The following is a 115,343-nucleotide window of genomic DNA, read 5'->3' on the forward strand; positions in this document are numbered from 1 at the left end:
CTGTTTTTTGTGGAGGCCCTTTTCCTTACCTGAATGGTTTGTGTGTTTAACAGCATACTCACCACGCGCTAGGCCCGTGGAGCCCGTTTCGGGGGCAAGAGCGGACGGTTCACCGTTACTATTTGTACCATCCTGATTGCTTGGGTCACCCCCGGTATTACCATCATTTGAAGTATCCCCGCTATCCCCTTGTTCGCCACTGCCATTCTGTGAAGAAGTACCTTCTGGCGTTTCTATCGGTGTAGCTCCAGCAGGCGGAGCGATTTGAGGCATCGTCACCGTTCCATTCTTCGCGTCAATATAAGAAACGGGATACGTATCAACAAATTGTCCATCTCTGTATACAGAGACAACACTGTCCTTGTTCGGAGCCAGCAACAGATTAATAGTGAACACTTGTGTCGTATTAATCGTACGGCTTCCCCATTCCTGATTTTCTCCGCGTGCATCCGTATAAGTAATACGAATCTTGCTGTTTTTACCCTCTTCCTTCGGCGCAACTGGCACATTAAATGGCAGTGTAATCGCTTCTGGCGGATAACCAGTGCTTACATAAAACGTAATTTCCGTATTTGGAGGCAAATCAGTGCCAGCCTCTGACGGCCACTGCTTGGTTACTTTGCCTTTTTCCTGCTCATAGCTGAATTCCTCTTTGACTGAGCCAACCTTCAACCCAGCACTTTTGACCTCATTTTCCGCTTCTTTCTGCGTCTTGCCTACCAGATTTGGCATTTTCACTGTAGCTGCACCCTTGCTGACCGTCAGCACCACCTGTACCGTATCTTTATCAAAGGATTCATTCGCCGCTGGTGTCTGACTTAGGACGGTTCCTACGGGCTTATCACTAAACTGCTCACTCCGCTGAATCTGTGTCTCCTTAATTTGCTGGGAGGTCAACAGCTTGACAGCATCATCATAGCTCTGCCCTTTGACATCCGGCATCGGAGTAAGCGGCTTGGCAATCCCTACTTTCAGCTCAATTTCTGTTCCCTTCTTAACCACAGATTTCTCTGGATAACTCTGATAGAAAACAACTCCGGGCGCAATCCCGTCCTTATATTCATGCTTAATCGGGTCCTTAACGGTCAACCCGGACTGACTGATCAACAGCTTGGCCTGATCCTCGGTCTTGGTCACTACATTCGGCACTTCAACGTCAGGGACAACGAGCAGATTTTGTACATAGTACACCACGCCACCCATACAAAGAAGCAACACGAGCACCAGAGTTACCCACAAAATCGGCTTCTTCTTACTTTTTTTAGCTGTTTGCTTGCTCGGAAGCTTTTCCAAATCACCAGATTGGGCGGGCACATCGTCTCCACTGGAGGACACTCCCATCTGCTGAGGCTTAATAGCCGGAATAACCCGCGTTTGATCCTCATCATCCATATGTGTGAATTCCAGTTTCGATTCATTACGTCGTCCTGGCAACAGGCATGTCTCCAAATCTTTTAGCATTTCATCCGCTGATTGATAACGCTCCTCTGGATTCTTGCGCATGGATTTTAAAATGACGTTTTCCACACTTTGCGGAATCAGTGGATTAATTTTGCGCGGTTCCTCAAACTCCTCTTGCAAATGCTTGAGTGCTACACTGATCGGGCTTTCCCCCAGAAAAGGGAGCTGCGCCGTCAGCATTTGGTATAAAACAATCCCAAGAGAATATAAGTCCGATTTCTCGCCGGTGACGACTCCCTTCGCATGCTCAGGTGAAAAGTAATGGACAGAGCCCACAACAGAGCCTGTCTGGGTAATCGTCGTTGACGTGACGGCTCTAGCAATCCCAAAATCGGTTACCTTGACCCGTCCGTTGCGCCCGATCAATATGTTATGCGGCTTAATATCCCGGTGAATAATCTGATTTTGGTGAGCGTGCTCCAGTGCATCACAAATTTGAGAAGCAATCCGTACCGCTTCATCCACTTGCAGTGGGGCACGTTCCTTAATAATTTCGTTCAGATTTTTTCCTTCCACGCACTCCATTACAATATAATGGATTTCATCCTCTTGGCCGACATCATAAATACTGACCACATTCGGATGGGAAAGCGAGGCTGCAGACTGTGCCTCACGCCGAAACCGGCGAATAAATTCATCATCATGGACAAATTGCTGGCGCAGCACCTTGACCGCCACATTACGATTCAGCAAAATGTCTTGAGCCCTGTATACCAGCGCCATACCGCCGCCGCCGATGCGCTCAATAATTTCGTATCTTCCCCCAAGCAGGTGCCCGATCATGCGTCACACCCCTTTTCACTCAATGAAACTGTGTCATCGGGCAATTCAAACAAAGCTACTGTGATGTTGTCGTCGCCTCCGGCAAGCAGCGCCAGATGCAGCAGACGATCCGCTCGTTCCTCCAGAGGATTCTCGGCGGCACCTACTACTTTACTAATTTGCTCCTCCGTCACCAGATTACTCAGCCCGTCGCTGCACAGTAACAGCACATCGCCTTTTTCCAGAGAAATGGAGTCAATATCCACTTGCACCTCGGAATCAGTGCCCAGCGCCCGTGTTAACACATTGCGACGGGGATGATTCTCCCGCTCTTCCTTGCTGATCTGACCGTTTTTGAATAACTCATTGACCAGTGTGTGATCTTCCGTAATTTGACGTACCACTCCGTTAGAAATCACATAGGCACGGCTGTCCCCGATATGTCCGATAATCCCGGAGGCATCGTTTAGCAAAACGGCTACAACTGTTGTCCCCATATTATGATACTTATCATCATGGGCAGCCGTCTGGAAAATGACTTCATTAGCATGCAAAATAGCGTCGCTAAGCGCCGCAGCCAAAGAGTGCGCGGATAACCCGCTTTCCAGCGTCGCCAAATCAGCGGCAAGTGTTTCTACCGCAAGGCGGCTGGCCGTATCACCGGCCAAATGCCCCCCCATGCCATCGGCAACAATTCCCAGAATATATCCCTGCTCCAAGTGCCTGATCCAGGCAGAATCCTCATTCACCGAACGTACACGTCCGACGTGGCTGACATGAACTGTTTTGATCAAATGGTCTCACCCCAACTCCATATGCTTTGCACGCAACTGGCCGCACGCAGCGGCGATATCATGACCCTGCTCACGCCGGATCGTCACATTGACGCCTTTCTCGGCAAGAATGCGCTGGAAATTAAAAATATCGCTGCGCGATGTGCGCACATACTTGCGCTCAGGCACATGGTTAACCGGAATCAGGTTGACGTGGCACAGCATGTCCTTCAGCACGTCCGCCAGTTCTTCAGCATGTTCCGCCTGATCATTCACTCCGCCAATCAAGGCATATTCAAACGAAATTCTCCGGCCTGTTTTAGCAAGATAGTAGCGAAGCGATTCCATAACATCCTGAAAAGGATAACGCCGATTTACAGGCATCAGCTTGGAACGAAGCGCATCATTAGGCGCATGAATGGATATTGCCAGATTAATCTGGGTATCCTCGTCCGCGAATTTGTAGATATTCGGCACGATACCGCTGGTCGACACCGTGATGTGACGCTGACCAATATTCAGACCCTTTTCATGAATCATCGTACGCAAAAATGTCATGGTCGCTTCATAGTTTTCAAAAGGCTCACCCGAACCCATAATCACGATGCTGCTCACACGCTCATTCGTCTTATCCAAAATTTTCTGTGCCTGAACGACCTGCGCGGTAATTTCACCAGCGGTCAGGTTACGTTTGAGTCCGCCAAGCGTCGAAGCGCAGAATGTACAGCCGATCCGGCAGCCCACTTGAGTCGTTACACAAATACTGTTTCCGTAATTGTGTCTCATAATAACTGTCTCGATAGCATGATCATCATGCAGACCAAACAGGAATTTTACCGTACCGTCCTTCGACTCCAGCTTTGTAATTTCATGAAGCGTCACAAAGCTGAACTGATCCTCAAGCTTCTCTCTCAGCGACTTGGACAAATTCGTCATCTCGCTGAAATCATTGACCCGCTTTACATACAGCCAATCAAAAATTTGACCTCCGCGAAAAGGAGGCTCGCCATTGCGCTTGGCCCAATCCTGCAACTCCTCCAGAGTTAAATCATATATAAAAGGTTTCATCAATGTTTACACCCGTTCCTTCTTCATTAAATTCTGTTTCATTCTCACAGACAGTGTTTTTCATTCTTCCTATTTTAGCACAAATCCCTGAGAGGGTAAAAATTTTTCATCCCAATGCAAAAACCGCCGGATGATGTCCGGCGGAATGTGGAAATGTTGGTGGTGGACTGCCTGCGGGATTCTTACGAACTACTTCACCCGGCGCAGACGTGCGATATAAAATCCGTCACTGTGAAAATGCTGTGGCAACAGCTGTATCGAGCCGCGCTGTGCATAGTCCATACCATCAGTTACGTCTGATAAGAAATGTCCCTCTGCCAGCTCATATTCGGGATGCTCACTTAAAAAGCGGGTGATTTGCCCCTCATTTTCATCCGGTTCAATCGTGCATGTACTGTACACCAGAATACCGCCCGGCTTCAAAAGCCCGGCTACGCTGTCCAACAATTCATGCTGGAGCTGTGTGATGTCGCGGACATCCCGTGAAGTTTTACTCCAGCGCAAATCAGGCTTACGGCGGATCACTCCAAATCCGGAGCATGGCGCGTCGAGCAAGACGCGATCAAATGATGCCGGAGCATAACGATTTTTCAACTCAAGTGCGTCCCCGGTGACCGTTTCCACGGCATCCAGCCCTAACCGGTCCGCCTGTTCCTGGATTAGCCGATGTTTGTGAGCATGCAGATCGTTGGCGATAATCCGGCCCTGATCCTTCATCAACTCAGCCATATGAGCTGTTTTGCCGCCCGGAGCAGCGCAGCAATCCAGTACCAGCATATCCGGCTCAGGTGCAACCGCCTCGGCAACGAGCATAGAGCTTTCATCCTGCACGGACAGCAAGCCGTCCGTATACCAAGAAGTGAGGGCCATATTTCCGCCGCTGCGAACGACAATTCCGTAAGGGCTAACCGCCGATGGAACAGCATCCAACCCCTTCGCAACCATCTCGTTCAAGAGCTGACCACGACTAGTCATTGTCGTGTTCACCCGAACGCTGACCGCAGGTGGCTCATTATTAGCGCGGCAGATGGCTTCCGCAATATCCACACCGTATTGCTTGATCCAGCGCTTGACCAACCACTGTGGATGGGAATACTCCAATGCAATCCGTTCCTCGGCTGACAGCCCGTCAGGAATGCGAAGCTTGTCCGGCTCACGCAGCATGCTGCGCAGCACGCCGTTGACCATACCCGAAATCCCCTGGTGTCCACGCCGCTTGGCAATAGTCACTGCTTCACTAACGACTGCATGATCCGGAATGCGATCCAGATATACGATCTGATACACACTCATTCGCAGCAACGAACGTACCCAAGCTTGGAGCTTGGCCGTTCCTTTCTGAACAAACTTGTTCAAAAAATAATCCAGCGTATTCCGGCGTGCAACCGTACCGTATACAAGTTCCGTAGCCAAGCCAGCGTCACTCGCGGACAAGCCCGCCTGTTGAAGCCGACGGTTCAGCTCAAGGTTGCTATATGCACCCTCCTGCTCAACCCCTGTCAGCACGTCCAACGCAACTTCCCTAGCCGTCTGGTTACGGGTCTTGCCTGCTCTTGCACCAGCGTCCCTGCCTTGGCCTCCCTGACGGGAGTGACCGCCGCTCACCCGAGCACCGTGCCCGGCTTCATCTGGCCGCCACGAGCAAAGTTCCCGGCTTCCATAACCTTCTTGCCTGCCGGCTGTACCTGTGTCAGCCAGAGCGTACCCTTGCCCGTCTGCACCTCAATACCACGGGCAGACAATTGCAGAACTGTCCCGGGTGCCGGAGCATTCGCATCAGCCGCTTCACCATGGATGGAAGGCTGCTCAGCCGCCCATATTTTAAAAATATTTTCTTCCCACAGCGTAAATGCACCTGAAAACGGAACCAGCCCGCGAATCCGGTTATATATTTGCTGCGCACTGTCATTCCACGGAATACGCTCATCGTCGCGGTTCAAGTTCGGAGCATAGGTTGCCTCATCATCGTTTTGCGGTGTACGACCCGATTGCCCTGCCAGCAGCTTGGGCAGCTCATCCTGTAAAAGCTTCGACCCAGCTATGCTCAGCTTCTCAAACATCGTACCGGATGTATCCTCCGGTTCAATAGCAACCTCTACCCGGGATATCATATCACCGGTATCCAATCCTTCCGCCATATACATCAGCGTCACGCCTGTAACGATTTCCCCGTTAATAATAGCACGCTGGATCGGGGCTCCTCCCCGATAACGGGGAAGCAGCGAACCATGTACGTTAAGACAGCCGAAACGGGGCAAGTCCAATACGGATTTAGGCAAAATCTGCCCATAAGCCGCTGTTACGATCAGATCCGGACGCAGCTCCGCCACCTGAGCCACCGCTTCCGGCTGGCGCAAGCGGGTCGGTTGAAGCACGGGCAATCCGCGCTTCTCCGCCGCTTCCTTGACTGGCGTAGGCGTTAATATTTTTTTCCGTCCCTGCGGCTTATCCGGCTGCGTAATGACACCGACTACGTTGTAGCCATTGTCCAACAGCATGTTCAACGAGGGCACAGCAAAATCCGGTGTGCCCATAAAGACGATACGAATGTCTTGACTCATCGAACCTCACTCCCCTGTCTGACGGTTCGGTCCTGGCTGTTCCGGAGCAACCTCATATACTTTTTCCGCAATATCCGTAAATAAAACTCCGTTCAAATGGTCAATTTCATGTTGAAAAGCGCGGGAAAGCAATCCGGTTGCTGTCACTGTAATCGCCTTACCCTCACGGTCCAGTCCCTTGACGGTAACCTTCTCGGCACGACGCACATCACCATTTAACCCAGGAATGCTCAAGCAGCCCTCAGCACCCAATTGCTCACCTTCTTCGGACACAATTTCAGGATTAATCATTTTAATTAAACCATGCTCATCCCCGGCATCCACAACGATTAGACGCTTCAAAATCCCTACCTGTGGAGCCGCAAGGCCCACTCCCTCAGCCTCATACATAGTATCTGCCATATCGTCGAGCAGCTTTTGCACGTTAGGTGTGATTTTAGTAACTTCCTTTGCTACTTTGTGCAACACATCATCCGGTTCCAACACTATAATTCTAATTGACATGACTATAGAACACCTTCCTCTTTATCCTTCATTTAAGCTTCGTCGTATTCACAACAAGCGCGACTGCTACATTATCCTATGTACGGACGGCTTGTCCGCATTAACTGTGCCGAAAACTTTTGCGCATACGCTACATAAGCATTTGCGGATCGACATCCAGACTGATCAGCAGCTTTTGGGCCTGTGCAGATTCCGCCATTTCATCAGCCACCTGCTGAGCCAGACCAATCGCATCTATATTTCCACGCCATTTTATCATACATTGAAATCGGTATCTATTCTTGATTCTCGAAATCGGTGAAGCTACAGGCCCCAGAATGTCAAGCACATCGGATGTAAGCCGATCCATATTGCCCAACCACCCCATTTGTCTTGCCCTCCCCTGTAGAGTGGCTGAATAGTTCTCAGCCAATCGAACCAGTACCGGGAGCTGTTCATGAGAAAAAGTCACCAAAATGAGACGGCAATACGGTGGATAATGCAAATTACGGCGGTGTTTTAACTCTTCCCTGACAAAAGAAGTGTAGTCGTGCCGACTCGCGTGAATAACCGAATAATGCTCCGGCGTATAGGTTTGCACAAACACTTCCCCAGGCAATTGATGCCTTCCGGCGCGTCCGGCTACTTGTGTTAACAACTGAAATGTCTTTTCCGCAGCCCGAAAATCCGGTAAATTAAGCGCCGAATCCGCAGTAATGACACCTACCAGCGTCACATCGGGAAAATCCAGTCCTTTGGCAACCATTTGGGTGCCGAGCAGTACATCCGCTTTTTTATCACGAAATTGCTTGAGCAGCTTTTCATGGGCATTTTTCTCTGTCGTTGTATCGACGTCCATCCGCACGACACGTATACCGGGAAACAGCTTTGCCAGTTCCTCTTCCACTCGCTGAGTACCAGTGCCAAAGTAGCGAATATGCTCACTACCACATTCCGGGCAAACCTGAGGTACGGGCTCAGAATAACCGCAGTAATGGCAACGCAAATTATTCGAACGCTGATGATATGTGAGCGAAATATCACAATGCGGGCAACCCGCCACATAGCCGCAGCTACGGCACATGACGAACGTGGAATGTCCGCGCCGATTCAGCAACAATACGGTCTGTTCCTTGCGCTCCAGTCGCTCTGCGATTCCGTTATGCAATGCGCGACTGAACATGGAACGGTTGCCAGCATGCAGTTCCTCGCGCATATCCATGATATGCACCTCGGGTAATGAGTTCCCTAGTGCGCGAGTCTGCATTTCAAGCAGCAGCGGCGCAAACTCATCATTGCTTTGCGAGCGGGCCGCGTAATAGCTTTCCAGCGACGGCGTAGCCGAGCCAAGAATAACCACAGCCCCATGCTGATGGGCTCTACGTACAGCCACGTCACGCGCGTGGTATTTGGGTGTCTCCTCCTGCTTATAGGAGGTTTCATGCTCCTCATCCATAATAATAAGACCAAGTTCACGAAAAGGCGCAAATACAGCCGAACGGGCGCCAATCGCCACTTTCACACGGCCTTCGCGTATTTTGCGCCACTCGTCGTAACGTTCGCCTCCGGACAGTCTGCTGTGCATCACCGCGACCTGATCGCCAAAGCGACCTTTAAAACGCTCTACCATTTGCGGTGTTAACGATATTTCCGGAACCAGCACAATCGCCTGACGATTCTGCTCAATACAGCGTTGAATCGTCTGTAGATAAATTTCCGTTTTACCACTGCCCGTAACTCCATGCAGCAAATAAGCTCCTTGCTCACGTATATCCAACTGCCGGATGATCCGTTCATACACGTATTGCTGCTCTTCGGTAAGCGCCAACGGCTTCGTAGGCTTGAAGTTTCTACCCCGATAAGGGTCGCGGAACACCTCTACATCCTCAAGCACCGCATAGCCCTTATCCTCCAGCGCCTTGACCGTTGCGGCTGATACACTAAGCGAGGTCATGACTTCCTTCAGCGGCAGGGGCAGGAACTCGCTGCGTTCCAGTAAAAAAGCAAGTACCTCCCGCTGACGCTGCGCTTTGGTAGAAAACTGTTCCAGCGCCGCTGATGCCTCTTCTATGCCGATAGCCAAATCCACAGCCTTCATGGTCTTCTTGCCAAGCTTGTCCTTTATAACCTGACTCTCCTGAAGCACCCCCCGGCGCAACAGCGATTTAATAATCTCTGCTTCTTCGGGGAAACGGCGGCTTAGCTGCTGAAGCGGGACTTGCTCCTTCTCCTGAATAAAGCTGACAATCTGGCGTTCAGCCGGGTCGCTCATACCATCGTCGGTCAGAAGAGCCCATTCGGGTTCTCTCCTCATATCCGGTCGCATGGCTCGATGTGTATCCGCTTCTGAACCGTAATTGAAAACGTCAGCAGCAGACAGATGATCTGTGAACTCATGCTGCTCAGCGATAGAAATATAACGTTCGGCCTTGCCCTTTAACGCTGTAGGAATCATCACTTGCAGCGCCATAATTTGATTACAGGCATAGCGTTCGCTTATCCATTTACCCAGTTCTACCAGATCCGGAGACAGGGGCGGTACCAAATCCAGCAGCTCCTGTATCGCCCTCATCCGATATTTCGGCGGCTCCTCGGCCGGTACTACCGAGATGACAAAAGCCTGCACCGTCCGTTTGCCGAACGGCACTGCAACCCGGCTACCCGGCTCAATCCATGGCCGCATCGACTCAGGAATCAGATAATCGAAAGTACGATCCGTATCCTTGGCGGGCACATCTACAATAACTTTGGCAACTAAATTGCCCATTTCCATTAATGCAACACCCCACCCATACGTCCAGCCGCTATCGTAAGGAGCTTACGCGCTACTTCTTCCTTTGACTGCACAGGAATACGTTCTACCATTCCGCCACGGTCATAAATTTGTACAGCGTTCGTATCGACACCAAAGCCTGCTCCATCAACAGTTACGTCGTTGGCTGCCAGAAGGTCGCAATTTTTTCGCTCCAGCTTATCCATAGCATACGTCTCCAGGTTCCCGGTCTCCGCAGCAAAGCCGATTAAAAATTGATGCTTTTTGCTTCGTCCGAGCGACTCCAGAATATCGATATTCTTCACTAACTCCAGTGTAAATGTACTATCCTTCTTCTTGATCTTGGTCAGTGCCGCCTCACGCGGTCGATAGTCTGCAACCGCAGCAGCCATAACGACCAAATCGCTCTCTTCCCACTGTCTGAGCACAGCGCTATACATGTCGTCAGCGGACTGTACTTTTTCAATCGAAATGCCCACAGGAGGCTCTGCACTTGTATTTGCAGCAATCAAATGCACATCAGCACCCAACTCCTGAGCCACTTTTGCGATAGCAAAGCCCATTTTACCGGAAGAGTCGTTCGTAATATAACGTACCGGATCAATTCTCTCGATCGTGCCTCCAGCGGTTACAATCACTTTTTTGCCTGACAGAAACCGTTCATTTCCATTCAGCAGCGAACCTTGCGATTGTCCACCCGAATCTACAGCTTCTCCGCCAAACCAACGTGGTTCCGGCTTGTTGGTGACGACCTTACCTTCCTGTTCTTGCTGTTCAAAAAACCGTTCTACCGTTTGTACGATGGTTTCCGGCTCTTCCAACCGTCCTTTGCCAACATAACCACAAGCCAGCAATCCTTCACCCGGCTCAATCATCATGACACCCCGGGATACGAGCGTCTCCATGTTTTGCATTACTGCGGGATGAGTGTACATATGCACGTTCATAGCAGGTGCTACCATAATAGGTGCTGTCGTAGCCAGCAGCGTTGTGGATAGCATATCATCAGCAAGCCCATGCGCCATTTTCCCGATGATATTTGCGGTTGCAGGTGCAACCAGCACCAGATCGGCCTTGTCCGCCAGATGAATATGGGATACGACGGACGGTTCTCTTTCATCAAACGTGTCACTGTATACCGGATTACGAGAGAGCGACTGAAGTGTAAGCTCGGTAATAAACTCCTTCGCGGATGCCGTCATAATGACATGAACCTCGGCTCCCTTTTGCGTTAGCTTACTACACAGCGCAGCCCCTTTATAAGCGGCAATTCCGCCGGTAATACCAAGAATAATAACTTTCCCCTTCAACATCGTTAACTCCCCCTGACCGAAAAAAATAACAACCTTGCGGTTGTCAAAGAAATTGGCATTGCGCCCGGTTATAATAATTGTCTACAATTCTTATTCGTCTTCGCCGCTTTCAAGACGCAAATGATCCGCGTAGATCTCTTCCAATGCCACTCCAACCTGCTTGTGGGATTTAGGATTCTTGAGAGTCGTCTTCTCACCCTCGCGCAACTGTCTGGCACGGCGTGAAGCCGCTACAACTAACGAATACTTACTATCTGCCTTTTTCATCATTTCATCAATGGAAGGATACAGCACGAATAGACACCTCTTCATGTAGTTTTGGGACTATACAAGCTGAATTCCAGTGTACATTTCCGAGTTCAGCTTGTATAGTAATTTTCTCTTCAAGTACGCTTGGCATATATAGTCCTCGTTTATGGATGGACCTTACAATGTTCGGCGATAATAATGGATTCTATTCGTTTACAAGCGAAATCAATCTCATCATTGACAACCGCATAATCATAGTGACGCAACAGATTCATTTCATCCACAGCTACCGACATGCGGTGATCAATGGTTGCCTGAGTTTCTGTACCCCGTCCCCGAATCCGGTCCTTCAATTCATCCAGCGAAGGCGGAAGCAAGAAAATGAAAATGCCATCAGGAAATTTTTCCTTCACTTTGAGCGCTCCCTGAACCTCAATCTCCAGAAAAATATCTTTTCCCTGCGCAAGCGTCTGATCTACAAAATCACGCGGAGTGCCGTAATAGTTACCTACGTACTCTGCATGCTCCAGCAGCTCATCCCGTTCAATCATGCCCAAAAACTGTTCACGCGACTTAAAAAAATAGTTAACTCCGTCCTGTTCACCCATGCGGGGCGTGCGGGTTGTCGCGGAAACCGAGTATGTCAATTCCGGCAGTTTTTCACGCAGTGCGTTGCCTACTGTTCCTTTGCCGACACCCGAAGGTCCGGATAATACAAATAATAATCCCTTAGCCATAGTACACTCCATTTTTATTCGTCATTGTCATCATCTTTAGTGGATAGTCGATGAGCGACCGTTTCCGGCTGCACCGCAGACAAGATCACATGATCACTGTCCGTTATAATAACAGCTCGTGTCCGGCGGCCATAGGTAGCGTCAATCAACATATGACGGTCCCTAGCTTCTTGTATAATCCGCTTGATCGGAGCAGACTCCGGACTGACGATGGAGATAATTCGGTTGGCCGACACGATATTGCCGAAACCAATATTGATCAATTTGATTGCCATATTCAGGTCTTTCCCCCTATACATGTGACTATTGCAGCCGTGCCGCTACCAGGTAGCTACTCGATGTTTGCAGCCTGCTCACGAATTTTTTCCAGCTCCGCCTTCATCTCGACGACTAAATTAACTAGCGCAAGATGATTGGCCTTGGAGCCGATCGTGTTGACTTCCCTGTTCATTTCCTGGATTAAAAAATCTAATTTGCGACCGGCTGGCTCGTCCGACAGCAGCAATCCCCTGCATTGCCCAAAGTGACTTTGAAGCCGGGTAAGCTCCTCATCAATACTGCTGCGATCCGCGAATAAAGCAATCTCCATTCCGAACTTATGCTCATCAAGCGTAAATGAACCATCCTGAAGCTCAGTAAGTCTGTGTTTTAGCCTGTTGCGGTAGTCGCTCACAACATGAGGAGCCAGCACAGTCATTTCATGATGCAGGGACTCCAAACGCGAAATACGGGATTCCACATCCTGCGCCAAATGCCCGCCTTCTCGTCTTCTCATGTCCAGCAGTCCCTGCAATGCTTCATTCAGAGCTTGCTGAAGCTGCTCTCCCCAGCCCTCTTCGTCTCCATTGCAAGCCTCACCAGGCTCACCCAGAACGTCAGGCAGCGCAAGAATGTCGCTTATACCCAACGTTCCCTTCACGCCGTACCGATCCGCCAGCTGCTCCGCTGCATGCATATAAGCCTGCACTACAGTGTCATTCAACCGTGCGGCGGGTATCTGTTCTTCATCACGTTCCCTGTGAATGAAGACGTCGACACGGCCGCGCTTGATTTGCTGTTGAACCGTTCTTCTCAAGCCATCTTCATAACGAGTCCATTCGCGCGGAATCCTCATCATCACTTCGCAATAGCGGTGATTCACCGATTTCAGCTCCAAGCGCACTTTATAGCCTTCATAATGAAGGATGGCTTGACCGTATCCGGTCATACTCAATGACATCGGCATCACATCCATTATACTATTGTAATTGATTATTATAGTCGAAACAAGGGGGCCTGCATGCGGCCGGATTTTTGCCATACATAAGAAGTCAGCTCCGCCGTCATTTCATAGAACATAAATGGAGTCATTAAATAGATACCGTTAAAATGCTCCATCGCCGTATCCAGCAGCTCCTTGGCAATAGTCACGCCCATCGCGCGGCCTTCCGCCCCCTCCAGACCAGACATACGTGCACGAACCTCGTCCGACAACTGAATGCCGGGTACCTCGTTGTGCAAGTACTCCGCATTGCGCCCGCTGGCCAGCGGCATAATACCGATAAAAATCGGCACCTCCAAATGACGAGTCTGTTCCCCCATGGCTATAATCAGTTCACGGTCGTAAACGGGCTGGGTCATAATGTAATCTGCGCCGGAAGCAATTTTCTTCTCCAGCCGCTGCACAGCTTTGCCCAAATGCTTGACATTGGGATTAAAAGCGGCACCCACCACAAAATTAGCTTTTTGCTTGAGTGGCTTGCCGGAGAAAGCGATACCGTCATTCAACTGCTTGATCATACGTATAATTTCAAAAGAAGTCATATCATACACCGAGCTGGCACCCGGCAAATCACCGAACCGCGCCGGATCTCCTGTAACGGCCAATACATGATCAATGCCCAGCGCATCAAAGCCCATCATATGGGACTGGGTACCAATCAGGTTACGGTCACGACAGGCAATATGAATTAACGGGCGCAAGCCCGTTTCAAGGCTCACCAGATGTCCAAGCGCCATGTTGCTCATGCGAGTAACTGCAAGTGAATTGTCTGCCAGCGTAAGCGCGTCGGCCCCGGCCGCTTTCAGTGCCTGTGCCCCCTGCATGAACCGTGTAATGTCCAGATCGCGCGGAGGATCAAGCTCCACAATCACCGTATGTCGTTCCTTGACCAATTCCACAATGTTGGGTTCGCTGGCGTTTCTACCGTTGCCCCGTTCCCCTTCGCGTGTAATCTGTTCCGGCTCAGCCACAATGACTGGCGCATCTGTCCGTATCTCTCTTGGAGCCAGCGGAGGAGGCTGCAAACCATTCAAAGCTTTTGAAATCGCTGCGATATGCTCTGGTGTGGTGCCGCAGCAGCCACCGATGATTCTCGTACCCAGCTCTACGAAGGAAGCAGCGCATTCCCCAAAATATTCAGGCGATGCACCATACACATAGTGACCATCCACATAATCCGCCAGACCCGCATTAGGATATACGGACAGCGGTACAGACAGCGGACCGTCCAACTGCTCCATCACACTCATAATCCCCTGTGGGCCAGAGTGGCAGTTAAATCCGAGGATATCCGCCCCTTCATTTCGCAGCACCGTAAAAGCCTCCGCCACCGAAAATCCATCCTGTGTACGCCCTACCTGATCGACCGCAAACTGACAAATCACCGGGATATTACTATATTTACGTACACCACGAAGGGCAATGCGCACTTCATCCAGCGAATAGAACGTTTCGCACAAAATGCCGTCCACCCCTTCGGACAGAAGTGCATCAATCTGCTGATCATAGTTACGGGCCAACTCTACCTTTGATATATTAAGCCGTTTGCCACCGCATATGGAGCCTACCGCACCCACCACATAGTGCTCCGGGCCAGCCGCTGCTCTGGCAATTCTCACCCCGGCACGGTTAATTTCTTCCACCTTGGATTCCAGTCCGAAGCGGGCCAGCTTATAATCGTTTGCAGAAAACGTATTGGTCTCCAGCAACCGTGCTCCCGCTTGTACATATTGACGATGCACGTCTGATATGACGTCAGGCGACGTGATATTCAGCTCTTCGTAAGACGTATTTACCGGAAATCCAAGCTGATATAAAAAAGTTCCCATTGCGCCGTCTCCGACAATAATTTCACGATCCAGCACAGTACGCAAATCCGGTTTCATGCCCTCTTCTCCACCCCGCTCTTTATTTTCATACTAATGTAACATAAAGAGACTTCAAACATAAGCCAAAAACAAAAAAAAGCAGCCCCACTCCCCATCATTATGCGATCAGGAGCGAAGCAACTTGACTCATCATTGCTATATTCTATTACCTTTATTGCAATTTCCCATCAGAAGAATGAAGAGAGAAAGCGTAAAAAGCTCCTTTTTTATTCACTTTACCCACAACAGAGGGCGTCCCCTTTTGTTTTTTGGAAAATGTATATGCATTTTCCTGGATTTCAACATTATAATCGGATAAATTGATGTTAAATAACAATTGGACCTTGGGCCTGGCTAGCTTTAAAGCTTCAGAGGCCGTATATTTCGGGCTGGCAAACGATTTTTTGAAATCCGTGTCATCGTTCCAGTCCACCCCAAAGGTGGATACAGTGAGCACTTTGCCTGTTACTGCGCCAATTTTGACCTCACTCGCCTCGTTTGCATCCTCAAACGCCCAATAAGAAAGCCCCTTGGCCTCGTCCTTGTAACGTGAAGCATGCTGCACCGTGATACGTTGTCCGCTAATCCGCTTGAAGCTGTTCACCGCACGATTTAGCAACACAGGGTCCACCTGCTTCAGCGGGTAGTCGGCATTAATGGTGATGCTGTTGCCGCGATCCACATCAACGTACAGCGAGGAAGCCTTTTCCCCGGCCCCCCAGAACACCCAATAATTCGAAGGCTTGTTAGACTGGTAAGGGGATTTGACCCGCCAGAATGCCTCAAATTGCAGGGGACGCTTGCTGTCAAACGCTTTGGCGCTGTTCAGCACTTTAGTTTTGAGGGGCGTGTCCATCGCCTTTGCCAAGCTGCTTATTTTATATCGAACGGTTGTGGAATCCACTCTGTTTTTTTCCTTATTATATTCCGTCTGAAACGTAGCTGTTCCATCCTCCAGGTCGCCCTCGACAATCCAGGTTTTACCCATATCCGTCACATCGTCAAATTGAAACGGCGTCTTCGTACCGATGAGTTCTTGTACTGCCTTTTCCAAACGATTCACGACAGTAGGGGTTAGTGAGCCAACCTGCTTATCAGTCGTTTTTTCCGCAGTAGCAGGAACGGCCGCGGCCTGAGCCGGAAGCGCGGCGACTACAAATATAAGAGCTGCAAACGCTGAAATCCAACGAAATTTCCGCACCATGAATGGCCTCCTTATCGTTTTCTCATTTTCTATATTATACATGGTTCAGACGTCAAAAAAAGACAGAATGTTGCTTCGTGCCACGCATTTCCTTCATTTTATATGAAAAAATGCAAAAAAAAGAAGACCGACCAAGGTCTTCATCACACTTATCCCAATCTTGCTCTATCACATGCTGCATTCGCTTATTTCAGGACAAACGACCATCGTACACAATCTCAGCCGGCCCCGTCATATATACATGATTATCATTCTCGTTCCATTCGATATCCAGATTTCCGCCCTTCAGGCTGACAATCGCACGGCGGTCGCTGTAGCCGTTCAATACAGACGCCACAAGCGTAGCACAGGCTCCGGTTCCACATGCCAACGTAGGCCCGGCTCCCCGTTCCCATACTCTCATGTCAATGTGGTCCCGGCTTCGTATTGTAGCGAACTCGACATTTGTTTTTTTAGGGAACAGCGGGTGACATTCCAGCTTAGGCCCCCAGGCTTCCAGATCAAAGCCAGGTGCATCCTCAACATAAATGACACAGTGCGGATTGCCCATGGATACAGCTGTAAAACGAAAGCCGCTGCCTCCAGCTTCGATGGACTGATTGATGACACTAGCCAGATCCAGCGTTGTTGGAATTTTCAAACCCTCCAGAATCGGTTCTCCCATATCCACCTTCACTTGACGTACAAGTCCGCCCTCTACGGTCAATTCAACCTGCTGCACACCTGCACCCAGCGTCTCAATCGTAATCTGCTCACGACTGATATGCTTGCGGTCATACACATATTTGGCTGCACAACGAATGGCATTTCCGCATTGCTCGGCCTCAGAGCCGTCTGAATTAATGATGCGCATGCAGAAATCCGCTTTTTCAGAAGGCAATATATATACCAGACCGTCAGCGCCGACTCCAAAATGTCGGTCACACAGCCGAACAGCCAATTCCGAAGCGTCAGACGGTAATTCCTGATGCCCAAACCAAACGATAAAATCATTACCCAATCCGTGCATTTTTGTGAATTCCATAGCTTCCCCCCGCCGTTGCTGCTAATCTCATGCTCCTTATGAAGCTTTGGTTCCATGATAGCATACGGGGCAAAAAGGGAAAAGTGATGAAGTATGTCTGTCCCGTGCCGGAGGCTTAAGCCGAAAACTTAGTGCGTCCCGGAGCAAAGCGGGTATGTCCGCCCCGACGACGGTTGCGTCTGCCACCCCATACGCTTCCCGCCCCCATCAGGAAGGTCGGAATACCGGCAGCGACAATGGAAAGCGCCCATTCGCGGAACCCGAGCGGTACCGTTTTGAAAATAGGTTGCAGTACAGGTACATACATAACTACCAGCATCAGTACTACCGAAGACAGTACTGCAAGTACGAGATAGCTATTTTGAAATGGATTACGGTGGAAAATAGAACGGGAGCTGCGGCAATCGAACACATGAATGAGCTGTGCCAGCACCAATGTGGCGAAGGCGACCGACTGTCCCTTGATCAGTTGTCCTGCATCATCAGGCGCAATACGCAGCGTCAGCCAGAACGCCGCAAGCGTACATAAGCCGATCAGTAGGCCGCGACTAATGATTTTCCAGCCGAGACGACGGGCAAAAATATTTTCCTTAGCGCCGCGTGGTTTGTGCTCCATGAGATCCTTTTCAGGCTGATCCACACCCAGAGCCATCGCCGGAAGCCCGTCGGTCACCAGGTTCACCCATAAAATCTGAATCGGAAGCAGCGGCAATGGCAGACCGGCCATCATTGCGAAAAACATCGTCAAAATTTCACCGACATTGGAGGCAAGCAGATAACGGATAAATTTACGAATATTTTCGTAAATATTTCTCCCTTCCTCAATCGCTGCTACAATCGTCGAGAAATTATCGTCGCTGAGCACGAGCGCAGCCGCTTCCTTGGTCACATCCGTTCCTGTTATACCCATCGCAATACCGATGTCCGATGCCTTGATCGCTGGCGCGTCATTCACGCCGTCTCCAGTCATGGCTACGACATGCCCGCGTCTTTGCAGCGATTTGACAATCCGCAGCTTATGCTCCGGGGATACCCGCGCATATACGGAGACCATGTCTACTGCTTTGTCCAGCGCCGCATCATCCATCACAGATAGCTGCTGTCCGGTCAGCACATGCGAGCCGCGCTGAAAAATGCCTAGCTGCTGCGCAATGGCCTCGGCTGTTGTACCGTGATCGCCCGTAATCATCACGGTGCGGATGCCAGCGCGTCGGCACTTGCCAATAGCTTCGCGGGCCTCGCGGCGCGGCGGATCCATCATGCCTGTGAGGCCGATGAAGATGAGCTGATTCTCAGCCTCTTCCACCGAGACGACACGCTCATGCGAGCGGATATCCCGGTAAGCGACACCCAGTACACGCAGCGCCTCCGAGGCCATTCCTTCGTTGGCTGCCAGCACCTTTTGGCGCAGCGTGCCCGTCAGTGGAACGACATTTCCTTCCCATAAAATGTAGGAGCACTGACCCAATAGCACATCCGGTGCGCCTTTGGCAAATACGATATACCCTCCTTGATGCCGTACAAGTACAGACATCCGTTTCCGCTCCGAATCAAAAGGAAATTCGCGTTCCCGTGTATATAGCTCATACAGGCCTTGGCGCGTAACCCCGCCCTTGGCGGCTAACGTGACAAGCGCCCCCTCTGTCGGGTCGCCTTTCAGCTCCCAAACAGCGGACGGCGTCGGCTCCTTGGTTTTCTTTTTCGAGCGTAGCTCATCCGTGTCGGCTTGAACAATTTCCGCGTTATTGCACAGCACACTGGCTTGCAGCAGTCTGCGAAGTGATTGTCCGTTTTTGAGATCCGCAGGAGCATCCCTGTCCATAATATGTCCGTGCGGGTCATAGCCTTCTCCCGTCACTCCCCAGAAGCGACCGTCCACCCATAGCTTGGTGACCGTCATTTTGTTCTGGGTCAGCGTACCGGTTTTGTCAGAGCAAATGACAGACGCACATCCGAGCGTTTCAACCGAAGGCAGTTTTCGCACAATCGCCTTGCGTTTGATCATACGCTGCACGCCCAAGGCGAGCGCAATCGTCACAATGGCAGGCAAGCCTTCCGGTATAGCTGCTACAGCCAAGCTCACCCCGGCCAGGAACATACTCATCGCTGGCTGTCCATGCAGGATACCTGCTACGACAACAAGCACCGTTAACGCCAGTGCTACAATGATCAGAATTTTACCCAGTTGCTCCAGTCTGTGCTGCAACGGGGTCTCCTGAGACTCTGTATTTTGGATCAAGTCTGCGATTTTGCCCATTTCCGTATTCATACCTGTACGAATAACGACCCCCTGAGCTGTTCCTCTGGTCATCATTGTGCCCATAAAGCCGATGTTCTTTTGATCGCCCAGCGGTACCTCAGCGGCATGAATAGGACGGCAATGCTTGCTCACTGGAACCGATTCGCCAGTCAGGGCGGATTCCTCCACATTGCAGCCATTCGTGCTCAGCCATCTTATATCTGCGGGAATACGATCGCCGCTTTCCAATAGCACGATATCACCTGGTACCAGCTCTCTGGCCTGAATCTGAATTCGTTTGCCTCCCCGCAGTACTTTGGCGGTCGGAGCAGACAGCTGCTTCAAGGCTCGAAGCGAACGTTCCGCTCTAAACTCTTGCACAAAACCAAGAACTCCATTCAGTACAACAATAGCAATAATAGTAATAGCATCCAGATATTCGCCGAGCAAGCCGGATATCAGTGTGGCTCCCATCAGTACGAGCATCATAAAATCCTTGAACTGGTTCAGCAGCAGCAGGATCGGCGAAACACGCTTTCCCTCGCTCAGCTCATTCCATCCTGACCTTTCTCTTCTTTCCGTAAGCTGTTCCTCCGAAAGACCCTGCTTCGGGTCGACTTCCAGGCTTGTTGAAAGCTGTTCATTGCTTAATTGGTGCCAGTGTGCTTGTTCCATTCTCCCCAATTCCCTCCCGGTCAGATAGTCCGTTTCCGTCGGTAGTGCGTAGGATGGCTGCCCGTTATTGCGTTTTTGTGCCACGAATGCTGATAAGCTGGACAGACTTTCTAGATTCAATCTATTCGGACAGGACCTGAAATATCACAATGCCGCTTAAGTTTTGTCCCAAAGTTATGTATCATAAGAAGGAAGGCAAAAATATTTGCTTCAAAGGAGAACAGACATTATGGCATTGGACGGAATCGTAACCCGCGCTATCGTACACGAGCTGCAAGGCATACGGGGCGGGCGCATCAATAAAATACATCAGCCGAACGATCACGATATCTTACTGAATTTGCGGGCTCAAGGCGGGAGCGTCAAGCTGCTGCTGTCGGTCAACCCGACATTCCCGCGTGTACATTTTACAGAACAAAGCTTTCTCAATCCAACGGAGGCACCTATGTTCTGTATGCTGCTTCGCAAGCACTGCGAAGGTGGTATCATCGAAAAAATTAGTCAGGTGGGCATGGAGCGTATTATTCACATGGATGTGCGTCAGCGTGATGAGCTGGGGGATATTTCACTCAAACGGATTATCATTGAGCTGATGGGCAGACACAGCAACATTATCTTGCTTGACCCGGAGACAGGCGTTATGCTGGACGGCATCCATCATGTCACACCGTCCATCAGCAGCTATCGGGTCATCATGCCCGGCTTCCAATACACGGAGCCTCCTGAACAAAATAAGCTGAATCCGCTGGAAACGGAAGAAACGGCTTTTGCATCCTCATATCAGACAGCGATCGAAGCCGAAGAAGCTCCCAAACGCTGGATTGTGAATACCTTTACTGGACTGAGCCCCCTCATTGCCGAGGAGATGCTGACCCGAGTTTCCAACGAAGCTCCCGCTGACGATTATCGTCCGCTGTGGAATACCTTTAGTCACATCATGGATGACGTGCGGAATCATCGTTTTCAGCCGGTATCCGGTCTGAACGTGCAGGAAAAAGTAATATTTTCAGCCATTCCCCTCACGTTGATTCAAGGAGAGCGCAAAGAATACACTACGATCAGTGAGTGTATGGAGGACTTTTTCGGTGAAAAAGCAGAACGGGATACGGTCAAGCAAAAGGTCAGTGACCTGCTGCGCTTCCTGCAAAATGAACGGAGCAAAAACATAAAAAAACTCGACCATCTGCATCAGGATTTAGCTGAGGCGGAGGATGCCGATCAATTTCGCATTTATGGGGAGCTGCTGTTCGCTTCGCTGCATGAAGTGAAGAAGGGCGACAAGGAAGTGACGCTCACCAACTTTTATGATGAAGAACAGCGTCCGATGACCATTCCGCTGGACCCGTTGCTGGGCCCATCAGATAATGCGCAACGGTACTTTAAAAAGTACAATAAATATAAAAACAGCCTGGCTGTCATTGATGAACAACTGGAGAAGACACACGAAGAAATTCGGTATATGGACAATCTACTACAGCAACTGGCTCATGCCTCCATGAACGATATTGAGGAAATACGTGAAGAACTGGTTCAGCAAGGCTATCTCCGGGACAGAGTCAAAAAAGGGAAGAAAAAGAAGAAAACGGACCGTCCAACCTTACACGTATATACGTCATCCGAAGGCATCGAGCTGTTGGTCGGCAAAAACAACTTGCAGAACGAATATGTAACGAACCGTCTGGCCGGACCTAATGACACGTGGCTGCACACGAAGGATATTCCTGGGTCACACGTCGTTATTCGCGCCGAGCAATTCGGAGACACAACGCTGGAGGAAGCAGCTCAGCTCGCTGCCTATTTCAGCCAGGCCAAACAGTCCAGCAGCGTGCCCGTAGATGCCACCTTGATCCGGCATGTGCGTAAGCCTAGCGGAGCCAAGCCCGGCTTTGTTATATACGATCATCAGCGCACGCTCTTCATCACACCCGATGAGGACCTGGTCAAAAAGCTGCCGAATCGCATCAAAAACGGCTGAGCCGCACCAGCATAATCTTGTAAACAAGTATGCATTCAGGAACACCCGCTGCGAAGCACACATAGCGGACAAGTCCCTTGAATCCACTTAAAGCCCCTTATCTTGTGCAAAGAACACTTCATGAGTGCAGGCACAAAACAAGGGGCTATTTGTGTTCCCTATTACTGTTTACTATCGAGATTCTGTGCTTCATTTTCATATATGTGCAATAACGGCTCATCTTTGCGTAAAAGCCCTGTACTCCTTACTTTTGTCCACCAGCAGCCCTTCTCAATTCATCCACGACCTGACTGTCCACACTGCGGCTGCCCAAATCACCGTGAAAAATAACGCCTTGGCGGGCACCATGGAAATCCGATCCACCTGTCGGGATCAGCCCGTAGTGTGCAGCCATCGCGGCGTATCGACTCTCAGCCTCATCATTATGGTCTGAATGTCGCACCTCCAAGCCCGCAGGCTTCGCCTTCTCTACAATGGAGCGAACCAGCTCATCATTGCCATACAATCCAGGGTGGGCCACCACAGGTACCCCTCCTGCTTCCCGAATCCAGCTTATGGCCTCCGCAGGCTCCACTCGGGGCACAGACACATAACCGGGCGATCCCTCTGCCAAATAATGGTCAAACGCATCCCTCATATCCTTCGCATAGCCTTTTTGTACCAGCGTATCCGCCATATGCGGACGTCCAATGCTTTCATCCGGCGCCAGCGGTCTGCCCAACGTAGCTACCACCTCATCCAGTGTGATTTCCACACCCAGGCTACGTAGCCGACTCAAAATCAGATCATTGCGGGTATCCCGCGCCTGACGTAGCTTTTCCAACCGTTCCAAAAAAACTTCATTACGGTAATCCATAAAATACCCAAGTATATGAATATCCTTACCGCCTGCCCGTGTGCTAATTTCCACACCTGGCACCACTGTAATGCCCAATCGCCGCCCTTCCTCAAGCGCTTCCTCCAGCCCCGCTACCGTATCGTGATCCGTAATTGCAACCCCTGCCAGTCCTTTTTCCTTGGCCCAACGCACATTGTCCGCTGGTGGCTGCATACCATCAGATGCCTGAGTGTGAGTGTGCAAATCGTATCGTCCCAAATTCGTCTGCTCCTCCATTACACATTCTCCTCCTCTTTCATCTCTGCAAGCTCATTCACCGTATCCCCGGACACATCCGTTCCCTGATCATGACGGCGCAAGAATGACAGAAAGGTTACCACCGGAATCGGCAGCAGTGCTGATTTCAGATGGATGGCATAAAACTCGCGTTTGAAGGTGATGTCGGAAATATTTACGATTTTCAGCAATCCGAGTGCAACCTCATGCTTCACCGAAGAAGGCGATAGCATCGTAATGCCTAATCCAGCCTCAACCGCCGATTTGACCGCTCCAGTGCTGCCCATCTCCATAACGATGGAAAGCCGGGACGCATCAACACCGCGGCTTCTCAACTCGTCCTCTATCACTTGCCTTGTACCTGACCCCTTTTCTCTTGCTACAAAAGGATGCTTAAACACATCCTCCAGAACTACCTTTTTGGCCTTCGCCAGTGCATGTCCCGAAGGAACAATCAGCTTCAGCTCATCCTGCATCACAGGCTCCACCACGATATCCGGGTGCTGAATCGGTGCTTCAATCAGCCCTAAATTCAATTGATGCTTTAAAATATCATCCATAATTTGAGTCGTATTCATTACGTTCATTGCCATGCGTATATGAGGGTACTCCTGACCAAACGGCCCCAACATTCTCGGTACAATGTACTCGCCGATCGTAAGACTTGCGCCAATATGTAATCTCCCCTCCAGCATGTGAGTAAAAGCAGACATCGCCTCATCAGCTTCACGGATTAGCTCCATGCTTTTTTTCGCAAAAGGCAGCAGTGTCGCTCCTGCCTCCGACAGCTCGATTTTTTTGGTAGATCGATGCAGTAGCTTCGTACCAAAATAATCTTCCAAAGACTGAATTTGCATCGTCACGGCAGGTTGCGTCATATGCAGCGCTTGCGCCGCTGCCGAGAAGCTTCCCCGCTCCGCTACCGTGTAAAAAATATGCAGCTGATGAAAGTTCATACTTACAGCCCTCTCCCCTCTCTGATCTCCTTATTTTAGCATAAGAAAAACATCTGTCGAAGCATTTCCAAGAAAGCAGACTGAAATTAGGGGATTTTATTATAGAATTTATAAATGAGCATTTTGTATAAATCCCAAGAGCGATTTCAAATCAGCGATATATAGATCAAAACGGTCTAGTTTGTCTATATATTGTACTTTAAAGCGTTGGGAATCGAATGATGCAAAATGCTGGAATAAAAAAAGTATGCAGATTATTCCTGCATACTTCTACTAGATAAGGTACTTGACGATAATCCCTTCCGCGAATCAACGTCTATTTCCGTTTACGGGTGCTTTTCATCAGTGTCATACGCCGTGAATGACGCAACCAGGAATAGTACGACTTCAAATCCCGCAGTTCAATGGTCTCTGACATCCGCCCCAAAAAGGTGATCACAATCATTTTGTGGAGCGGGTTACCCGCAATATCCATTTCGCCAGGCAACTCCCCAAACTCGGCCACGACGACCAGGTCACCGTCAATTAAATATACATCCTCTTCGTTGTGATAGTAGGATTCCATCCTGTTTTGCTTCAGACATTCCCAAAGCCAGGCGGCGATATGATTCGTTTCGGACTGTTTCTGTTCTATACGGTCTAAGTAGCGTGTTTTCGCATGATTAGTAATCACAATATCGGCGACCTTCTTGTCGCCCATCTCTACGTAGAACGGCTCGTATGTACTCCAACGCTGCATCGCCTTGTCACGCACGGGATCACTCTCCCCACCAGATAGGTCTTTATATCTACCAATATATTCATATGTTACCTCAACAGACCCGGGACTACAAGTTACAAAATTGAAGTTTATCGCTAATTTTAAAGATTATTTTAGGTCTATCAGCATGAAGACCATTATGCAAAAGTCCTGGATTTATAAAAAAAAGCCAGCCCAAGGGCCGACTTTTTAATAAAACTTGAAACAAAAACCATTTAAAGATTATATTTCATACTCTTTTAATTTTTCCTTATCGTCGTTATACTCCGTCCTGATCTCATTTCGGAAAGAGCGTTCGACCTTGCGCACATAGGAAAGCCTGCGAATATTCTTAACGGTATCCTCTGCCCGATCCGCATTCATGTATATGACAACATAATGCATACGCCTCGAAATATAGTGGACATTCCCGTATTTCTCCAAATTGCGGGCAGCCTTGATATCGCTTACCCAAATGATGTACCCTGTCCGCTCGGCAAACATTCGCTTCATCTCCCCTCCACTCGATATCATCCCTATGGCCTATCCGCAGGAGCACTTGCCTCCGCTACCGCAGCCACCCTTTTTCACATTCGGATCATTGCTTGGCACCTTAATGGTGTCAGACACAGAATAAGCAATCGTTTCAGACATGGCATGGAGCATATCATCCAACGCCCTTTCTGCCCGTTTGAACTCCTGAACCTCCTGAAATTGTTCCAGCTCCAGTTCAACGACCTGCACTGCATCCTTCGCTTCATGAAAATTTGGGTGAAAATGCCCAAAGCGTTCCGTTTCAGCGAACAGCTCCTTTTTGGCATCCAGCTTGCGCACACACGCCTGAATCGACGGATTCCATTCCACACGCTGTTTCCAATATAAATAATCCGATACCTCAAAGGACCGGTTGACCATATCGCCCAATTCATAGGCGTTAATAAGCACTTCTGCCATATTGACCGTGTTCAATTCGGCTACGCTCATGAATGTTCATCTCACTTTATATAAAGTTCTACTGGTAAAGTAGACTCATTTATCATAACACATCCTTCTTTTGAGAAGAAGGAGTTTCATGCACATCCTGGCTGTTCTATGTAAAAGGAACCAGCAGGCGCATATCAGACCATTCCCCCGGCTGTAAAGTCGTGCGGGGAAACGTCTCACCGTCCAAGCCGGTAGCATACCAGCCAGTCACACTCCACGGCTCACCGGGAGCCACCGCTTCCGGTATCCATTTGACCTCTTTTTCACCGATTCTCAGTCCCACCGCCACTTGCCAGCGAATCGCCTGTTCCATGAGCTCACGGGCGGTGGAGGCATGGTAGCTTCTCCATTCTTTTGTCCATGACGCGGGTACTGCCGATTTCTCTGGAAAATAATCGGATGGGTCAGGTAGCGTATGCTCCCGTTTATAAAAGTGCAACGTCCGCCCCGTGTAAACCAAACCTGCCCTTCCCTCTTGTGAAAACATCGGCCATTCCTGAGTTGAGTTGGTTAACGTTTCGCCAACTGTCGTTTCTGTATCATCCGCATCAAATGGACTGTTGGAGCAAACGGGACAAACTTCCTCCGTTTTCGCCACCAGCGGATAACGGTGAACCGGCTCATCCACCCCCTCCATCTCCTGGCGCGGACTCAGCCCAATCGTAGCAAGTGTCCTGCGGATTTTGACAGCCGAACGTGCCGGAATAATAAAGTCCCTTTCGCCAATCCGTTCAAGCAATCCAGCCAGTCCGGGGTGACGTGCAGCACTATCTGCGTCCTCTCGGGTACCACAACGCAGAAGTGTTACCGTTGCAAACGCTGTCCGTCCCACATCGCCTGCCCACTGCTCCACTGCCACGCGTACATGGTCAGGCACGCCTGTCCGGCTATACCTATCCAGAAGTGCTGAAATAGCTTTAGCCTCCATCCCTAGCTCGATCGCCTCTGTAACACTTTCTCGGGTGATTCGGTATACCACCATCCGGTCCCCCGTCACACGTTCACAAAAGCATTCCAGCTTCCAACGTACATCATAAGCTACATCCGGCGGCACCAATATTTCAAAATCCGGCTGTACATAAAAGGTACCTCGCTCCTGAACCCCATCCATCTCATCATCGGAACGAAGCATATCCAACGCTTGTACGTTCCAGCGAAAACACAGTTCTCCCGACGCGGTCAGACCCCAATCACCCATTCCAAAGGCGGTCAGCGCTGTCACCCAGCCCCTAACCATATCCATGTATTGTCCGTTAAGGCTGAAATGAGATGCCGTGTTGTCCTCAATCCTTACGTGGCTTGCATGTATAGCAGATAAATCCAGAGGATCACCGCTTTTACGGTCCAATCCGCTCACACTCTCCTGCGAAATCAGTCCCGTCTGAGTCATCCATTGGAGCAACGACCCGATATGAATCCAGCCTTCAGGTCCCACATGGCTGGAGGCAACGCACAGCATATAACGAAAATGCTGCATAGATGCCTCGGCCTTTCCATACCTTTCCATCAGTGTGACAAGAATATGCTTGCGCATTTGCCAAGCAGACAAGCGAATCCACACTGCCAGCCCGGCTTCCTGTACATGAAAAGTAGCAGCTTCCTTTACCAGCAGACCCAAGCTGAGCAGCAAGTCCATCATCACCACCGTTTGCACCGGATACAGCTCGGCGTACGCATATTGTAGCCCAAGTCCAGTCAAATCTTCCGGATGAAAGGGAGTCAACTCATTTAGCTTTTGCAGTGACCGTTTATGAATGATCCCTTTCGCTGTCAAAGGAACTCCCTGCACGGCAATACGGGACAACGCGTGCAGCAGCTCCGCTTCAAGCCCCGTCAACGCTTCATGCACCGTCAGCGGTTGATCCGTATCCATCGTTTTCATCGTACTTTGGCTTTGCTCCAACAGCATTTCGTACAGATCCGGCAACCGATGAACCGGAATATATAACATTCGTTCGCCCCACGATTTGGTAACCGCCTCCAGCCAGCCCCGGTCGCGCAGTCTGTGCAGTGCCAGTTTCGTTTCGGCTCCACTCAGCGCTCCCCGGGTAAGACTTAATGGCTCTTCTTCCTTCATGGGCTGTCCCGCGTGCCGGATAAAGCATTGACGTAGCACTAACAGCTCATCCGATGCAAGCTCCTTCCAGCCGCCTTCCGTGTTTGTTACGCCCATTCTTTGATCACGCCTCTCTTTTCTTTCCGCCAGCTTCAGCCTCATCATTCAGGTTCCCGATAGCCTCCCCCGAGCTAAATCTGCGAATCGCATATTCATAGCCCTGCTCAATCAGAAACAGCTGACGGCGGGCTGCAAAATCCGTCTCCTTACTGTTCTCCGTCACTAGCGCATAAAAATAAGCCTTATTTTTACCAGACTTCGGTCGCAAAATGCGGCCAAGCCGCTGTGCCTCCTCCTGACGGGAACCGAAGCTGCCCGATACCTCTATAGCTACGGCCGCATCCGGCAAATCCACAGCAAAGTTCGCCACCTTGGACACCAGCAAGGTCCGAATTGTACCTTTGCGGAACGCATCGAACCACCGCACCCGCTCAGTCTGGCTCATTGACCCGGTTATCAACGGCACGCTCAGCTCCTGCGCCAATAAACGCAATTGATCCAAATATTGCCCGATAATAAGCGTGGGCAGGCCCTGGTGGTGCTGCATCAGGCTGCGCACCGCTTCCAGCTTGGCCGGATTTTCAGCGGCAATCCGGTACTGCTGCCTGCCTTCAGCACGCATGCTGCGTTCCAGAAGCGCAGCCGACATGGGAAGCCGAAGCTCCACACAATCGACCTGGGCGATCCAGCCCTGTCGCTCCAGCTCCTTCCACGGCATGTCGTACCGCTTCGGTCCAATCAAGGAGAACACATCCCGCTCGCATCCGTCCTCCCGAACAAGCGTCGCGGTCAATCCCAAACGACGGGTGGCCTGAATATCCGCCGTTGCTCGAAATACCGGCGCAGGCAGCAAATGCACCTCATCATATACAATTAGCCCCCATTTGCGCTCGCTTAGCAGCTTCAAATGCTCAAATTCTCCGTCTTTGGTACGGCGATGCGTCAAAATCTGGTAGGTCGCTGCCGTAATCGGACGCACTTCTTTTTTCTGACCACTGTATTCCCCAATGGAATCGGCAGGAATATCCGTCTTTTGCTTCAATTCCTCAATCCATTGCCGAACCGATGTGGTATTGGAGGTTAAAATAAGCACCTCGCACTGAAGCCGCTCCATCACTGCCATACCAATCACGGTTTTTCCCGCTCCACACGGAAGCACCAGCACACCGCTGCCACCCAGGCCGTCTGTCCCCTCAAACGCATCAGCCGCCTCCACCTGATAATCACGAAGCTTCAGCTCCGTTTGTCCCTGACCTAGAGAAAAACGAAGCTGATTCCCCTCCAGGTAGCCTGCCGTATCCATAACCGGAAATCCAAGTCGGGTCAGTTCCTGCTTGAGCAGGCCCCGATTTTCTGAAGGAACCGACACGGTCACTTCACTGTCACGAAGCAAACCAAGCTGCTCAAGATCCTGCTTGAGCAGCAGTTCATCCAATAAAGCCGGGCTGTCGGCCGTCAATATCAAGCGGTCAGCCGCTGTACGGCTATGAGCTGTATCCATCTCCATGCCTATAGTTGCTTCCTGCTCAATACTATTCAGATCAGCAGTATGCATGCTGTAACGGCCCTTTTCTTCCACTCTCGCCCGTGACAGCGTCAGCGTCCCGTAACGGGAGACGAGTCGTTCAATATCCTTTAACAAATCACGGGGAATATCCCAACGGGACATGGAATGCAGACTATGTTGAACATCCGCGGCACTCCACCCGAGGGCGGCCGCATTCCACAGGGACAATGGAGTGATATGATATGTATGAAAAGCGGACGGGCTTTTAACCAACTCCGCATAAACCTGCAACTGTGAACGTGCATGCTCCGAAGCGGGCAGGCCCATTTCCAGCAAAACGGTAAAATCACGTTGTACAATACAAGGGTGATCCGGATTCATAATTACCTCCCGTCAATCTATAACACATCATCTTAAGTTCTATATAACAAACAGTTTGTCCGTTTATTCGCAGATCAACCGGAATAGCAAGAAGTCCAACCCATACACGGGTTGAACTCCTTGTCATCCAGGCCTATGCTTGCTCTTTTACCTAGTGTACCTGCTCGGAAATATGGCTAAGCGCCTCTCCAGCGTTGTCTGCAAAAATATTACGTACAGCCAGATCGCCAATCGAAACAATCCCGATCAAACGATCCCCTTCCGTTACCGGCAGACGGCGAATTTGCTGCTCTGCCATCAGTTCGGCTGCCTGATCCACCGACATGTCGGCTTGAGCTGTACGGATGCCTGTTGTCATCACTGTGTCGACTGAACTAGAGCCGGAATGCTTTGCAGCATAACCACGAACGACAAGGTCACGGTCCGTTACCACACCGATAAGCTTGTCACTACCTTCGCTTTCCACAACTGGGATAAAACCGGTGTCGTTATCCTTCATTTTGAGCGCAATCTCATAAATATTGTCTTGCGGGGTAACCGTCACACATTTTTCAGTCATAACTTCCTGAACCTTTTTCATGGGTACTCCCTCCTTTTCAACAGTAGGGTACCCCATTTCATTCTGCTCATACACCGAATCAGCTCGTACAGTTTCAGCTCACGGTAGCTGTCAGCGGCTGGTATTTACTGTTTTTCGCTCCGCAGCATATCCGGTAGACATCGCAATAAACAAACGAACCGCCTTAATCATCGCATCCTCGTCAAAATCAAACTTAGGGTGGTGATGCGGATAAACGGCTCCTTTAGCAGGGTTACCCGCTCCCACGAACATGAAGCAGCCCGGCACACGTTCCAGATAATAAGCAAAATCTTCGGCAGGCATCAGCTTTGACGCTTCCTGAACCTTTCCCTCACCAAAAACGGGTCCTGCTTCCTTAAAAAAACGCGAAGCTTCGTGCACATCATTTACAACAGGCGGGTATCCCATAAGATAGCGAATATTGGCTGTTGTTCCGTAAGTTGCCGCCGTAAGCTCCGTAACCGCATGCAGCCGATCCTTCATCACCGTCCGGGTTTCCTCGTCAAACGTACGGATCGTCCCACTCAGACGACATGTTTCCGCGATCACATTTTGCGCAGCCCCCCCTTGAATCGTTCCCACCGTCAGCACAGCGGGCCGCAAAGGGTCTACTGAACGGCTCACGATGCTTTGCAGTTGCATAACAAGAGCTGAACCCGCTACCACACTATCATGGGTAGACTGAGGCATACCGCCATGACCACCCTTACCCGTAATTTCAATATAAAAATCGTCCGCCGCCGCCATCAACGGCCCTGCGCAACTCGCAGCCGTCCCGATCGGAAACGGTGTCCACAGATGGATGCCGTAAATAACGTCCACTCCTTCCAGCACGCCATCCTTTAGTACATTGACCGCGCCACCAGGCAACAATTCCTCCGCAGGCTGGAACAAGAATCGTATTTCTCCTTCCAGCTCATCCCGATGGAGACTAAAATAGTAAGCCGTTCCGAGCAAAACGGACGTATGCCCGTCATGTCCGCAAGCATGCATGGCTCCGTCAACGCTGGAACGATATTCGCATTCTTTCTCATCCTGAATAGGAAGAGCATCCATATCGGCGCGCAGCATCACAACAGGCCCCGGCTTGGAACCACGAATGATACCGACAACACCGTGCCCCCCTACATGTCGGCGAGCCTCAATACCCCAGCTCTCCAGCTTGTTCGCTACAAAGGCTGCAGTTTGGCTTTCCTGAAAAGAGATTTCGGGATTTTTATGTAAATATCTGCGCCACTCCACCATATGTTCCTGTAGCTGGTCAAACCAGCTCTTGTCTGTCGCATGTTGTGTCATATAGCTCCACCTCTCCTTTTAAAACACTGGGCTGCTTCCCGATAAATCTTGCAGATTCACAACGTATGTGCCACTGCTCTCAAACCCTTATTTTGTATTCTATTGTAGCAGATATGGAATTGTTGCGATATCCGTTGCTGTATAGAGGTTGCAGAAGCCCTCCAAAAATACTATGATTAAATGGATAAACCATAAAATAATAATGATAAACGTCTGCGAGGCATAACTTGCGGCGAATACCGGGGGAAGCTGATATGAGAAATACGAAGCCGGAGACTCGAAGAAGAGGCACACCGGATTTCCAATTGCTGATCCTCACCTTGTTGCTGGTTGGATTCGGGGTAATCATGGTATTTAGCGCCAGCTCCAGCGTAGCTCTGCTGAATAAAGACTATAATTTTGACTCTTTGTACTTTGTGAAGCGTCAAGCTGCGTTTGCTATACTTGGACTTTTCATCATGTTCGTAGCTATGAATATTAAGATGGAAAAATATAAAAAGCTGTTTGTACCTTTATTTTTCATTACAGTTTTACTGCTGGTCATCGTTCTTTTTACAGGCTCTCTTAACGGCGCAAAAAGCTGGCTCAGATTTGGTAGTATTGGTTTCCAGCCAACCGAGCTTGCGAAAATATCCATTATCCTGTACTTATCCGCGCTGATTGTCAAAAAAGGGGATCGCTTTAGAGATTTACGAACCGGCTACATACCCGTAACCGTCATTGTAGGTTTTGTTGCGGGACTCATTATGCTTCAACCGGATTTTGGCTCCTGCTTCATCCTCGTAGCAACCAGTGGCCTGATTATTTATGCCGGGGGAGCCAGTGTCAAGCATATTACGGCTTCGATTGGTCTCCTGCTACTGGGCGCCGCCCTCGTTTTTGGTATCGGCTCGTTGTTTGGAGGAGATTCTGGAGCATCAGATGGCCAAGCCACGGCCAAGCAAGATTACAAAATCGGACGTTTTCAAGCCTTTCTTGATCCTATGGAATATAAGCTTGGAACTGGATATAATCTGGTACAATCCTTGCAAGCTATAGGGGAAGGCGGAATAACTGGGGCTGGATTTGGCAAGGGCATTATCAAGCTTCACTATTTGCCTAACTCTTTTAATGACTTTATTTTTTCCGTAATTGGTGAAGAATTTGGATTCATCGGAACAGCCATATTTCTGATGCTGTACCTGTATTTCATTTGGCGAGGGATGATTATCGCCTTGCGTTGCCATGATCCGTTTGGGACGTTGGTGGGTACAGGTATTATGGGCCTGATAGCCATTCAGGCGTTCATTAATATCGGTGGTGTAACCCAGACCATTCCGATCACCGGGGTTACGCTTCCCTTTATCAGTTTTGGTGGATCATCCCTTCTCGTCACGATGTTCTCCATCGGAATCATGCTCAGCATCTCCCGCGAAAACACCAAACAGGCAGTACAGGAACGTACTACAGGAGTAGCAGTTCGGACCCAAGTACCTAACCGTTTTCAAACTCGTAGAGCTAACCGTTCCCGTTAAAAAAAGAACTTCCCCGATCACCGACAATGGTGGTTTTGGAAGTTTTTTGTATATGTATATACATGTGTTCAATCTGGCGGTATAGGCTGCGGCTTATCTGCAAACAAAAACTGGCGTTTCTAAAAATCGCCAGTTTTTGTGTCCTCATTCATATCTTCGCGGGGAAAATCCCTGCATGTATAAAGCTGGCGGAAAACGTCAATGTATCCGCCTTGTCTTTTTTACACTGCGTCGTCCTTAAAAGCGACACCCTCTACTTTTACGTTGACTTCCACAACACGCAGACCTGTCATGCTTTCGACAGCTTCTCGCACATTTTGCTGAAGAATCCGGGACACCTCATGGATTGGTGTTTCGTAGAGCACAAAAATACGAAGATCAATGGCAGCTTCCAACTGTCCAACCTCCACTGATACGCCTTTTTGCACATTTTTACCACTCAGTCTTTTGGCCCAGCCTTCAGATAAGCCACCTGACATTGCAGCAATGCCGGGCGTCTCCAGTGCAGCCATCCCCGCAATTTTACCTACGACATCGTTGGAAATCTTGATGTTTCCTGCTTCCAGTTGTTGAATTTGCTCTGCCATGACTTATGTCCCCCTTCATCCATCCTTTATTTGTATTGTAAAGCCTCAGCCACTGCAATTGCAAACCTTGCGTATGAAAAATAACTTTCGTTTACAACCTATATCAATTTGGGTATATTAATTTAGAAAATCCATACAAGTGACAGTATTCACCAAACTTGTACATATCCTTCGATATCGAGGTGTACTTCATTGAAAAAATGGTTATCTCCCAGCTTGCTTATGGCGACCTTTGCCCTTAGCGCAGTCGCTCATTACGCCCATTGGAACGCGATCGTTCAATTCGCCATTTGCGCAATCTCTGTCGTGTTCGTAGCCGGGTTTCTCGGCAGAGCGACCGAAAGTGTAGCACATTATGCAGGCCAACGTCTGGGCGGATTTTTGAATGCCACTTTCGGCAACGCAGCCGAACTGATCATCGCCATCTTTCTCGTAAAAGAAGGTCTTTACGATATGGTGAAGGCGAGTCTGACCGGATCGATCATCGGCAATTTACTGCTTGTGCTGGGCGCAAGCCTGTTCGCCGGTGGGTTGAAATACAAAGTACAAAATTTTAATGTATCTCTGGCTGGCTTAAGCGGTTCACTGATGATTGTGGCTGTTATTGCTCTGTTTGTTCCGGCTGTATTTCTGAATACCCATGTCATTACGGATAGTGAATCGGATACGCTCAGTCTCATTGTTGCAGGCACACTGATTGTGGCATATATTGCGTGGCTTATTTTTTCCATGATTACACACAAAGACTATTTATCTGACGTAACTGAACAACAGGACGAAGAACTGCCGCATGAGCACGCCCCTGTGTGGTCCAGAAACAAATCCATCACGTACCTGGTAATCGCTACCGTTATGGTCGCCTTTGTCAGCGAATGGCTTGTAGGAACACTGGAGATATTCACGACCCAGTTCGGACTCAGCGAATTGTTCGTGGGTGCATTCCTCGTTGCCATTATCGGTAACGCGGCTGAGCACAGCGCGGCCATTTTGCTGGCGATGAAAAACAAAATCGGCGCATCTGTCGAAATCGCAGTCGGCAGCAGTCTGCAAATTGCGCTATTCGTTGCACCTGTGCTGATTTTTGTCAGCTACTTCATGGGAAGTACGATGAATATCGTTTTCACCACGATTGAGCTGGTCGCCATCGCCGTGGCTGTATTTATCGCCAAGTCTATTACCCAAGATGGCTCAACCAACTGGTATGAGGGGTTGATGCTGCTGGTTGTGTATGTTCTGTTAGGCGTATCTTTCTTCCTCGTGTAAACACCTTTCAAGGTTTTAAAATGTACATTAGGATGGTAGTGACCGCTTTGCGTTTCATTTGATCTTCTGATCACTGTTGCCCTTGAATTTTTTATGATGATATACCCCCATAATGAATTAAAATTCAAGGGCAAAGGTGAGCGCTTACGCTTCTCCAGATTCAGATGAACTGCTACGCTGCTGCTATCTCCTTTTTAAAAGACAGGTGATTCGTTCCCATTGCATATGTAAGGCATCAAAAAAAGCATGCACTCAGACTCCGCATGCTCTCATCAATTAAAACCGTCTTCCTAATTGGCCTTATTGTTCATGGCCTCATATAGAATAGCCAGGTTGCGTTCCAGCTCACTGACCAGCTGTTTACCTACCATTTCCGGAAGAAGGCCGGCGCGAACCGCAAAATCCACTTCCTTGGAAAATCCGTACATCTGAGTATCCAGCACTTCCTCATAGAGAGGGCAGTAACGGGTTGCCAGATTCTCCATCTGTACTTCAATAAGCTTCTTTATTTTATCTGCATCTTCCTGAAGCAGATTAATGGCCCTAATGTTCAATTGCTCCTGCAAATCAGATGAAGTCATGGATTCTTCCCCCCTATGTCTCAATGTCGCACAAGACGTCCTAACGTTAATATTAGACCAAATTGCAGGCTAATACAAGAACCTGACAAAAAAAGCATCCCTACAGTTACAGGTAGGGATGCTTTTGATCCAGGAATGCAGTCAGGAGGCTACCGATATGTGTAGCCCGTGCTTCTGAAACACTTCAGTGATCGCTTTCTTGGCTTCCTCCGCGTCAGGTCCGTGAACATGCAGCTCATAGCTGTGGCTGCTGACCAATGTCGTAAACAAGCCAAGTATACTTTTCACATCAATATACTTATTCTCGGAATGAAGGACGATGGAAGAAGTAAACTTGCTCGCTGTCTGTGCAATTTCAACAATCGCCGCATTATTATTTGACATAGAGATCCCTCGCTTTACTTGATTATCATGTATCATTACTCATCCATTATAATACATTGAAATCGCTTTCTCAGCAAGGAGAGATATCGTTATTTCAAGTTCTCGGGATTTAACGGCTCCAACTCGGGCAGCACAAAAATGCCATCCTTGCGGATCATAACATCGTCAAAATAAATTTCGCCGCCCCCATATTCCGGACGCTGAATCAAGACCAAATCCCAATGAATCGAAGAACGGTTGCCGTTGTCTGCTGTTTCATAGGCCTGACCCGGGGTGAAATGCAAGCTACCTGCGATTTTTTCGTCAAACAGAATATCCTTCATTGGATGCAAAATATACGGATTGAACCCAATCGCAAACTCGCCAATATAGCGTGCTCCCTCGTCGGAATCCAAAATGTCGTTCAGCCGCTTCGTATCATTACTCGTTGCTTCTACAATTTTACCATTCTCAAAGCGGAATTTTACATTTTCAAAGGTGATACCATTGTACAGCGTTTGTGCATTATAGCTAATGGTTCCGTTAACGGAATCTCGCACGGGTGCGCTATATACTTCGCCATCCGGGATATTACATTGACCGGAGCATTTGATGGCGCCGATTTGCTTAATAGAGAAATTCAGATCTGTGCCCGGTCCGCTAATCCGCACCTTATCCGTCCGGTTCATCAAGTCAGCCAGCGCGTCCTGCGCCTTATCCATTTTTGCATAATCCAGATTACACACATTGAAATAAAAATCTTCGAACGCCTCTGTGCTCGTATTCGCCAATTGCGCCATACTGTCATTCGGATAACGCAGCACTACCCATTTCGTATGCTTCACCCGCTGCTCGCTATGTACCGCATGCTGATAAATCGAATTATACAATTTCATCTTGTCTTCCGGCACGTCTGACAGATCATTGACATTTTCACCAGCGCGAATCCCGATGTAGCAATGCATTTGTTTCATCCGATTGAGGTCTATTTCAGCCCAGGTTTGCACCATTTCCTTTGTTGCATGACGAAGCATGGCACTCTGTACCTTACGATCCGTGAGCTGAACGAAAACGTTACCCCCTTTTTTGCCTACCTCATGAATAATGGCGTTAAGCAGGTCCCGCTCCGTACCGATCATTTCAACCAGCACGTTCTCACCCGGCTGCACCTCAACAGAGTAGCCTACCAGGTTTTCTGCCAGCTTTAGTATTCTGGGATCTTTCATTTGTTGTCTCTCCTTCTCTAGATCGTTCTTTTTGAACAACGGTTAATTCGAAGTCCATTGTATCATGCCCGTCCTGTTACTTGTAGCCCTCAAAAGCAACTCTGGTAATCAGAGCTTCCTCATGCCCCTCTCCATTTGCCTTCTGATGCGCAATTTTGCATTCCGACGACAACTTCAGAGGCAAGCCTGTTTGGCGGTCTATCGTCAGATGATACACAGCCTGCACCTCAGAATGCTCTAATTGGCTACTCATATCCTCACGACTCTGTGCCCATATTCGATTCAGTTTTTGCTGCACCTCTTGATTCTTCCCGTTCTGCTTCATGTGTGCTTGCAGGAGTTGAGGGTTTATGGCATCCATTTCTTTCATTAAACGGTCTTTCAACCATCGCTTGGCCGAGGACGATTCTGGCTCAATCCTCACTACCCAGGTTCCCCGCGCTGCCCCAGCCTCCATACGAATGGTCTTATTCAGTGCATTCAGTTCCTCCATCTCCTGAATGGGATTAAAACGATTTAACATCCCTACTCCATTCATAGCTATACGACCAGGCGTCACCGCAATCCATTTCCCATCCATACGAAGAAAACGCTCCTTTGTTACCCGATCCCCGGATACGCCCTGTTCGAGTGCAGCATAGCCTGACTGTTTGTTAAAAGCCGCCACAGAACCCCAATGCATGGTCAATTCATCATGATTGCTTACTTTACCATGATATGCAAATTGTTTGTTCATCAGCAATCCGTTTTTGGTTATGACACCAGCCTGTCCTTTGAACGTTAACATTTCTTTGCCCGCTATTCCTGCAACGGCTCTTTTAAAAATCTGCTCCGGCGCATTTTGCTGTTCTGTCAGTGTGCATCCACTCAACGAGTACATCACGAGCAACATACAAACTAGCATAACCCATGCTCTTTTCCAACGCATCCTATCATCCGCCCATCATGTCCTGATATAACCATTACTTGTACTTATCCATTCTAGTGCCGCTTATGCGACTCAGATGTCTAGATTTATTATCTTTATAGCTACAATTAGGGTTTCCTGTATACAAAAGGTTATGCACAGTAAAAAAAGAGAATATTCCATTAGGAACATTCTCTATGAATTACTGACATGATCAATAACAACCCGGTTGCGCCCTTCATTTTTCGCCTCATACAGAGCCATATCCGCCCTGTAAAATAAAGATTCGATACTAATCTGCTCATCCAGCCAATTCCATTCGGCAATTCCGCAGGAGACGGTCACCTGTGGCTGGGTCTCATGTTGTACGCGATAACGAATTTTTTCCGCATATTCCAACGCCTGCTGCACCCCAAGCTGCGGCAAATAGATCGCCAGTTCCTCGCCACCCCATCTAGCACATACATCCTCGCTGCGAGTCGCCGAACGAACAATATCGCTGACGCTTTTCAATATCTGGTCACCTGTCTGATGCCCGTATGTATCATTCACCTGTTTGAACTGATCAATGTCCACCAGAATGAGAGATCCGCAAAAATCTTTCTCCTGATGCCTCTGAATCACTTTGTCCACATAATGACGTACATACAAACCCGTTAACATGTCCATATTGGCCAGACGCCGTACCTCAGCATGCAGCATGGCATTTGTTACAGCCAAACCGATATGGGGAGCCAGCATTTGCAGCATTTTGTAGTTATCGTACGAAAAAAAGTGAGGGAGCTTGCTGGACAATAAAATAGCCCCTCTCGGCGTACCGCTGGTCTTCATAGGTACCGCCATCAAAGAATGGGAGTCGGTCATATCCATAAAATCGGAGGATACCTTCCCTTCCTTTCTGTAATCTGACACGATGACAGGCTCTCCTGTTCTGCGTATCAGCCCTGCAAACCCATCCTCACCAGAGTAACTGTGCAGCCTCAAACTTTCTACGTTGCTTGATGTGACCTTAAAGCAATTTTCCTCCTGATCGAGTTGCACAATACAGCAAAAGTCAGCCAAGAACATTTTCAATAATTCCTGCACAGCAAACTCGAATATTTCATTCAGCTTAAGGCTTTGATTCAAGCGCTGAACGAGTTCATTAATGAGGCGCAACTCATGGATGAGCACATTGGATTGCTCCAGCAGCTTTGCATTTTCAAATGCGGTGCCAGCTGTGTCTGCCATCATGGCGATCAGCTCCACATCCACTTTCTTCATGCTTTTGGCACCGGATGGAAGAATCATATGAAATACACCATATACTCCTTGCTTGCCACGTAAAGGAATGCCGATTTCGGTCATTTCTCCTTCCGTGCCTACAGGCTCATTTACAGCCATTTGACCTTTCATAAATGCACGCACACATACATCCTCGTCCCGCTCGTGCAACAACAAAGGTTTGACCTGTGGATTACGACTATGCCGATCCTGGCTCATATATAACGTGATATCCACATGCGGAAACAAGTAAGCTATGCTGCCAAATACCTCGTCCAGCACGCCTTCAACATCAATCTTGTCATGCATCCGCTTTACAATCTGAAATAAAATAGAGCGTCGCCTGCCTTCGCGGTCGCTCCGGTTCTTCATCCCGAGGATATCTTCCATAAATATATACTCAAATTTCGTATAAAAGCAGGATCTAAAATGCAAAGCTGCTGGCAATAATGCATCCTGCTCGGAAACAGAATGTTGAGCAGACAGTGTAAAACGAAGAGCAGCAAAAGCCTCATCCTTATGATGGCGGCAAAATAGAGGAACCATGTACACAAATGCAAGGCTTCCGTCCCGAAGCTTGCGTTGGCTTATTTCCATTTCTCCAGACAAGCTGCAACGTTCGACCAGCTCCAAATCCTCGTCATCATCCTCTTCCCTACCTGCAACCCGAACACCTGTAAAATTAAAAACGGCGGTATGTTCTTCATTAACCCATGATATGCCATTGCTCTGCTGCAACCATTCTCGATATCCTTGGACAAGAAGCTGATTAATATAGGGGAAATCAAATGGTGTCATATCCATGTTTTGGAGCCAGGCAAAAGACGTATATCCTTTATCATCAAACAGCGGGGCACAGCTAGCCTGGGCTGTTTTACCGTCAAGCGTTTGCTGATCCGTTGTTGAAAAGTCCGACATATTAAGGGCGCTCCTTCACAGCAAAATTAGCTGTACCAAGACAGCGGCTATACACCACTATAGCTTATGATATGATCTATTTTACTCTTAACTTCAGAAATATGCATCCATTTTTCAGAAATTCGTCCCACTTTTTTAGTTCTAAAGCCCTATCGACAAATTCTGACGTTTTCACTCTTTTTCTCTTCTTGACATTGACCCACTATTACATATAGTATATATTAATGAAAAAGACTGTACGGCAGAACTATCTACTGTGCGGATCTTAAATTTTGGGCGTAACAGTTTGTGTCACCCTCATCTTATTTGTTGCTGACAGGACAGCGGCTGAACTTTTCTGTCAGTAGTGCGCATTACCTTGATAGGTAGCGCCGAACAAATTGGAGCGCAAAGAGAGCCCCAACTCAAATTTTAATTATGAAGGAGTTAACTCTATAATGGCACGTTACACTGGTCCTAAATTTAAATTGAGCCGTCGTCTGGGGATTTCCCTGAGCGGCACAGGTAAAGAATTGAAACGCCCTTTCCCTCCGGGACAACATGGTGCAAACCAACGGAGAAAAATCAGCAACTACGGTATGCAGCTTCAAGAAAAACAAAAGCTGCGTCACATGTACGGCTTGGGTGAAAAACAATTCCGCACTCTGTTCAACAAAGCTCAACACATGCACGGTATCGCTGGTGAGAACTTCATGTTCTTGCTGGAAAGCCGCCTGGACAACCTCGTGTTCCGTCTTGGCTTTGCTAACTCCCGTGCAGGCGCACGTCAATTGGTAGCACACGGTCACGTTACTGTGAACGGTAAAAAAGTTGACATCGCTTCTTACCAAGTAAGCCTGGGCGACGTGATCGGTCTTCGTGAAAGAAGTCGTTCCCTGTCTTCCATCAAAGAAGCTTTGGAAAACCGCAACCACTTGGCAGCTTACTTGGAGTACAATGATGCAGCTCTGGAAGGCAAATACATCCGTTTGCCTGAGCGTGGCGAATTGTCCCAAGATATCGATGAAAAACAAATCGTCGAATTCTACAACCGCTAATCCTTGTGATAGCACCGAAAAGCACCCGAACGAGGTTCGGGTGCTTTTTTTTGTGTTACTGTTGCGTGAAGCTTGCAACATTTTATTCGATCGGTATATATACCTTAATATCCAAATCTGGAAAGGAAGAATTCATCACATCGGTGATTTCAAAATCCGGTCCTTCCCTACGCTCAAAATTAGAGTTGGGAAGCCATGTGCCGTAGATATAGTTTCGTACATCCTGAACCCGGCCATTCGGACCTGAAGCGTTAAATTCGGCATACCTTCCTGATGGAATCTCCATATAGATGAAGTCCTTTGCCAAATCCTCCGCTTCTCCCTCAACTTCCTCGCCAATCACGAACGAAAATTCACCATTATCTTGAAAATAGCAAGCAATACCGTACGATATCCCCGGTGCAATTTTGTTCGGAATGCGCATAAAATGCTCATTCCTTCCAAAGTGATCATAAAATCCTGGAATCTCATTATAATGCTGCTCATGATTCAGGTTTGTTTTGTATTCATACCCTATAATCTTAATCGTATCGAGTTGCAACATCACCGGCTTATTCACATCCAAATCCCCTTTGGTGTTCTTTTGATAATCCAGAAAATTGATCTTGTGTTGTGGAGAAATATCTATATCACCGTTCCGGTATCTCCCCGGGGTGACACCAAAACTTTTTTCAAAAGCACGTGTAAACGCTTCTTGCGAACTGTACTGGTATTCAAGAGCAATATCTAATACCTTTTGATTAGACTGTTTCAGCCCTACAGCCGCCTCCGATAATCTTCTCTTCCTTATATACTGTTGAACCGTAAAGCCAGAAATCGCCTGAAAAAGCCGCTGAAAATGAAAGGCTGAAAAGCAAGCTTGCGAAGCAATTTCAGTAATTTTCAACTCCTCCCGAAGATTCATTTCAATAAACTCAATCGCACACTGTATTCTTTTAAAGTAGTCCATACGATCCTTCCCCTTACTCGTTATGGTTTGGACGTTCATCCGCCAAGCGAATTTAATAAGACTTCGTAATCCATTATGTACATTCCTGCACATGCTTGTTTGATCATTTGTGCTAAGTTTACCACGGCTTTTTATTCCAATGGAGGTTGTAAAAAAGCGTTTGCCGTTGCAACAGTGATCGGAAGTTCAGCTCTCTGCACAACGTGTTTCCACCTTCTATTGAAGTCTTTCTCTGCTTTTCACGCAATTCACTTTGACCTGTTTATAACATACCGCTTTTATGAAGTGACGACACCAAAAGACAGGCTTTTTAGCATATGGGTTCATTTTGTAATTTTATGCTATAATAATGGCTGTTATAAAGGAGGAAGACTTAATGGTTGAAGAAAAAAACAATGTGTCAGAGCCAAAGCCTTCCCGCTTATGGACATACATGCGAAGGCTCGGCCGTGTCATAAAGTGGGTCGTCATCATCGGTTTTATGGGAGCGCTGTTTGCAGGAGGAGCCGCAGCCGGCTATGTAGCCTCTATTGTGAAAAGCGAGCCTGTACGCTCCAGATCCATGATTGAACAGGAAGTAGGCAAAAATGCAATTACAGGCTTCGCTTATTTCAATGACGGCTCACCTATCGGACAGCTCCGGACAGAAGAAGATCGGCGTCCTGTCACGTTTAAAGAGATTCCGCAACTCGTCATTAACGCAGTCATTGCCATTGAAGATAACCATTTTTATGAGCATAAAGGTGTCGATCTGTCGGGAACGCTTCGGGCTATAAAACAAAAAGCTTTGCATGAATCCGTACAAACCGGGGGGAGCACCCTGACCCAGCAGCTCGCCCGTCGTGTCTTTCTGAATCTGGATCGCACGGATGACCGCAAGATCAAGGAAATTTTGCTCTCTCTGCGTCTTGAGCGCTTCCTGAGCAAGCAGCAAATTATTACGGCTTATCTCAATAAAGTACCTTTTGGTAACGGGTCAAGCGGCTATAACGTCTTTGGGATCAAAGCAGCGGCCAAAGGTATTTTTAATGAGAATGATCTGAATAAGCTGAATGTGGCTCAAGCCGCCTATCTGGCAGGTCTGCCACAGCTTCCTTCCTCTTATTCGGCTTACAACGGTAAGGGCGAATTTAATGAGTCCGGCTTTAAAAGGGCAATCAACCGCCAGCACCTGGTACTCAGCCGAATGCTGGAGGAGAACAAAATCAATCAGGCACAGTATGATGAGGCGATGGCTTTTGATATCAAAAAGTCGCTCGCTCCACGCACGGTTAAAGCCTACAACACGTATCCGTATCTTATGATGGAAACGGAACGGCAAGCGGCACAGGCACTTATGTCGGTCACAAATCCGGGTCAAGCGGCCAATGCCAGTGCAGATGCCAAAACCAAGGATGATAACGACTTGCTCAAAGAAGCTGAACAGCAGCTTCGAACAGGTGGTTATATGGTATACACCACTATTGATAAAAGTATTTACAAGTCGATGCGCCAAATCGCAGAGAACAAAAATAATTTCTCATCCACAAGTAAAACCAAGGGTGACGAACAGGCAGCCGCCATTCTTATCCAGCATAGAACCGGCGCGATTCTCGGTATGATGGAAGGCCGGGATTTCCAAAAGGAACAGATGAACTATGCTACTCAAATGGTACGCCAGCCGGGATCGGCTATGAAGCCGATTGCAGCATATCTGCCTGCATTGGATAGCGGTCTTGTGCAGCCTGGCAGCATCGTGGATGATGCACCTATTATTTTGAAGGATGGCAGCAATGGGTATCACATCCCGAAAAACTCCAATAACCGCTATCAGGGGCTGGTCACGGCCCGCTATGCGCTGAATCAGTCACTAAATACAATAGCACTCAAGCTGTTTAACGAAAAAGTAGGTATCAGCAAAGCTTGGGATTTTGCCAAGAAGCTAGGCATTACCACCTTGGAACCAAGCGATAACAACGCTCAGACGGGTGTACTGGGCGGCCTGGCCCACGGGGTCACAGTCGAGGAACTGACGAATGCTTATGGTGCGATTCCAAATGGCGGTGTATTTAATGACGCCTACATGATTGAAAAGATTGTGGACTCGCAAGGCAATATTGTTTATAAGCATCAGCCTAATCCTGTACAAGCCTTTACACCACAAACCGCCTATCTGATGACGGATATGCTGCGTACAGCCGTGTCCGAAGGTACAGGCAGACTGGTCAAGCGTAATTTCAATCAAGCTGGTAAGATTCCGATTGCCGGTAAAACAGGCACTACACAATCCTATACTGATGTTTGGTTTGAGGGCTTTACGCCTGACGTCACGCTAGGTGTGTGGGTTGGTTACAAGCAACCTGTCAACAAGCTTGAAACGAAGGCACAAAAAGAGCGGGCACGCCGCCTATGGGCGCAAATCATGAACGAAGTGACCGCAAAGGATCCAGATCTGTTCCAAACCGACAGCTTCAAGCGGCCAGACGGTATTGTAACAAGAACAGCGTCCGCATATGGTTCGGATATTTACAACATTAAGTATCCACCCAAAAACAGTGAAAATGGTGTCACTCGTGCCAAATATATTACCTATCAAGGTGTCAATTACATTCCACGGGACGGCACACCGGATGACATGTTGAATGAGCAGACCGTTAGTAAGCGGGAAAAACCGATTTCAGAGCTGATTAAAGAGCTCCAGCAAGCCTTTACGGTGATGAGACGACATAATTCGTTGTCCTACTATCTGCCTCAGGATGCAGATAAGGCGGCTCCTACCCAGATTGATCCGCGTAAAGACGATGGAGCCGATCCTAGTGCCCCGTCTAACGTTAGCGTAAGCTATAGTGACGGCAAAGCTATGATCAGCTTTAGCCCGAGTGGAAACAGTGATGTCGTAGGATACCGTCTATATCGTTCTACGGATGGGGGCAGCTTCCAACGGCTTGGCAAAGTCGTCATGGCTGACGGCTCCAAAGTGTTCTCTGACAGCCCGGGTAGCAGCAGCTCCAGTTACTACGTAACCGCCGTGGATGTAGGCGGACATGAGTCTGAGCCAAGCTCCCAAGCAAGTACAGCGCCTGTAGCGCCGCCTGTTGATCCTGAGAATCCAATTGTACCGGGTGAAGGAAATGGAACAGAATCGAAGCCTACGGAGCTTCCTACGGCTCCTGGGCAGCCTCAAGCTAAAGCAGCAGGCTCAGCCGTAGCACTCCAATGGAGTGCTGGAAAGCCTGCAGATGCGATTACAGGCTATAACGTGTATTACAGTGAAAGCGGTGCGGAGCCTTTTACAAACATCGGCTCCACCGCATCCACCAGCTTTCAATATAAAGCAGGCAGCAAACCGAAGGGTTGGTTCCGCATCACTTCCATGAATGCCTTGGGAGAATCAGCTCCTTCTGGAGCCGTTCGACCATAACAGCCCACAACAGAAAACAAATACTGATTATGTGTAAAAATCCACTTTATCTGCACCAACAAAAAGGGAGCCCCTCAGCCGTCACGGCTTCGGAGACTCCCTTTTTTGCATCTTTCTTGTAAAGCATTTCAATCCTCTATGGTAGACAAATCCCCTGTAGGCAGATTAAGCTCCCAGGCTTTCAACACACGTCTCATAATTTTACCCGAACGGGTTTTGGGCAGCTTTTCCTTAAACTCAATTTCACGTGGTGCAGCATGGGCAGACAGCCCTTCTTTGACAAAGCGATAAATATCCTGCTGCAAAGCCTCCGAGGGTATATAGCCTTCACGAAGTGCGATAAAAGCTTTAATGATCTCTCCCCGCACAGTATCCGGCTTTCCGATCACTCCGGCCTCCGCTACAGCGGGATGCTCCAGAAGCTTGCTCTCGACCTCAAATGGACCGATCCGCTCCCCTGAGGAATTAATGACATCATCAATTCGTCCCTGAAACCAGAAGTATCCATCCTCATCCATATAGGCAGAATCACCGGACACATACCAGCCGGAAAAACGGAAATACTCCTGAAATTTGTTCGGGTTGTTCCATATACGGTTCATCATAGACGGCCACGGCGTACGTACCGCCAAATGCCCCATTCGGTTAGGCGGCAGCACTTGCCCTCTGTCGTCCAGAATAGCGGCCTGTATGCCGGGCAATGGCTTTCCCATTGAGCCGGGTTTAATCGGCAGCTCAGGGTAATTACAGATCATTTGGCCACCCGTTTCCGTCATCCACCAGGTATCATGAATACGCTGCTTATATACCTGCCACCCCCAGCGCACTACCTCGGGATTCAGCGGCTCTCCGACGGATAGCACATGCCGCAGGCTTCCGAGATCATATTTGTCAACGATATCCTCCCCTGCGCTCATGAGCATCCGAAACGCCGTAGGAGCGCTGTACCATACAGTCACCTGATGACGCTCAATGGTTCGGTACCAGTCCTCGGGGCTAAAACGACCGCCACGAATAACATTTGTTGCTCCATTCAGCCATGGGGCAAAAATGCCATATGACGTTCCTGTAACCCAACCGGGATCGGCTGTACACCAATATACATCCTCTTCACGCAGATCCAGCACCATTTTTCCGGTATAATAGTGCTGAATCATCGCGTTTTGCACATGATACACGCCTTTAGGCTTGCCCGTTGAGCCTGACGTGTAATGAATAATCAACCCATCCTCACGACTCAGCCACTCCGGTTCAAGTTCCTCGGAGGCCGTAAGCATTTCCGATTCAAAATCAATAATCCCTTGCTCCCGTTCGTCCACATCGCCAACCACAAAAATATGCCGCAGCTCCGGAAGCTCCTCACGCTTTACGCGCGAGAGAAGTGCAGGCGTTGTCACCAGCGCCACCGCCCCGCTATCTTCCAGCCGATCCTTGACCGCCGTTTCCATAAATGCCTCAAATAAAGGTCCCACGACTGCTCCTACCTTCAAAATGCCAAGCAGACTAATGACTAGCTCAGGTGAACGCGGCATGAAGATAAAGACCCGCTCCCCTTTGCCAATTCCATATTTACGCAGCACATTACCAAACCTGTTGGAGCTGGCACGCAATTGAGAAAAGGAATAGGCTTCATGGCGGTTCGCGTCACAATACAACAACGCCGTTTTGCTGCCTCTCCCTTCCTCTACATGTCTGTCAATCGCTTCATGTGCCATATTCACTTTGCCTGATTCATACCACGTAAAATGACGCTCTGCATCTTCCCACTGAAAGCGGTTGTAAGCTTGTTCATACGGGCCCATATTGGATGTGGGAACTACAGCCTGGAGTTCTTCAATCTTCATGCGTTCAGCCTCCTCACGATATAATGAGAATAAATACAGAACAAGATAACGCTTACAAATTCAATACAAGCATGCCAATTCCTTTGTGTAACATTTGATAAAAGCGACTAATTGTGAACAATTTATGTCTAAAACAGTATATCATAGGTGAGGATGTGACGACCATCCTTTTCATTTATTTGTTTTTTTGCTATAAGTAGGGGATATGGAAACCTAGGTCATGGTAAACAAGGAGGCGCATGTATGCAGCATTTAAAACTGCACCATTTGGACACGCTGAGTCATAACGGGCAAAAGATCTTCGTAGAAGGCCCCGTATCCGTTGAACAGCTGCGTTCATTTCAAATGCATCCACAACTGGACGCCTTTCGCAAGCCAAAGGAGCAATTCGACGCGTTGGTGGATATTTCGGGACTGCCGGAAGGCAGGATTATCATCGCTCATGATGGAGGAACCATTTTCGGATACGTGACTTTTCACTATCCGGATGAGATGGAACGCTGGTCGGAAGCCGGAATGAAGGACCTGCTGGAGCTTGGAGCGATTGAGGTAGCCGACGAATATCGCGGACTGGGTCTGGGAAGCCAAATGATCCGGGTCGCCTTTGAGGATGGACAACTGGAATCCTATATCATCTTTACGACTGAGTACTATTGGCATTGGGATTTGAAAGGCAGCGGTCTCTCCGTATGGGAATACCGTCGCATGATGGAACGTCTGATGAAAACAGTGAATATGGTCTGGTACGCTACGGATGATCCTGAAATATGTTCCCACCCGGCGAATTGCCTAATGGTCCGAATGGGCGAGGATGTCCCCCTCACATCACGGGAACAGTTTGACCGTATCCGGTTTGTGAGAAGGTTCATGTATTAAATGTTACACAGCTAGACTTTTAACTCAAATGCTTCAGCATATACTCCACAATCCGATGGGAACGATGGGAAGATTCCACTGTGAATTCGCCAAAATTAACGTGGGCAGATCCGTCTGCCTTATCAGACATAGAGCGGAGAACAATGTAAGGCACAGCGTTCATATGGGCTGTCTGAGCTACTGCTGCGCCCTCCATCTCGGTACAGGCACCGTCCAGCTCCTGATACAATGCGGCTACCAGCTCACGGCTGGCGACAAACTGGTCACCGGAAAGCACCTTGCCGATAATATAACGATCGCCAAAGGACTGACAGGCTTGCTCAGCTAGATAAACAAGATCAGGATCAGCTGCAAACTCCGAGGTATCCTGATAAGGAATGACCCCTCTGGCATAACCCAAAGGCGTTACATCCATATCATGCTGCATACACTTCGAGGAGATCACGATATCCCCAATATTTAAATCTGGATGGATCGCTCCTGCCACTCCTGTAAATATGATTTGTTCCGCTCCAAAGCTATCGATAAGGATTTGTGTCGTTACCGCAGCATTGACCTTACCTACACCAGACTTGCATACGACAACCTGTTGACCGTGAATGACTCCCTTTGTATAGGTGATTCCAGCCTTGACCGACTTACTAGCTTCAGTCATTGCAGCAAGCAGCAGCTCAATTTCTTCATCCATGGCACCAATTAGTCCATAAATTCGGCTCATCTCAAATCCCTCTTTTCTTTGTTTAATGATGTGCAATATGGACTATTTATTCACGAAAAAAGCTCCATTAAAGGAGCTTTCATCGAAATCTATCCTGTTAACAAATCTGTCTAGTCTAAATAATTAACCGATAACCGCAAAATCGTTTCATGCGGCAAAATGACGCGAGGATTTTCCACATTTTCCTTCTTCATCAGCTTGGTCAGCAAACGCATCGCTACTGCACCCAAATCGTACATCGGTTGCGCCACTGTCGTAAGCTGCGGACGAACCATGGAAGCCATACGGATATTGTCCACACTGATGACAGAAAAATCGTCCGGTACTTTCAAACCTTCATCCTGAATGCTATGAATCGCACCAATTGCCATTTCATCCGTAGCCGCAAAAATCGCACTTGGCTTCTTCTTGAGCCCCAGGAAATACTTCATTGCCTCCACACCGGACTCATAACGATAGTTCCCGATTCGCACGAGATCTTCCTGATACTCCATTCCTGCTGCTTCCAGCGCTCTCTTGTAGCCTTGGAAACGTGCATAGCCGTTCGCAGGATCCTGAAGAGTACCACTAATCATCGCGATTTGACGGTGCCCGTGGCGGATCAATGTATTCACTGCATCAAAAGCAGCGGCTTCATGGTCAATATCAACCGAAGGATAGCTGCCTTTCTCATCACTCGTAGCGCACAGAACGATAGGAACCGCAGCCGTATGAAAGGCCTGAATATGCTCGTCCGTTACTGTGCCACCCATGAACAGAAGTCCATCAACCTGCTTTTCGAGCAGCGTATTGATGACACGAATCTCTTTTTCTTTCCGCTTATCGGCATTACACAAAATAATGTTATAGTGATACATATTCGCAATATCCTCAATACCGCGCGCAATTTCTGCAAAAATTGAGTTCGATATATCCGGAATAACCACGCCAACGGTCGTTGTCTTCTTGCTAGCCAGACCTCTTGCCACCGCATTTGGGCGATATCCCAATTGTTCAATCGCTTCATATACCTTTTTGCGAGTCTGAGGCTTTACGTTAGGATTATTGTTAACTACACGGGACACTGTCGCCATTGAGACACCAGCTTCGCGAGCTACATCATAGATCGTTACCGTCAAATTCCTTCTCTCCATTGCCAATAAATTTTCAACCGAATCCTAGAACAACTAATTAGGACTATGATACGACAAAATACTACTTTATGCAACGACAGCGCTCATTCTATCTATACCAAATGATCGTGAAGCGCACGCGCAGTGATATTCGAATGGGATGTATGCCAGACAGCCTCTCCGCCCTTGATCAAAATAGCCTGCGGTGATTCATGCTGCAGATGGAGCTTGTTCGCAGCCTCATTGGACACCGGCCGGTCTTCTACTACATAAATGATACCGTATTCAATATTTTCGTTGGGAGTGCCTTGCAAATAGGACTCCAGTTCCCGATGTGCGCCAGAGCTAATCGGACAGCGCGTGCTATGTTTAAAAAGAAGCAATGCCTTGTCTGATGACGCTTCCAGCGCCGCATCTAATTGTTGAACAGTAGTCATTTTTGTCATCGTCGCCATTGGATATACATTCCTTTCCTCGTATTGTCGTATGTCCTATTCACATCCTAACAAAAAGAACATGTAAAATCCAATGGTGACCATGAAAATTTTCATTTTTTTTAGTTTTTTGTATTCATAAACACCGATTCACTGGTAAAACCGGATAATTGCACCAATCTATTCTGTACATCGTTCATCCAATCCTCATCTCCTAGACTTCTTGCATAACGATAAAGGTCCAGCAGCAGGTTGATTCGAAGCTCCATTCGCTCCTCCAAAGAGGATTGCCAATCCACATTAGGATTCCCCGCTTCCTCCAGCACCAGCTTGCGAATGATTTCAGCCAACTCGTTATTACGGGCAAAGGAAATACGCCGAGCCGTAGGCTTGCTTCCCAAATTTTGTAGCAGCTCCTTAATGTCCTTCGTCACATGCTGCAAAACCTCACTGGAGAAGCAAGAAGGGCATGAAAATACAGGAACATGTAAAATTTCAACCTTGTTCGCGTAAATCACCTTTCTCAACTCCAGCCCCATCGGTTTACCGCATTGGCATTGCTTATGCATTTAACCACCTCATTACGTAGGATCAAGCTATATGAGGATTTCATCAGAATCCAGATATATCTATCTACTAGTCTATAAAAGATTTGTTAACTCTATAAAATTTTTCACACCCTTTTTTATTTCGACTTAGTGACCTCAAATCCTTCCACAGATTGCAGCTATGAACAAATTACCAAAGGTTTAGTGGGTTATGGAATGGTGATGCTAGTATTAAAAGAGCGAGTCAATTTATGAGAATGTGCAGAGGAATGGACTTAAGACGCTCTTTTTCTTAAGATGTATAGGTATAGATATAAAATAGCGTGTCATCAAGTGACGCACGAAAGGATGGTTAGATGTCGAGACTTGCAGGAAAAAAGGTTATCGCCCTGGTAGATGAGGAATTCGAGGATCTGGAGCTATGGTACCCTGTGTACCGTGTCCGTGAAGAAGGCGCAGAAGTGCATTTGGCCGGTGCTGAAAAGGGTAAAAAATATATCGGAAAATATGGCGTACCTGCTGAAGCAGAATATGCCTTTGAGGAACTGAACAGCCGCGATTATGACGGGATTCTTGTCCCCGGAGGCTGGGCGCCGGATAAACTGCGACGCTATCCCAAGGTGATTCAACTTGTACAGGAGTTACACGCCGCCCAAAAACCCATCGGGCAAATCTGCCATGCAGGCTGGGTGCTAATCTCCGCCAAAATTTTGGACGGTTTCACCGTAACATCCACACCCGGCATTCGTGATGATATGGAAAACGCAGGAGCCATCTGGAAGGACGAAGCTGTCGTGACAGACAGACATATCGTATCTGCCCGCCGCCCGCCTGACCTTCCGCCATATGGAAAAGCGTTCTGCGATCTGTTGGCAAACAACACAAAGAAATAAGGCAATCCAATAAAATGAGCAAAAACACCTTCAAAATCACCACGTTATCCATGGTTTTGAAGGTGTTTTTTTTCAAGACAGGCTTCACAGCCATTGCAACATAATTACTGCCGTCCAGGCCCGACTGAAGTACAACTGACACTAACTGCGGTCAGCTTGTCTTCGATCGCTGCGCCAGTAGACATGCCGAAGCACGCCTGGGCAACCAGCGTTGCCTCAGCTGCGGACGTGTTCAGCACACGATGCTTGACTCGCAGCAAGGACTGAGGAGACATGCTTAGCTGGTGTATTCCCAACTCCAGCCACAAGGGAATGGAGCGTTCATCTCCTGCCATTTCACCGCACACACTCACATCAATCCCCGCTTGATGAGCTGCCTCTGCTGTCATACGCAGCATCCGCAGCACAGCCGGATGGTATGGATGGTACATATGGGCAATCTGCTCGTTCATACGGTCTACAGCCAGCACATACTGTACCAGATCATTCGTGCCTATACTGAAAAAATCTGTTTCAGCAGCGAGTAGATCGGCAATCATTGCTGCCGCTGGCACCTCAATCATAATCCCTTGCTGGATATGTGGATTGTAGGCAAGCCCTCTCGCATCCAAATCCGCCATAGCTTCCTTCAAGATCGCATCCGCCTGGCGGATCTCCTCCACCGATGAGATCATCGGATACATGACCTTGATATTCCCTGCCACACTGGCACGTAAAATAGCTGTCAGTTGTATCTTGAATAATTCCTTCCAATCGAGACTGATGCGTATAGCACGATAGCCGAGAAACGGGTTTTCCTCCACCGGCAGTTGAAGATAGTCCAGTGGTTTATCCCCGCCGATATCCAATGTACGGATAACAACGGAGTGGCTTCCTGTCTTTTCTGCTACCAGCCGATACACCTCATACTGCTCATCTTCATCAGGTGCAGAGTTTCGATCCATATATAAAAATTCCGTGCGGAACAGTCCAACACCCTGCGCCCCATGCTTCAATGCTGCCTCCAGTTCCTTAACAGAACTGATATTTGCTGCCAGCCTCAGTTCAGTTCCATCCTTGGTCACGGCTTCCACGGAAGCGAGCACTTGAAGCTGTTCTTTTCTGCGGAGCTGCTCATCACGTAATGCCATATAATGATCAATAATGGATTTCTCCGGCTTCACATAAACCTTACCCAAGTCTCCATCGACAACCATCATATCCCCAGTCTGGACAGGCAAATTGAGATTGCTCTCCAGTCCCGAAACGAGCGGGATGCCCATCGCACGGGCCATGATCGCAGAATGCGATGTTTTGCCCCCATTCATTGTCACAATTCCTAATACATAGCTTGGATTCAAGTGGGCCGATTGAGATGGAGAAAGCTCCTTGGCGACCAGAATGTAAGGCTGCGTGTCCTTCGGAAGAGTTACTTCCGGCGCACCCAGCAAATGCTTGAGCAACCGATTCCCCACATCCTTGATGTCAATCGCCCGCTCCTTCATGTATTCATCATCCAGCAGATCAAACATCGTCACAAAATGGTCAATCGCTTCCTTGACAGCCACCTCGGCTGCTTTATATTGACGCTCAATGATTCCACGAACTTCGTTCATGAATTCAGGGTCCTCCAATATAGCCAGATGCGCATCAAAAATGCTGGATTCCTCCGGTCCCACCATTTCCCGAAATTCATCCTTAATAAACTGGATTTCACTTTTGGATGTGCGTATCCCTTCATACAACCGCTCGAATTCCTTTGCGAGATCCACCGCATCCATTTTCTGCTCAGGTAAATCCCACTCCCAGCTCGGCAGGACAAAAGCCTTCCCGATTGCCACACCTGTTGCGGCGCCGATGCCTTCTATCATGTTTCTACCCCTCCAACATTCCTGTCATGCAGCACAACGGACATTACCGAGGTCTGACCTTTTTTCACTGTTTTAAACGGAGCAAAGCTCCATGACTTCACTCGATCCGGGTTCGTAATGACCATGGGGGTCACTAAAGATGGAGCTTGTTCCCGCAGCGCCTGCAAATCAAATTTGATCAGCAATTGTCCCGGCTCCACCGTATCGCCTGCTTCTACCATAGCAGTAAAATTCCCTTTTAGCTGTGAAGTATCAATCCCTATATGAAGCAGAACCTCAATTCCCTCTCGTGTAGAGATGCCCAAAGCGTGCATGGTCGGATACAGATGCATAACCGTACCATACACCGGAGACACAAGTTCACCTCGTTCGGGAACAAAAGCAACTCCGTCCCCGACCAGCTTCGTTGCAAAAATTTTGTCCGGCACCTCGTGAATCGGCAGCATTTTTCCGTGCACAGGAGCGTTGAACAACACTTGAGGAAGATCACGCTCCATAAGCTTCGCGATTTCCTCACGAATCAACTCCGAATACGTACCGAATACAACCTGCAAGTTACCCCCGCCCAGATTGATCAGTCCGGCCGAGCCCAATGCTTTTATCGCTCCGGTATCAATCAGCCGATCATTGTGGACGGTGAGACGCAACCGTGTAATGCAGGCTTCCACCCGAACTATATTTTCCTTCCCGCCAAGCGCCTCCAAAATAAGGGGAGCGCTGTAGGGAATATTGCCTGCCCAATCCTCCAGAACTGAACCTTCCTCGCGACCTGGAGTGGGAATACGGAACCTTCGAATCGCCCACCGGAATAGCACATAATATACCAGCCCATAGGCCACCCCTAATGGAATCAACAACCAGGCGTTATGTGACAGATGGAAATTGAGTACGTAATCTATAAAACCCGCTGAATATGAAAAACCGTGATGAATATCCAGCTCAAAGGTAAGCCACATGGCTAGACCGGACATGACCGCATGAACAAGGAACAAATATGGAGCGGCAAACAAAAAGGCAAACTCGATTTGTTCCGATACACCGGTAAAAAAGCAGACCAGTGCAGCAGTCAAAAACGTCTTTTGCACCTTCGGCTTCAAGTCTTCACGCGCTTCCTGAATAATCGCCAGCGCAATGGCTGGAATCGCAAACATCATGATCGGAAACAACCCTGACATAAAATAGCCCGCCGTCGGATCGCCAGCAAAAAACCGGGGTAAATCTCCCTGCACTATGTTGCCTGACGGTGCTTTATATGTACCCAGTTGAAACCAGAATATATTATTAAGCAGATGATGAAGGCCAAAAGCCGCCAGCACCCGATACAAAATACCGTAAATAAACAATCCGAAGCCGCCCAAGTTCAATTCCAGACCTGCTATAAATTGCAATCCTCTCTGAATGAGTGGAGCCACAATCAGCATCAGTCCTGCGAACACGGCGGAGAACAAGCCAATCAGCAGTAAAACAAATCGAGTCCCTCCAAAAAATTGGAGTACCTCAGGCAACTTAATGCTTTTGAAGCGGTTATACGCCACCCCTGAAATGACACCCAAAATGATGCCGATGAGCGTCGCGGGATGAATGAGTCCGTTTCCAAATCTCAATGTGACCTGATCATATATAGCCATACCAGCCAATGCCGCCAGTCCTGCCTGACCTGCCTGATTCGACATGCCGAGTGCTACACCAACCGCAAACAAGTACGGCAAAAAATAAAAAATCCCACGCCCTGCTGCATTAGCCATTTCAGACACCATTGGAAATCCCCAAGCGGACCAGGGAAGGCTGCCTAGACTTAGTAATATAGCAGCGGCCGGTAACACCATCGTCGGGAGCATGACAGCCCGACCAAGCTGTTGTAAGGATCCGAGCCAATTCATGGCATTCCTCTCCTTTCTATCCCTGATGGTAAGCCGAATAAATACTTTTGTCAAAGCGATTCTCTTGCTTGATAAAAAATACTTGTATACGTTTGTAAAAGTTTGAATGACTCCATTAAAACGACTTATTTAAGTTATATTTTGCTTATTTATCAGCTTGGAGCAGCGATTCCATAACCAATAAAATAAGCGAATTCACCTAGATATATCAGTATAATGGCATACATACATTATATGGATTCCTATAAGTATAATATACGGCGCCTGACTAAACTTACCAAGCAATTAAACGAAAAAAAGAAAAGCCAAATATAGTCTAATTTCACACTAAAAACCTTCTCCCCGATGAAATACGGGGAGAAGGTTTTTCTTCATATCCAGATTATCCTTTCCGTACAGCTTGGGTTACGGAATCCTCTACCTTAATGCAGCGATCCATAATAACCGTCATTCCATGCTCCTGCGCGATGTCAGCGGCTTCCTGGCTGATAATGCCCTGTTGAAGCCACAAAACCTTGGCACCAATGGCAGCTGCCTCACGAGCAACCTCAGCGCAATACTCACTGCGACGGAATACATTGACCAATTCGACAGGCTCAGGTACTTCTTCAAGACTTGCATAGCAAGTTTCTCCTAAAATCGTTTGCCCCGCTGCCGCAGGATTAACCGGAATAATCCGGTATCCCCGCTTTTGCATAGCATAAGACACCATATACGAGGTTCGGTCTGATTTATCAGACAAGCCTACAACCGCAATGTTGCCTACCTGCTCCAAAATGCTTTTGATTTCTTCTCTTGACGGATTTTCAAAAGCCATCCTGTCTCCTCCTGTTCACTTCTAAAGCTTATTATTATTTTACCCACTCTACAGAGGCGCCAAGCGTCGTCAGATGGTCAAAATATTGCGGATATGATTTGGCAACATGATGCGCATCCTTGATCACCAGCGGTTTCTGGGCCCGTAGACCGACTACCGTCAAAGCCATAATAACACGGTGATCAAAATGCGCATTGATTTCAACGCCGCCTTCGACCCCCTCCGGTCGGCCATGTACGATAATTTCAGCCTGACGTTCCTCCACGCGAGCTCCGGCCTTGGTCAGTTCGTTCAAATAATCGGTAATGCGGTCACATTCCTTATACCGCAAATTTTCCACATTATAAAAACGGGACGTACCCTCAGCAAATACAGCAGCAGCCACCATCGCCAGCACCGCATCGGTTGCAGCATCGCCGTCAAACTCGATGGCCTTCAAACGGCCATTCCCCTTCACGACAACTGTGTCGTTCTTGTGCGTCAGCGGTACTTCCATCATACGAAGCACATCTACAATAGCACGTTCTCCCTGCTTGCTCTGCTCCTTTAGCCGATGGATGGTGACATCCGAGTTCGTTACGGCAGCCGCTGCCAGCACCGCGGCACTGCCTGGGTAATCCCCCTGCACTGTATACGTGCGCGGCTGATAAGATTGTCGTCCCGGAACACGGAAAGACATATAATCGTCACTTGCATGAATGATTATACCTGCCTCTTGGAGCACCTCCAGCGTCTGACCAATAACCACCTTGGATTTCAGATCATGCAGCACCTCGATTTCGCTGTCTTCCTCCAGTAAAGGTGTAAGGAACAGCAATGCGCTCAAATATTGTGAGCTAACCGAACCGGACACCTGTATTTTGCCGCCCTTAGCTTGACCGCCCTGGATACGAATAGGCAACTTACCTTCGCGATGGTCCACTCTTACACCCAATTGGCCCAGCGCATCAATTAGATCATCATGGGGTCGTTTACCCAATGAGTCAGGATATGTATTAACGAAGGTAACATCCGGGCATAAGGATACAACTCCCATCAAAAAACGGAGCACCGCTCCGGCATTCCCTACATTTAACTCCTTCACAGCACGAGGATGGCTACCAAAACCCGTAATGACAATTTTTTCGTCATCCTCTTCCAGCACTGCCCCCAGATCAGCGATACAACGACGCATAGCATCACTGTCCTCACTGTGTGCCGGAAAATAAATGGTACTTTGCCCATCGGCGAGCGCCGCTGTGAGCAGATAACGAGTAGTGTAGTTTTTGGAGGATAAGGCCCCAATCTCTCCCTGCAGGGAAGGGGTAGGTCTAACGATAACATCCATATTGTGCATGCTCCTTTTCGATTCAAACCATCCTAGTTTACGTTAATTATACAAGCTGTAGTGTTCATTTCTCTACCAAAAAAATATACAATATTCATCTAGGTCTTTCGGAGTTTAATCCAGCAGGTCGATTCGTCTTTATCTGCCTTTAGGTTCAGCCTAATTGACAGCTTAGAGATCGCTTCGCTATCATACATAGAGAGTGTGATGTTTTGCACACGTCAATAACACACGCAGCACCCATTTTACATTAGAAAAGAGGTCCAGCCATGACGCAAATCGCCCTGATTGAACCTTCTGAGCTTCGCGCACGCCTGCAAGCAGGAGAACAACTGCAATTGATCGACGTTCGCGAGGCAGAAGAAGTAGCGGAAGGCATGATTGACGGTGCCAAGCATATTCCGCTCGGACAGATTCCGAGTCGCCTTGAGGAAATTGAACGTACCGGTGAAATTATCTTTATTTGCCGGAGCGGTTATCGCAGCGAACGAGCCTGCGAATATTTACAACAGCTCGGTTATGAAGGCTGCACTAACATGACCGGCGGTATGCTGCAATGGTCACAAGAACAGTAAAATACTGCTCACCACAAGAGACGGGATCTTCCCGTCTTTTTGTTATAACCCAAAGCTTAGACGCGGTAATGCGTTAAAATATTTTTTTGTTCTTATCATACCACAGCGCCAAAAGGTTACACAATCCTCCAGCTTCATCCTCATCCAATCAACCTTCCACGAAATCAAAAAAACGGAAGCTTCTTCTACCACAAGGGTAAAAAAAACTTCCGTTGTATTACATTTTCCATCAATTTATTAGAACCATTGGTGATGGAATACGCCTTCTTTGTCCACACGTTTGAACGTATGCGCACCGAAGTAGTCACGTTGTGCTTGCAGCAGATTTGCTGGCAGACGCTCAGTACGGTAGCTGTCATAGTATGCGAGCGCACTGGAGAAGCCTGGCACTGGAATACCTTGAGATACAGCCACGGAAATCACCTGACGCCATGCGTTTTGATAGGTTTCTACTACATTTTTGAAGTAGGAATCCAGCAACAGGTTTTTCAGAGCAGGATCGCGGTCATACGCATCCTTGATGTTTTGCAGGAATTGCGAACGGATAATGCAGCCGCCGCGGAAGATCATAGCTATTTTTCCGTATTTCAAATCCCAATCGTATTCGTCAGAGGCTGCACGCATTTGGGCAAAGCCTTGAGCATAGGATACAATTTTACTTGCGAACAATGCTTTACGTACGCTTTCGATAAATTCTTTTTTGTCGCCACTGAAGGATTCTGCATTAGGACCGCTCAGTACTTTGCTTGCTGCAATACGCTCATCTTTCATAGCTGACAGGAAGCGGGAGAATACGGATTCAGTAATCATGGATAATGGCACGCCCAGATCCAGCGCGCTTTGGCTTGTCCATTTACCAGTACCTTTTTGACCTGCTGCATCCAGAATAACGTCTACCATTGGCTTACCTGTTTCGGAATCATATTGGGAGAAGATGTCAGCCGTGATTTCGATCAGGTAACTGTCCAGTTCGCCTTTATTCCATTCTGTGAAGATTTCATGAAGCTCTTCTGCATTCACATTCAGGACCGATTTCAGCAGGTGATAAGCCTCACCAATCAATTGCATGTCGCCATACTCGATACCGTTATGCACCATTTTTACATAGTGACCTGCACCGTCAGGACCAATATATGTACAGCAAGGATCGCCGTCTACTTTGGCAGAGATTGCTGTCAGAATCGGCTCTACCAGCTTGTAGGCACTTTCTTGTCCACCTGGCATAATTGCAGGACCGTTCAAGGCACCTTCTTCACCACCGGATACGCCTGTACCAATAAAGCGAAGTCCTTTTTCCTCCAGCTCCTTACTGCGGCGCTGTGTATCAGGGAAGTAGGCATTGCCTCCGTCTATAATAATGTCGCCCTTGTCTAGATGAGGCACAAGCTGCTCAATCGTGGCATCCGTTGCTTTACCAGCTTGAACCATGATCAGGATTTTACGGGGCGATTCCAGTGAGTTCACAAATTCTTCAATGGAGAAAGTACCCGTCAATTTCTTACCTTCTGCTTCTTTGATAAGATCATGCGTTTTTTCGGGAGAGCGGTTAAATACCGAGACGGTGAAGCCTCTGCTCTCAATATTAAGGGCCAAATTCTTACCCATTACCGCCAGGCCGATCACACCAATCTGCTGTTTTGCCATCTGGTTCCTCATCCTTTGCAACATATTTTTTATTCTATATCGCCGCTTTACCGCATTACACTTTATGTGAATCGGAACACGTGCAGTTCTATTTTAACGTTTTTGGTGTCAGAAGTGAACCCCTGTCTATTCGCAGATCAAAACACCCCATTTTCATGAGGTGTTCAGTTATACTAAATCTACATCATTATGCTTCCATCATCAGCAGTTGGCGGGATAGCGCTTGCAGGCGTTCATGGCAGCTCTTGGTTCTAATCGTATCTCTCTCTGTCATTGCCTTGAACAACTTCTCCAATTCATTATCCACTTCCATTCTGAGCAGCAGCAGTCGGGTCTCTCCCTCATTGGAAATGTACATATCCTCCATCTCCTGCGCTGACAGCACTGGTCCCTTCTGATAAATGACGCGTTGCTTAAAACCGGTAACCTCCACCAGACGAATGACCTCACCGAACAAAATATTCTCCACCAAAATATGATGGTCCTTGACTCTTTTGACAATGGCATGGCCTCGGGTGCTTCCAATCAGCTTTTCCAACCACTCAGCCAGCTTGGCATCGCGGATCACATAATCTCCGGCCAACTTGTAGTGCCCTGTACGCAATTGTTGAAAACGAAGCTTCACCAGCTTGCGCCCGGTTCTTACCGACAGCACCAGGTATGACTCATCCTCGCTCCAGTACAGCGAATACCCTTCCGATATCAAATCCTTGATCAGATTATGGATATGCCGACGGCTAAACCGGAGCTCCAAATTGCAATATTCTACCTCGCAGCCCTTGTTCACGGCATTCCCTCCTTTTTCAAGTCCGATTCAAGAAGTCCGGCTACAGCAAGCCTGCGGCTTTCCCGCTTGATCTTCCCTTGCTCTATTTTATACTTCATTTTATGTAAGGGTACTTGGTTATTTGACCTATTTTTATGAGTAACAACGCACAATCCTACTTTTGCCTTATGCGCTTGTCCCAAACCCGGCCTAAAGTCGGCCAAGCCTGCTGACGTTATGCTATAATCGGACATATTACGCCACACGAAATGGCTTAACCCAGTTACAGGAGGAAAAGGTATGACGTTCAATGGATTTACAGTAAAGGACTTTGATGTTTTTGAAATACCGGGGCTGGAGCCTCGCATGGAGGTACTGATTGAACAGGTTCGACCCAAACTGGAAGCGATTGGTGCGGATTTGGCTCCTTTCCTGACGGACTTGTGTGGCGAGCCTATGCACGTTCACGTTGCAAAGCATGCACGGCGCAAAGTAAATCCGCCCAAGGATTCCTGGGTAGCTTGGGCGGCAAACAAGCGTGGATATAAGGCGTTGCCGCATTTTGAGGTAGGGATGTTTTCTTCTCATCTGTTCATCATTTTCGCAATTATTTATGAAAGCCCCAACAAAACCACGTTTGCCCAGGCACTCAAAGCCAATCTGAGCGATGTCCGCACTAGCCTACCTGAGCATTTTTACTGGTCCATGGATCATATGGCCCCGGAAGGTACGGAGCAAAAACAAATGGATGAGAAGAATTTTCAAACGATCATTGACAAGCTGCAGCAGGTTAAAAAAGCCGAGGTCATGTGTGGTATCCGTATTGACCGGGACGACCTGCTCGTCGGTGACGGGGCTGCGCTGCTACAGACGGTGCGTTCCACTTTTGAGCGTTTGCTGCCGCTGTACCGAATGGCTTTTCCGAAAGAGTAACCGGCCTTAGCTAATCAAGCTGCTAATCAGGCTTCAGCCGTCTTTCTGCGCGGATTACGTGCCAAAGCCAGATGACAGCCGAACATGAGCAGCATTACAACTCCGCTGATGATAAATGGAGCTGTGTGTCCTGCACGGTCCCACAGCACTCCTGAAACGAGCGGACCGATGACCATACCTGAACCTTGGAGTGTCAGAAAAAAGCCCCATATCGTCGCTCGCTCGCTTTCTGGGATCAATTTGGCGAGGAACGTGTTCCATGCAGGCAAAATGAGCGCATACCCCAAGCCAATGAGGGCTACGGATACAAACACAAGCGGAATGGATCGGACGGCGGAAAAGAAAAACAGCGTAATGCCGGCAAGTAAAAAACCAGCGTGCAGAAAGTATTCTGTTCCGAGCCGATCCACTAGCTTTCCGCAAGGAATAAGCGCCAGCACCGTCACCCCGCCGCCCGCGATCAAAAATACACTGTACAGATTCGGCGAAATGCCGAGGTCTGTCCGGGCGTACAGCGTTAATACTGGGCTGATCAGACCGATAACAAACGACTGCAAAAACAGCGCCGGGTAAATTAACGGGTTTACATCAAGTTTTGTTTTGAGAGAGTTGAGCGTTTCCTTGATTCCTACCAGTAGCTGCTGCTTTTGCTTCGCGAGACCGTCGGAGGACACCAAGGCGCTCCGTTGCAGCGCTCCTTTGTCAGCAGATTTTTTGCGTCCAGGCAGCAAAAGGGAGACCAGCAATAACACAATGCTGCATCCTGTCAAAATCATAAACACCATTCCGTAGGAATGACCATAATGTGCCATAGCGAAATTCATAACAAGCGGCCCCATTCCAGTTCCGCCCATGGACGCAATTTCCAATGTGCCCATCGCCGCACCATTGCTGTTATTTGGCCCGGACATTTCAGTCGTTCCAGTCATGACACAAGGCCAGAGCGGAGAAGTGCCCAGACCGAGCAGCAGACAGGCGACTACGAGCCACACTGGCTCTGTGAGCACGCTTAGCATGATCACCGCTACAAGTGTAAACAGCAACGCGGACGACATCGTTCCCCGGTAGCCGAGCCGTTCAGCTATCCAGCCTGCCGGTGCCCGGAACGCATTGTCGCCAAAATACTGGAGCGAAAAGGCCAGACCGATGATTCCGGCTGACAGTCCGAGCGTTTCTCCCATATATACCGGAAGGATAGCTACCAGAAGAGATCCCTTCATAAATTCAACCAGAAATACCAGTACCCATAATTCCGCAAAAAAGGGAGACCATAACCGCCGAGGATTTTTTTCTCTTCCGATTTGCTTCATCTGTCCCACATCCTCTATCTTCGTTTTTTCGTCATGAAGTCCGGGCTGTCCCCATGCTCCTCTCATTCACAAATAAAAGCACCATCAACCGCTTGCAATCCTACTTCAAACTGCTATACTCAATTTTGTTCTATTATCACTTGCCAGGATTGTCGAAATCCTGCACGAAAGGTTGTGACAACACTAATGAATCAAAGCAACACCCCGCTTTTTACTGCTTTGAAAAAGCACGCTCAGAGCAACCCGGTTCAATTTCACATCCCAGGTCATAAAAAGGGAGTGGGCGCAGATCCGGAATTTCGCGAATTTATGGGGGATAATGCCTTTTCCATAGATATGATCAACATTGCTCCATTGGACGATCTGCATCAACCTACGGGTGTCATCGAAGAAGCCCAAAAGCTTGCGGCAGAGGCCTACGGAGCAGATTATACTTACTACAGCGTACAGGGTACAAGTGGTGCTATCATTACTATGATTATGTCCATCTGCTTGCCGGGTGATAAAATTATTGTACCCCGAAATGTACACAAATCTATAATGTCTGCCATTATATTGTCTGGAGCAAAGCCTGTATTCGTATCTCCGGTCAGTGATGAAAATCTTGGTATTCACCACGGGATTACAACCAAGTCCGTACGCCGGGCACTGGAACGCCATCCTGACGCCAAGGGCGTCCTCGTCATCAACCCGACATATTACGGTGTGTGCGCCGATTTGAAAGAAATTGTTGATCTCGCTCACAGCTATAATGTGCCGGTCCTGGTCGATGAGGCCCACGGTGTACTCATTCATTTTCATCCTGATCTGCCAATGTCCGCCATGGAAGCGGGAGCAGATATGTCAGCTACAAGCGTCCACAAGCTGGGCGGTTCCTTGACACAAAGCTCCATTCTGAATGTGAATACCAAAAACGGATACGTCAATCCGCAACGTGTGCAGACGATTTTCAGTATGCTGACAACGACTTCCACTTCCTATATCCTGTTGGCTTCTCTGGACACATCACGCCGCAATCTGGCTCTTAACGGCCACGAAATAGCACAACGTGCGCTTGATTTGGCTGAATATTGCCGTGCAGAGGTCAACAAGATTGAAGGACTATATTGCTTCGGCAGTGAAATCCTTGGTACAGAGGCTACCTATGATTATGACGCGACCAAAATCACCATTCATATTCGTCATCTAGGTCTTACTGGGTACGATGTAGAAAATTGGCTGAGAGACCATTACAATATCGAGGTTGAGCTTAGCGATATGTACAATATTCTCTGTCTGGTGACCCCTGGGGATACGAAAGAGGACATTGAGATTTTGTTGAAGGCTCTGCGCGAGCTGGCCGCTATTCATTACTCTACAGGTCAGCTACATGAGCTGATTGTGAAAATACCGGAAATTCCGCAACTTTCACTCATTCCGCGAGACGCTTTTTATGGAGATACTGAAGTGGTGCCATTCAAAGAATCTGCGGGACGCATTATTGCAGAATTCATTTATGTATATCCACCAGGTATTCCGATCCTGCTGCCGGGCGAAGTGATCTCACAGGACAATATTGATTATATTGTCGATCATGTGGAAGTAGGCCTGCCTGTTAAAGGGCCTGAGGATCGAACGGTACATCAAGTGAAGGTTATCGTCGAAACGGACGCTATTTCCTAACACTCCTGAGCCGTAACAAGCTCGGAAAATCTTGTAAGCATCTTAAAAGCTTAACAAAAAAAGCCCCCGTTTGGGGGCTTTCTCATTAGCTTACAAAGTTGTAACAGCCAATAGAACCAATGTTATTCGTATTGAGCAACCAGTTCGCTGTATGCCTCTTCTACACGTTTCCATTCATCTTCGTCCTCAATATTGTAAAGCACCATTTCCTCGTTTTCTTCTTCCATACGAAGAATAATGCCGTCTGCTTCAGGATTGCCACGCTCCAGCAGGAGAGCGTAAACGTGATTTTCTACGTCAAAGGTCTCTACCAGCACCATTTCTACATCTTTGCCATTTTCATCAGTTAGCGTAAGAACCATTTCTTCATGTTCGTGGTCATGATCGTGGTTGCAGGCTTCACCGTGTTCATGTTTGTGATCACTCATGGAAATACCTACCTTCAAATTGTTTTATTTTCCCCCGTATCGTAACATGATCAAGGGTACAGGTCAATTTGTGGTATGCCTAATTTATCGCTGTAATGACTTTTTCGGACACCAGTGTATAGCTGCCGTCTTTGCTTTCTTTAATGTAGAAACCGACTCGATAATTTCCTGCTGTTTTAAAATCATACGTAAAGTCGTTTGTACGGAACCAAAAGTTATCCTTTTGTGCTCCACTGATATCCTGGGACTGAATATCTTTCACATTACCCGTTGGGTCGGTAATCGCTACCTTCACTCCGGAGATATCCGCTTTCAGCGTATCAATCTGACTGAATACATTGAATTTCACTTTGTTGCCTTTATTCACGTTGCCGAACACCGTATCCCCCTTGAACAAGAACATGTGTACATTGGGTTGGTCGAAAACAACTTTTCCACCGGACGGATCAAAACTGACAATCCCGTTAAAATCCCGAATAGGAACATATGTTTTGCCATCAATGACAACCGCGCCATCCTTCGACACCTCACCGTTAATAATCAGCTTTACTTGGTCCTTGGCGGATTCCGCCGAAATAACGGTCCCTCCCATTATCGAAAAGGCCATTACTAGGGCCATAACTTTTCTCCATTTCATCGCTAGATATCCCTCCATCATGATCTGTTAAATAACTTCTGTCTTACATTTATACCTAGCTCAGTTCCACAAGTTGCGCTAGGCATCAGAAATTGTCCAAAGTTTTTGATATGGAGTAAATCTTTAATTACTAATCGTATAGATGGTAAGATACGACTGTAGAGGATTTATACACATTTAGCCAGGAGGGTGAAATACGAATGAGCCTAACCATACAAATGCTGGGCACAGGCAGTGCCTTTGCCAAAAAATATTACAACAATAACGCATTGCTGGACAGCGGAGAAGGCAAGCTGCTAATCGACTGTGGAACAACCGCTTCGCTGGCTCTTCACCAAATGGGCGTCCCATTGCCCGAAATTGACGCCATTCTAATCACCCATATTCACGCCGATCATGTCGGAGGTCTGGAAGAGTTTGGCTTTCAATTGAATATCCTTCATGGTCGCAAACCTGTGCTTTGTATCGCAGAGCCGCTAATTCATCTATTGTGGGAAAATACACTTAAGGGCGGGATGTCACAGCAAGGCATGGTTGACAAGCTGGAGGATGTGTTTGAGGTAAATGTGCTGACGCCTGGTGAATCCACCAACCTAGTATCCGGCATCAAAGTTGAACTCATTCCTACTCGTCATATCCCCGGTAAAGACAGCTACTCCCTGTTCATTAATGACCGTCTTTTTTATAGTGCGGATATGACCTTTGATCCAGGCCTGCTGAATCAACTGGTACACGAGCGGGGCTGTCGCAGCATTTTGCATGAGGTTCAATTACAGGGTGCAGGAGAAGTCCATACGACGTTGGACGAGTTGCTCAGCTTGCCAATCCCGCTTCAAGAGCAGATTCATCTTATGCACTATAGTGACGATATGGAGCAATTCAAGGAAAAAGCTGGAGTCATGTCCTTTCTGGAGCAGCAGCGCGTATACAACATTGTGGAGCTGGAACGCACAGAGCAAAAATAATACTGGATTCAAAGTGAGAAAGCAAAAAGCCGCCGGGTTTCCAACTGGAAAAGAACCTGGCGGCTTTGCCATATACTTGCGTGTAATTATGTGCTTAGTGATAGATGCTTGAAATGAACGTCAGAACAACGGCAATTGATCCAAATTATTCGTAGGATCTCCATCAGCATCGCCACGAATCCGTTTGCTTCCGTCCTTGGCTTTGAATACATTGACCCCGGCAATCGAGCCTGCTTCAATTTCATTCAGAGCCTGACTGTAATCCAAAACTCGTCCGGTAGATGTCTGAAATGACGTCAGATCACCATCACCGTTTTTACGTACTGCCGTAATTTGTTCCCGTTCTGCATTAGCCATGCTGCATCGCTCCTTATCCATAGTGTAGTGGAGGAACTTTTACTAGCATGCACCCTATACAGAATTATATGCATCTTTGGGCTGCCGGCTACAGCTTTTTGCGCATGCGTACATGTGGAATCCCGGCATCGTTGAAAGGTTCTTCCGAAATCGTCTCGTAACCGAGCTTCTCGTAAAACTTTTCAGCTTGACATTGAGCATCCAGTAGCGAATGCCGCAGCCCCAGCTCCCGTGCGCGTTCCTCCAGAGCCAGCAGTAATATACGTCCGTAACCTCCGGAGCGATGCTCCTTGAGAACTGCAATACGTTGCATTTTAGCTGTATCTTCCTCATAATAGGTCAAGCGTCCCGTTGCCACCATCTCACCATGATCAGAGATCAACAAATGATGTGCAGTATCCCCCAGCTTGTCAAAATGGTCAATTTCAATATCGGCAGGAACTTTCTGCTCCTCGACAAACACCTTGGTACGGATTAATATCGCTGCCTGTAGCTGTTCTTCTGTCGTCACACTAATAATTTCTGCGGCCATCATCCGCCCCCCCTTATCACTGCTTCAATTTGCGAACCCACTAAATTTGAATTATATATATAAATGGTAATGAAGTACAAGCTTATTTCTATTTTTCTACTTTACAATTATGGTTAATACATGATATTATCTAATAACCGAAGGACGGTAGCTCAGCGGGAGAGCATTATCTTGACAGGGTAAGGGTCATGGGTTCGATCCCCATCCGTCCTATACGTCAAAAGCCTTGATACTCAAGGCTTTTTTATTTGCCTGAAAATAAAAAAATCTCATAGTTAGAACTCCAAGTGACTTATTGTGTATATCCCCCTTCTCTCTTCTTCATTCACTTTATCCACCTGTTATAAAAATCTCTTCCTATCTATGAAAATGAAATAAATTCTATTCCTGATTGAAAGAGCCACTCATCTCCACAGTAGCTTTGCCGTGACAAAATTTACATTTTATAAAATTTATTGAAAATATAATGAAAATTAAATGATGTTTTCAAATAATAATGATTGAAAAACTTTTTCATTTCCATAAAATTTCTTATGTAAACACTTATATAACTATTTTTCACACAACATACTTGTTCACTTGGTTTAAAATAAGGCGTATACTGGTTCACGAATTGTTCAAGTTTTAACTAAATGTAATTTTCTAGAAAGAAGGAATTAGAAATGCGTGCTTTTCAATTGACTGAAGATGGTTCTATCGAAACCAAATTAACTGGAAAGGAATTGCTGGCTAATCCATTGCTGAATAAAGGAGTGGCTTTTACTCTTGAAGAACGGCAGCAGCTTGGACTTGACGGTCTCCTTCCTCCTACCATATTGACCATTGAGGAACAGGTTCAACGGGTTTACGAGCAATTTCAGAGCCAACCGGATGATTTGCGTAAAAATATCGCGTTAAACGATCTGTTTAACCGGAATACAGTCCTATACTATCGCTTGCTCTCCGAGCACCTAAGCGAAATGCTTCCGATTGTTTATACTCCAACGGTCGGTCAGGCTATACAGGAATACAGTCATGAATACCACAAACCCGGCGGTATGTATCTATCTATTGATAACCTTTCCGCCATTAAAGAAGCTTTTAAAAATTTGGACCTGGACCCTGAGGATATTGACCTCATCGTAGCCACGGATTCCGAAAGTATTCTGGGAATCGGGGACTGGGGAGTTGGTGGAATTAATATCTCCATCGGTAAGCTTGCTGTATATACTGCCGCTGCCGGTATTGATCCTAGCCGGGTGCTGGCAGTTGTTCTTGATGCAGGTACGAACAACGAAAAACTATTGGAAGATCCTTTATACATGGGGAACCGTCACAAGCGTGTTCGCGGAGAACAATATGACCAATTTATTGACACCTATGTTCAGACTGCACTGTCTTATTTTCCGAATGCGCTACTGCACTGGGAAGACCTGGGCAATATCAACGCCCGGAACATTATCAATAAATACGGAAGCAGTATTTTGACATTTAATGATGATATTCAAGGCACTGGTGCAGTTACGCTCGCAGGTGTTATGTCTGGTGTCAAACTGTCTGGAGTCCCACTGAGCAAGCATCGAGTTTTGGTCTTTGGTCCAGGAGCCGCTGGTATCGGTAATGCAGATCAAATTAGTGCAGCCATGATGCTGGAAGGACTATCGGAAACCGAAGCAAGAAGTAACTTCTGGGCTTATGATTACCGCGGTCTGCTTACTAATGAAACAGAAGGACTTTTCCCATTCCAGGTTCCTTATGTACGGGACGCCGCAGAATGTCGTGATTGGGAACGTGTGGAGGACGGCAAAATTCCACTTCTTGAAGCCATTCGCCGGGTGAAACCAACCATTTTGATCGGAACCTCCGGTGTTACCGGAGCATTTAGTGAGGAAATCGTTAAAGAAATGGCAAAGCATACAGAACGTCCTATTATTATGCCTATGTCTAATCCGACTCCACTGGCTGAAGCAACTCCAGAAGACTTGATCCACTGGACTGAAGGAAAAGCATTGATTGCAACAGGCAGCCCTTTTGAACCGGTAACCTATAATCATGTTAAGTTTGAAATTGGACAATCCAATAATGCTTTCGTGTTCCCCGGTCTTGGACTTGGCGCGATTGTAGTGAAATCCAAAATCATCACAGACAGCATGTTCGCCGCCGCTGCCCATGCAGTAGCCGATAGGGTCGATTTGTCTCAGCCTGGAGCTTCCCTGCTGCCGAAAATCAACGAGTTGCGTGAAGTATCTGTAGCTGTAGCTGTAGCTGTTGCGGAGGCTGCGGTCCAGGATGGCGTAGCACGTCACCAGCCCGATGATATCCGCCAAGCGGTTCGGGATGCAATGTGGGACTGCAAGTATAGACCGATCAAACAGAATGGCAATGCAACGGTCCTGGTTTAAGATTAGCGATCAACGACAGGTTGTACTTGCTTACAAGCAAAGTAATTATTGATTACCCGATGTCCGCCAGTCATTTGGCGGACATCTTCATTATTGGAGGCGACATCATGGCTACAGGTCATATTTTCATCATTTAGTTCCTATTTTCTTTGTCATTTTAATTGGTTATTTTGCAGGCTTGTTAAAGCATTTAACCCTGTTTCTTAGGATTATCGGCTTTTATATCGTATTGTTCGTAGGGTATCGCTTAATAGCCAAAAAAGCTCTAGCCGCATCTGCATTTGTCATCAGCTCAGTATTGTCGCTTATTTCCCTCCCCTTGCTCATTTCATTGCTTATTATTTAAGGGACAGAATTTTTTTCTATAAGCCTCGACGTGATGCATACATATACATGACCTTAGGGTGCCCATCTGTTACTTAATCTCTTATTTTTTAAATATTGTCCAAACAATAAAATGAATTATTCATGCAGACAAACGGTGGTTCCACAATGTTATTTAGATGTAAGCCACCGCTTTTTATTATAGATAATCCCATTTTTTCTATATGAAAATGAAAATAATATTTGTCGGTTTTTGTCACTATATTTCACTAATATGTAACCGATATTCTCCAAATTTAATAAATACCTAACATTTAGAAAGCAAATTGACGAAGTATATAAGAGATAGGTTGTAAATTAAAAATAATTTTAAATTAAAGGAGAAGAAGCACGTGAAAAATTTGAAGTGGAGCACTATGTCCTTTTTTGGCAAAAATCTATTAATTTCTTTTATCAACATCGTATTAATAGGTACTATTCTCATTACATCCAGCTACATACTCCAAAAGAATATTCTGACCACACAGTTGCAAGACCAGGTTAAGGTGTTAACCAAAAAATGGGCAAATGATGTTGACAAAGCAAAATTTCAACAAGCGCTAAACGAAAAAGATTATAACGGTCCTGTTCAGCAGGAATTGCGTACATTTCTCGATTCTATTCACACACTCTATCCTAATGTTGCCCAAGCTTACATATTTGGCACAGAGCTAAAAGAAGGGAATCAAACCTCTGTTATTAGCATTCCCACAAATCTGGTTCAATCTTTCCAAGACTCAAAGCTGAATATAGGGGGAATGTACACGCTCCCTAATGAAATCACAAAAACTGTAAATGAAATGCTTCAATCCAAGCTACCGGCGCTGAGCAACTTTTACACTGATGATTTTGGTACTTGGACTACCATTGCTTATCCTCTTACTGATGATAGCGGTCAAATTACAAGTGCCATTTTCTTTGACGTAGACGCAAGTTCTGTACCTGCCGGACTTCAAAAGCTGCTTATATATGGTGTTTCATTGCTCATTCTGTTCCTTGCTATTTTCTTAACCATTCAATATGTGCTGGTAAAACGTACCCTTTCCCCGATTCGCAGCTTGATGAAGGGCATTGATGAAGTGAGCGAGGGAAATCTGAATGTTAGCATCAAAACAGGCCAGGATGATCTTGGCATTATCAATCAAAAGTTTAATACCATGATCAAACGTATTAACGATACGATGGTAAAAGTACAGGATACGACGCAAGAGGTTACAGGATCAGCTCAGGAATTGCTAAGTATTAGCGAGAAAAACAGTGCGAATACGAACATCATTAACAGCAATATTCAGGAAATAACCCAAGGACTTGAATCCCAGGATCACGCTGCGCTTGAAAGCTCCCGGGCTATGAATGAAATGTCTACGGTTATCCAAACCATTGCTGAAAGCTCATCTTCCGTAGCAGATCAAGCTTATTCCATGGAAAAACGCTCGGTAGAAGGCAACCAGGTAGCCCAAAAGCTATCTACTCAAATGGATTCTATCTCCACTACAATTGAAAGAACAGTTGATTCCGTTAATGCGCTACAGAACCGATCTAACGAAATCAGTAATATTGTAAGCATCATTACAGGCATTGCCAGCCAAACCAATCTGCTCGCACTGAATGCCTCCATTGAGGCCGCCAGAGTAGGTGAGGAAGGTAAAGGTTTTGCAGTAGTAGCAGGAGAAGTGCGTAATTTGGCTGAGCAATCTCAAGAATCCGCTAGACAAATTACCGAGCTTATTGGAGAAATTCAAAAGGAAATTGAACAAACAGTAGAAGGAATGAGTCTAGGCTCGAAGGAAGTTCAAATCGGGCTGGAAGTCACACGCCAGACGGGCGAAATGTTCTCGGAGATTTTGAATGCGGCCAATAATGTATCGTCACAAATTCAGGAGGTATCCAGTGCGACGGAGCAGATTTCAGCCAGCACGCAGGAAATGTCAGCAACCTCTGACGAGCTGTCTTCCACAGTAAGCAAAACAGCGGACAGCAGTAAACAAATTGAGCACACCATTGGAGAACAGGCTGAGTCGATGGCTTCTATCGTCAAAGCTTCCGACAAGCTTACCTTGATGTCCGAGGAGTTAGGAGAGCTTATTTCATTCTTCAAGGTAAATCGGAAATCCTAACGATCTACCTTCAATAAACCAACGAAAACAAAGAACCTCTATTCTGCATATTGTGCGGATTAGAGGTTCTTTGACATACTCTTACGTACTCTAGTTTATAAAGCCTTCCAGCGCTGAGGTTGGCTTACCGTCAGCCTGCCAAGCACCTTTGTTATAGCCCTGATTATAACCTGGGGTTGCAGTCGGCTCCCAATAAAATACTCCCAAGCCTCTGCCGCCCGCGATACTACGAACCTTCGTTTTGATGTCGGCAATAAATGCCTTGGAGGTTGCAGGTTCATTATATTCCATTCCGATTTCACTGATAACAATACCTTTGCCGTATTTTGCAATGAGATCATTGGCATTGGTAATCGTCTGGTTCACTTTTCCCTGCCAGTTCGAAGGAGACGGATACAGAGAAAACCCGATGAGGTCAAACTGAGCTCCATTGTCAATCAAGCCGCCAATATTCCAGGCTAAGGTGGAGCCATTATCTCCGTTTGCCAGGTGTACGATCGTTTTAGTACTGCTGCTTACCGATTTTACAGCATTATTCCCTGTATTGATGAGCCAGGCGTAGTTTTTCATGTTCACTGAGGCTTTGCCGTCTTCCCAGAGCATTCCATTGTTCGTTTCATTGCCGATTTGCACCCAATCCGGGGTTACCCCCTTGCTTTTCATCGTGTTCATAACATAAACCGTATGAGACCAGACCGCATCCATAAGTTGCGTAAATGTAAGATTTCGCCACGCATAAGGTTTGTTCTGCTGTCCGGGATCAGCCCATGAATCGCTGTAGTGCAGCGTCAGCATGACGCTCATACCCAATTTTTTAGCTCGCTGCGCCAGTTCTGCTGCCTTTTCGGCATTCATGTATCCGCTTCCATAATCTTTCATGTCAGGGTTTACCCACACCCGGATACGCACCGAATTGATCTGATAATCGTCCCGCAAAATTTGCAGTACATCTCGGCGAACCCCTTTTTTATCCTTCCAGGTCATACCTTGCGCTTCCATTCCTGCTACCCAGCTTATATCTGCTCCTTTGGCAAAAGCAGGGGCGGCCGAGACCGCACCTAATCCCGCAGAGCCAAATGGATACAAAAAGCTGGATAACAAGATCAACATCGCAAATACCATAGTCCGTTTACTTGTTTTCATAAGTCATCCCCCATCTGAATTGTGTACACCCCACTGTCTCTGACAAATCGATCCGAATCCCTCACTTGGGAAAACGACAGCCATCACACTCTATACTATTTCCGATTTGCTCCGCTCTGTCTTTAATACCTTAACAGTATAGGCATCCAATCGAACCTTTCCATCTTCCACCACATGATTTTCGAGCATATCCGCATAAATATGTCTATCCAGCCGAATCTCTTGTGGCTCATGAGTGAAATTCAGTATGAAAATATAGTCATGAACTCCATCGGTACGAATCGCCGTATTCACTCCATGCGGCAATTGAACATTGAGCGCTTTACTAATTCCTGCGCCATCAATTAAACTTTTGTAAAAATGACTGTGAAATGATCCGGTGTTGCGTGAGGCGATATAATAAGCTTTTCCCTGTCCCAAGCGATTCACCGTCAAGGCTGGGCGTCCTGCATAAAAGTCTGAACCGTATACAGCTAGTACCTCTGCCCCTTCCGTATGAATGAGATCGCACAATTCCACAGCTTCATACTCACCATGCAGATCCAACTCATTGCCTTCAACTGGCAAAATATGATTACGGTCGTGATCATGCAGCGCGTCAATCTCTTCCGACCAGATCCCAAGCGTCTTACGAAGCGGTCCCGGAAAGCCTCCAAGGAAGCACAAATCATGTTCATCCACGATACCTGACCAATAAGTTGCTACAAAAATGCCACCGCTTTCAACAAACTTTTGGATTCGTTCGCCCACACCGCTGCGCACCATATATAGCATTGGAGCTACCACAAGTTTGTATTTGGAAAAATCTGCATCCATATGAATGACATCTACAGGCACACCCTGCTCCCACAAAGCCAAATAATGTGCTTCGGCGGTGTCCTCATATTTCACACCTTTATTTCGCGGCCCTTGTGAATCATTGACCGCCCAGCGGTTCTCCCAGTCAAAAATAACTGCGGTCTCCGCAGGCACTGATGTACCGATAACTTTCTCCAGTTTTTCCAGCGCAATACCGACTTCTGTCACATCCCCGAATACCCGAGTGTGCTCATGTCCAACATGATCGACGACTGCACCGTGCAGCTTTTCACTCGAACCGCGACTTTTCCGCCACTGAAAATATTGAACTGTGTCTGACCCGTGTGCCACAGCCTGTAAAGACGATAGCAGATGCATTCCCGGTCGCTTCAGCTTGCTAACATCTTGCCAGTTCGTCAAACTCGGCGTACTCTCCATTAGCATCCAAGGCTTGCCTCCCTTGATTGAGCGAATAATATCATGCATCATAGCCACCTTCGCTGCTTGACGACTCTCATCACCTCCCCTATCATGCCACGTCGGATAACTGTCCCAGGATATCACATCCAGCAAATCGGCAAACTTCCAGTAATTCAGTCCTTCAAAAAACTCCATAAGATTGGTCGTAACCGGAATTTCCGGGTTGGCTGCCTTGAGCGGTACAATCTCATTTTCAATAAAATCTGCGGTCTGATCGGTCACGAAGCGTCTCCAGTCCAAATTCATAGCATGGACTTGTGTTTCACCGTGAGGGGCCGGAGACTCGATTTGGCTCCAATCCGTAACCGTGTGACTCCAAAAGGTCGACCACCATGCGTGATTAAGCTTATCCAGCGTACCGTATTTATCCTTCACCCAAACACGAAATGCCTCCTGACAATAATCACAGTGACAATCCCCCCCAAATTCATTGGAAATATGCCAACCGATGACAGCCGGATGATTTGCATAACGCTCAGCCAGCTTCGTATTCATGATACGTACTTTTTCCCGGTAGACAGGCGACGTAGAACAGTGATTATGACGAAACCCGTGCAAGTTACGGACACGGTTAGCCTCCACACGCAGTACCTCTGGATATTTTTGCGACATCCAGGCCGGTCTTGCTCCACTAGGAGTAGCCAAAAACGCATAGATCCCGTTCTCAGCAAACGAATCCAGGATACGGTCCAGCCATTCGAACGTGAATACGCCTTCCTCAGGCTCCAATGCCACCCAGGAAAAAATACCTACGGACATCACGTTACATTTAGCCAGTTTCATCAGACGAATATCCTCTTTTAGCACCTCGGGATAATGCTGCCATTGCTCTGGGTTATAATCCGCCCCATGCAGCATACGTGGAACTCGCTCACTGATTGGCGGGTATTTGATTATGTTTTGCTGTAACACTATAAATCATCTCCTTTTAATCAATGCGGTTTACTCTTTGACAGAACCAAGCGTCATACCTTTAACAAAATACTTTTGTAAAAATGGATATACAATCAGAATAGGCGCTGCACCAATAAAAATTTGCGCTGCATTCACTGTCGTTTGCGAAAGCAACTCCATCTCTTTGGGACTCATACTCATAGAACTCATATCCTTCTGAATGATTACCGTTTGCAGGAATGTAGCCAATGGATAATCCTTAGCATTGCTCAAATAAAGCAGGCCGTCAAACCATGAGTTCCAGTGAAATACCATACTAAACAAAGCAATCGTCGCAATAGATGGCAGGGATATCGGCAAAAATATACTAAACAAGGTCCGAAAATGACCTGCCCCGTCAATCAGTGCGGCCTCCTCCATCTCTTTGGGTATTCCTCTAAAAAAGTTCAACATGAGGATTACCAGAAATGTATTGACCGCTCCTGGCAAAACAAGAACCCAAAAGCTGTCCATTAGATGAATCTTTTGAATAACCATATAGAATGGAACCAGGCCACCGTTAAAAACCATACTGAATACGAATAGCCATGAATAAACGTTTCGACTACGGAACACAGATGTTTCCTTCGAAAGTGGATAAGCAGCTAAGAAGGTAATGAGTAGCGTCAAGCCAGTTCCCAGCACGGTCCGGAGAACAGAGATCCAGATAGAGTGCAGAAAAATAGGATTATTCATCGTCTTCTTGTAGGCTTCTAATGAAAATTGCACCGGCCACAGTCCAACGAGATTGGCATCTGCTGCTGATTTGGCACTAAATGATACCGCCAATACATGAATCAGCGGAACGATACACATGATGGATAAAAACACAAGCAAACAAATATTAAACACATTGAAGATGCGATATGCCGTTGTTTTATGATACATGACTCTCCCTCTTTCAGCCTCGTGGAATCAAAATATGCGGTAGCCTGCCCATTTGTAAGCAAGTCGATAAGATATCAGAATAAGAACCATACTAATAACGGATTTGAACAACCCGATGGCGGTAGCAAAGCCCATTTCCCCATTAATTAAGGCTGTCCGGTAGACGAACGTGTCAATAATATCGCCTTTTTGGTATACCAACGGATTATAAAGGTTAAAAATCTGGTCAAAACCGGCATTCAGGACATTGCCGAGTGCAAGCGTACCGACAACCACCACCATAGGAATCAGCGAAGGTACAGTAATGTGTAGCGTCTGTCTCCAGCGGCTTGCCCCATCCATCTCGGATGCTTCGTACAACGAAGGATTAATGCCCGCCAATGCGGCGAGAAATACGATGGTGTTGTAGCCAAACTCCTTCCATATATCCGACACAATGACAGTAAAGCGAAACCAGTTATTATCTCCTAGAAAAAAAATGGGCTGGATCCCGAAACTCCCGAGAATACGGTTCATAAATCCATCTGTAGCCAACAGATCAACCAAAATCCCACCCAAGATTACCCACGACAGAAAGTGTGGCAGGTAGACCAGTGTCTGAATGGAACGCTGAAGTCCAACCTTGCGGATTTCATTGAGAAGTATAGCAAAAACAAACGGAATCAGTAGATTGAAAAACATCTTTAATACTGCGATAATGAGCGTATTCCAGACGACCTGAAGACTGTCTTCCCTTTGAAACAAAAATCGAAAATTGTCTAGTCCAACCCACTCGGAACCGGTTATGCCGAGCCAAGGCTTGTAATTTTGAAAGGCCATCACAATGCCGCCCATCGGAATGTAGCTAAATACAATTAAGAAAATGATGGCTGGCAGCAGCATAATATGAAATGGCCACGTACGTTGCAGACTTCTCATTGCAGTTCCTCCTGTAACTCTCATGTTATACTTCAATTATAGAGACGTTTCCGCTGTCCCGACAGTTCAAAAAACCAACATACATGGCACAAAAGCAATCATTTTTTAGTCTCACCATGGGAGTGAAAGTATATCTCGTATTCATAAAGATAACGCATTCATTTCTAATTGCTTCTGGTAATCTGTATTAAAAAGGCTGCCCGTTTGGGCAGCCTTTCTACCAGTTTTAACTGTTACTACTTTTCAATGCTTTTATACCATTCGTTCACTTCATTTGTAATTTGTTCGCCTCCGGCAGTCTTCCACGTCTGCACGAAGGTGTCAAAGGCCGAAATCGGCTGTTTACCATAAATAATTTCATTGAAGGTCTGGTTTTCGATTTTGTCCAGATAGTCCTTTTTGGCCTTCATCGTTGGGGTAGTAGGCCCCGTGAACTGATCCTTCATGGAGATGTCCTTTTGTTCCATCAACACCTTGGCAGCCGCAGGAGTATCTTTCCCGTAATTAACCATTACATCCTTCTCTAGACGGGTCTTCGCTTCCCCGCCGTTAGCCAAGCTTAACAAAGCTTTCATTTGGGCATCAGGTATACGCGCACCATCACGAACCAGCAAATAACGAACAGAGTTTACATAACCTCCTGCTATTTTGTCGATAGGCAACAGCTTTCCACTCGCATCCAAATCATAGTCGTAGCCTTTAAACATCCCGTTCGCCAAATCCCCTTCCGGTTTGGCATTTGCAAAGTGATCAAACAGGTAATTTTGGTAGGTGAAAAAAGCTTCAGGATGCTGCATTTGTTTGTTGATCAGTACGACACCATTGGTGTATTGCGTACCGTGCCGCATGGCTTTGTTGTCAGGCCCCACTGGGATCTTGATCGGCTTCCATACAGCGCTCTTCACATTTTTCACCGTATCCTGGAGCGGCCAGCCACTCATCCAGTATGGACCAGGAATCATACCTGCTGTTCCCGCGACTGTGGGTTCTGCCGTCTTATTCTCATCCCATAATGCTGCTTCCTGAGGAATATATCCCTTTTTGAGCCACTCGCTAAGCTTTTGTAAACCCGGCTTCATGCCAGGCTGCACGGAGCCATATTCCAGACTGCCGTTCGTACCTTTGTTCCACTGTTGCGGGAGTGTACCGTATGCCCCGAAAATCCAGGACGGGTCACCCATCCAAGTGTTCATGGACTTTTTGAAACCGATGCTGAGCGGAATAACTTTGTCCGGAGACAATCCATCCGGATTTTTGTTTTTAAAAGCATCCATCACTTTTTCCAGCTCATCCATCGTCTGAGGGGCCTTCATGCCCAGCTTGTCCAGCCAATCCTGTCGTACCCACAACACATAGTCGTGATTATAGGCGAAATCCAGTACAGGAATACCCATTTTTTTGCCATCCCGACTATACTGGTTCCATACGTTCGTATCCTGATTCATCGCTTGCTTCCAGGAATCCGAAGCATACTTATCGAATAACGGACCCGCTTCCGCAAACATGCCGGAATCGATCATATCCTGCGCCAGTTGCTCATTCTCCGTCCCCAGTACAACGACGTCCGGCATCTCCTGACCTGAGGACATAGCCAAACGCAGCTTGGTGGCAAATGCACCATTCGTATCCGTGACAGACCAGAGTGATTTAATATTAATACCGAATTTCTCTTTAGCCCATTTCGTCGCAACGTTATTTTCGATAGATTCACCATTTTTAAATTTTAAGGCGGGATCTACACCCCATACCGTGGAAATTGTGACTTCCGGATTGTATTTTTCTTTGTATACGTTTTCAGTTTTAGCTGTGCTATTGGTATCTCCACCACTCCCTGTACCAGAGCAGCCCACAAGGCCAACTCCTAATACCATAGTTGCGGCGAGCAACGACAACAGCTTTTTTTTCGAATGAACTCGCATATTGTTCCCCCTCAAAAAATCATTTTCTACTCTTTTATTATAAGAGGGCTTTACTACGCAGCCTATGTCACAAAATAAATATTTCTGCACCTTTCCCAACTGATCTTTACTATTCTCTTCTTGGTCTCATCTTTACTGGTCCCGAAATTCATGTGGAGTCATTCCGTAATGCTTTTTGAACATCTTACTGAAATATTGGGGATTCTGATAGCCCAGTTCGGTTGTAATTTCATAAATTTTTTTGTTGGAATACTTGAGTAGATAAAGAGCCCGCTCCATTCTCATTCGGATGATATAATCTCCCAGACCTTCTCCGGTTTCAGCTTTATAGATTTTCGACAAATAGACCGGATGAAGATAAACCTGATCGGCAATCGTCTTAACAGACAGCTCCTGACCTTTATCCTGGAAGATGAGCTCCTGAACCTGTTTGACCACGTAGCTTTTGGCGCTTTGCTCACTTGCAGACCATTCCGATTTCAGCTTGTTCATCATGGAGAATATCCATTCCTTCAGGTTGGAGAACGATTGAACCATTTTCTGCGCATGCAACGGGTCGAAGCCTGTTTGATCCATCTGCGTAATGAAGCGACCTTGCTTGTGTGCCGTGTACATAAAGGCGCTCGTAACCGAGATAAACAGCTCATATAAATGTTCGCGGGTATACCCTGCTTCCTCTATCTTCCCAAATACACGGTTCAGCTTCGCCTCAGCCTCCTCCCATTGCCTAGACTCCAGTAAATGAGTGAGCGTAGGAGGCATGTATAGTCCCTCCAGCGACTTGACCGACCTGTGAGACTGTTCTGTCTGCTCATCCACAAATAGCAACGTATCCGTCTCCTCCTGGTGGTTCCAGTATAAGGATCTTATCGCCGTCTGATATGCCTTAGGCAGCTCCTCCGGGAACATAAACCAACCTGTTACTGTGACGTAAATGTCCCCTTTCAAGTAATTGCTCACATTTTTCCGAAAGGTTTCGATCGTCGCCCGCAAAATACTACTATGCTCGTCCATACTAATTTCTGTTAATCGCTTCATTTCATGCTGTTCTGGGACATCATCTGATCCTTCTTCATGATCCATACCATACTTTTCCCGATTGTTATTCCAATTTGCTTCTATTAATACGATTAAGCAATCATGTGGCGCTTTACAGTGCCAGACGTGAAAATCGGGTGCGAACACTTCTTCAGCAATATTCCCAATCGCATACTCGATTAAGGATATAGAATGATAATCCATATCAGAAAAATGCTTGCCCATCTGAATGAGCAGCATACCTGCGGGGTGTCCCGTACGTAACATAATTTCGTACTGAGATAACCTATCTTCTATCATTTGTGCAGACAAATCACGTCCAAGTACCAAATCGTGCATTAAGTGGGTGCGCAGCACACCAAAATCCGTCCGGCGGTTATACTGTAATTGATGTACCTTGTTAAAAGCCTCCCATTCTTCCTTTAGCGAATCTATGGCAGCTGATACACATTTCATAAACTCTTCATCATCCACCGGTTTTAAAATATAATCAAAAGCCTTAAGCTGAAGTGCCTTTTTAGCATATTCAAAATCGGCATAGCCTGTTAGTAGCAAACATCGGATATGCGGCCATCGTTCGTTTACCTCAACAATCAACTCCAACCCTGTCATGCCAGGCATACGAATATCCGTAACCAGAATATCAATATCATACGCTTCCAGCACATCCACTGCTGCTAATGCGGAAGCCGCTTGATGAACCCTCTCAATACCCAGCGCCTCCCATGGAATCGTAGCCGCCAGGCTTTCTGTTACATAGCTCTCATCATCTACCAGCAATATCTGAACCATCAGGTCCCTCCATTTTAACCATATTCGAATTTGACGAAGGTTTGAGCTTGGTCAAGCTATTCGCCTGCTCTTCTTCTGTTAACACTGGCCATTTTAAAACCGCGCGCAGTCCCCCCAAAGGTGACAATGAGAAGTCCAGTCCGGCGTCTTCCCCAAAATGTAATCGCATTCGTTGATGCACATTCCATAAACCATAGCCGCTTTCCTCTTCTACAGGCTTGTCAAGTGCTGATCTCAGGGATGTTATAGCCTCCCTGCCCAAACCGAGTCCGTTATCATCCACAATCAAGCACATATATAGCCCGATCTGTTCCGTTGTAATGCGGATTATCCCATCCTCTGCTTGAGGTTCTATCCCATGCAGCACCGCATTTTCTACTAGTGGTTGCACTACAAGCAGCGGAATCAGCAGACTGTTGGCCTGTGAAGAAACATGAATTGAAAACGTTAGCCGCGGCATACGCATCTGCTGAATTTTCAAATAATAATGAACAAACTCGATTTCCTCCGATAAAGGTACCAAATCCCGTTCCTGTCTTGTCGTATATCGATAATACTTGGACAAATTATGAGCCATTGCCACGACCGCCTCATGATTACGCAGCTTCGCCATACTTGTAATAAAAGAAAAACAATTATAGAAAAAGTGTGGATTGATTTGTGACTGGAGCTGCTTTAGACGCGATTCCTTCACATGTAGCTTCTCAACATAAACCTTTTCAAACAGCTCCTGAATCTGTCCGACCATCAAATTAAATTGACGAGACAGGAAAGCAAACTCATGACTCCCCTTCGGGCTCAATCGAACAGCATAGTCCCCATCCTTTAATCTCCGAAATGCCCGCACAAGCTGAAGAATTGGCACTTGCACCTGTGAATGAAGCAGATAAGCACCAATGAAGCCTACCAGCAGCAAGCCAATAACGGTTATATAAAATAGTCGATTAGATGTATAAATCGGAGACATCATATCGGACAAAGGCATGTAGTCAATCAAATACCAGCCCGTCGTTTGGGAAAGAACGGCGTGAACAAGGTAGCTCTCTTCTCCAACTTTCACGGTCAGATTATCAACTTCATGTAGTCCCATCTTCTCCAGTTTCGTAATCAGCTTACCTGACAGCTCTTCATTGGCAGTACGATTATAGATCACTCCCACGCCTTTTTTATAATAAAAAGGCTCCTTCCGTCCATCACCTTTGAAGCGGTCAAGCATGTCCTGAATATTGCTGCTGTCAAATTCGACCTTAATAATCGTATTAGCGCTATCCAGATTACCAAGTGAAGAAAACGGGGACAATGTATACAATGAAAATATAAACTGATCCTTCCCATATATCTTTTTTTTAGATACCTGCCAGCCGTTTTTAATCACTTGCGTTAATTCTTTCTGATCATAAAAACTGGCTCCTTTTTCTGATACAACACGTCCAAGCGAAGGTGAATAAATATTCAGACTCGTTCTCCAATTCGATGAGCTTTCTTGAAGTCCAAGCTTGGTTTGGATCCGTTTGACAAGGTTAATGCCATCCAGGTTGAGGGTCTTGTCCTTTAAAAAAATCGCTTGAAAACTGGCTACATCAGGATCATGAATCAGCAGATGCGGCCAGGAGGATATCATTTCAATATTCGTATTTACCTGATTTTGAAAAAAAGTCAACTGGTTATAATTAGACTGATTCAGTTCCTTACGCAACACGTCTGTCGTTGTCTGGTTCGAATAGACATATAGGATTAGCACAGGAATAAGCAATACGATAACGATAGAGACGATTTTAGTATAAAAATTAAATTTTAACATGTGGTCTATACACATCCTCTGCACAAAAAACAGGCATACTTAAATGGTATGCCAGAGCCCTGACCTTCGTTGCCGTCAGTACATACTATACATTATAAATGGTTGGCGGTGATAAAATGTTTGATGCTAAGCAAATGGAATGGTTCAATCAATTATCCGCTGAAGATCTGGCTATTTTAGGTGCCGGCTTCACTACACTAGGTGATTTTTTTGCTTTTTTGGCATTGATTAGAGCCAAGCAGGAGCCTGCTAAGGATAATAATTTTGTGGCTCTGGTTAGGACCAAACAGGAGCCTACTAAGGGAAAAAAAAAGTAACGATACGATCGATCTCATAAGATTATTATTTGACGACAAATTTTACGCGAGTTCCATCCTCAAACTCATCCAGTTGGTGACTGACCCATGATCCTGCCCCACGATTATCCTTAGGAGCTATGTATTTGACATTTGCACCTTTGCCACCTTCTGCGCACATAGCCATCGGCCATTCGTCACGATCGTATCCTTTACGAGTGGGAACTCCTGCAAGCGAATGCTTGCGATTTTGCTCGGCTCCTTCGCGGTCAATTGTGCATATGGATGATTTCCCCGCCTGAATGGCTTCCTTGATATGCTGCGCCGTTTCAGGATAACGACCTGACGGAAATTGCAGCGTAACCTGAGACGATGAAGGCGGGTTCACTCCTGTCGTTTTCGTAAGAAGATTGCCACCTTCAAACCAATACACGCCAGCAGCTAGCAGCACTAGAGTTATAAAACTTAACAGCTTTTTCTTCAATTTCCCTCTTCCCTCCAAGCTATTCCAGTGGATAACCTTCAATCAAGGAAATCCCCGAACTTTATTTTTCTATAGCATACCCGACTCAATGAGATATCCAGCGGACAAACCCGAAGAAGGCACACCACAGGAGAAGACTGATCAATATTCCCCAAAATAAACCTTTAAAAAGCTTCATACCGCACTGACAACCTTTCCGACTGGGCTTTGCTCTAGTATAACATGTAAGAAAGACTGTTGTCGCAACATGCCCCGCATATAGCTTAATCATAAATATTTTAATTTTGAAATATAATAATTTGAAGAAAAATCGGAAGCATTCCGGAAACTAGTCCCATCTCCATTGGAAATGACAATTATGATATAAAAAAAATCACATTTTAATCAAAATTTAATGAAAATTTTCCGAAAATGATGTATAATTATTGACATAATAAAACGTACGAGGTGATCATCATGGCATTATTAAACAGAGTACAGGAGTTAAAATTGCAACTGCCTAGTGAGCATCATAGCATTTCACATTACGTGGAGCATGCGCTGCATTCAATTGACAGTTTTGTTGAGCAACATCGTCAATTTATAGCCGCTCAGGCTTTGTATGGTGAAAAAATTAACGGCACGGAAGAAAGACTGTTCCGAGATACCATTTCCGAGATTAAAGCTCAACTGGTGGCCACACTGGAAAAGACGGTTGAAGACTTCTCACACAAAGGCGACAAACACTGGAAGAACCATTATCAGGACGGCGTAGAATAAGTTGAAAAATAACCCCTGGTCATTGATTATTGACCGGGGTTATTTTTGCATAAGCGATATGCGCAATATATGAAGACTATTTTAACACTCTGACAGAGGTGGCTACAGTCTTACCGTTAAAAACCACTTTAATACTGGAATTGCCGTAAGCCATTGCCTTCACCTGTCCCCCGCTAACCTGTACGATAGAAGGCATGGAGGAAGTCCATACCGCTGAACTTGTCACATTGGTAATTGCGCCTGTGTCATAAACCGCATTAACACTCAGCACTTGAGAGGAACCGTTCGGAAGCTTCAAGTTCTTGTTACTCAATACCAGCTTGAGCAGCTTAGGTGTAACCTTGATCTCAATGTTAAACGACTTATTCTGGTATGTGCCTGTAATCGTCGCTGTTCCAATCCCTACCGCTTTGATGGCTGAACCTTTTACAATCGCCACGGAAGCATTGGATGTAGTCCATTTCACTTTGTTACTGAGCGTCACTTTTTTACCATCTGTATATGCACCGATGACCTTGACGGATTGACTTCCCTTCAAATTCATGTCAGCGCTTGAAAGGCTTGGCGTCAACGTAGAAATAGTTCCTTCTACGATGACAGGCACTTTCACATATTTATTCAAATACATAGCCTTAATTCCAGAGTTACCACCACTTACTGCTTTTACCTTGCCATTTCCCACTGTTACGGCCGCAGTCGTACCCACCCAGCTTACCTGATTCGTAACATCGAGCGTACCACCACCAGCCATTTGAGCTTTTACCGTGGGAACACTCACTTCTTGTCCGGCTACTAGCACATACTTTTTCTCGGAAGCGGTCAGCTTGAGAACTTTGTATTGCACGGTTACCGGAATATCCAGCTTGATGGCACCCAATGTAGCTGTCAATGTCGCGCTACCCGGGCTCACTGCAACCAGCTTACCGTCTGCGATTTTGACAACACTTTCATTGCTCAGGCTCCATTTTACATCAGATTGTACTGCTTTTTTGGCTCCATTGACCAAGTAAGCAGATATGCTCGGAAGAGCCGTTTTGCTTCCTGTTTCGAGAGATAAGCTCGCTTTGCTTGATACCAGCTTTTCAATGGTCGGCAATACGTTGACCTTCAAGGTCTTACTCAAACCGTGATAGGACACAGTAATTACCGAATTTCCCGCGTCCATTGGGCTAATTTTTCCTTGCTCCACTGTGGCAACCAGCGGATTGGAGGAAGTCCATTCGGCCGTACTGGTGACATCCGTTTTACCTCCGGTAAGGTTCACATCGGTCGCATTGACCTGAATTGGTGAACTACCCAGAAAGACCGATTGGGAAGCGGATGGATTCAATGTTAAGGCTTGGGAAGAGGAACGTACATACACGATCGTTTGTGCTTTGAGTTCATCTTTGCTTGCTTTAATGTAAGTCATGCCCTTGGCAAGAGGACGAACCAGACCCTCTTCCACTGTAGCCACGGACGGATTCGTGGATGTCCATTCCACACCAGATACTTTTTCTGTACCGCCCGCCGTAAGCGTACCTTGGACGATCAATTGCTTCGAATCTCCGCTCACCACCAGATTGATGGGACCGGATGGATCTATTTGCAGCTTGCTGTAAGGCGATTTAACCGTAATCGTTGTACTTACCGTTTGCTGTTCATATGTGGCAACAACCTTAATTTGCCCTTTTGACACTGGAGTAATAAGTCCCTTATCTACCTTTAATATGCTTGAGTCTCCAGAGATCCATTCTGCCTTATCGGTTACATCCTTTTTACCGGACTCCGTCACAGACCACACTTTTAATTGAGCGGGGCTTCCACCCAGATTCAATGTAGTCGGATTTTGACTGTCCCACTGTACCGTAGGGGTCTTGCTCTCCTCTGCCGCCTGGATCAAACCCGCTGGCAATGCTGCAAATAAAAACATCAGCACAGCAAGTAAGAAGGTACTCCGTTTGCTCATACGTTTCATACGTTTCATTCGTTTCTCTCCCTTAGTTTCAGCTCTATAAATAGGATATAATTAACAATCCTATTACTTTATCGGTAAACAGCTACTTGATTTGAACCCTTAGGAAGAAAAAAGGTGGATTATAACAGTTAAAGCTCTCCGTGTAGCGACCTGACCACGAACAAATGATCCTCCTTGGACAAGGTTTGTCCATCATCCAGAACGACATCGCAATCCGTGTGACTGGTCAATTTTGTGTTGTAGGCAATCAGTTGGTCTTCTTTCCAAACAGTCACCGCCGATTGAAAAAGAATGGCATTATCGAACTGCAATGGAACACTCATCACATAACCGATAGAATTTAGCTTCGCCGGATGACGGCTTCTGCGCTCACGCCCGGGAGGAAGCATCGAAATATACGTAATATTTTCAAAAGGAATTGACAACATCTTCGGGCCTAAAATAACGCACTTGTGCGTGTCATCCCATTTTTCAATCGTGCCGCGCACCTTTTGGGTATGACCGTTGTTGCCGTGATATAAAATGACCTGACGTCCCTTCCATTGACGCATGTCCTCACCTCCAGTGCTAGCGGTTAGGAATCTCCCACCGAATCGGTTCCATTCCATGCTCCAGCAAAAATGCATTGGTTTGCGAAAAAGGCTTGCTGCCGAAAAAGCCCCTATGAGCCGCCAAAGGACTCGGATGGACGGATTTCAAAACCAAATGCTTGCTCGTATTCACGAAGCTTGCTTTTTTCTGGGCATGGCTTCCCCACAAAATAAACACTACCGGCTGCTCACGTTCATTAATCGCCTCAATAACGGCATCCGTGAAACGTTCCCAGCCTATTCCCTGATGAGATTGCGGTTGTCCTTCACGCACGGTCAGCACATTGTTCAGCAGCAGCACTCCCTGCTCTGCCCATGGAACAAGGTAGCCCTGATTGGGAATGGGAGTGGGAGTGCCGATATCATCACGCAACTCTTTATATATATTTTGCAGAGACGGCGGTGTACGCACCCCTGGTCTTACGGAAAAACTCAAGCCGTGGGCTTGTCCCTCTCCATGATAGGGGTCCTGTCCCAATATAACCGCTTTGGTAAGATGATATGGTGTTAATTTGAGTGCAGAAAACAAATCTTCCTTTGGAGGGTAGACTTTATGTATCTTGTATTCGCGTGCTAATGTATACCTCAATTCATTGAAATAAGGCTTTTCTACCTCTTCTCGCAAAACTTCATCCCAATCATTACCAAACATAACTCCCGTCTCCTCTCGATATATGGGTCCCGAAATGTTTAAACTGTTTATTCACAAAAAAATAAGCTGGTCTCCCTCATCCGGAGCCAGCCTATTTATTCGTTACCTGTGTTACATGCCGAAGGACCAGGATAGAAACCATACGATAATCAGCTACCGTTGGTTCTAAATTCGATTTCCTTATTATAGCATTAACGATAATGGTGTCAAGTAACTGTAAGCCCAAATCCACACGGTACCTCATAAAAATCAAGAGGTTGGCCCAGCATAGTCGGTTAAGCCTTATGAGCTTTTAGATATTCCAGTGCGTTATACAACATAACGGCTGCTTCCGCACGTGTAATCTCGCTTTTTGGATTAAATTTTTTACTTGCATCCAGGGTATTAACCTTGTATATCAGCGAACGCTGGATGCTGCCTTGATACGATGGCTCCAACTTGCTATCATCGGCAATCGTTACAGGCGCAATTTTGATCATCGGCAGTCCACCAGCTTTTTCCATGCCCTGAATCAGCATATGGGTGAACTCTTCCTTGGTCAGCGTTTTTGAAGGATCGATATCTTTAGGAATCTCTACGCCATTATAATGCGCGTTGATAAAGGCTTCGGCATACCATGCGGTATCCTTAACATGGGCGAACAGTCCGCTGGCCTGTGGTGACTTATTAAAATCAATAGCGGCCAAGCTGAGCTGAAACCCGCCAGAGATCAACTGAATGCCTTGGGCAGCAGTCACTCTAGAGGCGGGGAGAAACTGCGTATCAGAGACCCCTTTGAGCAAACCCTGGTTTTGAAGGGAAATGATTTTGTCTTTGCCGCTTATGCTGTCCAAATCCTTGAACGGATTGCCCGCCGCAAACATTTGACCTCCAAAAGAGAAGGAAAGAAGCAATACTGTGGTCATGGCTGCGAATGCGCTTTTTCTCATATTCATGTAAGTTCCACCTTGTAGTTGAATTAGGCCGCCTGGCCATTAACAACCTCTTTGACGTAGTTCAGGATGGAAAGGTTGCAAGCGATCTAACAGAGATTCGGATGAAGATTGCGGAACGCTCAGTTCTTATCTTTCACGCCAATCACGATGACATCCCCCTCAAAATTATGCATATCAATAACCGTTACATTGTCCTGAAACGCTACCGAAGCTGCTGCAAATCGGCGGTATTCCAGGTCGAGAATCGTAAAGTCATATTCTCTGAGATCGGCGTCTAGCTTCAGGACCGTGTTCACCGGCACATAAATAGCAATTTTTTCGAAGCCTCTGGTTGAGGCAACTCGAATCTCTTCCGTGTTCTTAAGTACTATGTTCCAAGGCTGCAAATCTACCAGTCCGTATATCTGGAACAGCCACTTCGCGAATCCATAATCCCACGCTCCCTCAAATTTAAGGGCAGCCTGCCATTCATAGGGGCTATCAAAACCTTCCCCGGTAACTCCAAAGCGCTTCCCTTTTTTGTGCCAGCTCCATATTCCATGTGCTCCGTAGGTTACGCCGGCTCCCGCACCGGACAAAAGACTTTGCCATGCAGCTTTACGCACGTCGGCACGGCCGAAACGACCGTATTCTCTCCGGCTGTATCCCATCATCTCGTAGCAAGGTTCCGAGTTTAGCACAGGCCGTGTTACCCGCTTGTTGTAGAAGTCCAACGCCAAGGTGTAGGCCTTGGACTGAAACTGCGAATTGTGACCTGATTGGTACATGTAAAAGTCCAAATTAGGATCGTTAATGAACTCATCCGGCAGATCCGCCAGTCTCCCCTGAATGTGCAGAGTAGTCAAACACTCTGGACTATGCGTCTTCACAACGTGAAGTGCGGTGCGGTAATACTCGTTCGCTCGCTCTGACGGGAAGTCGGTATCCCCGCTCACGATATAGATAGGGTGATACTTTGAGAATCGGTCTGCCGCGTAACGCACATACGGTTCTACCGCCTCCAGAGGCATTTTTTTCTCATCACGAAGCTTGGCCGCCCATGTATCCGGGACGTAATTGCACCAAAGCAAAACAAGCGCGGGTACAAATCCCTTGCTCACCGCCATCTCGACCATTGTCTCCGCCCTGTCAAAATAGTCTGGATTCAGCGAATAAAAATCGTAGCTCCCGTCCTCAATCCGTACGAACGGTTCGTAATCCAAATCACTGCCGCTGGCATCCCACTGACGCAGCAAATTGATTTGCAGAACATTAAACCCCTGCCTACTTCTGTAGTCAAGATAATCAGCCCATTCCTCCAGTGAGATGTTGGTAAATGCGCTCCAGACGGTATCTGCCAGATAAAAAAACGGAACTCCTTCATTGACAAAGTAACGTTTGTTCTCCGCTATGCCAAGCTTTATCATACGGCATCCCCCTTATTGCTGTAATGACAGAAAACGGCGAATAGTTCGCCGCTCCCTTTTATTGCTCATTTATGAAGTAACGATACTAGCTCGGGCTCCAGCCGTTCCCTCCTGCTCTGACTTCTCCTGTGCTTCGCGTTCCCTGTTCAACGCTTGTTTATCAAGTGTTCTAAAGAACGGATAGTAAATCAACATACAAACGGGAATGAGCAAAAGCTGTGCAGCTGCAAGTCTCCAGCTCCCCTCAATAAAGCCCAGAGCAAAAATCGGAGTGCCAAATGCCGGGTAAATTCCGATGGGTGCAGGCAGCAAGCCCGCAGTTGTCGCAAAATAACCGAGGACCGCGCAGACGATAGGAGCAACGATAAACGGAATAGCCAGGAGTGGATTCAAAACAACTGGAATTCCGAAAATGAGTGGCTCGTGAATCGAGAAAAAAGTCCCCGGAAGACCGAGCTTGCCAATTGTGCGTAATTGCTTACTCTTGGCCAAGAAGACCAGCAGGAGAGCGAAGCCCAGCATCGGCGCATAGTTTGAGAAGATATACCAGAAAGCCAGCCCGATAATGTTTGGAAGCGGAGCTCCCGCCTGGAAAGCGTCGAGATTGGCAAGATCCAGGCTCATCCAGATCGGTTTGACGATGGCAAGCGTTACGATTGCGCCGTGGATTCCGAACATCCAGAGCACCTGCATAATGATGAGAGCGACAATCATAGCCCCCAGTGATCCACCCAGTCCTTCCAGTGGCACTTGCAGATAGGTATAAATAAACTCATGGACCGTACCGAATGACGTATGCATGAACAGACCAGAAACAATAACGAATACCATAGCTACGAGTATCGCCGGAATTAATCCTGAGAATGTTTTGACAACGGTAGGCGGTACTCCTTCGGGCATTTTAATGGTCCAGTTGCGATCGACAATCCAGATATACAATCGGGATGCGAGCAAGCCAACCAACATGGCGACAAACAAACCCTGGGCACCGAGCCACTGAAGTGGAAGCGCCCGGACTTTATCGAATGTTTGAATCGGCGTCAAAATAAGAAACGAGAGCAGTGCCGTTGCTGCGGGAACCAGCGGGTCCTTGTCAAAAGCTTGCGCCAGTCTGTAGGCGATGAAGAAGACTGCATAGAGGGCGATGATGCCAGTTGTCATCGTCGATCCTAATCCGATAATACCCTTAATGGGTGCGATGAGGTTCTGGTAAGGCTCCCAGGCAAGTGCGGAGAAAAGCGTCGAAAATGCTCCAATAATCAAAAAAGGAAGGGTGGACATCAGACCATTTGATATAGCGCTCATATAGCGATTTTGCTGAATTTTCCCAGCGTATCTTTGTAATTTATGCGATAGTTTTTTTTCGTTAGCCATATTCCTTCAACTCCTGCTTTAGAGTTTCATCTGTTGTACTATAACCTAGAGAACGCTTCCATTTGAGGAAATCACATTTTTGTACCAATGGAAGCTGTTCTTGCGAATCCGCCGCAATTGTCTCAGGTTGAACTCATCCCGGTCAACATAGACGAATCCGTAACGTTTGCTTACTCCCTGGTGGGTGCTGACCAGATCAATTGCGGACCAAGGACAATAACCAAACAGCTCCACCCCGTCCGTAATAGCCAGCTGGCATTGCTCGATATGTTTGCGCAAGTAATCGATGCGGTAATCATCTCTTACGACATCGCCCTCTTCCAAGGAATCAAAAGCCCCCAGTCCATTCTCGGTAATGATCAGCGGTAGCTGGTAGCGGTCATAGATCTTCCTAAGAGTAACACGCAAGCCTGCCGGATCAATTCCCCAGCCGAACTCCGTTCGTTCCAGGTACTCATTTCCACTCCCAGCAAAAACACCCACTTCTCCAACTGAGATTTGCTGATCCCCCATCCCACCTTTTTCTGCCGAATTCTGGGTACTGGCTTTGACCGTTGCAGAGCTGTAATAATTAAAAGCGATAAAGTCTGGCTTCGCGGCGGACAGAATACTCATATCACCTTCTTGAATCTCAGGCGTATAGCCTTTTTCCTCGAAGTAGCTCCAGACCAGCGTATTGTAACGGCCAAACACTGCCATATCAAGGTATAACCAATTGCGGATTGCGTTGAAGTTATCAGCCGCCAGCACATCTTCCGGACGCGAAGACGCTGGATATACGCACGAGATGTTAGGGGCCGGTGCCACTTTAGCTTCAGGTAACATTTCTTTGCACAAAATCATCGCCCTGGCTTGGGCCAGAAGCATATGATGATTTTGCTGATACAATTCCTTTTTCGGATTCTTCAGGTTCGGGTCCAACGTTCCCAAAGCGGAACCGTGCAAAATCATCATGTTTTGTTCGTTAATAGTTAACCAATATTTCACCCGGTCCCCAAAGTGTTCGAACAATGTCTTCGCATACGTTTCAAATGCATTGATTGTACTACGGTTCGACCATCCGCCTTCTTTTTCCAAAGCTGCCGGAAGATCAAAATGATACATGGTCACGATCGGTTCGATCCCGTATTTTAATAACTCATCAATTAAATGGTTGTAAAACTGTATGCCTTTCGGATTCAATTCCCCTGTTCCCTGCGGATAAATGCGGGTCCAGGCCACCGAGAAGCGATAAGCCTTGAAGCCCATTTCCGCCAGTAAGGCAATGTCTTCCTTATAGTGATGGTAATGATCGCTTGCCGCCTTATAATCAGTGATCCCTTGCCGGGGCGGACGGGTGTCAATAACAGACGGACCTTTTCCGTCCTCGTTCCATGCTCCTTCAAACTGATAGGCCGAGGTCGATCCACCCCATAGAAAATTGGAGTCAAACGCTTTCAATTTATGATATTTCATTTTGACCACCTTCAATGAAAAAGTGTTGATCTATTTGTACAGACGATTATAGATTTAAGGCTTCGGCAAGTACCTTTTCGCCATTCATCATGCCATAATCCATTCTGTCGATTACGCTTACCTTGATGCCTTTAGGCTCGTATTTGATTTTAAAATCGTCTTCCAAATAGCCGACCTGCGGTCCAATCAGCAGTACATCCGTTTTGTCCGCATACTCTTTAAAGGAGCTTTCGGAAGTAGCTCTGATCTCAACCTCAACATTTTGAGCCTGTGCAGCCTTCTGCATTTTCTGCACCAGCATACTTGTAGACATTCCCGCTGCACATACGAGCGTAATTTGTTTCATTGGTTATTCCCTCCCCGATAATGGTGTGATGGATACTGATGCTTCGTAACGGTTCAATCTGCTGTAAAGTTCCACGATATGTCTCGCCAGATCCTTGGTCGTAATGGCAGACATGAGATGGTCTTGTGCATGCACCATTAGCAGTGTCACTTCATGAGTTGTCCCACTCGCTTCCTGCTGGATCAGTCGCGTCTGCGATTTATGCGCTTGGACCAGTTCGTTCTTGCATTCTTCAAGACATTCTGCTGCCTGCTCCGCATTACCCTTCTCGGCAAAGCTGATGGCTTCCATAGCTTTACTCTTCGCAATACCCGAATTTGTTATAAGTCCCATTATGATTTCCTGATACTCATCCATTGAATTCACCCCATGCATTTCATCTCTTTAGCTTACAGATTCAGTGTATACGATTCTTGCCGACTTCTAAACGCAACCCTTTTCCACTAGTAGCGGAAATGCTTACAATGGAAAAAATAGCAAAACTCCGCACGATGCTTGTTCAAAATCCAAGCAGATGTCGTGCAGAGCTTTATTTTAATACAGTTTATGTTTGACAATAATTTGAGCAAAATCCCCGTAGGTTTTGCATTCCAGCATTTGCTGGATAATATCGGAGTCGTCGACTAGCCCCATCAGATGCTTATACATTTTCGCCGGAGGCTCGTCGCCATTTTTGTTAATACTGAGCAGGCAGACGAATTGCACGGGCTTACCGGACCAATCTATGGGAGATTTCAGTGTACAGACCGCCCATACCGTCCGGTTGCTTTGCGGAATAATGGGATGAGGAATGGCTACCAGATTTCCGTAAGCCGTAGGAGCAGCATTTTCCCTTTCCAGCACCAATCCGATGAATCCCTCGGAAGAGCGGATCAATCCGGAAGCATGCATTCTTTCTCCCAAAAAAGTAATAATCTCTTCTTTTGTAGTGAAGTTCTGTCTCAGAAATACAAGCTCTTCCATAATGTAGCGGAAAGTAAATTCGCCTTCATCCGTCAGCAGCTCTTCAATCTTATCAATGTCACCGCCGCCAAGCAGAGTCTGAACTACCACGACCGGAACGGATAATGTCTGCGGGATTGGAACTGTGCTTACCACAAAATCAATGCCATGCAAAGGAACCTGCTGCAACTTGTAATACTCGGTCGTGCCAGCAACCTCAAGCCTTTCACCGAACTTGCTACGTAACTTGTAATACAGCAAGCGGGCACTTCCAACACCCGAAGTGCATACGACAAGGCAGCGTTTAGGTCTGTTGTTCATCTGCTGCCTTTCCATGGCGGCCCCGATATGAATCGCCAAATAACCCATTTCCGTCTCTGGTATAGCCAAATTCAGTTTGCTCTCGATCAACTTGGCACCTATGACCCCCGCCTGAAAAGCCAAAGGATAATTATTCTTCACATGATCCAGCATCGGATTACGGATATTCATCCCATATTTTACGCGGTTTAGCGCCGATTTCAGATGAAGACATATGCCCATTAACAGTTCTTGATCCCGGCTTATATTCAGGTTAAAGTCCCTGTCAATTTCATCCAGCATTTCTCTACCAAGCTCATAAATTCCCCGATCCAAGAGCTTCTGAGGCCCCGCCTCTTCTGTCTGTTGCTCCGTAACTCCCTCAAACCACTTGTTCCCGGCCAGATGCATGGCGATATAAGCAACCTCATCCTCCGGAAAGGTCAAATCCATTTGCTTTTCAATGTGGCTAACAATATGTTCAGCGGCTCGAAATTCCTCGGTAGCCCGAAAATCTTCCCTTTCATCGGAAAGCATCGCGACCCGGTTCCCATCGCGAATACGCTTGCAAGCTATAGCAATATGAATGGACAGGTTGTTGAAGGCAACATCCGACAAAGTGACCCCGTGGTTCTGGATTTGCTCCAGAATAATACCGCGAATGAGTGTCATTTCCCAAGGGGTAACCATTCTCGATGCGGCCTCCACGCCCCCAGTCCTTTCTTCTTCAGAACGGTTGACGATGAATTCAGACATGCAGAAACGTAAGCGAACCTCGTCGCCCCTCAGCTTGACACCGTAATTCGGGCGCTTATCAATGCCGATTCCGTAAGCCTGTAGCATATGCTTAACCTCTTTGAAATCATTTTGTACGGTGGATTTGCTAATGTATAACTCATCCGCCAACTCTTCCAGCTTCAAATAATTTTCTGTAAGCAGGAGGCGCGAGATTAAATAACGCTGTCGGTATTCAGGAGAATTGGGATCATCCGGTTCGTTATACAGGAACAACTGCTGTAGGAGCGTACGAAAGCTGCGGTCGTCCGTGATTTTCAGTTCATACCCCCTTGAACGAACAGGTTGAATCGATGCTCCATGCTTGGCCAGAAATTCATCCAGTTCTCTGATATCGCTACGTACGGTACGTGAAGTAACCTGGATCAACTTTGCCAGATGCTCGCTCTTGACAGGAGTGTCCGCAGCCAGCAAATGCTGTAGAATCGAAACCATTCGCGTATTCATTCAAGGTGACCCCCCGTTCTTTTGTCCAAATCTATCCTCTACTCAGGCCTGCTCGGTTAGCTTGCCTTTAGGTACGAAAGTGGCAGGAGCAGCACAGGAATTGCGCTCTACAAATTTCGTATCCACTGTGATTTTTGCTGTAACCTGCGTTCCCTGCTCAATAGAATCGGTCAGGAGATCGACAGCCAGAACGGCCATTCTTTCTTTTTCTACATGAATGGTTGTTAGCTCCGGCGTAACAATGACCGATTCCGTAATGTTGTCAAAGCCGATAATTGAAGTATCCTGCGGCACCCGGATGCCAAGCTCGCTCATGGTCTTCATAGCGCTGATAGCAATATAGTCGCATTCGCAGAACCAGGCCGTTGGCAAAGTTTTCCCGCTCTCCAGATAAACGGTTAACTGCCGATTCAGATCCTCCTGCGAAGTAAGAATGGTTGGCGCTACAGCCAGCATTTGTGCCTCCGGAATCTTCAGCCCCCGTTCCATGAGTGCCGACAAAAATCCGCGTTTACGTTCCTCAAAATTATGAATTCGTACATTTGAAGCAATATAACCGATTGAGGTATGACCCATGTCGCATAAATAAGCTCCTGCCTGATAAGCACCCATAACATTATTAATCTGGATAAATTGTACGGAAAGCGTATCAAAGCAGGTATCCAGCACAATCAGATTCGGCAGCTTGGCATGAATATCACTGATCTGCTCACGGGTCAGATTGGTTCCCAGAACAATGGTGCCTACGCTGCGTTTCTCCTCTGCAACCATCTGGATATCCCTCTGGAAAAATTCTACGTCGACCGTCGAGAAGATCAACGAATACCCTTTTTGTCGGCAACGTTCCTCAATAAACTGGATTAATTCTTTAAAAAATGGCTGCTGATAGTATTCCTCAAGGACAATACCCGAATTTGTACACACGAGAAAAAGCAAGGACTTATCACTTCTTGAAGCCGTTATCGTCTTGCTTTTGGGACTGTATCCTGCCTCGTGGGCTACCTGGAGAATACGTTCACGCGTATCCGGGCCAATACCCGGCTTGCCGCTGAAGGCCAGTGAAACAGCTGATTTGGATACGTTGGCCAACTTAGCGATGTCTTCCATTTTCATGCCCTAATTCTCCATTCTAAATAAGATGAACACAGCAGTGAAGTGAATAAGTGAAGTTTACATCGAATTGAGATGCGATGCAATGATTAGCTGAATTTATTTATATTTGTTTAGTTATTTGTTTAGATTTTCGCAACTAAATATCACCGAATAATTCATTGACACCGTTTTAATTCGATGTTACTATGGCCTCGACATAGAAATAGTCATTGAATTTAGTTTTTAAAACTAAACTAATTTAATTTTGTTTAGTTTATTTATTCTATTTTGTTCAGCAAATGTTGATTATTCAAGTACAGAGGAGACATGATCATGAAGAAATTAAAGTTGGGTTATGCTCCGACGCGCCGATTTACGTTCAGCGCCGACGATGCCTTTAAGTACAAAGTGGAAATTCGCAAGAAAATTGAGAGCTTTGGCATGGATATCGACATTGTAGACCTGGAGGGCCTTAATGAGGAAGGCTTGCTGTATGACGACCATATAAACGCGGATTTAATTGCAAAGCGATTCAAAGAGGAAGAAGTCGACGCAGTTTTTTTCCCACATTGCAACTTTGGTACAGAAGATACTGTAGCTCGTGTAGGCAAGGCGCTCGGCAAGCCTGTCCTGCTGTGGGGACCGCGAGATGAAGCGCCGCTTGCGGACGGCATGCGTCTTCGCGACACCCAATGCGGTATTTTCGCCACAGGTAAAGTGCTGCGAAGATTCAACGTTCCCTTTACCTATGTAACGAACAGTTGGGTGAATGATCCGGTTTTCGAAAGAGGCTTTACCAACTTTGTGGCTGCCGCCAACGTCGTGCGCCAATTCAAGAGCTTACGCATTCTCCAGATTGGCCCACGCCCTGCTTCGTTCTGGACGATGATGTGCAATGAAGGCGAACTGCTGGAACGCTTCGGTATTGAGATTCACCCTATTACCATTGTCGACATTCAGCTTAGAACCAAAAAAATCGCCTCCAGCAATAGCTCCGAGCTTCTGGAAACGATGGATTACATTAAAGAAAAACTCGATTACAGTGAAGTGACCGAAGATGACGTAAGACGGATAGCTGCTTTAAAGGTCGCCATGAAATCCTTCGCCCGTGAGACGGGAAGCAGCGCTATCGCAATCCAGTGCTGGTCCTCTTTGCAGGATGCCATATCCATTATGCCGTGTCTGGCCAACGCAATCCTGACTGACGAACAAATTCCGGTTACTTGTGAAACAGATATCCATGGAGCCATTACTTCCATTATGGTGCAGGCTGCCTCCATGAACACAATGCCAACCTTCTTCGCAGATATTACTGTTCGACATCCTGAGAATGATAACGGCGAACTTCTCTTCCACTGTGGCAATTTCCCGGTCTCGCTCTCTGTAGAGAACAAACCGAAGTTACGCAAGCATTTTCTCTTCGACGACCATTCTCCCGGAACGCATGAAGGCGAAATCCGCGGTGGCGGTATGACCATTGCCCGATTTGACGGCGACCACGGTGAGTACTCCATGTTCCTCGGGCGTGCCCGGGGTATTGAAGGTCCTTATACCCGCGGCTCCTACGTATGGGTGGAAGTAAACGATTGGCCGCTGTGGGAGGAAAAACTCGTAAAAGGGCCTTACGTCCATCATTCCGTAGGTATCCACGCCAATGTGATCCCGGCCATTTATGAGGCCTGCAATTATATACCCGGCCTGACGCCTGATCCGGTCGATCCCACAGAACAGGAAATTCAAAGCTGGCTTAGAGGATCCGATCTCGCCCGTAATAAGCGCCCGAACCTTCACGTTTGAGACGTCTAAAGCGATAAAGCCCATCCCTATAATATCTATCTTGAGGAGGACATTATGGAAATCCAGGAACTGAAAGTCAAAGCCGCACAAATCCGCATGGACCTGCTAACCATCATTCACCGCGCCAAAACGGGACATACGGGGGGATCGCTGAGCAATACAGACATTTTAACGGCTTTATATTATGAAATCATGAACGTTGACCCTTCTAATCCAAAATGGGATGACCGTGATCGCTTTATCGCCAGCAAAGGGCATTCCGTAGAATCTCTATGGTGTATTCTGGCCGACCGGGGCTTTTTCCCAAAAGAAGAGCTGGAGACCTATAGCCAGTTCGGTACCCGACTCATTGGCCACCCGAACAACAAGGTTCCAGGGATTGAAATGAACACCGGGGCCCTCGGCCACGGTCTGCCCATTTCCGTAGGCATGGCACTAGCTGCCAAGCGGGATGACCGTCCTTACCGTGTATTTTGTCTAATGGGAGACGGCGAACAGGCCGAAGGCTCCAACTGGGAAGCCGCTATGGCAGGCTCTCATTATAAGCTGGATAACCTGATCGGCATTATCGACCGCAACCGACTCCAGATCAGCGGTTCTACCGAAGAAGTCATGGGACTGGAGCCGCTGGAAGAGAAGTGGACTGCCTTCGGCTGGAACGTCGTCTCTATCAACGGCAACAATATGGAAGAATTACTTAAGGCATTCAGGTCCGTCCCTGAAGTAGCGGGAAAGCCAACGTTAATTATGGCCAATACCACCAAGGGCAAAGGCGTATCGTTCGCCGAAAATGTCCCGGCATGGCACCACCATGTGCCTAATGATAAAGAGTTGGAGCTGGCTCTCACAGAGCTAAAGGCAACAATCGAAGAATTGACGCAGAAAGGGCAGGTGCATTAAGCATGAATAAAATTCCTAATCGCCAAGTAATCTGTGACACACTGCTGGAGTTGGCCAAAGACGACCGTGATATCATGGTACTGGCCAGCGATTCGCGTGGTTCTGCTGCAATGGCTCCCTTTGCCAATACATTCCCGGAGCAGTTCGTCGAGGTCGGCATTGCCGAACAGAATATCGTAGGCATGTCTGCAGGCCTAGCCCACAGCGGCAAAAAACCGTTTGTGACTTCACCAGCCTGCTTCCTCAGTATGCGCAGTATTGAACAAGTCAAAGTTGACATTGCTTATTCGCGGACAAATGTGAAGCTCATCGGCATTAGCGGAGGGGTCAGCTACGGGGCGCTTGGCATGTCACACCACTCCGTGCAAGATATCGCAGTAGCCCGGGCAATTCCGGGACTGGCGATTGTCCTGCCTGCTGATCGTCACGAAACGAAGAAACTGACCGAAGCGCTTGTAAAATATGACGGCGGCGTATACGTGCGAATCGGGCGTAATCCCGTTGAGGACGTTTACGAAACCGATGATTACCCATTCGAAATAGGCAAAGCTATAACTGTGAGAGAAGGCAAAGACGTTACAATTATTGGTGTCGGTGAAACCGTGCGAATCGCACTCGATGCCGCCAAGGCACTCAACGACGAAGGCATATCCGCCCGGGTAATCAATATGCATACAATCAAGCCGCTGGATGAAGAGGCGATCATTACCGCTGCACGTGAAACTGGACGCATCATTACCGTTGAGGAACATAGCATTTACGGCGGTCTCGGCGCAGCCGTGGCAGAAATTGTTGTGCAGAATCACCCGGTTCCTATGAGAGTGCTCGGCATCCCGGATGAGCCGGCGATTGCCGGTAAATCGGCGGAAGTTTTCCACCACTACGGCATTACGGGTGACAATATCAAACAAATTGCATTCGAATTGATTAATAAGTAGAGGGCGAAGCATATGGAGCACAATCAACAATATATATTGGCCATCGACCAGAGTACTTCAGGCACCAAAGCACTCCTTGTAGACCATCAGGGTGCAGTAATCGCCCGCAGCGGGATGGAGCATAAGCAATATTACCCCCATCCCGGCTGGGTAGAGCATGATCCGCTCGAAATTTATGAAAATGTCAAAATAACGGCCCGCAGCGTATTGGAGCAAGCATGCGTCCACCCGTCCGCACTAGCTGCGCTGACAATCACCAATCAACGCGAAACGGCACTGGTGTGGGATAAGACGACTGGTCAGCCAATATATAATGCTATTGTCTGGCAATGCCAGCGTACGGCGGACCTGTGCGCCGAGCTGAAGCAAGCTGGCCACGAAAGCACTATCCACGCCAAAACAGGGCTTATGCTTGACCCTTATTTCTCCGCTGCCAAGTTCAAGTGGATCATTGAACATGCGGAAGGAGCTGCCTACCTGCTGGCTGAAGGGAGGCTACTTGCAGGGAACATGGACAGTTGGCTAGTCTGGAAGCTTACCGGCGGCAAAAAACATGCAACCGACTATACAAATGCCAGCCGTACATCGCTGTTCAATATCCACACGCTGGAGTGGGATGAAGAGCTTGCTCAGTTGTTTTCCGTTCCTTCTTCCCTGCTGCCCGAGGTTAAACCATCCGACGCTATTTTCGGATATACGGCAGATTGCGACCTTTTCAATGAGAAAATACCGATTTCGGGCGTCATTGGGGATTCACAAGGGGCGTTGTATGGGCATCTGTGTTTCAAGCCCGGAACAGCCAAAGCAACCTTTGGCACGGGCACCTCTGTATTAATGAACGTAGGGAATCATCCGGTGGATGGCGGTGACGGACTTGTAACCGCTATCGCCTGGGGGGCCGGCGGAACTGTTACGTATGCACTTGAAGCCATCATCCGGACAACAGGTGATAGCATCAAATGGACGCAGGACAACTTAGGACTGTTCTCTACCTTTGAGGAAATGCAGCGCTTAGTCGAAAGCGTTCCTGCAAACGATGGCGTCTATCTTGTGCCTGCCTTTGTCGGAATGGGCGCTCCCTATTGGAATCCCTACGCCCGGGCGGCAATTATCGGTATGAACCGTGGAACTGGCAAAGGACACATTGTCCGGGCTGCGTTGGAGAGCATCGCTTACCAAGTACGGGATGCTATAGAGTTTATTCAGGAACAGTCCGGGATTGAGTTGGTCGGTCTGCGCACGGACGGTGGGGCTTCCTCCAACACTTGGCTGATGCAATTTCAGGCCGATATTCTGGGCAACCTTGTGAGCCGATCCACATGTGCCGAGCTGTCGGCCATGGGTTCAGTCTATCTCGGTGGGCTCGGCACAGGCTTTTGGTCCGATCCAGATCAAATCGCTTCCAATCTTAAAATGTATGAAGCATATGAACCAAAGATGGATGACGCTACCAGAGAGAAATATTATACTGGCTGGCAGCGGGCTGTTCAATCTGTAGTGCAACAACAGCATGAATCTCCCGTTTTATAAATAATCTCTATACTTCATTCCTCATATCTCCCCAAAACAAACCATACAAAAGGGCCCTTGCTTTTGCAAAGGCCCTGTTATTAAATTACTCACTCGAACGATATAACTGACTCAACACTTTTACAAATTCACGGGCTGCCGGGGTCGCTTCATCAAAGGAATGCACGATAATTCCGATATCCCGCGTAATCCGGGGAATAATCTCTTTAACGATTAGTGAATGGGACACCGAGGAAAGCGTAAATTTCGATATAATGCCGATGCCCAGCTTTTTTTGGACCATATGGACTAATGTTTCGGCCGTTTGGACCGTGAGACTCTCCTGGAAAGGAATTTGCTGCTCATGCAAGGTGTTTAATACAGCAGATTCATGTCCTCCTTTACAGAAGATAAGCTCGTTCCTGTTCTGTTCCAGTGAAACCTCATGTTCTGCTTGCAATGGATGATTCTCCGGTATGATCGCAACCATGGAATCGTGTTCAAGAATATGGACGTCATAATGATCGAATGGAGAAGCTACTATTCCAATTTCAACAGTGCGATCCTCCACCCATTGTTTAATTTGATTCGAGTTTCCTTCCATCAGTTCAATGGTGACTTCCGGATATTGGGAGCGGAATAAGCAGATCGCTTCTGGAAGCAAGTTCGTAGAGGCCGCCGGGAAGGAGCCTATTTTCACTTTACCGCGCAAAAGCTTATTCTCCTGGCACGCAAGCTGAACTATTTTATCTTCGATTTCCTTCATTTGTCTTGCCAGACTCAGCATTTCTTTTCCCACTTCGGTCAGTACAAGTCCATTCTGCTTGTCGCGAATAAACAATTTTACCTGCAAAGTATTTTCAAATTGGATCAAAGCCTTGCTAACCGCAGGCTGGGAAATAAACAGCGCTTTAGCAGCCTCCGTCATATTCATTTTCTCCGCAACCTTCATAAACACTTCGAGATGATTCATATTCACAGACATACACCCATCATAACCACATGGTTATCCCCTCTATGAAATAATAGTATTTCAGTTATATCAAAACATACCTTATGATAAAAAACAACTCCTGCTCCTTATGAGCAGATGTAATGCTTGATTAGAAGGGGATTGGAATATGAATTCAAATCTGAATTTTACCGAACACACTACCAGAGATACAGCTTCATCTAAAGGACTTCCATGGGGCGGGTTACTGGCGCTTGCTATGACCGGATTTATTTGTATTCTCACCGAAACGCTTCCCGCTGGTCTATTGCCACAAATCAGCAAAGGACTGGGAATATCAGAAGCTTTGGCTGGCCAATTGGTCACGTTGTATGCTCTCGGTTCGCTCGCTGCCGCAATCCCATTGACTGCCGCAACACGGGGCTGGCGACGACGGCCTTTATTATTGCTCTGTATCATTGGATTTCTCATGTTTAACACCATTACGGCACTGTCTTCTTACTATATCTTGACGCTGGCTGCCCGTTTCCTTGCAGGCGTAGCCGCTGGTGTGTTATGGGGAATGCTTGCTGGCTATGCCCGGCGAATGGTTCCGGATTCATTAAAAGGACGCGCCATGGCTGTCGCCATGTCAGGAACCCCGCTGGCTCTTGCCCTCGGCGTTCCGTTAGGAACGTTCCTCGGTGCGCTTGTTGGCTGGAGAACGGTTTTTGGTACCATGTCCTTTCTCGCGGTAGTCTTAGTCGTCTGGGTACTCTGGAAACTTCCGGATTTTCCCGGACAGGCTTCCCATCAGCGACTCCCGCTGAGTAAGGTTTTCACGATTGCTGGTGTACGTCCCATTTTACTTGTCGTTTTGGTTTGGGTACTTGCGCATAATATTCTGTACACCTATATCGCTCCTTATTTGAGTCAGGCTGGACTGGCCTCCCGAACGGATGTGGTGCTGCTTATTTTCGGGATAACTTCAGTTGCCGGAATTGGATTGGTCGGTGCATTGATCGACCGCTGGTTGCGTTTATTGGTACTCATGAGTACCCTTGGCTTTGCTGTAACTGCTGTGGCACTAGGAATCGGAAGTCACCAACCTGCCATCGTGTATTTAAGTGTTGCCCTGTGGGGACTGACCTTCGGCGGTGCCGCTACCTTATTACAGACCGCATTGGCCGAAGCGGCAGGCGAGAGTGCAGATGTAGCTCAGTCTATGCTTGTAACCGCTTGGAATCTGGCCATTGGCGGGGGCGGCTTGCTTGGCGGAATTCTTTTAGAGACGCTTGGGGTTCACTCTTTTCCGTGGACGTTGCTTATCCTTATGCTTCTTGCCTTCGTCATTTCGTGGGTTGCCAAGGAACACGGGTTTTCTGCAAGAAGATATGAGTAGACCTGAAACTCAAGAAACGGTATGGATGGAAGAAAAAAATTATTTAGAGGTCTGCAGGTTATGGTAGCTTGAAAGTTGCATCATGAGATATGCAGAAGCTAAACAAAACATAGGTTAAGTTACAAAGAACCTTCCAATCCATCTTGATGGACCGGAAGGTTCTTTTACTGGGACCGAGTCCTCTAATATAGCACCTTCTCCAAGCAGCGTGCCAATTCATCATCGGGTAGCGGCTTGCGATGCGTATTTTCCAGGTAGATATGTTTCTCTGTTTCCGGCATTACATATTGTTTGTACCACAGGAACATATCGGGACTATCTCCCTGAATCCGGAGAAATCTCCGCACCGTGTCCGTATGAGAAATGGTATTATCGAGATTGGTCAACCAATCCGCCCGGTAGAAATGCTCCCATCTTCCAGTTCCTGCGAGCAAGAGCGCTTCTTTACCCATCTGGTAGCTCCAAACTGCATGCGAAGCTTGTACAAATGCTCGTGGATAATCTTCTTCAAGAAATAACCCGTAAGCAATGCAGATGTCAGCCAGCCCACGGGAGCCGCTCAGATGCAATTCAATCTGCACAAGAAGCTGATTATAAAGCCTGCGACATTCGTCTTCAGGCAATTGTTTCATAATTCGCAGACACCTCTCTCGCAGTTCAGCCCAGCCGGGGATTGCCGATTCGGCTTTTTCCTTGAACCAGCGTACCTGCTCAGGAAAAGGTCCTTCTCCAGCAGCCCAGCACAGCCGTTCATCACTGCCTTCTTTACCTTGCAGCCAAAAGCCCATCATTTGCCGCGCTGGATGGTGATAGAATTCCTCCCCTGCCCGATCATCCTTGTGCGGACCATAAACGATAGTGCAACGGGAATAATCCCGGTATAATTGGAAAATCTCTTGATGCTGACGACTGTACAACCGCCCGATAAAGTCAGTAAGCTGCTGTTCAGCATCCACGTTACCATACGTCCATAAATTCGCTGCCAAATCCAGCGTATATAAATGTGGCAAAATATTACCTGAATTGACCAACAGATACTCGTCTGCTCCTGCGGCAAATGCTGCCGTTAATTCGTCCACAATCAGCTCGGCTGAGGAGGGAAATTGCGTAAGATGGTTTGACGCCTGCAAGTCGTGGAAGGTCACATGATAATATACACCGTTCTTGCCTTCATCCTCCACCTCGGGCAATGCGGGTACACGATGGTTGAGATTCCCATGGCGCCGGGATACCATTTTACCGTAACCATTGTCCGCCCATATTTTAATTACTCCTTCGGGGACTTCAATGTGACCCTGCTTGTATAACTCGGCAATCTCGCCATACATCGCCATACTGCAAACGGGCTGCTCCACAAATTCGCAGATCATAGTGTACTGCTTGCGAACCACATAAGATATTAATTGTCCACGTTTCTCCGGCGTATTAAAGGAAGGATCATTTTCCCAAAAAGGCTTGTCTCCCTGCCCACGAAAAGACAATACCCATACAATTTTCTCTCCCTTTTGCCGTTCAATCGCTTCCTGCCATAGCTGTTCAAACAGTTCAGGATGCTCTTTGTAGCTGGCCTGTTTACCCGGAAAAACACGCAAAAACATCTCCGCACCCAGCGGCTCGGCATGATGGTGAGTAATCCATAATCCCATTTCTGCTGCAAGCTTATGATGGATACCTGTACGCGGTAAATCCGTCCCCGGAATTACCATGTTGCCACCGCAGCGTAGCAATGCTTCAAAAACGGGCTCCCACACCTGTTCCGTCGGCGGATAATCATCCTTCCAGCCAATCAAGCAGACCTCATCATTGACGAACCAGCCCCGATAGCGAACCTTGGACGGTGCACTATCATAATCCTGGCTCGGCAGAACTATAGCATCCCGTCTGTTCGGAGAGACTTCCGCCCAGAACCAGAATGGCTCCACACCCAAAACGAAGCGACTGTAATGAAGCAACCCATAAATGATCCCCAGCTCATCACGGCCTATGATATGTAGTACCGTTCCCTTCTCACCAGCAACAAAACGCAGACAATAGCCCTCTGGCCACTGTGGGCAATCATCCTCTTCCTGCGCATAACGAATAATGATTGCGGCCTCTTCTTCTGTTTGTAGCGGCTCTCTGCCAAACACTTGCTTATGGTCTCGCACAATCATTCTCCAAGCGTGGGCAATCGGTACACTTCCAACAGCTTGAAAATTGTATCCGCTTTCATTTGAAATGATCAGAGGTTCACAGGGTTTCATGTATTATCATCTCCTATTCAACAATGAAGACTCTTCTTACTTTTATTTTATAGGTCGGTAACATACTTAGATAGTCTTGATATTACTAATATTGCTCAATCATATAAAAGGATCAGACTATGATTACATTTTCCATCATAGCCTGTGATCCAACGGGACATGAAGATTGGTTAGAGTATTGCTTATCCTATTAGAATGACACTCCATCTTAAAACAAGCGGATCAAGAGAAGCAGTAAACAAGGGATTTTTAAGATAAATTATCTCGCTACAGCTTCTAACGTTATATATGGGTTTGGCATGTATAACCGGTTTAGTAGTAGACCCGTAAAACCGTATCCTCCAAAGGCCTCCAGACGGTACTGTCCACTTCAACTCGCTTGACATTGTCCTGACCATTCGGAACAATGATAGGCGTCACGGTAGAGTATCCGGCCTGACGAATCCTGTCTATGTCGAATTCCAGCAGCAACTGTCCTTTTTTGACCCGATCCCCGTTTTTGACATGCGTTTTGAAGCCTTCGCCTTTAAGAGAAACCGTATTCATACCCACATGAATCAATAGTTGCGTGCCCGTTTGGTGCTGAATTAAAATAGCGTGTTTACTTTTCTCCATAATATGGGCTATTATGCCGTCAAACGGAGCAATAACCTTACCCGTGTCCGGGAGGATTGCAAACCCTTCTCCCATAGCCTTTGTGGAGAACGCCTCATCTTCAACGTTATCAAGAGGCACAAATTGGCCAGATACTGGAGATGATATTTCCAAGAAAGACAAATCTGTATTTTTTTTCTTGCGTCCGAACATCTGAAATTCCTCCTACCTCTATCTCATAATTAATATGATCACTTGATAATAGTTGCTATAACAGTATGATAAAAATATCAATGAACCAACGACTAGGGGGCTTATTAGTGAACAAAAAGGAATTTGTAATTCACGATTTATTGAGCAAAATCTATCAAAATCATTATCCTGACTGGAAACTGCCGACGGAAAGAGAACTCGCGAAGCAATATAATGTTTCACGATACACCATCCATGAATCAATCAAAAAATTAAAATACATGGGCTTGGTTAAAGTCGTTCAAGGATCAGGCATCTTCATAGGAAAGAATATTCAGACCAGTCCACTCATCTATAACTCTTTAACTGAGAACCCATACTCCAACATAAAATCCAAAGTAATCGAGTTGCAAAAGCAACCCGCTACTCCCGAGGACCAACAGATTTTTGGAATAACAAGCAGCGATGAGATATGGGTATATCAACGTCTAAGAATCGTTAACTATCAAACGATGCAGTTAGAGTTGTCCCGATTACCTGTTATTTTATTTCCAATCCTTACGCACACGGATGCCGAACACTCCATTCAATCCTATGTGAAAAAACATAAATATACGATTTCGCATTACCTAAATACCTATGAGGCAATCGCACTTAATAAAGAACAGGCTATGCTCTTGCAACAAAAGAGAAAGAGCCCAGCGATGAAAATATCAAGCCGCGGCATACTTAATAATGGGATTATCTTTGAGATAAGCGAAATCGTAGCCATTGACTATAAATGTACGTATTTAACAGCCTTCAATAACGAGCATCACAAAAGAAGGAATTTATAGACGCATTCACCTAAACAGGCAGCTTCTCCAGCATAAGGATCCCTATATGCTGGAGTATTTTTGTTTTAAGGGGTCATAAGTGTTCCATCTGGCAATCTCGCCTGCGTCCATTCGTGCATCCTGTATTCCACCGGATAATTTTTCGCCTGTTCTTCATTGAATTCCACGCCGATGCCCGGAAGTTCAAGAGGGTAAATGTATCCGTTTTTAGCGTCTATGATGGGCGTAAAGATGCTGCGTGTGTTCTCCTTAATCGGAATATTCTCTTGGATCGCGGCACTGTGTAGGTGAATATTAAGATGAGTGTTAACGGCGATTCCAATAGGAGTAATGTCTGACGGTGTATGCCAAGCAATTCTAACTCCGAATGCCTCACATAAGGCTCCTAGCTTAAGAGCAGGCGTGATCCCTCCAATTTGAGATACATGGCAGCGAATAAAATCAATCTGCCTGTTGACAATAAGGCTTCTCCATTCTAAAGGATTATTGAACAGTTCTCCGGTGGCTATTGCAGTTGAAGTTTGCGAACGTATCTGACTTAACCATTCATTTTGATCCGGCGGTAAAATATCCTCAACAAAGTACGGTTTATAGCATTCGAGGTCTTTTGCAAACTGTACGGCTTGATTGGGGAAAAGTCGTTCATGCACGTCATGCAGGATATGAAACTGGTCATTATATTTTGACCTTAATAGAGCAAACATCTTGGTGGTGGTTTGCATATACTCGTCTTGGTCATAATAGGACCCCTTGGTAGGGTAATCCGGAGCGTGCAAGTGTGAAGGATTCCCCCCATAGAAGCCAAGTTGGCACCGGATATGTCTATATCCTTGCTCAAGAATACCATCAATCTCTCGGTACAAATCCTCGATGTTGTCCGCAACCGCATGAGTATATGCAGGTATCGCATCCCTCGATTTGCCTCCAAACAGCTGGTACAAGGGCATGCCGGCAATTTTACCCTTGATGTCCCACAAAGCCATATCCACTCCAGAAATAGCGTTATTCAGTACGGGTCCATTACGCCAATAAGAGTTGACCATCATCATATGCCATAAGTCCTCTATATTATTGGCATCTCTTCCAATCAATATAGGTTTGAGGTACTCCTCGACGATGAGCTGAACGGCTTTCGGGCGCTGCTGAAAAGTGGCGCAGCCATACCCCGTAATTTGATTCTCTGTAGTTACTTTGACAACCACCAGATTATGTCGATCAGGTTTAAGCACAAAACATTCCACATTAGTGATGATGGAAGGGTTCATATTTCTCCTCTTTTCTAAGAATTTCTAGGTTTATTGAAACATGTTTGAAATGCAGAATCAATTTGGCTGGGTAAATTGTCTGATTATTAAAAAAAACCAGACCAATTTATCATAAAAAGTTCAATAAATCCTTATATATCAAGGTTTTTTCACAAAACAAAGCTTATTTTGGACTGCTTTTATTCGACAGACCTTTGTGATACCATTCAGAATGTAAACGGAACCAATACTTCATATTCCAAGGACAGGAGAATTTTTAATGAACAAAATGAAAGCGGTACACGACATGATTTACGGGGTCGGAGGAGAAAGCAATATTCAAAACGCTTGGCATTGCATGACCAGACTCAGGTTTGATCTAAAAGATAAAAACAAAGTGGATATAGAGAAAATTAAGGAATTGGACCCTGTTTTGGGCGCGCAGTTTAATAATGACCAATTCCAAATCATTCTTGGTCCTAAAGTCGCGGAATATTTTAATATTTTAGCCAGTGAATTAAAGCTAACGGATGTTCAAAAGGAAGATGAGGCAAGCGCTGAAAAAAAGAAAGGGTTTGTTACACTCTTCATGAATATTGTATCCGGCGTGTTTGGGCCTATCGTTCCAGCTATTGCCGGGGCAGGATTGATCAAGGGACTTATCGCAGGGTTGACCGCCCTCCATATCATCTCGGATCAAAGCGAAACCATTCAGATCATTAACATGATGGCGAGCGGAGTATTTACGTTTTTACCGTTTTTCTTGGCAGCCTCGGCGGCTAAAATTTTCAAAACCAACGAATATTTAGCGATAGCAATCGCTGCTACCATTATGTTTCCAACGATGGTGGATGCGGCCAAGGCCGGGGAACTTTCCTCGTTTCAGTTTTTAGGCTTTATACCTATCCCAGTGTTTAACTACACCGGTACAGTAATCCCGATTATCTTTGCCGTATGGGCGATGAGCCATATTCATAAAATTGTTAACAGGTTTATGCCAGAAGTGTTAAAAACCGTAGTTACGCCAACGTTAACCTTGTTTATTTCGGGCTTCCTGACATTATCCGTTATCGGTCCCATTGGCATTCACCTAGGCAATGGCTTGGCTTGGCTTGTTCAAGGCTTATTCAGTATCTCTCCCATCCTTGCTGGCGTTGTTGTTGGTGCGATTCGACCTTTGGCTGTCTTTACTGGCATGCATCATGCAATGACTCCGATTGCTTTGCAGAATTTCGCAACACAAGGTTACGATATGTTAATGCCTATGATGTGTATGGCTAACTTTTCAATCGTAGGCGCAACATTTGCAGTGTATTACAAGGTAAACACACCTAAAGAAAAATCTATTATTGTTTCAGCCGCCGTCTCCGGTCTTTTGGGAATTACTGAACCTGCTTTATTCGGTGTACTGGCTAAGTACAAAAAAGCTTTTCTAGCCGCCATCATTGCAAGTTCAGTTGCTTCGGCTTTTATCAGCTTTTTCGGTGTCCGATTGTATGGGTATGTGTTATCCAGTATATTTAGCATTCCCGCTTACTTTGGGCCTTACTTTATCTATGCCATCTCCGGAATGATCATTGCTGTCGCGCTCTCCTTTACAATTTGTTATCTGTTTCTAAGCAAAGTAGATGTTGCGAGAGCAAATGAACCTACGCAGCTCAAATAATCGTTTGTCACGGCCTCCAAGCTTTTTTAAGCTCAATGAATCGATTTAAAGTATCTAAGATAATGAGTGGAGCCTGACTACTTGTATAAGTGTTGTCAGGCCCCCTTCAGTTAGCGATTATTGGGGGATCCGTGCCAATCAAAAGAAGGAGAGGCATGCTTACATTCTTCGTTGCCCGTATTCGGTTTTTTGCGCCCTCCATTGGACGTGTGCCAGTATCCAGCGTCACGAGCATGGGCGTTTAGTTGCGAAGATCAACAAACGTTTTTTCGTTAGGTGCAGCTAATATCACAGTCAGCACATCAACATCGACCGAACTACCAGCACTCTGTCTTTTGTTTCTTTATAGTAGCCAGATGGTTATTAAATAATTGTTGCCTATCGGTCCCGTTGCCCGCGTTCGGATTAATACTCCCTAATCTTGACAAAACAAAAAACGCCCCTCCGGATAGTAACGGTGAGGCGTTTCTTTGGTCCTGTGTACCTATAACGGAATACTCCGCATGTACACAGGACCTCTCGTTATTTTCGTTCATTTAACGTTAATGTGACCGTAGTAAAACGTAAGGATGCCGAGGACCGGGATCGAACCGGTACGGTAGTCACCTACCGCAGGATTTTAAGTCCTGTGCGTCTGCCAATTCCGCCACCCCGGCATAAATTTAGAACGTTATTTTCATACTTACTTGACTTATAAGTAACGGAGAAACATCCAGCTTATGTACAAAATGGTTCTCGTTATGTAAATACCGTTTTAATGGGCACCAACATATAATACGACAATTTCATCAAGTTGTAAAGTATTTTTTTCTAAAATAATAAAATTTCTTTTCTGCATAACTTGGGAGCATTTGAATTACACTAATAAACGTCTTTCCAAACTACCAGAAGGGGTGTTACGAATGCGTGAAGGTATGATTCCAACTGTTCTTGGAACGGTAGTATCGGCTTCAGGCGCTGTGTTGCTGAGCAGTAAGTACAAGCTTGCGGCTACAGGCATTCTCGGTTTCGGACTGGCTCATGTTGTTCTGGGAGCGATTGATCTGATTGAGCATCGCTAGTCGTTTGGGAAGTGCCGGGCGGGAGCTGTTTCCTCCCCGGCTTTATTATTATAGCCGCTTTAGCTGCCTTGAGCGTTAACGTTTATATAAAGCGTACAATATGCTTGCACTCGTAAAGGAGCGTGTGATGTATTATGAAAGAAAACATTAGGGAAGAAAAAAATCGCACCGTCGATCAGGTCGAACATGAACAGTCGTTAGATCAGCGCGAGCCAGGTTTTAATCGGATCCCTGACCTCGATGCCGATACTCCTGCTGCTACAGATATAATTGAAGAAGCTGTGGGCCGTGGCCTGAACAAGTTGCGTAACGATTTTACAGATTAAAGCATGGGTCATAAGGCATGGGTTACTCAAACAACAACATTGAACCAAGCCACCTTATAAACGGTGATTTCTAGTGATCACTTGAAAATAAGCATAAACCAGCCAATAATCGAAACCCAAAGCACAATACTAATCAGGATTCCCCACACGATGCCCACTGAGAAATTCCCTTCACTCTTCGGTACAGCATGGCCAAATTTCAATCTAAGCTTCATTTGATTCCAGTTCATAGAACCCCCTCCTTAAGTTCTATTTCGGAATATGAAGCTCATTTATGTAGATCAATAGTCATGTTTTCCAAAAAAAATAAAAAAGGGCTTTTTGTCCTATCATCCAGTCCGGGGAAAAAGTATTACTGCTATTCCGACCAAACAAATCAATCCACCTACGATATCGTACAAATCAGGTGTCTTTTTATCAATCCACCATCCCCATGCAATGGAAAGGACAATAAAGACACCTCCGTATGCTGCATACACACGCCCAAAAGAGGAGAAAACCTGAAAAGTTGCAATGACTCCGTAGACAGCCAAAATCACCCCGCCGCAAAGTCCGACATACCATGTCTTCCCTTCACGCAGCCACTGCCAGATCAGATACCCTCCCCCAATTTCGGCTATGCCAGCCAAAATAAAAAGTAACGATGCCTTTAACACCATTCCACATCCCTTTTCTGCTAATCTTCTCGACTTTATTTCTTAAATGCCATCCTTAGAGCACTCGACCTAAAATAATAATCAACGCAATCACGCCAACCAGAATAAGCAGATTGCTGACCTGACGCCATAAACCAGAGGCTCCCTCAGAGTGAAGCTTCCGCTGGTTGACATCAAAATTCGCTTTGGCTCCTTCAGCATCTACAGGGCTAGAAAATGGTCGGTTATCTTCATTCATGTAAATGACCTCCTTATCAATACCACCTTAATGATACCAAACTTTTCCGCTGATTTCGCGTTGATTTTATACTCATGCTTACTGTATATTTCCCACTGCACCTGCATATTTATGAAGTGTACAACTATGTGTCAATATTTCACTGAATATAGCATATGATGGTGAATCAAGGCAGAGTAGGTATTTTGACACCTTTTATTGCAGGACGGTAGTTATGGTATAATTTAGTCAACTTCATTATGATTGTAACGAAAGTACAACGACTTACCACCTGTATTGAATTCACATCCATGAATCCCCATCCGGTTACAACCTGCATAATCTCACTGTAATTTAGGAGGAGGATACCAATGTCCCCAATCTTTATAGCTACTTTAATGTTAACGGGTATATTTTTACTCCAGGCAGCCATCGTTCTGGGCATCATACACTGGATTTCCAAACGTAGCCGCCGTCCAGCGCAAACCAAAATGGTTCTTATCATGGGTTTGCTTGCGTTGATTTTCGTCTTACTTCTGGTAAATGACTCGATGTATTCACAGGGACCGAACTGGTTGGTCTACTTCTGTTTGCTAGTGATCCTCATTAGCGCATGTATCCAACTGAGAAAACGCAAAGAAAAAATGTAATTTCATCATGATGTCATCAAAGGAGGAGCGCCATGAAATCTCACTCAATACGCTTTTGGATACAAAAGGTGCTACTGCTGCTACTTGTTTTACTATTCAGTGTCTCTCAGCAATCGTTCATTATAGCTGATGCCGCTCCACCTGTTAATTCCCAGGCCTCTGCCAAAGCCAGGCAACTACTTGCCTACCTTTCCAATGTACCAGAGGGTACGCTAATCTCCGGACAGCATGACTACTTGGAGGCACCGGATGAACAAAATAACAAGCTGCAACAAATCAGCGGACAATATGCAGGACTCCATGGCTATGAGTTTGGAGGATTAGCCAATCAGTCCCACGCAGCCTTACAAGAGCAACGTCAGCGTGTTGTGGACAGTGCTATTCAGTGGAGCCAGTCCGGCGGAATTGTAGCTATTACCTTTCATCAAGCGTTACCAGGTAAACCCAAAACGTGGAAAAACGTGCAAACCAAGCTTAGTCAGGCTGAATTTAATCACTACATCACGCCGGGTACCCCGCAATATCGACAGCTGATTGCCGATATTGATGAGGTCGCACTTTCCCT

General features: G+C 47.0%; 100 protein-coding genes and 2 tRNA genes (2 of these 102 cut by a window edge). 27 read left to right on the forward strand and 75 right to left on the reverse strand.

All coding sequences use genetic code 11. The features are described from left to right. The 16 genes from pknB to NST83_RS15215 form a co-directional block, all read right to left on the reverse strand. Positions 1-2,244 carry the 5' portion of a Stk1 family PASTA domain-containing Ser/Thr kinase gene (gene pknB / locus NST83_RS15140; protein ID WP_342414787.1) on the reverse strand. Its footprint begins 33 nt before the window's first position, so only the first 2,244 of its 2,277 coding nucleotides appear in the window; the start codon lies at positions 2,242-2,244; its stop codon lies off the left edge, out of view. Next, entirely contained in the window at positions 2,241-3,017 is a 777-nt protein-coding gene (locus tag NST83_RS15145) for a Stp1/IreP family PP2C-type Ser/Thr phosphatase (protein ID WP_342414788.1), read from the reverse strand. Before NST83_RS15145 ends, pknB begins: the two co-directional genes overlap by 4 nt. 6 nt (positions 3,018-3,023) lie before the next feature. Further along, the gene (gene rlmN / locus NST83_RS15150; protein WP_137063616.1) at positions 3,024-4,064 is read right to left on the reverse strand and encodes a 23S rRNA (adenine(2503)-C(2))-methyltransferase RlmN; all 1,041 of its coding nucleotides are present in this window, start codon (positions 4,062-4,064) and stop codon (positions 3,024-3,026) included. 189 nt (positions 4,065-4,253) lie between these two features. Further along, positions 4,254-5,669 carry a 16S rRNA (cytosine(967)-C(5))-methyltransferase RsmB gene (gene rsmB, locus NST83_RS15155; protein ID WP_137063617.1) on the reverse strand — a complete coding sequence of 472 codons (1,416 nt, stop codon included), beginning with the start codon at positions 5,667-5,669 and terminating at the stop codon, positions 4,254-4,256. Continuing rightward, positions 5,666-6,625, reverse strand: coding sequence for a methionyl-tRNA formyltransferase (fmt, locus tag NST83_RS15160; RefSeq protein ID WP_342414789.1), 960 nt, complete (start codon positions 6,623-6,625; stop codon positions 5,666-5,668). The genes rsmB and fmt overlap by 4 nt, the downstream gene beginning before the upstream one ends. Before the next feature lie 6 nt (positions 6,626-6,631). Next, positions 6,632-7,129 (reverse strand): peptide deformylase, encoded by a 498-nt coding sequence (gene def / locus NST83_RS15165; RefSeq protein WP_342414790.1) that lies wholly within the window; start codon positions 7,127-7,129, stop codon positions 6,632-6,634. 130 nt (positions 7,130-7,259) lie between these two features. Continuing rightward, a complete protein-coding gene (gene priA / locus NST83_RS15170) occupies positions 7,260-9,881 on the reverse strand; it encodes a primosomal protein N' (RefSeq protein WP_342414791.1) in 2,622 nt (873 codons plus the stop codon). Further along, positions 9,881-11,194 carry a bifunctional phosphopantothenoylcysteine decarboxylase/phosphopantothenate--cysteine ligase CoaBC gene (gene coaBC / locus NST83_RS15175; protein ID WP_342414792.1) on the reverse strand — a complete coding sequence of 438 codons (1,314 nt, stop codon included), beginning with the start codon at positions 11,192-11,194 and terminating at the stop codon, positions 9,881-9,883. Before coaBC ends, priA begins: the two co-directional genes overlap by 1 nt. 90 nt (positions 11,195-11,284) lie before the next feature. Further along, positions 11,285-11,488 (reverse strand): DNA-directed RNA polymerase subunit omega, encoded by a 204-nt coding sequence (gene rpoZ / locus NST83_RS15180; protein WP_013310893.1) that lies wholly within the window; start codon positions 11,486-11,488, stop codon positions 11,285-11,287. A gap of 119 nt (positions 11,489-11,607) precedes the next feature. Beyond that, entirely contained in the window at positions 11,608-12,180 is a 573-nt protein-coding gene (gene gmk / locus NST83_RS15185) for a guanylate kinase (RefSeq protein ID WP_137063621.1), read from the reverse strand. 14 nt (positions 12,181-12,194) lie between these two features. Then, positions 12,195-12,455: a DUF370 domain-containing protein gene (locus tag NST83_RS15190; protein ID WP_005548256.1), complete on the reverse strand. Its 261-nt coding sequence runs from the start codon at positions 12,453-12,455 to the stop codon at positions 12,195-12,197. Between the two features lie 56 nt (positions 12,456-12,511). Then, positions 12,512-13,399: a YicC/YloC family endoribonuclease gene (locus tag NST83_RS15195; RefSeq protein ID WP_342414795.1), complete on the reverse strand. Its 888-nt coding sequence runs from the start codon at positions 13,397-13,399 to the stop codon at positions 12,512-12,514. 35 nt (positions 13,400-13,434) lie between these two features. Continuing rightward, positions 13,435-15,327, reverse strand: coding sequence for a bifunctional homocysteine S-methyltransferase/methylenetetrahydrofolate reductase (locus NST83_RS15200; RefSeq protein WP_342414796.1), 1,893 nt, complete (start codon positions 15,325-15,327; stop codon positions 13,435-13,437). A 154-nt stretch (positions 15,328-15,481) separates the two neighbouring features. Beyond that, positions 15,482-16,510: a hypothetical protein gene (locus NST83_RS15205; protein WP_342417966.1), complete on the reverse strand. Its 1,029-nt coding sequence runs from the start codon at positions 16,508-16,510 to the stop codon at positions 15,482-15,484. Positions 16,511-16,703: 193 nt separating this feature from the next. Further along, on the reverse strand, positions 16,704-17,537 hold the full coding sequence (gene dapF / locus NST83_RS15210) for a diaminopimelate epimerase (protein ID WP_342414797.1): 834 nt from the start codon (positions 17,535-17,537) through the stop codon (positions 16,704-16,706). 115 nt (positions 17,538-17,652) lie between these two features. Continuing rightward, positions 17,653-20,451, reverse strand: a complete 2,799-nt coding sequence (locus NST83_RS15215) for a calcium-translocating P-type ATPase, SERCA-type (RefSeq protein WP_342414798.1) — start codon at positions 20,449-20,451, stop codon at positions 17,653-17,655. A 229-nt stretch (positions 20,452-20,680) separates the two neighbouring features. Here NST83_RS15215 and NST83_RS15220 point away from each other — a divergent pair, with 229 nt between their 5' ends. Beyond that, complete coding sequence (locus tag NST83_RS15220; protein WP_342414799.1) at positions 20,681-22,426, forward strand: NFACT RNA binding domain-containing protein; 1,746 nt, start codon at positions 20,681-20,683, stop codon at positions 22,424-22,426. Between the two features lie 244 nt (positions 22,427-22,670). Here the strand turns inward: NST83_RS15220 and NST83_RS15225 are convergent, their stop codons facing one another. The 9 genes from NST83_RS15225 to NST83_RS15265 form a co-directional block, all read right to left on the reverse strand. Beyond that, positions 22,671-23,540: a PHP domain-containing protein gene (locus NST83_RS15225; RefSeq protein ID WP_342414800.1), complete on the reverse strand. Its 870-nt coding sequence runs from the start codon at positions 23,538-23,540 to the stop codon at positions 22,671-22,673. Then, positions 23,540-24,496: a selenium metabolism-associated LysR family transcriptional regulator gene (locus NST83_RS15230; protein WP_137063627.1), complete on the reverse strand. Its 957-nt coding sequence runs from the start codon at positions 24,494-24,496 to the stop codon at positions 23,540-23,542. Before NST83_RS15230 ends, NST83_RS15225 begins: the two co-directional genes overlap by 1 nt. A 316-nt stretch (positions 24,497-24,812) precedes the next feature. Then, a complete protein-coding gene (locus tag NST83_RS15235; RefSeq protein WP_025684234.1) occupies positions 24,813-25,250 on the reverse strand; it encodes a hypothetical protein in 438 nt (145 codons plus the stop codon). A gap of 228 nt (positions 25,251-25,478) precedes the next feature. Next, on the reverse strand, positions 25,479-25,739 hold the full coding sequence (locus NST83_RS15240; protein WP_014282311.1) for a YlbG family protein: 261 nt from the start codon (positions 25,737-25,739) through the stop codon (positions 25,479-25,481). 39 nt (positions 25,740-25,778) lie between these two features. After that, a complete protein-coding gene (locus NST83_RS15245; protein WP_137063628.1) occupies positions 25,779-26,219 on the reverse strand; it encodes a YlbF family regulator in 441 nt (146 codons plus the stop codon). Positions 26,220-26,325: 106 nt separating this feature from the next. Then, a complete protein-coding gene (locus NST83_RS15250; RefSeq protein ID WP_342414801.1) occupies positions 26,326-28,392 on the reverse strand; it encodes a helicase-associated domain-containing protein in 2,067 nt (688 codons plus the stop codon). Between the two features lie 7 nt (positions 28,393-28,399). Next, positions 28,400-30,223 carry a DNA repair helicase XPB gene (locus NST83_RS15255; protein WP_342414802.1) on the reverse strand — a complete coding sequence of 608 codons (1,824 nt, stop codon included), beginning with the start codon at positions 30,221-30,223 and terminating at the stop codon, positions 28,400-28,402. Between the two features lie 151 nt (positions 30,224-30,374). Next, on the reverse strand, positions 30,375-30,803 hold the full coding sequence (locus NST83_RS15260) for a CBS domain-containing protein (protein ID WP_014282315.1): 429 nt from the start codon (positions 30,801-30,803) through the stop codon (positions 30,375-30,377). Positions 30,804-30,893: 90 nt separating this feature from the next. Next, positions 30,894-32,099 carry an amidohydrolase gene (locus tag NST83_RS15265; protein ID WP_342414803.1) on the reverse strand — a complete coding sequence of 402 codons (1,206 nt, stop codon included), beginning with the start codon at positions 32,097-32,099 and terminating at the stop codon, positions 30,894-30,896. A gap of 254 nt (positions 32,100-32,353) precedes the next feature. Here NST83_RS15265 and ftsW point away from each other — a divergent pair, with 254 nt between their 5' ends. Continuing rightward, the gene (ftsW, locus tag NST83_RS15270) at positions 32,354-33,613 is read left to right on the forward strand and encodes a putative lipid II flippase FtsW (RefSeq protein ID WP_137063632.1); all 1,260 of its coding nucleotides are present in this window, start codon (positions 32,354-32,356) and stop codon (positions 33,611-33,613) included. Between the two features lie 221 nt (positions 33,614-33,834). Here ftsW and NST83_RS15275 read toward each other — a convergent pair whose 3' ends face one another. Continuing rightward, entirely contained in the window at positions 33,835-34,200 is a 366-nt protein-coding gene (locus NST83_RS15275) for an Asp23/Gls24 family envelope stress response protein (RefSeq protein WP_137063633.1), read from the reverse strand. Between the two features lie 192 nt (positions 34,201-34,392). Here NST83_RS15275 and cax point away from each other — a divergent pair, with 192 nt between their 5' ends. After that, complete coding sequence (gene cax, locus NST83_RS15280) at positions 34,393-35,463, forward strand: calcium/proton exchanger (RefSeq protein ID WP_342414804.1); 1,071 nt, start codon at positions 34,393-34,395, stop codon at positions 35,461-35,463. Between the two features lie 290 nt (positions 35,464-35,753). On the opposite strand, the gene NST83_RS15285 is transcribed toward cax, so the two are convergent. The 5 genes from NST83_RS15285 to NST83_RS15305 form a co-directional block, all read right to left on the reverse strand. Then, positions 35,754-36,044 (reverse strand): YlaN family protein, encoded by a 291-nt coding sequence (locus tag NST83_RS15285; protein WP_137063635.1) that lies wholly within the window; start codon positions 36,042-36,044, stop codon positions 35,754-35,756. A 141-nt stretch (positions 36,045-36,185) separates the two neighbouring features. Continuing rightward, positions 36,186-36,428, reverse strand: coding sequence for an HPr family phosphocarrier protein (locus NST83_RS15290; protein ID WP_137063636.1), 243 nt, complete (start codon positions 36,426-36,428; stop codon positions 36,186-36,188). Positions 36,429-36,517: 89 nt separating this feature from the next. Beyond that, complete coding sequence (locus tag NST83_RS15295; RefSeq protein WP_137063637.1) at positions 36,518-37,633, reverse strand: aminopeptidase; 1,116 nt, start codon at positions 37,631-37,633, stop codon at positions 36,518-36,520. Positions 37,634-37,709: 76 nt separating this feature from the next. Beyond that, the gene (locus NST83_RS15300; RefSeq protein WP_342414805.1) at positions 37,710-38,561 is read right to left on the reverse strand and encodes a hypothetical protein; all 852 of its coding nucleotides are present in this window, start codon (positions 38,559-38,561) and stop codon (positions 37,710-37,712) included. A 174-nt stretch (positions 38,562-38,735) separates the two neighbouring features. After that, positions 38,736-40,721: a sensor domain-containing diguanylate cyclase gene (locus NST83_RS15305; protein ID WP_342414806.1), complete on the reverse strand. Its 1,986-nt coding sequence runs from the start codon at positions 40,719-40,721 to the stop codon at positions 38,736-38,738. Between the two features lie 437 nt (positions 40,722-41,158). Here NST83_RS15305 and rpsD point away from each other — a divergent pair, with 437 nt between their 5' ends. Beyond that, on the forward strand, positions 41,159-41,758 hold the full coding sequence (rpsD, locus tag NST83_RS15310; protein WP_025684247.1) for a 30S ribosomal protein S4: 600 nt from the start codon (positions 41,159-41,161) through the stop codon (positions 41,756-41,758). 82 nt (positions 41,759-41,840) lie between these two features. On the opposite strand, the gene NST83_RS15315 is transcribed toward rpsD, so the two are convergent. Then, complete coding sequence (locus NST83_RS15315) at positions 41,841-42,707, reverse strand: effector binding domain-containing protein (RefSeq protein WP_342414807.1); 867 nt, start codon at positions 42,705-42,707, stop codon at positions 41,841-41,843. A 376-nt stretch (positions 42,708-43,083) separates the two neighbouring features. Here NST83_RS15315 and NST83_RS15320 point away from each other — a divergent pair, with 376 nt between their 5' ends. Further along, positions 43,084-46,107 carry a transglycosylase domain-containing protein gene (locus NST83_RS15320; RefSeq protein ID WP_342414808.1) on the forward strand — a complete coding sequence of 1,008 codons (3,024 nt, stop codon included), beginning with the start codon at positions 43,084-43,086 and terminating at the stop codon, positions 46,105-46,107. Positions 46,108-46,235: 128 nt separating this feature from the next. Here the strand turns inward: NST83_RS15320 and acsA are convergent, their stop codons facing one another. After that, on the reverse strand, positions 46,236-47,951 hold the full coding sequence (gene acsA, locus NST83_RS15325) for an acetate--CoA ligase (protein WP_342414809.1): 1,716 nt from the start codon (positions 47,949-47,951) through the stop codon (positions 46,236-46,238). Positions 47,952-48,194: 243 nt separating this feature from the next. On the opposite strand from acsA, the gene NST83_RS15330 reads away from it, so the two are divergent. Then, the gene (locus tag NST83_RS15330) at positions 48,195-48,827 is read left to right on the forward strand and encodes a GNAT family N-acetyltransferase (protein WP_342414810.1); all 633 of its coding nucleotides are present in this window, start codon (positions 48,195-48,197) and stop codon (positions 48,825-48,827) included. Between the two features lie 19 nt (positions 48,828-48,846). On the opposite strand, the gene NST83_RS15335 is transcribed toward NST83_RS15330, so the two are convergent. The 4 genes from NST83_RS15335 to NST83_RS15350 all read right to left on the reverse strand — a co-directional run bounded on the left by NST83_RS15335 (position 48,847) and on the right by NST83_RS15350 (position 51,660). Next, a complete protein-coding gene (locus tag NST83_RS15335; RefSeq protein WP_137063644.1) occupies positions 48,847-49,545 on the reverse strand; it encodes a 5'-methylthioadenosine/adenosylhomocysteine nucleosidase in 699 nt (232 codons plus the stop codon). 110 nt (positions 49,546-49,655) lie between these two features. Beyond that, positions 49,656-50,663: a catabolite control protein A gene (gene ccpA, locus NST83_RS15340; protein WP_044648625.1), complete on the reverse strand. Its 1,008-nt coding sequence runs from the start codon at positions 50,661-50,663 to the stop codon at positions 49,656-49,658. Positions 50,664-50,770: 107 nt separating this feature from the next. Continuing rightward, positions 50,771-51,112: a bacillithiol system redox-active protein YtxJ gene (gene ytxJ / locus NST83_RS15345; protein WP_342414811.1), complete on the reverse strand. Its 342-nt coding sequence runs from the start codon at positions 51,110-51,112 to the stop codon at positions 50,771-50,773. Between the two features lie 101 nt (positions 51,113-51,213). Next, positions 51,214-51,660: a hypothetical protein gene (locus NST83_RS15350; RefSeq protein ID WP_137063646.1), complete on the reverse strand. Its 447-nt coding sequence runs from the start codon at positions 51,658-51,660 to the stop codon at positions 51,214-51,216. A gap of 335 nt (positions 51,661-51,995) precedes the next feature. On the opposite strand from NST83_RS15350, the gene NST83_RS15355 reads away from it, so the two are divergent. After that, positions 51,996-52,532, forward strand: a complete 537-nt coding sequence (locus tag NST83_RS15355) for a type 1 glutamine amidotransferase domain-containing protein (protein ID WP_137063647.1) — start codon at positions 51,996-51,998, stop codon at positions 52,530-52,532. A gap of 104 nt (positions 52,533-52,636) precedes the next feature. Here NST83_RS15355 and ptsP read toward each other — a convergent pair whose 3' ends face one another. The 4 genes from ptsP to aroA all read right to left on the reverse strand — a co-directional run bounded on the left by ptsP (position 52,637) and on the right by aroA (position 58,406). After that, a complete protein-coding gene (gene ptsP / locus NST83_RS15360; RefSeq protein ID WP_342414812.1) occupies positions 52,637-54,382 on the reverse strand; it encodes a phosphoenolpyruvate--protein phosphotransferase in 1,746 nt (581 codons plus the stop codon). Next, positions 54,379-56,262 (reverse strand): glucose PTS transporter subunit IIA, encoded by a 1,884-nt coding sequence (locus NST83_RS15365; RefSeq protein WP_137063649.1) that lies wholly within the window; start codon positions 56,260-56,262, stop codon positions 54,379-54,381. Before NST83_RS15365 ends, ptsP begins: the two co-directional genes overlap by 4 nt. 382 nt (positions 56,263-56,644) lie before the next feature. Beyond that, the gene (locus NST83_RS15370) at positions 56,645-57,079 is read right to left on the reverse strand and encodes a CoA-binding protein (RefSeq protein WP_044648631.1); all 435 of its coding nucleotides are present in this window, start codon (positions 57,077-57,079) and stop codon (positions 56,645-56,647) included. Between the two features lie 34 nt (positions 57,080-57,113). Then, positions 57,114-58,406 (reverse strand): 3-phosphoshikimate 1-carboxyvinyltransferase, encoded by a 1,293-nt coding sequence (gene aroA / locus NST83_RS15375; RefSeq protein WP_137063650.1) that lies wholly within the window; start codon positions 58,404-58,406, stop codon positions 57,114-57,116. Between the two features lie 269 nt (positions 58,407-58,675). On the opposite strand from aroA, the gene NST83_RS15380 reads away from it, so the two are divergent. Next, complete coding sequence (locus NST83_RS15380) at positions 58,676-58,981, forward strand: rhodanese-like domain-containing protein (protein ID WP_014282339.1); 306 nt, start codon at positions 58,676-58,678, stop codon at positions 58,979-58,981. Between the two features lie 237 nt (positions 58,982-59,218). On the opposite strand, the gene gndA is transcribed toward NST83_RS15380, so the two are convergent. Next, positions 59,219-60,625: an NADP-dependent phosphogluconate dehydrogenase gene (gene gndA / locus NST83_RS15385; protein WP_342414813.1), complete on the reverse strand. Its 1,407-nt coding sequence runs from the start codon at positions 60,623-60,625 to the stop codon at positions 59,219-59,221. Between the two features lie 187 nt (positions 60,626-60,812). After that, positions 60,813-61,412: a hypothetical protein gene (locus NST83_RS15390; RefSeq protein ID WP_137063652.1), complete on the reverse strand. Its 600-nt coding sequence runs from the start codon at positions 61,410-61,412 to the stop codon at positions 60,813-60,815. 279 nt (positions 61,413-61,691) lie between these two features. Between NST83_RS15390 and NST83_RS15395 the strand changes: the two genes are divergently transcribed. Further along, a complete protein-coding gene (locus NST83_RS15395; protein ID WP_137063654.1) occupies positions 61,692-62,324 on the forward strand; it encodes a DUF1054 domain-containing protein in 633 nt (210 codons plus the stop codon). A 26-nt stretch (positions 62,325-62,350) separates the two neighbouring features. On the opposite strand, the gene NST83_RS15400 is transcribed toward NST83_RS15395, so the two are convergent. Next, positions 62,351-63,634, reverse strand: coding sequence for an MFS transporter (locus tag NST83_RS15400; RefSeq protein WP_342417967.1), 1,284 nt, complete (start codon positions 63,632-63,634; stop codon positions 62,351-62,353). Between the two features lie 186 nt (positions 63,635-63,820). Between NST83_RS15400 and NST83_RS15405 the strand changes: the two genes are divergently transcribed. After that, the gene (locus NST83_RS15405) at positions 63,821-65,296 is read left to right on the forward strand and encodes an aminotransferase class I/II-fold pyridoxal phosphate-dependent enzyme (protein ID WP_137063655.1); all 1,476 of its coding nucleotides are present in this window, start codon (positions 63,821-63,823) and stop codon (positions 65,294-65,296) included. A gap of 122 nt (positions 65,297-65,418) precedes the next feature. Here NST83_RS15405 and NST83_RS15410 read toward each other — a convergent pair whose 3' ends face one another. Next, the gene (locus NST83_RS15410; protein ID WP_025684269.1) at positions 65,419-65,724 is read right to left on the reverse strand and encodes a DUF1292 domain-containing protein; all 306 of its coding nucleotides are present in this window, start codon (positions 65,722-65,724) and stop codon (positions 65,419-65,421) included. 79 nt (positions 65,725-65,803) lie between these two features. Further along, positions 65,804-66,361, reverse strand: a complete 558-nt coding sequence (locus tag NST83_RS15415; RefSeq protein ID WP_137063656.1) for a copper amine oxidase — start codon at positions 66,359-66,361, stop codon at positions 65,804-65,806. A gap of 200 nt (positions 66,362-66,561) precedes the next feature. Here NST83_RS15415 and NST83_RS15420 point away from each other — a divergent pair, with 200 nt between their 5' ends. Beyond that, the gene (locus NST83_RS15420; protein WP_342414814.1) at positions 66,562-67,326 is read left to right on the forward strand and encodes an MBL fold metallo-hydrolase; all 765 of its coding nucleotides are present in this window, start codon (positions 66,562-66,564) and stop codon (positions 67,324-67,326) included. Between the two features lie 120 nt (positions 67,327-67,446). Here NST83_RS15420 and NST83_RS15425 read toward each other — a convergent pair whose 3' ends face one another. Together NST83_RS15425 and NST83_RS15430 are read right to left on the reverse strand one after the other, a co-directional pair. Next, complete coding sequence (locus NST83_RS15425) at positions 67,447-67,683, reverse strand: DUF3892 domain-containing protein (protein ID WP_137063658.1); 237 nt, start codon at positions 67,681-67,683, stop codon at positions 67,447-67,449. Between the two features lie 88 nt (positions 67,684-67,771). Continuing rightward, a complete protein-coding gene (locus tag NST83_RS15430; protein ID WP_137063659.1) occupies positions 67,772-68,215 on the reverse strand; it encodes a GNAT family N-acetyltransferase in 444 nt (147 codons plus the stop codon). 141 nt (positions 68,216-68,356) lie between these two features. Between NST83_RS15430 and NST83_RS15435 the strand changes: the two genes are divergently transcribed. From NST83_RS15435 to NST83_RS15445, 3 genes are all read left to right on the forward strand, one after another. Beyond that, positions 68,357-68,428: transfer RNA gene (locus tag NST83_RS15435), tRNA-Val, on the forward strand. A 449-nt stretch (positions 68,429-68,877) separates the two neighbouring features. Continuing rightward, on the forward strand, positions 68,878-70,596 hold the full coding sequence (locus tag NST83_RS15440) for an NAD-dependent malic enzyme (protein WP_342414815.1): 1,719 nt from the start codon (positions 68,878-68,880) through the stop codon (positions 70,594-70,596). Positions 70,597-71,312: 716 nt separating this feature from the next. Continuing rightward, positions 71,313-73,076, forward strand: coding sequence for a HAMP domain-containing methyl-accepting chemotaxis protein (locus NST83_RS15445; protein ID WP_342414816.1), 1,764 nt, complete (start codon positions 71,313-71,315; stop codon positions 73,074-73,076). Positions 73,077-73,166: 90 nt separating this feature from the next. Here NST83_RS15445 and NST83_RS15450 read toward each other — a convergent pair whose 3' ends face one another. The 7 genes from NST83_RS15450 to NST83_RS15480 all read right to left on the reverse strand — a co-directional run bounded on the left by NST83_RS15450 (position 73,167) and on the right by NST83_RS15480 (position 83,786). Next, positions 73,167-74,219: a glycosyl hydrolase 53 family protein gene (locus NST83_RS15450; RefSeq protein ID WP_342414817.1), complete on the reverse strand. Its 1,053-nt coding sequence runs from the start codon at positions 74,217-74,219 to the stop codon at positions 73,167-73,169. Between the two features lie 90 nt (positions 74,220-74,309). Further along, positions 74,310-76,409, reverse strand: coding sequence for a beta-galactosidase (locus NST83_RS15455; RefSeq protein ID WP_342414818.1), 2,100 nt, complete (start codon positions 76,407-76,409; stop codon positions 74,310-74,312). Between the two features lie 30 nt (positions 76,410-76,439). Continuing rightward, positions 76,440-77,318: a carbohydrate ABC transporter permease gene (locus tag NST83_RS15460; RefSeq protein ID WP_342414819.1), complete on the reverse strand. Its 879-nt coding sequence runs from the start codon at positions 77,316-77,318 to the stop codon at positions 76,440-76,442. Between the two features lie 27 nt (positions 77,319-77,345). After that, on the reverse strand, positions 77,346-78,236 hold the full coding sequence (locus NST83_RS15465) for an ABC transporter permease subunit (RefSeq protein WP_283652426.1): 891 nt from the start codon (positions 78,234-78,236) through the stop codon (positions 77,346-77,348). A gap of 236 nt (positions 78,237-78,472) precedes the next feature. Next, positions 78,473-80,155, reverse strand: a complete 1,683-nt coding sequence (locus NST83_RS15470; RefSeq protein WP_342414820.1) for a sugar ABC transporter — start codon at positions 80,153-80,155, stop codon at positions 78,473-78,475. 132 nt (positions 80,156-80,287) lie between these two features. After that, positions 80,288-81,985: a response regulator gene (locus NST83_RS15475; protein WP_342414821.1), complete on the reverse strand. Its 1,698-nt coding sequence runs from the start codon at positions 81,983-81,985 to the stop codon at positions 80,288-80,290. Continuing rightward, the gene (locus NST83_RS15480; RefSeq protein ID WP_342414822.1) at positions 81,960-83,786 is read right to left on the reverse strand and encodes a sensor histidine kinase; all 1,827 of its coding nucleotides are present in this window, start codon (positions 83,784-83,786) and stop codon (positions 81,960-81,962) included. The genes NST83_RS15475 and NST83_RS15480 overlap by 26 nt, the downstream gene beginning before the upstream one ends. A gap of 116 nt (positions 83,787-83,902) precedes the next feature. On the opposite strand from NST83_RS15480, the gene NST83_RS15485 reads away from it, so the two are divergent. After that, positions 83,903-84,103 (forward strand): hypothetical protein, encoded by a 201-nt coding sequence (locus NST83_RS15485; protein ID WP_013310961.1) that lies wholly within the window; start codon positions 83,903-83,905, stop codon positions 84,101-84,103. Between the two features lie 25 nt (positions 84,104-84,128). On the opposite strand, the gene NST83_RS15490 is transcribed toward NST83_RS15485, so the two are convergent. After that, positions 84,129-84,566, reverse strand: coding sequence for a NucA/NucB deoxyribonuclease domain-containing protein (locus tag NST83_RS15490; protein ID WP_137063669.1), 438 nt, complete (start codon positions 84,564-84,566; stop codon positions 84,129-84,131). Between the two features lie 456 nt (positions 84,567-85,022). On the opposite strand from NST83_RS15490, the gene NST83_RS15495 reads away from it, so the two are divergent. Next, positions 85,023-85,325, forward strand: a complete 303-nt coding sequence (locus tag NST83_RS15495) for a hypothetical protein (RefSeq protein ID WP_137063670.1) — start codon at positions 85,023-85,025, stop codon at positions 85,323-85,325. 76 nt (positions 85,326-85,401) lie between these two features. Here NST83_RS15495 and NST83_RS15500 read toward each other — a convergent pair whose 3' ends face one another. From NST83_RS15500 to NST83_RS15550, 11 genes are all read right to left on the reverse strand, one after another. After that, entirely contained in the window at positions 85,402-87,291 is a 1,890-nt protein-coding gene (locus NST83_RS15500) for an Ig-like domain-containing protein (RefSeq protein WP_342414823.1), read from the reverse strand. A gap of 119 nt (positions 87,292-87,410) precedes the next feature. Next, positions 87,411-87,833 carry a hypothetical protein gene (locus NST83_RS15505; RefSeq protein WP_342414824.1) on the reverse strand — a complete coding sequence of 141 codons (423 nt, stop codon included), beginning with the start codon at positions 87,831-87,833 and terminating at the stop codon, positions 87,411-87,413. A 16-nt stretch (positions 87,834-87,849) separates the two neighbouring features. Next, complete coding sequence (locus NST83_RS15510; RefSeq protein WP_342414825.1) at positions 87,850-88,524, reverse strand: uracil-DNA glycosylase; 675 nt, start codon at positions 88,522-88,524, stop codon at positions 87,850-87,852. A 275-nt stretch (positions 88,525-88,799) separates the two neighbouring features. Next, positions 88,800-89,459: an S-layer homology domain-containing protein gene (locus NST83_RS15515; protein ID WP_342414826.1), complete on the reverse strand. Its 660-nt coding sequence runs from the start codon at positions 89,457-89,459 to the stop codon at positions 88,800-88,802. Positions 89,460-89,578: 119 nt separating this feature from the next. Then, entirely contained in the window at positions 89,579-90,865 is a 1,287-nt protein-coding gene (locus NST83_RS15520) for a DUF4038 domain-containing protein (RefSeq protein ID WP_342414827.1), read from the reverse strand. 69 nt (positions 90,866-90,934) lie between these two features. Then, positions 90,935-92,239, reverse strand: a complete 1,305-nt coding sequence (locus NST83_RS15525) for a PTS transporter subunit EIIC (RefSeq protein WP_342414828.1) — start codon at positions 92,237-92,239, stop codon at positions 90,935-90,937. A 45-nt stretch (positions 92,240-92,284) separates the two neighbouring features. Continuing rightward, positions 92,285-93,694, reverse strand: coding sequence for a glycoside hydrolase family 1 protein (locus NST83_RS15530; RefSeq protein WP_342414829.1), 1,410 nt, complete (start codon positions 93,692-93,694; stop codon positions 92,285-92,287). 46 nt (positions 93,695-93,740) lie between these two features. After that, the gene (locus NST83_RS15535) at positions 93,741-94,040 is read right to left on the reverse strand and encodes a PTS sugar transporter subunit IIB (protein ID WP_342414830.1); all 300 of its coding nucleotides are present in this window, start codon (positions 94,038-94,040) and stop codon (positions 93,741-93,743) included. 3 nt (positions 94,041-94,043) lie between these two features. After that, a complete protein-coding gene (locus tag NST83_RS15540) occupies positions 94,044-94,397 on the reverse strand; it encodes a PTS lactose/cellobiose transporter subunit IIA (protein ID WP_342414831.1) in 354 nt (117 codons plus the stop codon). 177 nt (positions 94,398-94,574) lie between these two features. Beyond that, positions 94,575-96,524 carry a PRD domain-containing protein gene (locus NST83_RS15545; RefSeq protein ID WP_342414832.1) on the reverse strand — a complete coding sequence of 650 codons (1,950 nt, stop codon included), beginning with the start codon at positions 96,522-96,524 and terminating at the stop codon, positions 94,575-94,577. Between the two features lie 42 nt (positions 96,525-96,566). After that, the gene (locus NST83_RS15550; RefSeq protein WP_342414833.1) at positions 96,567-97,637 is read right to left on the reverse strand and encodes a LacI family DNA-binding transcriptional regulator; all 1,071 of its coding nucleotides are present in this window, start codon (positions 97,635-97,637) and stop codon (positions 96,567-96,569) included. A 312-nt stretch (positions 97,638-97,949) separates the two neighbouring features. Here NST83_RS15550 and NST83_RS15555 point away from each other — a divergent pair, with 312 nt between their 5' ends. From NST83_RS15555 to glpK, 4 genes are read left to right on the forward strand one after another with little or no spacing between them, the layout of a single operon-like run. Then, positions 97,950-99,413: an L-fucose/L-arabinose isomerase family protein gene (locus NST83_RS15555; RefSeq protein WP_250270886.1), complete on the forward strand. Its 1,464-nt coding sequence runs from the start codon at positions 97,950-97,952 to the stop codon at positions 99,411-99,413. A 54-nt stretch (positions 99,414-99,467) separates the two neighbouring features. Further along, the gene (locus NST83_RS15560; RefSeq protein WP_342414834.1) at positions 99,468-100,313 is read left to right on the forward strand and encodes a transketolase; all 846 of its coding nucleotides are present in this window, start codon (positions 99,468-99,470) and stop codon (positions 100,311-100,313) included. A gap of 2 nt (positions 100,314-100,315) precedes the next feature. Beyond that, on the forward strand, positions 100,316-101,251 hold the full coding sequence (locus NST83_RS15565) for a transketolase C-terminal domain-containing protein (protein ID WP_342414835.1): 936 nt from the start codon (positions 100,316-100,318) through the stop codon (positions 101,249-101,251). A gap of 12 nt (positions 101,252-101,263) precedes the next feature. Further along, complete coding sequence (gene glpK / locus NST83_RS15570; RefSeq protein ID WP_342414836.1) at positions 101,264-102,781, forward strand: glycerol kinase GlpK; 1,518 nt, start codon at positions 101,264-101,266, stop codon at positions 102,779-102,781. 85 nt (positions 102,782-102,866) lie between these two features. Here glpK and NST83_RS15575 read toward each other — a convergent pair whose 3' ends face one another. Further along, the gene (locus NST83_RS15575; protein ID WP_342414837.1) at positions 102,867-103,745 is read right to left on the reverse strand and encodes a LysR family transcriptional regulator; all 879 of its coding nucleotides are present in this window, start codon (positions 103,743-103,745) and stop codon (positions 102,867-102,869) included. A 136-nt stretch (positions 103,746-103,881) separates the two neighbouring features. Here NST83_RS15575 and NST83_RS15580 point away from each other — a divergent pair, with 136 nt between their 5' ends. Continuing rightward, positions 103,882-105,093 carry an MFS transporter gene (locus NST83_RS15580; protein WP_342414838.1) on the forward strand — a complete coding sequence of 404 codons (1,212 nt, stop codon included), beginning with the start codon at positions 103,882-103,884 and terminating at the stop codon, positions 105,091-105,093. A 182-nt stretch (positions 105,094-105,275) separates the two neighbouring features. Here NST83_RS15580 and NST83_RS15585 read toward each other — a convergent pair whose 3' ends face one another. Beyond that, on the reverse strand, positions 105,276-107,336 hold the full coding sequence (locus NST83_RS15585) for a glycosyl hydrolase 115 family protein (protein WP_342414839.1): 2,061 nt from the start codon (positions 107,334-107,336) through the stop codon (positions 105,276-105,278). A gap of 312 nt (positions 107,337-107,648) precedes the next feature. Next, positions 107,649-108,143: a PTS glucose transporter subunit IIA gene (locus tag NST83_RS15590; protein ID WP_342414840.1), complete on the reverse strand. Its 495-nt coding sequence runs from the start codon at positions 108,141-108,143 to the stop codon at positions 107,649-107,651. A gap of 107 nt (positions 108,144-108,250) precedes the next feature. Between NST83_RS15590 and NST83_RS15595 the strand changes: the two genes are divergently transcribed. Further along, positions 108,251-108,958, forward strand: a complete 708-nt coding sequence (locus tag NST83_RS15595; RefSeq protein ID WP_342414841.1) for a GntR family transcriptional regulator — start codon at positions 108,251-108,253, stop codon at positions 108,956-108,958. Positions 108,959-109,023: 65 nt separating this feature from the next. On the opposite strand, the gene NST83_RS15600 is transcribed toward NST83_RS15595, so the two are convergent. Continuing rightward, positions 109,024-110,223: an enolase C-terminal domain-like protein gene (locus NST83_RS15600; RefSeq protein WP_342414842.1), complete on the reverse strand. Its 1,200-nt coding sequence runs from the start codon at positions 110,221-110,223 to the stop codon at positions 109,024-109,026. Between the two features lie 259 nt (positions 110,224-110,482). Between NST83_RS15600 and NST83_RS15605 the strand changes: the two genes are divergently transcribed. Then, positions 110,483-111,868 (forward strand): PTS transporter subunit EIIC, encoded by a 1,386-nt coding sequence (locus tag NST83_RS15605; protein ID WP_342414843.1) that lies wholly within the window; start codon positions 110,483-110,485, stop codon positions 111,866-111,868. Positions 111,869-112,438: 570 nt separating this feature from the next. Here the strand turns inward: NST83_RS15605 and NST83_RS15610 are convergent. Beyond that, positions 112,439-112,524: transfer RNA gene (locus tag NST83_RS15610), tRNA-Leu, on the reverse strand. A gap of 246 nt (positions 112,525-112,770) precedes the next feature. On the opposite strand from NST83_RS15610, the gene NST83_RS15615 reads away from it, so the two are divergent. Both NST83_RS15615 and NST83_RS15620 read left to right on the forward strand, forming a co-directional pair. Then, positions 112,771-112,929: a hypothetical protein gene (locus NST83_RS15615; protein ID WP_013371953.1), complete on the forward strand. Its 159-nt coding sequence runs from the start codon at positions 112,771-112,773 to the stop codon at positions 112,927-112,929. Positions 112,930-113,063: 134 nt separating this feature from the next. Beyond that, positions 113,064-113,255: a hypothetical protein gene (locus tag NST83_RS15620; protein ID WP_342414844.1), complete on the forward strand. Its 192-nt coding sequence runs from the start codon at positions 113,064-113,066 to the stop codon at positions 113,253-113,255. A 77-nt stretch (positions 113,256-113,332) separates the two neighbouring features. Here the strand turns inward: NST83_RS15620 and NST83_RS15625 are convergent, their stop codons facing one another. The 3 genes from NST83_RS15625 to NST83_RS15635 form a co-directional block, all read right to left on the reverse strand. Next, positions 113,333-113,485 carry a hypothetical protein gene (locus tag NST83_RS15625; protein ID WP_162833923.1) on the reverse strand — a complete coding sequence of 51 codons (153 nt, stop codon included), beginning with the start codon at positions 113,483-113,485 and terminating at the stop codon, positions 113,333-113,335. A gap of 99 nt (positions 113,486-113,584) precedes the next feature. Then, the gene (locus NST83_RS15630) at positions 113,585-113,911 is read right to left on the reverse strand and encodes a YnfA family protein (RefSeq protein ID WP_342417968.1); all 327 of its coding nucleotides are present in this window, start codon (positions 113,909-113,911) and stop codon (positions 113,585-113,587) included. 55 nt (positions 113,912-113,966) lie between these two features. Continuing rightward, complete coding sequence (locus NST83_RS15635; RefSeq protein WP_342414845.1) at positions 113,967-114,149, reverse strand: hypothetical protein; 183 nt, start codon at positions 114,147-114,149, stop codon at positions 113,967-113,969. Positions 114,150-114,499: 350 nt separating this feature from the next. Between NST83_RS15635 and NST83_RS15640 the strand changes: the two genes are divergently transcribed. Together NST83_RS15640 and NST83_RS15645 are read left to right on the forward strand one after the other, a co-directional pair. Continuing rightward, complete coding sequence (locus tag NST83_RS15640; protein ID WP_342414846.1) at positions 114,500-114,778, forward strand: hypothetical protein; 279 nt, start codon at positions 114,500-114,502, stop codon at positions 114,776-114,778. A gap of 32 nt (positions 114,779-114,810) precedes the next feature. Then, a protein-coding gene (locus NST83_RS15645; protein WP_342414847.1) for a glycosyl hydrolase crosses the window boundary here: on the forward strand, positions 114,811-115,343 show its 5' portion. The gene runs 499 nt beyond the window's last position; only the first 533 of its 1,032 coding nucleotides appear in the window; the start codon lies at positions 114,811-114,813; the stop codon falls past the right edge of the window.

It is taken from the genome of Paenibacillus sp. FSL R10-2782 (assembly GCF_038592985.1).
GTDB lineage: Bacteria > Bacillota > Bacilli > Paenibacillales > Paenibacillaceae > Paenibacillus > Paenibacillus terrae_C.

What these genes read in the sequence shown, in the direction of transcription:
- NST83_RS15195 (WP_342414795.1), bottom strand. Translation starts at nt 13,399, where the DNA reads ATGTCATTGAGTATGACCGGATACGGTCAAGCCATCCTTCATTATGAA.
- rlmN (WP_137063616.1), bottom strand. Translation starts at nt 4,064, where the DNA reads ATGAAACCTTTTATATATGATTTAACTCTGGAGGAGTTGCAGGATTGG.
- NST83_RS15285 (WP_137063635.1), bottom strand. Translation starts at nt 36,044, where the DNA reads ATGACTTCATCTGATTTGCAGGAGCAATTGAACATTAGGGCCATTAAT.
- ftsW (WP_137063632.1), top strand. Translation starts at nt 32,354, where the DNA reads ATGAGAAATACGAAGCCGGAGACTCGAAGAAGAGGCACACCGGATTTC.
- NST83_RS15485 (WP_013310961.1), top strand. Translation starts at nt 83,903, where the DNA reads ATGTTTGATGCTAAGCAAATGGAATGGTTCAATCAATTATCCGCTGAA.
- NST83_RS15560 (WP_342414834.1), top strand. Translation starts at nt 99,468, where the DNA reads ATGGAAATCCAGGAACTGAAAGTCAAAGCCGCACAAATCCGCATGGAC.
- NST83_RS15520 (WP_342414827.1), bottom strand. Translation starts at nt 90,865, where the DNA reads ATGATAAAGCTTGGCATAGCGGAGAACAAACGTTACTTTGTCAATGAA.
- NST83_RS15395 (WP_137063654.1), top strand. Translation starts at nt 61,692, where the DNA reads ATGACGTTCAATGGATTTACAGTAAAGGACTTTGATGTTTTTGAAATA.
- NST83_RS15305 (WP_342414806.1), bottom strand. Translation starts at nt 40,721, where the DNA reads ATGTCGGACTTTTCAACAACGGATCAGCAAACGCTTGACGGTAAAACA.
- NST83_RS15405 (WP_137063655.1), top strand. Translation starts at nt 63,821, where the DNA reads ATGAATCAAAGCAACACCCCGCTTTTTACTGCTTTGAAAAAGCACGCT.
- rpsD (WP_025684247.1), top strand. Translation starts at nt 41,159, where the DNA reads ATGGCACGTTACACTGGTCCTAAATTTAAATTGAGCCGTCGTCTGGGG.
- NST83_RS15370 (WP_044648631.1), bottom strand. Translation starts at nt 57,079, where the DNA reads ATGGCTTTTGAAAATCCGTCAAGAGAAGAAATCAAAAGCATTTTGGAG.
- NST83_RS15565 (WP_342414835.1), top strand. Translation starts at nt 100,316, where the DNA reads ATGAATAAAATTCCTAATCGCCAAGTAATCTGTGACACACTGCTGGAG.
- NST83_RS15260 (WP_014282315.1), bottom strand. Translation starts at nt 30,803, where the DNA reads ATGAAAAAGGTTCAGGAAGTTATGACTGAAAAATGTGTGACGGTTACC.
- NST83_RS15245 (WP_137063628.1), bottom strand. Translation starts at nt 26,219, where the DNA reads ATGAGCGTAGCCGAATTGAACACGGTCAATATGGCAGAAGTGCTTATT.
- gndA (WP_342414813.1), bottom strand. Translation starts at nt 60,625, where the DNA reads ATGGCAAAACAGCAGATTGGTGTGATCGGCCTGGCGGTAATGGGTAAG.
- NST83_RS15590 (WP_342414840.1), bottom strand. Translation starts at nt 108,143, where the DNA reads ATGTTCGGACGCAAGAAAAAAAATACAGATTTGTCTTTCTTGGAAATA.
- NST83_RS15460 (WP_342414819.1), bottom strand. Translation starts at nt 77,318, where the DNA reads ATGTATCATAAAACAACGGCATATCGCATCTTCAATGTGTTTAATATT.
- dapF (WP_342414797.1), bottom strand. Translation starts at nt 17,537, where the DNA reads ATGGAATTCACAAAAATGCACGGATTGGGTAATGATTTTATCGTTTGG.
- NST83_RS15495 (WP_137063670.1), top strand. Translation starts at nt 85,023, where the DNA reads ATGGCATTATTAAACAGAGTACAGGAGTTAAAATTGCAACTGCCTAGT.
- NST83_RS15465 (WP_283652426.1), bottom strand. Translation starts at nt 78,236, where the DNA reads ATGAGAAGTCTGCAACGTACGTGGCCATTTCATATTATGCTGCTGCCA.
- NST83_RS15290 (WP_137063636.1), bottom strand. Translation starts at nt 36,428, where the DNA reads ATGTCAAATAATAATGCGGCGATTGTTGAAATTGCACAGACAGCGAGC.
- NST83_RS15605 (WP_342414843.1), top strand. Translation starts at nt 110,483, where the DNA reads ATGAACAAAATGAAAGCGGTACACGACATGATTTACGGGGTCGGAGGA.
- NST83_RS15300 (WP_342414805.1), bottom strand. Translation starts at nt 38,561, where the DNA reads ATGCGTTGGAAAAGAGCATGGGTTATGCTAGTTTGTATGTTGCTCGTG.
- NST83_RS15600 (WP_342414842.1), bottom strand. Translation starts at nt 110,223, where the DNA reads ATGAACCCTTCCATCATCACTAATGTGGAATGTTTTGTGCTTAAACCT.
- NST83_RS15265 (WP_342414803.1), bottom strand. Translation starts at nt 32,099, where the DNA reads ATGACACAACATGCGACAGACAAGAGCTGGTTTGACCAGCTACAGGAA.
- NST83_RS15525 (WP_342414828.1), bottom strand. Translation starts at nt 92,239, where the DNA reads ATGGCTAACGAAAAAAAACTATCGCATAAATTACAAAGATACGCTGGG.
- NST83_RS15350 (WP_137063646.1), bottom strand. Translation starts at nt 51,660, where the DNA reads ATGCATAAGCAATGCCAATGCGGTAAACCGATGGGGCTGGAGTTGAGA.
- def (WP_342414790.1), bottom strand. Translation starts at nt 7,129, where the DNA reads ATGTCAATTAGAATTATAGTGTTGGAACCGGATGATGTGTTGCACAAA.
- NST83_RS15575 (WP_342414837.1), bottom strand. Translation starts at nt 103,745, where the DNA reads ATGTCTGTGAATATGAATCATCTCGAAGTGTTTATGAAGGTTGCGGAG.
- NST83_RS15535 (WP_342414830.1), bottom strand. Translation starts at nt 94,040, where the DNA reads ATGAAACAAATTACGCTCGTATGTGCAGCGGGAATGTCTACAAGTATG.
- NST83_RS15440 (WP_342414815.1), top strand. Translation starts at nt 68,878, where the DNA reads ATGCGTGCTTTTCAATTGACTGAAGATGGTTCTATCGAAACCAAATTA.
- NST83_RS15250 (WP_342414801.1), bottom strand. Translation starts at nt 28,392, where the DNA reads ATGGGCGTAACAAACACGGAAGGCGGCTGGAAGGAGCTTGCATCGGAT.
- acsA (WP_342414809.1), bottom strand. Translation starts at nt 47,951, where the DNA reads ATGAAGATTGAAGAACTCCAGGCTGTAGTTCCCACATCCAATATGGGC.
- NST83_RS15585 (WP_342414839.1), bottom strand. Translation starts at nt 107,336, where the DNA reads ATGAAACCCTGTGAACCTCTGATCATTTCAAATGAAAGCGGATACAAT.
- NST83_RS15190 (WP_005548256.1), bottom strand. Translation starts at nt 12,455, where the DNA reads ATGGCAATCAAATTGATCAATATTGGTTTCGGCAATATCGTGTCGGCC.
- NST83_RS15500 (WP_342414823.1), bottom strand. Translation starts at nt 87,291, where the DNA reads ATGAAACGTATGAAACGTATGAGCAAACGGAGTACCTTCTTACTTGCT.
- NST83_RS15540 (WP_342414831.1), bottom strand. Translation starts at nt 94,397, where the DNA reads ATGGATGAGTATCAGGAAATCATAATGGGACTTATAACAAATTCGGGT.
- fmt (WP_342414789.1), bottom strand. Translation starts at nt 6,625, where the DNA reads ATGAGTCAAGACATTCGTATCGTCTTTATGGGCACACCGGATTTTGCT.
- NST83_RS15615 (WP_013371953.1), top strand. Translation starts at nt 112,771, where the DNA reads ATGCGTGAAGGTATGATTCCAACTGTTCTTGGAACGGTAGTATCGGCT.
- NST83_RS15640 (WP_342414846.1), top strand. Translation starts at nt 114,500, where the DNA reads ATGTCCCCAATCTTTATAGCTACTTTAATGTTAACGGGTATATTTTTA.
- gmk (WP_137063621.1), bottom strand. Translation starts at nt 12,180, where the DNA reads ATGGCTAAGGGATTATTATTTGTATTATCCGGACCTTCGGGTGTCGGC.
- NST83_RS15225 (WP_342414800.1), bottom strand. Translation starts at nt 23,540, where the DNA reads ATGGAGGAGCAGACGAATTTGGGACGATACGATTTGCACACTCACACT.
- NST83_RS15510 (WP_342414825.1), bottom strand. Translation starts at nt 88,524, where the DNA reads ATGTTTGGTAATGATTGGGATGAAGTTTTGCGAGAAGAGGTAGAAAAG.
- NST83_RS15315 (WP_342414807.1), bottom strand. Translation starts at nt 42,707, where the DNA reads ATGGACTACTTTAAAAGAATACAGTGTGCGATTGAGTTTATTGAAATG.
- ytxJ (WP_342414811.1), bottom strand. Translation starts at nt 51,112, where the DNA reads ATGGCGACGATGACAAAAATGACTACTGTTCAACAATTAGATGCGGCG.
- NST83_RS15450 (WP_342414817.1), bottom strand. Translation starts at nt 74,219, where the DNA reads ATGAAAACAAGTAAACGGACTATGGTATTTGCGATGTTGATCTTGTTA.
- NST83_RS15335 (WP_137063644.1), bottom strand. Translation starts at nt 49,545, where the DNA reads ATGAGCCGAATTTATGGACTAATTGGTGCCATGGATGAAGAAATTGAG.
- glpK (WP_342414836.1), top strand. Translation starts at nt 101,264, where the DNA reads ATGGAGCACAATCAACAATATATATTGGCCATCGACCAGAGTACTTCA.
- NST83_RS15365 (WP_137063649.1), bottom strand. Translation starts at nt 56,262, where the DNA reads ATGAATTGGCTCGGATCCTTACAACAGCTTGGTCGGGCTGTCATGCTC.
- priA (WP_342414791.1), bottom strand. Translation starts at nt 9,881, where the DNA reads ATGGAAATGGGCAATTTAGTTGCCAAAGTTATTGTAGATGTGCCCGCC.
- aroA (WP_137063650.1), bottom strand. Translation starts at nt 58,406, where the DNA reads ATGGATGTTATCGTTAGACCTACCCCTTCCCTGCAGGGAGAGATTGGG.
- NST83_RS15505 (WP_342414824.1), bottom strand. Translation starts at nt 87,833, where the DNA reads ATGCGTCAATGGAAGGGACGTCAGGTCATTTTATATCACGGCAACAAC.
- NST83_RS15625 (WP_162833923.1), bottom strand. Translation starts at nt 113,485, where the DNA reads ATGAACTGGAATCAAATGAAGCTTAGATTGAAATTTGGCCATGCTGTA.
- NST83_RS15580 (WP_342414838.1), top strand. Translation starts at nt 103,882, where the DNA reads ATGAATTCAAATCTGAATTTTACCGAACACACTACCAGAGATACAGCT.
- NST83_RS15200 (WP_342414796.1), bottom strand. Translation starts at nt 15,327, where the DNA reads ATGAAACCGGATTTGCGTACTGTGCTGGATCGTGAAATTATTGTCGGA.
- NST83_RS15410 (WP_025684269.1), bottom strand. Translation starts at nt 65,724, where the DNA reads ATGAGTGATCACAAACATGAACACGGTGAAGCCTGCAACCACGATCAT.
- NST83_RS15230 (WP_137063627.1), bottom strand. Translation starts at nt 24,496, where the DNA reads ATGAACTTTCATCAGCTGCATATTTTTTACACGGTAGCGGAGCGGGGA.
- NST83_RS15475 (WP_342414821.1), bottom strand. Translation starts at nt 81,985, where the DNA reads ATGGTTCAGATATTGCTGGTAGATGATGAGAGCTATGTAACAGAAAGC.
- NST83_RS15415 (WP_137063656.1), bottom strand. Translation starts at nt 66,361, where the DNA reads ATGAAATGGAGAAAAGTTATGGCCCTAGTAATGGCCTTTTCGATAATG.
- NST83_RS15320 (WP_342414808.1), top strand. Translation starts at nt 43,084, where the DNA reads ATGGTTGAAGAAAAAAACAATGTGTCAGAGCCAAAGCCTTCCCGCTTA.
- NST83_RS15425 (WP_137063658.1), bottom strand. Translation starts at nt 67,683, where the DNA reads ATGGCTAATGCAGAACGGGAACAAATTACGGCAGTACGTAAAAACGGT.
- NST83_RS15430 (WP_137063659.1), bottom strand. Translation starts at nt 68,215, where the DNA reads ATGGCCGCAGAAATTATTAGTGTGACGACAGAAGAACAGCTACAGGCA.
- NST83_RS15215 (WP_342414798.1), bottom strand. Translation starts at nt 20,451, where the DNA reads ATGGAACAAGCACACTGGCACCAATTAAGCAATGAACAGCTTTCAACA.
- NST83_RS15530 (WP_342414829.1), bottom strand. Translation starts at nt 93,694, where the DNA reads ATGAAATATCATAAATTGAAAGCGTTTGACTCCAATTTTCTATGGGGT.
- NST83_RS15515 (WP_342414826.1), bottom strand. Translation starts at nt 89,459, where the DNA reads ATGAATATGAGAAAAAGCGCATTCGCAGCCATGACCACAGTATTGCTT.
- NST83_RS15420 (WP_342414814.1), top strand. Translation starts at nt 66,562, where the DNA reads ATGAGCCTAACCATACAAATGCTGGGCACAGGCAGTGCCTTTGCCAAA.
- NST83_RS15480 (WP_342414822.1), bottom strand. Translation starts at nt 83,786, where the DNA reads ATGTTAAAATTTAATTTTTATACTAAAATCGTCTCTATCGTTATCGTA.
- NST83_RS15355 (WP_137063647.1), top strand. Translation starts at nt 51,996, where the DNA reads ATGTCGAGACTTGCAGGAAAAAAGGTTATCGCCCTGGTAGATGAGGAA.
- NST83_RS15470 (WP_342414820.1), bottom strand. Translation starts at nt 80,155, where the DNA reads ATGCGAGTTCATTCGAAAAAAAAGCTGTTGTCGTTGCTCGCCGCAACT.
- NST83_RS15275 (WP_137063633.1), bottom strand. Translation starts at nt 34,200, where the DNA reads ATGGCAGAGCAAATTCAACAACTGGAAGCAGGAAACATCAAGATTTCC.
- ptsP (WP_342414812.1), bottom strand. Translation starts at nt 54,382, where the DNA reads ATGATAGAAGGCATCGGCGCCGCAACAGGTGTGGCAATCGGGAAGGCT.
- NST83_RS15255 (WP_342414802.1), bottom strand. Translation starts at nt 30,223, where the DNA reads ATGAATCCGGATCACCCTTGTATTGTACAACGTGATTTTACCGTTTTG.
- NST83_RS15545 (WP_342414832.1), bottom strand. Translation starts at nt 96,524, where the DNA reads ATGAATACGCGAATGGTTTCGATTCTACAGCATTTGCTGGCTGCGGAC.
- NST83_RS15400 (WP_342417967.1), bottom strand. Translation starts at nt 63,634, where the DNA reads ATGAAGCAAATCGGAAGAGAAAAAAATCCTCGGCGGTTATGGTCTCCC.
- NST83_RS15220 (WP_342414799.1), top strand. Translation starts at nt 20,681, where the DNA reads ATGGCATTGGACGGAATCGTAACCCGCGCTATCGTACACGAGCTGCAA.
- NST83_RS15635 (WP_342414845.1), bottom strand. Translation starts at nt 114,149, where the DNA reads ATGAATGAAGATAACCGACCATTTTCTAGCCCTGTAGATGCTGAAGGA.
- NST83_RS15380 (WP_014282339.1), top strand. Translation starts at nt 58,676, where the DNA reads ATGACGCAAATCGCCCTGATTGAACCTTCTGAGCTTCGCGCACGCCTG.
- NST83_RS15330 (WP_342414810.1), top strand. Translation starts at nt 48,195, where the DNA reads ATGCAGCATTTAAAACTGCACCATTTGGACACGCTGAGTCATAACGGG.
- coaBC (WP_342414792.1), bottom strand. Translation starts at nt 11,194, where the DNA reads ATGTTGAAGGGGAAAGTTATTATTCTTGGTATTACCGGCGGAATTGCC.
- NST83_RS15295 (WP_137063637.1), bottom strand. Translation starts at nt 37,633, where the DNA reads ATGAAAGATCCCAGAATACTAAAGCTGGCAGAAAACCTGGTAGGCTAC.
- NST83_RS15240 (WP_014282311.1), bottom strand. Translation starts at nt 25,739, where the DNA reads ATGTTTGCCGAGCGGACAGGGTACATCATTTGGGTAAGCGATATCAAG.
- NST83_RS15555 (WP_250270886.1), top strand. Translation starts at nt 97,950, where the DNA reads ATGAAGAAATTAAAGTTGGGTTATGCTCCGACGCGCCGATTTACGTTC.
- NST83_RS15550 (WP_342414833.1), bottom strand. Translation starts at nt 97,637, where the DNA reads ATGAAAATGGAAGACATCGCTAAGTTGGCCAACGTATCCAAATCAGCT.
- NST83_RS15620 (WP_342414844.1), top strand. Translation starts at nt 113,064, where the DNA reads ATGAAAGAAAACATTAGGGAAGAAAAAAATCGCACCGTCGATCAGGTC.